This is a genomic window from Saccharopolyspora sp. ID03-671 (genome assembly GCF_045278815.1).
In the GTDB taxonomy this organism is placed as follows: Bacteria; Actinomycetota; Actinomycetes; order Mycobacteriales; family Pseudonocardiaceae; genus Saccharopolyspora; species Saccharopolyspora ipomoeae.
This window is the reverse complement of record NZ_CP134054.1, coordinates 5,620,577-5,735,919: the sequence shown is the minus strand read 5'-3', so window position 1 is coordinate 5,735,919 and position 115,343 is coordinate 5,620,577. Positions and strand designations below refer to the sequence as shown.

General features: G+C 70.2%; 98 protein-coding genes and 3 pseudogenes (2 of these 101 running past the window's edge). 37 read left to right on the top strand and 64 right to left on the bottom strand.

Annotated elements, in window-relative coordinates:
* The 5 genes in view from REH65_RS26520 to REH65_RS26500 are tightly spaced (at most 12 nt apart) and all read left to right on the top strand, a layout consistent with a single transcriptional unit that may run on beyond the window.
* A protein-coding gene (locus REH65_RS26520; protein WP_406689576.1) for a TIGR03364 family FAD-dependent oxidoreductase crosses the window boundary here: on the top strand, positions 1-295 show its 3' end. Its footprint begins 809 nt before the window's first position; only the last 295 of its 1,104 coding nucleotides appear in the window; its start codon lies off the left edge, out of view; it ends in the stop codon at positions 293-295.
* Between the two features lie 12 nt (positions 296-307).
* Complete coding sequence (locus tag REH65_RS26515) at positions 308-1,213, top strand: phosphate/phosphite/phosphonate ABC transporter substrate-binding protein (RefSeq protein ID WP_406689575.1); 906 nt, start codon at positions 308-310, stop codon at positions 1,211-1,213.
* Positions 1,213-1,923 carry a phosphonate ABC transporter ATP-binding protein gene (locus REH65_RS26510; protein WP_406689574.1) on the top strand — a complete coding sequence of 237 codons (711 nt, stop codon included), beginning with the start codon at positions 1,213-1,215 and terminating at the stop codon, positions 1,921-1,923. The genes REH65_RS26515 and REH65_RS26510 overlap by 1 nt, the downstream gene beginning before the upstream one ends.
* Positions 1,920-2,735: a phosphonate ABC transporter, permease protein PhnE gene (gene phnE / locus REH65_RS26505; protein ID WP_406689573.1), complete on the top strand. Its 816-nt coding sequence runs from the start codon at positions 1,920-1,922 to the stop codon at positions 2,733-2,735. The genes REH65_RS26510 and phnE overlap by 4 nt, the downstream gene beginning before the upstream one ends.
* Positions 2,732-3,379 (top strand): phosphonatase-like hydrolase, encoded by a 648-nt coding sequence (locus REH65_RS26500; RefSeq protein ID WP_406689572.1) that lies wholly within the window; start codon positions 2,732-2,734, stop codon positions 3,377-3,379. The genes phnE and REH65_RS26500 overlap by 4 nt, the downstream gene beginning before the upstream one ends.
* Position 3,380: 1 nt before the next feature.
* On the opposite strand, the gene REH65_RS26495 is transcribed toward REH65_RS26500, so the two are convergent.
* On the bottom strand, positions 3,381-4,595 hold the full coding sequence (locus tag REH65_RS26495; protein ID WP_406689571.1) for an AGE family epimerase/isomerase: 1,215 nt from the start codon (positions 4,593-4,595) through the stop codon (positions 3,381-3,383).
* A gap of 153 nt (positions 4,596-4,748) precedes the next feature.
* Positions 4,749-5,567: pseudogene (locus tag REH65_RS26490) on the bottom strand (radical SAM protein); the annotation flags it as partial.
* Positions 5,568-5,572: 5 nt separating this feature from the next.
* Here REH65_RS26490 and REH65_RS26485 point away from each other — a divergent pair.
* Positions 5,573-6,058, top strand: a complete 486-nt coding sequence (locus REH65_RS26485) for an aldehyde dehydrogenase family protein (RefSeq protein ID WP_406689570.1) — start codon at positions 5,573-5,575, stop codon at positions 6,056-6,058.
* Here REH65_RS26485 and REH65_RS26480 read toward each other — a convergent pair.
* Positions 5,949-7,313, bottom strand: coding sequence for a PepSY-associated TM helix domain-containing protein (locus REH65_RS26480; protein WP_406689569.1), 1,365 nt, complete (start codon positions 7,311-7,313; stop codon positions 5,949-5,951). The two genes, REH65_RS26485 and REH65_RS26480, sit on opposite strands and share 110 nt — an antisense overlap.
* A 69-nt stretch (positions 7,314-7,382) precedes the next feature.
* Positions 7,383-8,195, bottom strand: a complete 813-nt coding sequence (locus REH65_RS26475; RefSeq protein WP_406689568.1) for a helix-turn-helix domain-containing protein — start codon at positions 8,193-8,195, stop codon at positions 7,383-7,385.
* Between the two features lie 550 nt (positions 8,196-8,745).
* On the opposite strand from REH65_RS26475, the gene REH65_RS26470 reads away from it, so the two are divergent.
* Positions 8,746-9,330, top strand: coding sequence for a hypothetical protein (locus REH65_RS26470; protein ID WP_406689567.1), 585 nt, complete (start codon positions 8,746-8,748; stop codon positions 9,328-9,330).
* A 115-nt stretch (positions 9,331-9,445) separates the two neighbouring features.
* Positions 9,446-9,904, top strand: coding sequence for an RrF2 family transcriptional regulator (locus REH65_RS26465; protein WP_406689566.1), 459 nt, complete (start codon positions 9,446-9,448; stop codon positions 9,902-9,904).
* Positions 9,905-10,242: 338 nt separating this feature from the next.
* On the opposite strand, the gene REH65_RS26460 is transcribed toward REH65_RS26465, so the two are convergent.
* From REH65_RS26460 to REH65_RS26415, 10 genes are all read right to left on the bottom strand, one after another.
* Positions 10,243-10,953, bottom strand: a complete 711-nt coding sequence (locus REH65_RS26460; RefSeq protein ID WP_406689565.1) for a transposase — start codon at positions 10,951-10,953, stop codon at positions 10,243-10,245.
* 128 nt (positions 10,954-11,081) lie between these two features.
* On the bottom strand, positions 11,082-11,879 hold the full coding sequence (locus REH65_RS26455; protein ID WP_406689564.1) for a S1 family peptidase: 798 nt from the start codon (positions 11,877-11,879) through the stop codon (positions 11,082-11,084).
* 121 nt (positions 11,880-12,000) lie between these two features.
* On the bottom strand, positions 12,001-12,441 hold the full coding sequence (locus REH65_RS26450) for a Rieske (2Fe-2S) protein (RefSeq protein WP_132678378.1): 441 nt from the start codon (positions 12,439-12,441) through the stop codon (positions 12,001-12,003).
* A 14-nt stretch (positions 12,442-12,455) separates the two neighbouring features.
* On the bottom strand, positions 12,456-12,965 hold the full coding sequence (locus tag REH65_RS26445; protein ID WP_406689563.1) for a DUF2231 domain-containing protein: 510 nt from the start codon (positions 12,963-12,965) through the stop codon (positions 12,456-12,458).
* Positions 12,966-13,006: 41 nt separating this feature from the next.
* Entirely contained in the window at positions 13,007-14,059 is a 1,053-nt protein-coding gene (locus tag REH65_RS26440; protein ID WP_406689562.1) for a lytic transglycosylase domain-containing protein, read from the bottom strand.
* Between the two features lies 1 nt (position 14,060).
* Positions 14,061-15,872 carry a PepSY-associated TM helix domain-containing protein gene (locus tag REH65_RS26435; protein ID WP_406693249.1) on the bottom strand — a complete coding sequence of 604 codons (1,812 nt, stop codon included), beginning with the start codon at positions 15,870-15,872 and terminating at the stop codon, positions 14,061-14,063.
* A 62-nt stretch (positions 15,873-15,934) separates the two neighbouring features.
* Positions 15,935-17,695 carry a copper resistance protein CopC gene (locus tag REH65_RS26430; protein WP_406689561.1) on the bottom strand — a complete coding sequence of 587 codons (1,761 nt, stop codon included), beginning with the start codon at positions 17,693-17,695 and terminating at the stop codon, positions 15,935-15,937.
* Complete coding sequence (locus REH65_RS26425; RefSeq protein WP_406689560.1) at positions 17,692-18,570, bottom strand: DUF1775 domain-containing protein; 879 nt, start codon at positions 18,568-18,570, stop codon at positions 17,692-17,694. Before REH65_RS26425 ends, REH65_RS26430 begins: the two co-directional genes overlap by 4 nt.
* 156 nt (positions 18,571-18,726) lie before the next feature.
* Complete coding sequence (locus REH65_RS26420) at positions 18,727-21,036, bottom strand: YncE family protein (protein ID WP_406689559.1); 2,310 nt, start codon at positions 21,034-21,036, stop codon at positions 18,727-18,729.
* Positions 21,037-21,701: 665 nt separating this feature from the next.
* On the bottom strand, positions 21,702-22,493 hold the full coding sequence (locus REH65_RS26415; protein ID WP_406689558.1) for a hypothetical protein: 792 nt from the start codon (positions 22,491-22,493) through the stop codon (positions 21,702-21,704).
* A gap of 1,097 nt (positions 22,494-23,590) precedes the next feature.
* Between REH65_RS26415 and REH65_RS26410 the strand changes: the two genes are divergently transcribed.
* Positions 23,591-24,556 carry a PDR/VanB family oxidoreductase gene (locus REH65_RS26410; protein ID WP_132678405.1) on the top strand — a complete coding sequence of 322 codons (966 nt, stop codon included), beginning with the start codon at positions 23,591-23,593 and terminating at the stop codon, positions 24,554-24,556.
* Positions 24,557-25,254: 698 nt separating this feature from the next.
* Entirely contained in the window at positions 25,255-26,112 is an 858-nt protein-coding gene (locus REH65_RS26405) for a helix-turn-helix domain-containing protein (protein WP_406689557.1), read from the top strand.
* Positions 26,113-26,258: 146 nt separating this feature from the next.
* Here the strand turns inward: REH65_RS26405 and REH65_RS26400 are convergent, their stop codons facing one another.
* Complete coding sequence (locus REH65_RS26400) at positions 26,259-27,491, bottom strand: Rv2578c family radical SAM protein (protein ID WP_406689556.1); 1,233 nt, start codon at positions 27,489-27,491, stop codon at positions 26,259-26,261.
* Positions 27,492-27,536: 45 nt separating this feature from the next.
* Between REH65_RS26400 and REH65_RS26395 the strand changes: the two genes are divergently transcribed.
* Positions 27,537-28,586 (top strand): helix-turn-helix domain-containing protein, encoded by a 1,050-nt coding sequence (locus REH65_RS26395; protein WP_406689555.1) that lies wholly within the window; start codon positions 27,537-27,539, stop codon positions 28,584-28,586.
* Positions 28,587-28,833: 247 nt separating this feature from the next.
* Here the strand turns inward: REH65_RS26395 and REH65_RS26390 are convergent, their stop codons facing one another.
* Positions 28,834-28,992: a hypothetical protein gene (locus REH65_RS26390; RefSeq protein ID WP_406689554.1), complete on the bottom strand. Its 159-nt coding sequence runs from the start codon at positions 28,990-28,992 to the stop codon at positions 28,834-28,836.
* 331 nt (positions 28,993-29,323) lie between these two features.
* Between REH65_RS26390 and REH65_RS26385 the strand changes: the two genes are divergently transcribed.
* Positions 29,324-30,352: an iron-siderophore ABC transporter substrate-binding protein gene (locus REH65_RS26385; protein ID WP_406689553.1), complete on the top strand. Its 1,029-nt coding sequence runs from the start codon at positions 29,324-29,326 to the stop codon at positions 30,350-30,352.
* 233 nt (positions 30,353-30,585) lie between these two features.
* On the opposite strand, the gene REH65_RS26380 is transcribed toward REH65_RS26385, so the two are convergent.
* The 5 genes and pseudogenes from REH65_RS26380 to REH65_RS26360 all read right to left on the bottom strand — a co-directional run bounded on the left by REH65_RS26380 (position 30,586) and on the right by REH65_RS26360 (position 37,043).
* Positions 30,586-31,737 (bottom strand): beta-ketoacyl synthase N-terminal-like domain-containing protein, encoded by a 1,152-nt coding sequence (locus REH65_RS26380; RefSeq protein ID WP_406689552.1) that lies wholly within the window; start codon positions 31,735-31,737, stop codon positions 30,586-30,588.
* Between the two features lie 68 nt (positions 31,738-31,805).
* Positions 31,806-32,279: a (2Fe-2S)-binding protein gene (locus REH65_RS26375; RefSeq protein ID WP_406689551.1), complete on the bottom strand. Its 474-nt coding sequence runs from the start codon at positions 32,277-32,279 to the stop codon at positions 31,806-31,808.
* A 10-nt stretch (positions 32,280-32,289) separates the two neighbouring features.
* Positions 32,290-34,565 (bottom strand): annotated as a pseudogene (locus tag REH65_RS26370) (molybdopterin cofactor-binding domain-containing protein).
* Positions 34,566-34,569: 4 nt separating this feature from the next.
* The gene (locus REH65_RS26365; protein WP_406689550.1) at positions 34,570-35,805 is read right to left on the bottom strand and encodes an oxygenase MpaB family protein; all 1,236 of its coding nucleotides are present in this window, start codon (positions 35,803-35,805) and stop codon (positions 34,570-34,572) included.
* Positions 35,806-35,819: 14 nt separating this feature from the next.
* A complete protein-coding gene (locus REH65_RS26360; RefSeq protein ID WP_406689549.1) occupies positions 35,820-37,043 on the bottom strand; it encodes an oxygenase MpaB family protein in 1,224 nt (407 codons plus the stop codon).
* Positions 37,044-37,170: 127 nt separating this feature from the next.
* On the opposite strand from REH65_RS26360, the gene REH65_RS26355 reads away from it, so the two are divergent.
* Together REH65_RS26355 and REH65_RS26350 are read left to right on the top strand one after the other, a co-directional pair.
* Positions 37,171-37,836: a TetR/AcrR family transcriptional regulator gene (locus REH65_RS26355; RefSeq protein WP_406689548.1), complete on the top strand. Its 666-nt coding sequence runs from the start codon at positions 37,171-37,173 to the stop codon at positions 37,834-37,836.
* 119 nt (positions 37,837-37,955) lie between these two features.
* Entirely contained in the window at positions 37,956-38,174 is a 219-nt protein-coding gene (locus REH65_RS26350) for a hypothetical protein (protein ID WP_281453842.1), read from the top strand.
* A gap of 16 nt (positions 38,175-38,190) precedes the next feature.
* On the opposite strand, the gene REH65_RS26345 is transcribed toward REH65_RS26350, so the two are convergent.
* Positions 38,191-38,892: a MerR family transcriptional regulator gene (locus REH65_RS26345; protein ID WP_406689547.1), complete on the bottom strand. Its 702-nt coding sequence runs from the start codon at positions 38,890-38,892 to the stop codon at positions 38,191-38,193.
* A 52-nt stretch (positions 38,893-38,944) separates the two neighbouring features.
* Here REH65_RS26345 and REH65_RS26340 point away from each other — a divergent pair, with 52 nt between their 5' ends.
* From REH65_RS26340 to REH65_RS26330, 3 genes are all read left to right on the top strand, one after another.
* Positions 38,945-39,403 carry a DUF6194 family protein gene (locus REH65_RS26340; RefSeq protein WP_406689546.1) on the top strand — a complete coding sequence of 153 codons (459 nt, stop codon included), beginning with the start codon at positions 38,945-38,947 and terminating at the stop codon, positions 39,401-39,403.
* A gap of 42 nt (positions 39,404-39,445) precedes the next feature.
* A complete protein-coding gene (locus REH65_RS26335; protein WP_406689545.1) occupies positions 39,446-39,835 on the top strand; it encodes a DUF6157 family protein in 390 nt (129 codons plus the stop codon).
* A 94-nt stretch (positions 39,836-39,929) separates the two neighbouring features.
* Positions 39,930-40,412 carry a dihydrofolate reductase family protein gene (locus tag REH65_RS26330; RefSeq protein ID WP_406689544.1) on the top strand — a complete coding sequence of 161 codons (483 nt, stop codon included), beginning with the start codon at positions 39,930-39,932 and terminating at the stop codon, positions 40,410-40,412.
* Here the strand turns inward: REH65_RS26330 and REH65_RS26325 are convergent.
* Positions 40,378-40,965, bottom strand: a complete 588-nt coding sequence (locus REH65_RS26325; protein ID WP_406689543.1) for a TetR/AcrR family transcriptional regulator — start codon at positions 40,963-40,965, stop codon at positions 40,378-40,380. The genes REH65_RS26330 and REH65_RS26325 overlap by 35 nt on opposite strands.
* Before the next feature lie 67 nt (positions 40,966-41,032).
* On the opposite strand from REH65_RS26325, the gene REH65_RS26320 reads away from it, so the two are divergent.
* Complete coding sequence (locus REH65_RS26320) at positions 41,033-41,518, top strand: DUF4188 domain-containing protein (protein WP_406689542.1); 486 nt, start codon at positions 41,033-41,035, stop codon at positions 41,516-41,518.
* A gap of 15 nt (positions 41,519-41,533) precedes the next feature.
* Here the strand turns inward: REH65_RS26320 and REH65_RS26315 are convergent, their stop codons facing one another.
* Positions 41,534-42,391, bottom strand: a complete 858-nt coding sequence (locus tag REH65_RS26315) for an SDR family oxidoreductase (protein WP_406689541.1) — start codon at positions 42,389-42,391, stop codon at positions 41,534-41,536.
* A 96-nt stretch (positions 42,392-42,487) separates the two neighbouring features.
* Here REH65_RS26315 and REH65_RS26310 point away from each other — a divergent pair, with 96 nt between their 5' ends.
* Genes REH65_RS26310 through REH65_RS26300 form a run of 3 tightly spaced genes read left to right on the top strand, consistent with a single transcriptional unit; the run spans position 42,488 to position 44,979 of the window.
* Positions 42,488-42,874: a helix-turn-helix domain-containing protein gene (locus REH65_RS26310; RefSeq protein ID WP_281453850.1), complete on the top strand. Its 387-nt coding sequence runs from the start codon at positions 42,488-42,490 to the stop codon at positions 42,872-42,874.
* A gap of 47 nt (positions 42,875-42,921) precedes the next feature.
* Entirely contained in the window at positions 42,922-44,520 is a 1,599-nt protein-coding gene (locus REH65_RS26305; protein WP_406689540.1) for a YibE/F family protein, read from the top strand.
* 39 nt (positions 44,521-44,559) lie between these two features.
* The gene (locus tag REH65_RS26300; protein WP_406689539.1) at positions 44,560-44,979 is read left to right on the top strand and encodes a hypothetical protein; all 420 of its coding nucleotides are present in this window, start codon (positions 44,560-44,562) and stop codon (positions 44,977-44,979) included.
* A 21-nt stretch (positions 44,980-45,000) separates the two neighbouring features.
* Here the strand turns inward: REH65_RS26300 and REH65_RS26295 are convergent, their stop codons facing one another.
* From REH65_RS26295 to REH65_RS26285, 3 genes are read right to left on the bottom strand one after another with little or no spacing between them, the layout of a single operon-like run.
* Positions 45,001-45,633, bottom strand: a complete 633-nt coding sequence (locus REH65_RS26295) for a hypothetical protein (RefSeq protein WP_406689538.1) — start codon at positions 45,631-45,633, stop codon at positions 45,001-45,003.
* Positions 45,630-46,898, bottom strand: coding sequence for a histidine--tRNA ligase (gene hisS / locus REH65_RS26290; protein WP_406689537.1), 1,269 nt, complete (start codon positions 46,896-46,898; stop codon positions 45,630-45,632). Before hisS ends, REH65_RS26295 begins: the two co-directional genes overlap by 4 nt.
* Before the next feature lie 21 nt (positions 46,899-46,919).
* The gene (locus tag REH65_RS26285; RefSeq protein ID WP_406689536.1) at positions 46,920-47,603 is read right to left on the bottom strand and encodes an MBL fold metallo-hydrolase; all 684 of its coding nucleotides are present in this window, start codon (positions 47,601-47,603) and stop codon (positions 46,920-46,922) included.
* Between the two features lie 156 nt (positions 47,604-47,759).
* Here REH65_RS26285 and REH65_RS26280 point away from each other — a divergent pair, with 156 nt between their 5' ends.
* On the top strand, positions 47,760-48,587 hold the full coding sequence (locus REH65_RS26280; protein ID WP_406689535.1) for a peptidylprolyl isomerase: 828 nt from the start codon (positions 47,760-47,762) through the stop codon (positions 48,585-48,587).
* A gap of 236 nt (positions 48,588-48,823) precedes the next feature.
* On the opposite strand, the gene REH65_RS26275 is transcribed toward REH65_RS26280, so the two are convergent.
* The 12 genes and pseudogenes from REH65_RS26275 to pdxS all read right to left on the bottom strand — a co-directional run bounded on the left by REH65_RS26275 (position 48,824) and on the right by pdxS (position 60,877).
* Positions 48,824-51,136 carry a bifunctional (p)ppGpp synthetase/guanosine-3',5'-bis(diphosphate) 3'-pyrophosphohydrolase gene (locus REH65_RS26275; RefSeq protein ID WP_281453857.1) on the bottom strand — a complete coding sequence of 771 codons (2,313 nt, stop codon included), beginning with the start codon at positions 51,134-51,136 and terminating at the stop codon, positions 48,824-48,826.
* Positions 51,137-51,337: 201 nt separating this feature from the next.
* Positions 51,338-51,895 carry an adenine phosphoribosyltransferase gene (locus REH65_RS26270; protein ID WP_406689534.1) on the bottom strand — a complete coding sequence of 186 codons (558 nt, stop codon included), beginning with the start codon at positions 51,893-51,895 and terminating at the stop codon, positions 51,338-51,340.
* Complete coding sequence (gene secF, locus REH65_RS26265) at positions 51,895-53,067, bottom strand: protein translocase subunit SecF (RefSeq protein ID WP_406689533.1); 1,173 nt, start codon at positions 53,065-53,067, stop codon at positions 51,895-51,897. Before secF ends, REH65_RS26270 begins: the two co-directional genes overlap by 1 nt.
* Positions 53,064-54,623, bottom strand: a complete 1,560-nt coding sequence (secD, locus tag REH65_RS26260; RefSeq protein WP_406689532.1) for a protein translocase subunit SecD — start codon at positions 54,621-54,623, stop codon at positions 53,064-53,066. The genes secF and secD overlap by 4 nt, the downstream gene beginning before the upstream one ends.
* 338 nt (positions 54,624-54,961) lie before the next feature.
* Entirely contained in the window at positions 54,962-55,360 is a 399-nt protein-coding gene (gene yajC / locus REH65_RS26255) for a preprotein translocase subunit YajC (protein ID WP_406693248.1), read from the bottom strand.
* A 163-nt stretch (positions 55,361-55,523) separates the two neighbouring features.
* Positions 55,524-56,594 carry a Holliday junction branch migration DNA helicase RuvB gene (gene ruvB / locus REH65_RS26250; protein WP_406689531.1) on the bottom strand — a complete coding sequence of 357 codons (1,071 nt, stop codon included), beginning with the start codon at positions 56,592-56,594 and terminating at the stop codon, positions 55,524-55,526.
* An 8-nt stretch (positions 56,595-56,602) separates the two neighbouring features.
* Complete coding sequence (gene ruvA, locus REH65_RS26245; protein ID WP_406689530.1) at positions 56,603-57,202, bottom strand: Holliday junction branch migration protein RuvA; 600 nt, start codon at positions 57,200-57,202, stop codon at positions 56,603-56,605.
* Positions 57,199-57,801 carry a crossover junction endodeoxyribonuclease RuvC gene (gene ruvC, locus REH65_RS26240; RefSeq protein ID WP_281453864.1) on the bottom strand — a complete coding sequence of 201 codons (603 nt, stop codon included), beginning with the start codon at positions 57,799-57,801 and terminating at the stop codon, positions 57,199-57,201. The genes ruvA and ruvC overlap by 4 nt, the downstream gene beginning before the upstream one ends.
* Positions 57,802-57,911: 110 nt before the next feature.
* Positions 57,912-58,412, bottom strand: a complete 501-nt coding sequence (locus REH65_RS26235; RefSeq protein ID WP_406689529.1) for a DUF4262 domain-containing protein — start codon at positions 58,410-58,412, stop codon at positions 57,912-57,914.
* 71 nt (positions 58,413-58,483) lie between these two features.
* Entirely contained in the window at positions 58,484-59,236 is a 753-nt protein-coding gene (locus REH65_RS26230; protein ID WP_281453865.1) for a YebC/PmpR family DNA-binding transcriptional regulator, read from the bottom strand.
* Between the two features lie 34 nt (positions 59,237-59,270).
* Positions 59,271-59,914: pseudogene (pdxT, locus tag REH65_RS26225) on the bottom strand (pyridoxal 5'-phosphate synthase glutaminase subunit PdxT).
* 60 nt (positions 59,915-59,974) lie between these two features.
* Complete coding sequence (pdxS, locus tag REH65_RS26220) at positions 59,975-60,877, bottom strand: pyridoxal 5'-phosphate synthase lyase subunit PdxS (protein WP_406689528.1); 903 nt, start codon at positions 60,875-60,877, stop codon at positions 59,975-59,977.
* A gap of 198 nt (positions 60,878-61,075) precedes the next feature.
* On the opposite strand from pdxS, the gene REH65_RS26215 reads away from it, so the two are divergent.
* Positions 61,076-63,184 (top strand): elongation factor G-like protein EF-G2, encoded by a 2,109-nt coding sequence (locus tag REH65_RS26215; RefSeq protein WP_406689527.1) that lies wholly within the window; start codon positions 61,076-61,078, stop codon positions 63,182-63,184.
* A gap of 116 nt (positions 63,185-63,300) precedes the next feature.
* Here the strand turns inward: REH65_RS26215 and pgsA are convergent, their stop codons facing one another.
* Complete coding sequence (gene pgsA, locus REH65_RS26210) at positions 63,301-63,903, bottom strand: phosphatidylinositol phosphate synthase (protein ID WP_406689526.1); 603 nt, start codon at positions 63,901-63,903, stop codon at positions 63,301-63,303.
* A 223-nt stretch (positions 63,904-64,126) separates the two neighbouring features.
* On the opposite strand from pgsA, the gene REH65_RS26205 reads away from it, so the two are divergent.
* A complete protein-coding gene (locus tag REH65_RS26205; RefSeq protein WP_281453870.1) occupies positions 64,127-64,651 on the top strand; it encodes a YceI family protein in 525 nt (174 codons plus the stop codon).
* Between the two features lie 71 nt (positions 64,652-64,722).
* Here the strand turns inward: REH65_RS26205 and REH65_RS26200 are convergent, their stop codons facing one another.
* From REH65_RS26200 to REH65_RS26180, 5 genes are all read right to left on the bottom strand, one after another.
* Positions 64,723-65,265 carry an HIT domain-containing protein gene (locus REH65_RS26200; protein ID WP_281454027.1) on the bottom strand — a complete coding sequence of 181 codons (543 nt, stop codon included), beginning with the start codon at positions 65,263-65,265 and terminating at the stop codon, positions 64,723-64,725.
* A 17-nt stretch (positions 65,266-65,282) separates the two neighbouring features.
* On the bottom strand, positions 65,283-67,280 hold the full coding sequence (thrS, locus tag REH65_RS26195) for a threonine--tRNA ligase (RefSeq protein ID WP_406693247.1): 1,998 nt from the start codon (positions 67,278-67,280) through the stop codon (positions 65,283-65,285).
* 185 nt (positions 67,281-67,465) lie between these two features.
* Positions 67,466-69,532: a putative bifunctional diguanylate cyclase/phosphodiesterase gene (locus tag REH65_RS26190; RefSeq protein WP_406689525.1), complete on the bottom strand. Its 2,067-nt coding sequence runs from the start codon at positions 69,530-69,532 to the stop codon at positions 67,466-67,468.
* Positions 69,533-69,770: 238 nt separating this feature from the next.
* Positions 69,771-70,580, bottom strand: a complete 810-nt coding sequence (locus REH65_RS26185; RefSeq protein WP_406689524.1) for an SAM-dependent methyltransferase — start codon at positions 70,578-70,580, stop codon at positions 69,771-69,773.
* 175 nt (positions 70,581-70,755) lie between these two features.
* Positions 70,756-72,807 carry a putative bifunctional diguanylate cyclase/phosphodiesterase gene (locus tag REH65_RS26180; protein WP_406689523.1) on the bottom strand — a complete coding sequence of 684 codons (2,052 nt, stop codon included), beginning with the start codon at positions 72,805-72,807 and terminating at the stop codon, positions 70,756-70,758.
* Positions 72,808-73,225: 418 nt separating this feature from the next.
* On the opposite strand from REH65_RS26180, the gene REH65_RS26175 reads away from it, so the two are divergent.
* Positions 73,226-74,575, top strand: coding sequence for an FAD-dependent oxidoreductase (locus REH65_RS26175; protein ID WP_281453874.1), 1,350 nt, complete (start codon positions 73,226-73,228; stop codon positions 74,573-74,575).
* 179 nt (positions 74,576-74,754) lie between these two features.
* On the opposite strand, the gene REH65_RS26170 is transcribed toward REH65_RS26175, so the two are convergent.
* From REH65_RS26170 to ureA, 4 genes are read right to left on the bottom strand one after another with little or no spacing between them, the layout of a single operon-like run.
* Positions 74,755-76,056: an MFS transporter gene (locus REH65_RS26170; protein ID WP_406689522.1), complete on the bottom strand. Its 1,302-nt coding sequence runs from the start codon at positions 76,054-76,056 to the stop codon at positions 74,755-74,757.
* Positions 76,057-76,071: 15 nt separating this feature from the next.
* Positions 76,072-77,700: an amidohydrolase gene (locus tag REH65_RS26165; protein WP_406689521.1), complete on the bottom strand. Its 1,629-nt coding sequence runs from the start codon at positions 77,698-77,700 to the stop codon at positions 76,072-76,074.
* 13 nt (positions 77,701-77,713) lie between these two features.
* Entirely contained in the window at positions 77,714-79,387 is a 1,674-nt protein-coding gene (locus REH65_RS26160) for an urease subunit alpha (protein ID WP_406689520.1), read from the bottom strand.
* Positions 79,384-79,959, bottom strand: a complete 576-nt coding sequence (gene ureA, locus REH65_RS26155) for an urease subunit gamma (protein WP_406689519.1) — start codon at positions 79,957-79,959, stop codon at positions 79,384-79,386. The genes REH65_RS26160 and ureA overlap by 4 nt, the downstream gene beginning before the upstream one ends.
* 74 nt (positions 79,960-80,033) lie before the next feature.
* On the opposite strand from ureA, the gene REH65_RS26150 reads away from it, so the two are divergent.
* The gene (locus REH65_RS26150; protein ID WP_406689518.1) at positions 80,034-81,194 is read left to right on the top strand and encodes a PucR family transcriptional regulator; all 1,161 of its coding nucleotides are present in this window, start codon (positions 80,034-80,036) and stop codon (positions 81,192-81,194) included.
* A gap of 379 nt (positions 81,195-81,573) precedes the next feature.
* Positions 81,574-83,043 carry an aldehyde dehydrogenase (NADP(+)) gene (locus tag REH65_RS26145; protein ID WP_406689517.1) on the top strand — a complete coding sequence of 490 codons (1,470 nt, stop codon included), beginning with the start codon at positions 81,574-81,576 and terminating at the stop codon, positions 83,041-83,043.
* A gap of 13 nt (positions 83,044-83,056) precedes the next feature.
* Here REH65_RS26145 and REH65_RS26140 read toward each other — a convergent pair whose 3' ends face one another.
* On the bottom strand, positions 83,057-83,884 hold the full coding sequence (locus REH65_RS26140) for a putative RNA methyltransferase (protein WP_406689516.1): 828 nt from the start codon (positions 83,882-83,884) through the stop codon (positions 83,057-83,059).
* Positions 83,885-83,943: 59 nt separating this feature from the next.
* On the opposite strand from REH65_RS26140, the gene REH65_RS26135 reads away from it, so the two are divergent.
* Positions 83,944-85,344: a lipase maturation factor family protein gene (locus tag REH65_RS26135; protein WP_406689515.1), complete on the top strand. Its 1,401-nt coding sequence runs from the start codon at positions 83,944-83,946 to the stop codon at positions 85,342-85,344.
* Between the two features lie 58 nt (positions 85,345-85,402).
* Here REH65_RS26135 and REH65_RS26130 read toward each other — a convergent pair whose 3' ends face one another.
* The 5 genes from REH65_RS26130 to REH65_RS26110 form a co-directional block, all read right to left on the bottom strand.
* A complete protein-coding gene (locus tag REH65_RS26130) occupies positions 85,403-85,885 on the bottom strand; it encodes a VOC family protein (RefSeq protein WP_281453883.1) in 483 nt (160 codons plus the stop codon).
* A gap of 109 nt (positions 85,886-85,994) precedes the next feature.
* A complete protein-coding gene (locus REH65_RS26125) occupies positions 85,995-87,227 on the bottom strand; it encodes a class I SAM-dependent methyltransferase (protein WP_406689514.1) in 1,233 nt (410 codons plus the stop codon).
* A 44-nt stretch (positions 87,228-87,271) separates the two neighbouring features.
* Complete coding sequence (locus REH65_RS26120) at positions 87,272-88,651, bottom strand: FAD-binding oxidoreductase (RefSeq protein ID WP_406689513.1); 1,380 nt, start codon at positions 88,649-88,651, stop codon at positions 87,272-87,274.
* A 239-nt stretch (positions 88,652-88,890) separates the two neighbouring features.
* A complete protein-coding gene (locus REH65_RS26115; RefSeq protein ID WP_281453886.1) occupies positions 88,891-89,856 on the bottom strand; it encodes an adenylate/guanylate cyclase domain-containing protein in 966 nt (321 codons plus the stop codon).
* The gene (locus REH65_RS26110) at positions 89,837-90,289 is read right to left on the bottom strand and encodes a universal stress protein (protein WP_281453887.1); all 453 of its coding nucleotides are present in this window, start codon (positions 90,287-90,289) and stop codon (positions 89,837-89,839) included. Before REH65_RS26110 ends, REH65_RS26115 begins: the two co-directional genes overlap by 20 nt.
* A gap of 299 nt (positions 90,290-90,588) precedes the next feature.
* On the opposite strand from REH65_RS26110, the gene REH65_RS26105 reads away from it, so the two are divergent.
* Both REH65_RS26105 and coaA read left to right on the top strand, forming a co-directional pair.
* Complete coding sequence (locus tag REH65_RS26105; protein ID WP_406689512.1) at positions 90,589-92,031, top strand: amino acid permease; 1,443 nt, start codon at positions 90,589-90,591, stop codon at positions 92,029-92,031.
* Positions 92,032-92,221: 190 nt separating this feature from the next.
* Positions 92,222-93,154 carry a type I pantothenate kinase gene (coaA, locus tag REH65_RS26100; protein ID WP_406689511.1) on the top strand — a complete coding sequence of 311 codons (933 nt, stop codon included), beginning with the start codon at positions 92,222-92,224 and terminating at the stop codon, positions 93,152-93,154.
* Between the two features lie 118 nt (positions 93,155-93,272).
* Here coaA and REH65_RS26095 read toward each other — a convergent pair whose 3' ends face one another.
* Complete coding sequence (locus tag REH65_RS26095; RefSeq protein ID WP_406689510.1) at positions 93,273-94,991, bottom strand: PucR family transcriptional regulator; 1,719 nt, start codon at positions 94,989-94,991, stop codon at positions 93,273-93,275.
* Positions 94,992-95,111: 120 nt separating this feature from the next.
* On the opposite strand from REH65_RS26095, the gene pruA reads away from it, so the two are divergent.
* Positions 95,112-96,740, top strand: coding sequence for an L-glutamate gamma-semialdehyde dehydrogenase (gene pruA / locus REH65_RS26090; protein ID WP_406689509.1), 1,629 nt, complete (start codon positions 95,112-95,114; stop codon positions 96,738-96,740).
* 70 nt (positions 96,741-96,810) lie between these two features.
* A complete protein-coding gene (locus tag REH65_RS26085; protein WP_406689508.1) occupies positions 96,811-97,740 on the top strand; it encodes a proline dehydrogenase family protein in 930 nt (309 codons plus the stop codon).
* Between the two features lie 65 nt (positions 97,741-97,805).
* Here the strand turns inward: REH65_RS26085 and REH65_RS26080 are convergent, their stop codons facing one another.
* Positions 97,806-99,440: a bifunctional metallophosphatase/5'-nucleotidase gene (locus REH65_RS26080; RefSeq protein ID WP_406693246.1), complete on the bottom strand. Its 1,635-nt coding sequence runs from the start codon at positions 99,438-99,440 to the stop codon at positions 97,806-97,808.
* A gap of 307 nt (positions 99,441-99,747) precedes the next feature.
* Here REH65_RS26080 and REH65_RS26075 point away from each other — a divergent pair, with 307 nt between their 5' ends.
* A complete protein-coding gene (locus REH65_RS26075) occupies positions 99,748-101,094 on the top strand; it encodes an FAD-binding protein (protein ID WP_406689507.1) in 1,347 nt (448 codons plus the stop codon).
* Positions 101,095-101,103: 9 nt separating this feature from the next.
* On the opposite strand, the gene REH65_RS26070 is transcribed toward REH65_RS26075, so the two are convergent.
* Complete coding sequence (locus REH65_RS26070) at positions 101,104-101,955, bottom strand: helix-turn-helix domain-containing protein (RefSeq protein ID WP_406689506.1); 852 nt, start codon at positions 101,953-101,955, stop codon at positions 101,104-101,106.
* A 110-nt stretch (positions 101,956-102,065) separates the two neighbouring features.
* Between REH65_RS26070 and REH65_RS26065 the strand changes: the two genes are divergently transcribed.
* Genes REH65_RS26065 through REH65_RS26055 form a run of 3 tightly spaced genes read left to right on the top strand, consistent with a single transcriptional unit; the run spans position 102,066 to position 104,356 of the window.
* Positions 102,066-102,650: a non-oxidative hydroxyarylic acid decarboxylases subunit B gene (locus tag REH65_RS26065; protein WP_406689505.1), complete on the top strand. Its 585-nt coding sequence runs from the start codon at positions 102,066-102,068 to the stop codon at positions 102,648-102,650.
* Between the two features lie 24 nt (positions 102,651-102,674).
* On the top strand, positions 102,675-104,099 hold the full coding sequence (locus REH65_RS26060) for a non-oxidative hydroxyarylic acid decarboxylases subunit C (protein WP_406689504.1): 1,425 nt from the start codon (positions 102,675-102,677) through the stop codon (positions 104,097-104,099).
* A gap of 26 nt (positions 104,100-104,125) precedes the next feature.
* Entirely contained in the window at positions 104,126-104,356 is a 231-nt protein-coding gene (locus REH65_RS26055; RefSeq protein WP_406689503.1) for a non-oxidative hydroxyarylic acid decarboxylases subunit D, read from the top strand.
* A gap of 73 nt (positions 104,357-104,429) precedes the next feature.
* Here REH65_RS26055 and REH65_RS26050 read toward each other — a convergent pair whose 3' ends face one another.
* Positions 104,430-104,978: a maleylpyruvate isomerase N-terminal domain-containing protein gene (locus REH65_RS26050; protein WP_406689502.1), complete on the bottom strand. Its 549-nt coding sequence runs from the start codon at positions 104,976-104,978 to the stop codon at positions 104,430-104,432.
* 144 nt (positions 104,979-105,122) lie between these two features.
* Here REH65_RS26050 and REH65_RS26045 point away from each other — a divergent pair, with 144 nt between their 5' ends.
* Complete coding sequence (locus tag REH65_RS26045; protein WP_281453900.1) at positions 105,123-105,692, top strand: GNAT family N-acetyltransferase; 570 nt, start codon at positions 105,123-105,125, stop codon at positions 105,690-105,692.
* Positions 105,693-106,023: 331 nt separating this feature from the next.
* On the opposite strand, the gene REH65_RS26040 is transcribed toward REH65_RS26045, so the two are convergent.
* The 5 genes from REH65_RS26040 to REH65_RS26020 form a co-directional block, all read right to left on the bottom strand.
* Positions 106,024-106,896: a macrolide 2'-phosphotransferase gene (locus REH65_RS26040; protein WP_406689501.1), complete on the bottom strand. Its 873-nt coding sequence runs from the start codon at positions 106,894-106,896 to the stop codon at positions 106,024-106,026.
* Between the two features lie 37 nt (positions 106,897-106,933).
* On the bottom strand, positions 106,934-110,329 hold the full coding sequence (locus REH65_RS26035; RefSeq protein ID WP_406689500.1) for a right-handed parallel beta-helix repeat-containing protein: 3,396 nt from the start codon (positions 110,327-110,329) through the stop codon (positions 106,934-106,936).
* Entirely contained in the window at positions 110,326-111,285 is a 960-nt protein-coding gene (locus tag REH65_RS26030; protein ID WP_406689499.1) for a hypothetical protein, read from the bottom strand. Before REH65_RS26030 ends, REH65_RS26035 begins: the two co-directional genes overlap by 4 nt.
* On the bottom strand, positions 111,282-114,773 hold the full coding sequence (locus tag REH65_RS26025) for a hypothetical protein (RefSeq protein ID WP_406689498.1): 3,492 nt from the start codon (positions 114,771-114,773) through the stop codon (positions 111,282-111,284). Before REH65_RS26025 ends, REH65_RS26030 begins: the two co-directional genes overlap by 4 nt.
* An 81-nt stretch (positions 114,774-114,854) precedes the next feature.
* A protein-coding gene (locus REH65_RS26020) for a hypothetical protein (RefSeq protein ID WP_406689497.1) crosses the window boundary here: on the bottom strand, positions 114,855-115,343 show its end. The gene runs 16,680 nt beyond the window's last position; only the last 489 of its 17,169 coding nucleotides appear in the window; the start codon falls outside the window, past its right edge; its stop codon occupies positions 114,855-114,857.

The window sequence follows — 115,343 nt, the reverse complement described above, 5'->3', positions numbered from 1 at the left end:
CATGCTCACCCAACTGCCCGGCGGCGACCTCGTCGTCGGCGACACCCACACCTACGCCCGCACACCCGAACCCTGGTCGTCGGAGGAGTCCGACGAGCTGCTGCTCGCCGAGACCCGCGCGCTGCTCGGGCGCGACGACCTCGCGGTGGTGCGCCGCTGGCAGGGCGTCTACGCCTCCGCCGACGGCGAGTTCCTCCGCGCCCGCATCTCCCCCGGCGTCACGGCCGTCGCCGTGACCTCCGGGATCGGCATGACCACCGCTTTCGGCCTCGCACCCGCCGTCCTCGATTCCTAACGGAGCTCCCCGATGTCCTTGCGCAGCATCGCCCTGACCCTCGTCACCGGATCCGTCCTCGCCCTGACCGCCTGCGGTGGTGGTGGTGACACCGCCGCCGAGTCCCCGACCTGCCCCGACGGCAAGATCCGCTTCGGCGTCGAGCCGTTCGAAGACCCCGCCCGCCTCACCCCTGCCGCGCAGAAGCTCGGCGACGCCCTGTCGCAGAAGCTGCGGTGCCCGGTGGAGGTCCAGGTGACCCAGGAGTACTCCGCCGAGGTCCTGGCCATGCAGAACGGCAAGCTCGACATCGCGATCTTCGGGCCGCTGGGCTACGTCTTCGCCAGCCAGCGCGCCGACGCTGAAGCGGTGGCGTCCTTCGCCAACGCCGACCGCGCGCTGTCGACCTACACGGCCGGGATCTGGGTGCCGAAGGACTCCGACATCACCTCGGTGCAGCAGCTGCGCGGCCGTTCGCTCGCGCTCGGCTCGGTGGGCTCCACCTCCGGTGACGCTCTGCCCCGAAAGGCGCTGGCCGACAACGGAATCCCGGAGAAGGACGTGAAGATCGACTACGCCGGCGGGCACCCGGAGGCGCTGCTCGCGCTGACCAACCGCCGCGTGGACGCCGCCGAGATCAACTCGCAGCAGCTGGCCAGCGCCACCGCCAGCGGCACCTTCGATCCCGCCCAGCACCGCCAGATCTGGTCCTCCGCGCCGATCCCGAACGACCCGATCACCGTGCGCGGCGACATGGACCCGGCCTTCAAGCAGGCCGTGCGGGACGCGCTGCTGAACCTGGACCCCGCCACGGTCGGCGAGATCGGGGCGCTGTTGGACGTCTCGCCGCCCGGACCGCTGGTCCCGGTGGACCGCAGCACCTACCAGCCGCTGTTCGACCTGGCCACCGCCCTCAAGCTGACCGAAGGCGACGTCTGATGCTCACCGCCACCGGATTGACCGTCCACTACGGACACCGCGAGGTGCTGCACCAGGTCGACGTCGGCGTCGGCTCGGGCGAGCTGCTGGCGGTGCTGGGCGCCAACGGCTCCGGCAAGTCCACGCTGCTGCGCGCCACCGCCGGGCTCGTCCCCGCCGTCGGCGAGGTGACGATCGACGGTCGCCGCCGGGGTCCGCTGGACATCGCGCTGGTGTTCCAGCGGATCCACCTGGTGGGCCGCCGCAGCGCGCTGGACAACGTCTGCACCGGCGCGCTCGGACGGCTCCCGCTGCACCGCTCGCTCACACCCGCCCTGTTCCCCCGCGAGGTGCGGGAGGAGGCGATGGGCTGCCTGGAGCGGGTCGGGCTGGCCGACCGAGCGCACGACCGCGCCGACGGGTTGTCGGGAGGCCAGCAGCAGCGGGTCGCCATCGCCCGCGCGCTGTGCCAGCGGGCTCCGGTGGTGCTGGCCGACGAGCCGGTGTCCGCGCTGGACCCGGCCGCCGCCGAGCAGGTCCTGGAGCTGCTGGCCGAGCTCGCGCACACCGAGGGGCTGGCGGTGCTGGCCGTGCTGCACCAGCCGGACCTGGCCCGCCGCCACGCCGACCGCGTCGTCGGCCTGCGCGACGGTGCCGTCGTCCTCGACGGCCCGCCCGACCAGCCGGTCGATTCTCTGTACCCGCACGCCCTTCTGGAGACGACGTCGTGACCACCGCCGCGCGCCTGGCCGTACCGCCGAAACCGCCGCGCACCCGGCTCAGGATCGTGGGCTGGATCGTGGCCGCGCTCCTAATCTCCGCCCACGTCGCGGCCTGGAGCGCCACCGAGATCTCGCTGTCCGCGCTGGCCGAGGGCGCCACGGGCATGGGCGAGTTCCTGTCCGAGGCCATTCCTCCGGACCTGAGCGGGGAGGTGCTGGCCGAGCGCGCGTCGGCCGCGGTCGTGACGCTGTGGATCGGATTGCTGGGCACCACCCTGTCGATCCCGGGTTCGCTGGTGCTGGCGCTGCTGGCCACGCGCGGCACCGCGCCGGCCTGGATCTACCAGGCGGCGCGGGGCGTGCTGTCGTTCCTGCGCGCGGTGCCGGACGTGGTGTTCGCGCTGATCTTCGTCACCGCGGTCGGCCTGGGCCCGTTCCCCGGCGTGCTGGCGCTGGTGTTCCACAACGTCGGCGTGATGGGCAAGCTGTGGGCGGAGACCCTGGAGGACGCCGATCCGGGCCCGGCGCAGGCGCTGCGCTCGGCGGGTGCGGGCCGGGTCCAGGTGGCGGCGCACGCGCTGCTGCCGGTGGTGACGCCGCAGCTGGTGGGGCTGCTGCTGTACCGCTTCGACGTCAACGTCCGCTCGTCGCTGGTGCTCGGCCTCGTCGGCGCCGGCGGCATCGGGTTCCTGATCAACCAGGCGATCCAGCTGTTCCAGTTCGACGAGATGCTCACCCACATCCTGGTGGTGCTGGTGCTGATCGTCGCCGTGGACCAGTTGTCCGCCCTCATCCGCCGTCTTCTCGGGAGCACATCGTGATCGCCCTGGCCGCACTCGACATCGCGGGCACCACCATCGACGAGGTCGGCGCGGTCTACCGCGTCCTCGCCGAGGTGGTGGCCGAGCACGGCAGCCCTGCATCGGACGCGGACCTGCGCCACTGGATGGGCGCGGACAAGCGCGCGGCGCTGGCCGCGCTCACCGGCGATCCGGGCGCGACGGAATTCCTGCACGACCGCTTCGTGACCCGCTTGAGCGAGGTCTACGCGGCCACCCCGCCGAAGCCGTTCCTCGGTGTCCCGGAAGCCCTTGCCGCACTGCGCGACTCGGGCGTCCGGGTCGCCCTCACCACGGGTTTCGATCGCCGCATCACCGACACGATCCTGTCCGAAGTGGACTGGCGGGTCGGCGAGCAGCTGGACGCGGTCGTCTGCGCCGACGAGGTCGATGCGGGCCGCCCCGCGCCGCACATGATCCACCGGGCGATGGAGCTGACGGGCGTCGACGACCCCGCCCGGGTCCTCACCGCGGGTGACACCGCGCTCGACGTCCAAGCCGGCCACGCCGCCCGCGCAGGTCAGGTCGTCGCCGTCCTCACCGGGGCCCAGACCCGAACCGAGCTGGAGGCCCACGGCCCGACGCTGGTCCTCCCCGGCGTGGCGGACCTGACCGCGGCGTCCTGAGCTACGCGTTCAGGCGGCGCGCTGCTCCCGCGAACGAGACCGCGGAGTCGAGTTCGGGGAGCAGCGCCGCCTGGTAGGCGTGGTAGACGTCGGGCTTGCCCTCCCACACGGTGCTGGCGGGCTGGTTGGTCGCGTCCAGCTCGTGGTGCCACGAACCGGTTCCGTCGAGGAAGTGGCGCTGGGCGTGCGCCCACCACTCGCCGTACCACCGCTCGTAGACCGCGTCTCCGGTGGCGGAGTGCAGCGCCCAGGCGGCGGCGATGGCCTCGGTCACCACCCAGTGCAAGCGGTCGCGCACGACGGGTCGCCCGGAGAAGTCGGTCGTGTACACGAATCCTTCGGCACCGTCGACGTCCCAGCCCTCCCGCACGGCCAGGTCGAACAGCGCCCGCGCGTCGTCGAGCAGCCATTCCGGCGCGCTCTCGCCCAGCGCCGTGCGCACGTTCAGCGCCAGCCGGGCCCACTCCAGCAGGTGGCCGATGGTGACCCCGTACGGCCGGAACTTGTCGGCGGGCTTGTCCCGGTTGTAGTCGAGCAGCGGCTCCCACTCGGTGGAGAAGTGCTCGGGCAGCCGGTAGTCGTTCCCGGCGGCGAAACCGTGCACCACGCGCTCGACGATCCCGGCGGCGCGCTCGGTCCTGGCGCGGTCTCCGGTGACGTCGCCGCAGGCCAGCAGCGCTTCGACGGTGTGCATGTTGGCGTTGACGCCGCGGTAGGGGTCGAGGCCGGTCCAGTCCCGGTTCCAGTTGTCCACGACCAGGCCGTCGGCGGGACGCCAGAAGCGCTCGTCGTGAACCGCGAGCGCGTCGGCGAGGAGCGCTTCGCCGTCCGGGTGCCCGGCGGCGACGGCGCTGGTCGCGGCGAGCACGACGAAGGCGTGCCCGTAGGCCTCCTTGTCGGCCACCGTCGGTCCCCGCCCGTTCACGCCCGCGAACCAGCCGCCGAACCGCTCATCGCGCAACCGCCCGCGCAGCGCGGCCACACCGTGGTCGAGCGCGGCGGCGCAGGAGTCGTCGCCTTCCAGCACACCGAGCGCGAACACGTGCGTCATGCGGCACGTGATCCACAGCTCGACGTCGTGGTCGAGCTCCGGCGAGCCGGTGGCGTCGAGCCAGGCGAAACCCCCTTCGGGATGGACGGCGTTCAGCGCGAACCGGCGAAGCTCTGCCCGATGGTTCCGGAGCCAGTCCGCGGTCGGCGGATCGTGCGGGGTCATGTCACTCCTGCGAGATCAAGGGGTCTTGACCGTTCCACCCAACCACCCGAGCCCCCGGGGCCGCACGACCTCCCCACCTGTGACCAGCACCTCGCCCCCAAGCCCGAGCCGAGTCGGCGTGACGTCGACGTTCGCGGGGCCACCGCGGGCAGATCACAGCAGCGCGAGCTGGTGCTGCCCGTCGCTCCCGGTGTTCGCTGGGGCGTCCTGCTGGGCGCGGAAGTTCGTCGATGGTCGCGCCAGTCCGTGGCGGGCCTTGGCCTGGTCCACGCGCTGCAGGACCTCGCGCTGGTAGGACTTCGGGGTGTAGGCGCCGTTGCGGTAGAGGCGTTCGTAGAGCGGTAGCAGATCGGGGCGCCGGGCCGAGAGCCACTGGTGATACCACTCGCGCGCTCCTGAGCGCAGGTGGAGGACGATCGGGGTGAGGCTGATCGCGCCCGCTCCGGCGATGGCGGCGACGGTGGCGTCGATCTGCTCCGGGGAGTCGCTGAGGCCGGGCAGGATCGGTGCCATCAGGACCGAGACCCCGATCCCGGCGTCGGCGAAGCGGCGCACCACGTCGAGCCGCCGCAGCGGCGACGGCGTTCCGGGTTCCACGGCGCGCCACAGCGTCTCGTCGACCGATCCGATCGACGTCGCGATCGACACCGGAGCCCGCTGCGCGGCCTCGGCGATCAGGTCCAGGTCGCGCAGGATCAGCGTGCCCTTGGTGAGGATCGAGAACGGGTTGGCCCGATCGCGCAGCGCGGCGATGATCTCCGGCATCAACCGGTACCGCCCCTCCGCGCGCTGGTAGGGATCGGTGTTGGTGCCCATCGCGATGTGATCACCGGCCCACCGCGCGCTCGCCAGCTCCTTGCGCAGCAACGCGGGCGCGTTGACCTTCACGACGATCTTGCTGTCGAAGTCCCGCCCCGAATCCAGGTCCAGGTACGTGTGAGTCCGCCGCGCGAAGCAGTACACGCACACTGCCTCGCATGCCTCACAAAACCATCCTGACCTGCAAAGATATGCTCACAACATGGGGTCGCTCTAGCCGGTGCCGACGCGGAGGCATCATCGACGGCGGCCACCACGGTGAGGTCGGCTACTTCATCGAATCCACGGTCATTGTCGGCGCCCGGCCCGGGATGACGGTGGCTGAGGAAGAGATCTTCGGGCTCGTAATCACCGTGCAGTGGTTCGACTCCACAGAGGAAGTTGTCGCTGTCGCCTACGGACTCGCCGGCGGACTCTGGAGGAGAGATCTCGCGCTGGCCCATTCGGTCGCCGCGAAGCTGCGGACGGGCACCGTCTGGGTAAACTCCTGCAACCATAAACCGCATGGTTGGTGGGCAACCCTCTCGAACGCTTTTACCCTGCGGGTCCGGCAAGAGTTGCACGCATACCCAACAGTGCGTCCACGCATAGGAATGCGAGCAGCGAGACCCCCAACAGGGGCACCGCACAGCCGACACCGATAGTCACCACCACACCGACGAGCAGCAGATGGGTCGGCAGTCTGCGCCAGGCGCCACGCGACGGTGGGTTGCCGAACCCACGAGTGGGGCGGCGTAGCCACCACATCCTGTAGCCCCAGATGATCACGCAAATGGCCGCGATCATCAGCGCGGCGAGGGCGACCTGGTTCGGCCAGCCGAACAGCAGGCCCATGTGCGCGTCGACGCCCCATCGGGACAGCTTGGCCATCAGGGGATAGTCAGCGAAGCGGACGCTGTCGGTGATCTGCCCTGTCACGGGGTGAATCGCCACGGAATCCTGCTGGGTGGGCCAGCTGCGCCCCGTCTCTTGCACGGTGTAGGCGGCACCGATGTGCTCCGACGGGGTGATCTCCATCCGCCCGGTCAGCCCGTGGCGGGTAGCGACCTGCCGAACTTGGTCGTATCCGATGTCGATTCGACTGCTCGACTGCTCGAACGAGACGCGCATCGGAAGTCCCTTGGCGACCGTCGGCGTCTCCCAGGACAGCGTCTCGCGCAGCTTCGCGATGTTGTCCCCGGCGAAGGACGACCAGGTCAGTCCGGTCGCGGAGAGGAACAGCAAGCCGACCGCGATGCCGGCTCCGGTCAAGCCGTGCCACGACAGCACGCGCGTCCGGCCAGGCGGCTTGATCCGAAGTTTCCGGGTTGCGCGCCGCCGACCGAACCACAGGGCGAGGCCGCCGAGCGCCACCACCCACATCCAGCTGGCCGCCAGCTCGCTGTAGATCCGCCCGAGGTCGCCGAGGTGCAGGCCGCGGTGCAGTTCCGATACCCACGCGCGCAGGGGCAGGGCCTGGTTGCTGCCGTAGGTGTCCAGCACACCGCGGATCTCTGCGTCGTGCGGATCGACGAACACCGTGCGGTAGTAGCTCTCCGGCAAGTCCTCACTGGTGAAGATCACCTGCGTGGTGTCGGTGGAGGTCGCGGCCGGACGCACCGCCTTCAGCTCAGCCTCGGGCAGCGCGTTCCGCGCGACGTTGACCTGGGTCGACAGCGGCACCTGAGCCCCGGTGGTGGGCACGTGCAGCTGCTGTCCGTACATCGCCTCCTCCAACTGCGGTGTGAGCACGTACAGCAGCCCGGTCATCGCCGCGATCAGGATGAAGGGCGCGACGAGCACACCGGCGAAGAAGTGCAGGCGCAGCAGCAGCGGTCGCAGCGCGACCCACCGGGTGCAGCGACCCTCCGGCCCAGCCTTGTCGATTACCTCAGTTGTTCTCGTTTCACCTGCGACCACGGCGTGGGCCTTCCTGTTTCAACGAGTGCATTCGGAACGAGTGAAGGGAGCCCCTTCACCTGGGCCGGCTCAGCCCTCGAGCGCTGCGGCGGTGCGCAACTCCGGCTCCGGTGTCACCGGGAAGAAAGGGCTCAGCCGGTCCTGATTCGCATCCAGCCAGTCGCGCAGTGGCTGGCCGTGCTGCATCTCGAACGAGTCGATGACGACGAACAAGCGCCGTCGTGACTGGTCGGCCAGTCTCGTGAGGAACTCAGCGCCCTGCTGCCCACAACAGGGATCGCTGAACACCGCGAACTCCGTCGAACGCCGGCGGGAAAGCGCCGACAGGACACCGCCCTCCCGGGAGTTCGTCCACGTCAGCCAATACAGCGCGGCGTCCTGCAGCTGGGCGGACCTCGCGAGCATCAGCTGGTCGCAATGCCTCCACCGCACCACCGCCCGCGGATCACGAGCAGTGGCGTGCGGCAACAACTCGGGCTGGGCCAGCTCCCATCGCCCGAGATAGCTGCTGACCGTGTTCAGCGTGAGCCGCACTCCGTGCACTCGCTCGACCAGATCGGCCACGGCCTGCCGCGTCCAGAGCAGCTGCGGATGACCGGTCGCGTCGGGAAAGCGGTCGGTCAGGTACTCGATGATCTGCGTCTGCACCTCCTCGTTCAGCACCCGGTGCATCCCAGCTCGACGACCACGTCGCCTCGGTCGGAACGACTCCTCTCCGCGGTCTTGGTATGCGCGCACCCAGCGATTGACGGCGGGCCGGGACACCCCGAACACCCGTGGCACCTCGACCTGTGTCGCACCTGAGTCCACTGCTGCCACGACCCGGCGGCGCAGATCCTCCAGAGCCTCAGCGGAAATCTTGCGGGCGTCCCTCACGTTCATTTCCGTCTCCACAGGTATGAGCCATGAAAACCCCTATGCACGAGCACTTCTCAGGAAATCTTAACGGAATCTTGCGCCATTTCTCATGTATTCGGTGTTACCTCGATATTCCAGCCGTCGACAGCGGAATCGCAACGAACCCTAGGCCTCGACGTGTTTCATCGATGTCGGTCGCCGGTAAAAACCGTCTTCGCAACCCCTTTCCCGATTGCGGCGAAGCAGGGAAACCATTCGGAGCACAGGACTGAATCGGAAAAACAAATGACATCGACCCGGCGGTCGAGCGTGCGACAACAGCGGCCGTCACCAGCACGTTCTGCGACCGCAGCGGTTCTTCTGGGTGTGACGAATTTGCTCGGCCGATCGCGGGTCGTTCGTCGTCCTTCTGCGGACAGTGCTCGCACGCCGGTTCGTGGCTGCTCCGCATCAATGAGCGGGTTTAGCACGGGCGTCACACTTCGGACACCGGCCGAGGATGACGGGGTTGTTTAAATGGGTTCGAACAGGACCTATTTTCCGGGGCCACCGAGCCCGGCAGGAGGAACAGTCGATGACAGGCACCGGAGGCCGTTTCACCGCCGACGACATCGCGCATCGGGAGCACCCCGTGATCCCGGAGCAACCCGAACCCGGCGAGGAGGCCGACCTGTCCGAACTCATCGAGCTGCTGTCCACCGATCTGGAGGACGCGATCGAAGCGACGCTCGACCAACGCTCAGCTGAGCCGGCACGTCGGTTCGCCAGACGAGTCGCCGAGACCGACCTCCTCGTAGCCCTCGGCGAGCCGGATCCGGACGAGGCCGTGGAAACTCTCGGCAGCACGGTGCTGTTCGTGCTGGTGGTCAGCCGGTTGACCGGAGCACTGCTCGCCTCGCCAGGCGACGGTCTGGCCGGCGCGGCAGTGGCTGCAGTGAGCGAGCACATCGGAACCGAGTCCGCCGAACTAGCCTATGAGGCGATCGGTTTGCTGGACGGTCCAGAACCTCGGGAGCGCGGGATCGAGCTGAGCGAGCAGGTGCTGCTGTCGCTCCTCCTGCTGGCCGCGGGGTTCGCGCTGCGCGACTGCCAGAACAGCCCTGAACTCCCCGGCTCCCACGAGCCGTGCTGGCACGACGAGGACAGCACCGTGAGCTGACGTCAGGAGGCCGCAACAGCCACCAGAACCACCGCGCGAGCATTCCGGGCATGAGCACCGAACGTCACAAACCCGTCACTCGGCAAATACGCATCTGACATTCACCTTCTCCAGTGTGTTCCTCGTGCGGTTGACGAAGTTCACGGATCTGTCCCTGCGAATCGTCCTGCGGCTCGCTCAAGGAGATGGCATCAGGCGCATCACCGCCAGAGAAGTGGCCATGGCGGTGGGTGCGCCGCATACCCATGTCGCGAAGGCCGTCAGCAAGCTGCAGCACCTGGATGTCGTGGACGCGCGCCGCGGACGCGGCGGTGGCCTCACGCTCACTCCGCTGGGCAAGCAGGCGTCGGTGGGCTGGATCGTTCGTGAGCTCGAGGGTTCCGGCGACGTGGTCGGCTGCGTTGACGACCCGCCGTGCCCGCTGTTGCGTGGTTGCGCACTACGTGGGGCGCTGCGGGTGGCGCAGGAGGCGTTCTACGCATCGCTGGATCCGCTCACGGTTCGTGACCTGGTGGCAGGACGCGAAACGTGGCTCGGGCAACTTCGAGAACGCTCGTATTCAGACGCAGGCTGAGCCGGTTCTACGCGCACTCGAGGAATTCACAATGGAGGTCGGGGATGACACCAGGCACAACAGCTTCCGAACAGACCATGAAGCCCTCTCGGGCGGCACTAGCCTTCCCAACTGTTTCTGGCCGTGCTGCGGAGACTACGGATCTGAGTGGCCGGGCTGCGCCCTCGTCCACAGCGATCCGCACGTGGATGCAAACCTACCGAGGCAGCACCGAGGCTCGCTGAGCCTGGATCCGCTCACGGGCACGGTGTCGCCTGCGGCTGATCAGTCGACGCACCTGTCCTCGGTCAATCCCGAGCCAATTGCTGACCTTCGGGGTTCGCGGATTCCCGGATTCCCTAGAGAGATTCCTGCAACTCCGCGAACTCCGGCGGCCAGGCCCTGATGAAGAGATCCACCGCCCGCCCGAGCTGCATGCGCAGTCGCTGTCGGAAATCAGTCAGTTGCGATCGGTCGTACGGCTGTGTGCTCAGTTCGAAGAAGAGCAGTCCGCGACCAGTCACGGCCAGCAGCGCGTGGACGGGACCGGAATCCGTCATCGGCTGCGTGCACACCCAAGCGACTGCCAGCCGCTGCACCCCCGCTGAAGGTTCGGGCAGTTCGCCCGGCTTGATCGGCGGAAGTGACTTGGTGGTCAGTCCCCAGCGCACGAGGTACTGGTCGATGGTGGCCGGGCCGAGGCTGGTGCCGAACTGGTCGCGGATCAGCTCCGCGACCGCCCGTCGCGTCCACAGCAGGTACGGCAAGCCCGCGCGCTCCGGAGGGCCGGCGGAGATCGCCTGCACCACCCACCCCTGCTGCGACGGGAGCAACGCCATCCGTGACCCGGCGCGCCTGCCCTTCTTCCGGACGGCGAATGCCTGCTCGCCGTTCGAGCGGTACTCGCGTACCCAGTTGCCGACGGATTTGCGGGAGATCCCGTGGTTCTGGGCGACGCGGCTCATCGACAGGCCGGCTTCGACCTCGGCGACGACCTGCCGTCGCAACTTCTGCAACGCGTCCGCGGACAGGCTTCGGGCGCCGCCGTGCAACCGGTTCTCGCATTCCACTCGTAGCTCCCTTCTGGGAATTTTCGCTTCGTTCTCGCGCCCCGCCCGGCGATGCCGCGCACGCGACCTGCCCGCAGCGGCCGGCACTGCGCCGACCGCCGCCGCGCGGACCGGTCGGCGCAGTGGCCTCAGCCGATGGTCTGACCGATCCACTCGCGGTAGGCGGTGGCATCGGTGTAGATCGACGGGGCAGTGCCGCAGACGGGGACCACGCTGCCGAGCCGGCTCGTGACCCCGGTCAAGCGCCAGTCGCCGGGAGAACCTTCCAGCTGCGGGCCGCCCGAGTCACCGAAGCAGGCGTTGTCGAGCAGGAGTTCCTGACTGCCGGTGCAGATCTCGGTCGGGCCGTCGACACCGCCCAGCGTGCATCCCGCATCGGCCGCGACTTGCGTTCCGATCTGCTGCAACTGCTCGGGCGGCTGTCCGCAACCCCGCAGCGGGCAGGTCAGACCCCAGCCGATGATCCTGGACGACGGGGTGCCGGTGGCACCGGAGCTGTCGGCGACCCGGATCGGCGTCTGCGAGGTCGCTCGATCCAGCTTGAGCAACGCGATGTCGCCGTTCGGGCCGTTCGTGGCGTAGTCCGGGTGCACGACAATCTGGGACACACCGCGCTCGGCCCCGCCCCGGGTGTGGTCCGGGCTTCCGATGCGGAGCCCGAGATCGGCCGGGCTCGCCTCCTGCACGCAATGTGCGGCGGTGAGCACCCACTGGTCGGCGACGAGCGAGCCGCCGCAGCTGTGTTGGCTCTGCCGCTGCAGCGATGCCATCCAGGGGTACTGCTCGGTGGCGCTGTGACCGCCCGTGACCAGCGTTCCCGGACTGCTGTTGATCAGCTCTCCCGATGCGCCGGCCACCGCCGGTGCGACACCGTGGCCCAGCAGCGCGGCCGTCAAGACGGCCAGCAGTGCGGAGGTTCTTCTCATGGGACTCCTCTCCCGCCGCGTCCTCCAGGAAGCGGGCACGTTCGCCGTGCGCTGGAGGACGGAGCGGTTCACTGGGGTGTTGGAAACGAGATCCGTTAGTGCTGAGAGGCGCGTGATGTCCTCAGACCGCGTGGACGTTGCCTTGCTCGTCGATGTGGACGTTCACCGTTGCCAGCGGTGCTTTCGCCGGGCCTGCGACGGGAGCTCCGCTGGCAGGGTCGAACTCGGCGCCGTGGCACGGGCACTGGAGTTTCGCCTCATCGGCGTTGACGGTGCAGCCCTTGTGGGTGCAGGTCGAGTCGAAGGCCTTGACGGTGCCGGGTTCCGGCTGCGAGACCAGCACCGGTTTGCCGTCGGGTCCCGGAACGGAAACCACGCCACCCACCGGAACCTGCGACACGGTGGTGAGCGTGAACATCTGCCCGGCTTGTGCCGGCTGTTCCGGAGCGGCCGCGGGCTCGGCGTCATCGGCGCACGACGTCAGCGCCCACGCTCCCGCCACGGCTCCGGTGCCTGCGATCAGCGTGCGGCGGCCCACGTGAATTCCGGTTTCGTGCTCCACGATGTGTTCCCTCCTCATCGGATTACTTCGTTTCCGGCGAACCGGACTGCGGCGGCGTCGGTCCACACCGACCGCGCCCCCGACTCGCCGATCCGCACCACCTGCACCGTCGACCCGGCGCTGACCACGATCGCGCCGGTGATCAACACGACGGCCACGAGCCGCCTCGGCATTCCTGCGACTCCGGTTCCGCCTCGCACGCGAAGCCCCCACACGTGGACGGCCACCGACCACAGGGCCAGTCCGGCGACCCAGGGCAGCAGCCCCTCAGCGAGTTCGGCATGGGTCGCGGTCTGCGCGGAGACCTGAACTTCCTCGATCAGCGATTCACCGGAGCTCTCAGCGATCGGCACGCTGATCGCCGCTGATAACGCCAGTCCCGGCGTGATCCAGCCCAATCGCTCGCGAGCCGCCGGCCAGATCACTGAAACGAGCACGGTGAACGCGGCCGCAGGTACGAGCACGACGACGAGGTGAACCACGAGCGGGTGCAGCGGAATCCCATCGATCCCAGCGGGAAGCATGCTCTTCTCCTTTCAACACACCACAGTGGACTGAGCGTTCATCACCGCGGGTCCGGCATCTCCAGGGACGGCACGGTGGGCCGGGTGGGCACGAGAGCGCCCACCCCGTCGGTGATGTCACCGATCACCGTCCCCACCGGGCACAGCACGGGCGCCTTCTCCAGAGCTGGTCCGCACTCGGCTGGTGGTTCGGGATGTGGCGCGGTCGGTGGGGCCGGCTGGGTCGGTACTTCCGGTGGGACGGGCTCGGGAGCCGGGGCCGGCGCAGCGGGATCGGCTCCGGGCCCTGGGTTGCTGTCGAATCCGGCGGACTCCGCCACCAGGTCGACTCCGGCGCCGTCCCGCACCGGATGAACACCGGTTTCGTACCTCCGGATCCATCCGATCACGATGTCCACGTAGGTGTTCGAATGGTTGTAGCGCAGCAGAGCTCCGCGCAGTCCGTCCATCGTGGACATTTCGGTGCCGTTCGCGCACAGGTACCGCCCTGCCGACAGCGTCGCGTCGAAGACGTTCTGCACGTCCGCCCGCCCATCAGCCGATCCGTCGACGCCCCAACCCGCCCAGGTCGATGCGATGAACTGCATCGGGCCCGCCGCGCGGTCCCACCCACCACCGTTGCGGATGGCGGCGTTGCCGCTGGTCCCGTTGAGCGGAGGCCCGTAGATGGGCGTGCGCATCGTGCCGTCGAGCGTCACGTCTCCGTTGCGCGCGTGGTGCGACTCGACCCGTCCGATCCCGGCCAGCACCGGCCACGTGAGCCCGCAGCGAGTGTCGGTGACAGCCTGGACGGCGGCGGCACGTTCGTACGCGCTCAGCACGGTCGCCGGAATCCCCAACGCTCCTTCCCGAACCGGTGCGGGCGAGGGCGGTCCGGCCGGCAGAGGCGGTGGTGGATCGAGGAACAGCGGCGTTCCCCCGTCCACGGCCGCACGCACCGGTGGTGCCGTGCCGGCGCCGGGTCGGGAAGCCGTTTCCGTCCCCGGCACCATCCCGTCCACCGCGGCCAGCGCGAACAGCCCCGCCAACAACGCCGTGGCGGTGCGGGCCCGCGTGCGGTGCTCGGCGCGATCGAGCAGGAACCCGGTGGCCACGTCACTCACCTCCCACGGCGGTCGCGCGTCGCCGCCGGAGGGTGTTGATCGCCCCGTCGACCAGCACGAACAGCACGAGGCTCGCCCCCAAGACCGGCAGCGCCCACGTCAGCACGACCACCGCGAGCAGAACGAGGACCAGCCAGGGCCGGGAGAGCTGTCTCCACACCGGCGGCGGCAGTGAGGCCCACCGTCCGCGATACGGGTTGTGCACCCACCACATCCGGTAGCCGAGTGCCACCAGGGCGAACAGCCCAACGGCCAGCACCGCGAGCACGATCTGGTTGGCGAGCCCGAACAGCGTTCCGGTGTGGAACTCGACGGCGACCGCCGAGAACTTGGCTCCGAACGAGTAGTCCTCCCAGCCGGTCTTCTCGACCACCCGGCCGGTGGCGGCCTCGATCACGAGGCTGTCCCGCTGCAGCGGCAGTCCCGGCGAGCGCTCGACGACCGCGTAGCCGCCACTGGCGTGCGGTGGTCGCACGATCAGCTCGCCCCGCAGTCCCTGGGCCGCGGCGATCTCGAGGGCCCGGTCCACTCCGATGTCCGCGGCAACGGCCTCAGCGTCAGTTCCGGTCGCCGCGCTCTGCGTCGTCAGTGCGGGCTCCGAGCTCGCGGGCAGCGGTAATCCCGGGATCTCAGGCACAACTCCCGGCAGGAGGTCGGACAGGTCGGGCAACGGCAGTCCGGGAATCAGCGGGAGCAGCGGCTCTGACGGAGGCGGCGGTTCCGGCGCTGGCTGCGGCGGCGGGACCGGGCTCGGCTCCGGTTCCGGTGGTGCCGGCTGCTCATGGGGCGGCGGCTTTCCGGGATCGCTGGGCGGCGTCTCCGGCGAGCTCGCCCCCTCCCCTGGCACGCTCGGCTCCCACGACTTCCCGCCCGACGGATCTGGTTCGGTGGTCCGGGGTGGGGCCGCGGCCGGGGGCGCCGCGGGAACCTCCAGCGGCGGAGGAGGCGGTACCGGGAGCGCACCGGGCAGCTGCGGCCTGGGAGGCGAGCCGGTCGCGGGCAGCGCCGCGATGCTCGGGGCGCCCATCGACACCGGATCGGTGCGCTGGTCGGCGCGCCCACCCGCGTGTTCGGACATCACGAGCCCGGACACCGACAGCGCGAGCACACCGAGGGTGAGCCACACGCCGAGCGGACCGTGCCATGCCCGCAGTCGCCACCACGGTTCCCGCGCCCCCCGCGCACCGACCGGGAGCAGGAGTTCCCGCCAGCTCGGCCGGTTGCGCCTGCGCGGTTGTGCGAGCCACAAGACCAGCCCGCCGACCGTGATCACCGGAAGCCAGCTCGCGGCCAGTTCCGCGTAGACCCGGCCCGGTTCACCGAGCCGCAGGTTGCTGTGCAGTTCCCGCAGCCACACGTTCGCGGGCAACCTGTCTCCGAGGGTCGTGAGCTCCCCGTTGATGAAGTTCGTGAACGGGTCCACGAACACGGTCCGCCCCTCCTCCGGGCCTGTTAGGTCCGGCACCGACAGCACCACGCGCGTCGTTCGGCCGGGCTCCGGTGGGGTGATCACCTCGCGGACGGTGCCCTCCGGGTGCGCGGTGAGCGCCGCCTGGACCTGCTCGGACACCGGTCGCGGGGTGCTGATCGGGGCGTTGGCGTACAACTGCCGGTGGTAGAGGTTGTCGTGGATCTGCGGGCTGAAGACGTAGATCAGCCCCGTCACGCACAGCACCAGCACGAACGGTGCGACCACGATTCCCGCCAGGAAGTGCACCCGGCGGGCCACCAGGCGCAGCTCGGTCATCGGGCCGGCGGTCGGGCGGCGCTTCGCCGGAATGGGAGGGCGATCGGTTTCCGCCATGGACACGGCAGGCTCCTTCCAAGGAGGCCGGGCGCCCGTCGGGCGGGGCGCCCGGCCTGGTCTCAGTGCACGTCGAGCGGCTGGGCGACCGTCTGCGCGCCACCGTCGGGGGTGCGCACGTTGAGCACGACCGCCCACTTGCCCGGTTCGGGCAGCGACGCCACGCCGACCGCGTGCCCGGGGCCGCCGCCGGAGCGCAGCGCGAGCGGAGCCGAGGCCCCCTTCTCCCTGGCGAGCAGGCCGGCGACGCGGACCGCGTCGGTCGGGCGACCGGCCTCGTCGAGGACGGTGATGTGGGTGTCGAGCCGGATCCGGCCGTCCTCCTCGGCGGGTACCAGCGCCAGGTCGATCGAGCCCTGGCCACCGGGTTTGCCGGTGTCGTAGGCCAGCCGGAACGGGCCGGGCTGCTGCCGGATCGATGCGGGCGTGGGGCTGTCGGTCCGCGCGTGGGCGGTGTCCGGTGCTTGCGCGAGCACGAGCGCCGAGGTCGCGCCGACGAGGACCGTCGCGACTCCGATCCCGACGCAGGCCACGGTGCGCAACCTCCCGGGCTCGGCCGGTCCCCGTTCCACGGATTCGACGGCGAGAGCGCGCTGCCGTCGCAACCGGACGCGGAGCACGACGCTGACGACCACCAGCAGCACGGCGAGCACCACCAAGCCGATCGCCAGCCAGGCCGGTTCGCCATCTCGCACTGCCTGCCGCACGTGATATCCGCCGGTTCCCACGAGCACTGCGGAACAGCCCGCCAGCACCGGGATCAGCCGCAGGACAACGGATTTCTGTTCCCGGTGGCTGCTGCGCGCCACGCGGCCGAGCAGCAGCACGCTCGTGATCCCGACCGCCGCTGCGGTGAGCGTCGCGGTGTCGATGGCGGCCTCCATCGGCACCGGGGTGCCGATCGCCCGGGTGCGGGCCAGCGGCCACGTCGCTGCCAGCGCCGCTCCGCCGCCGAGCGCGGCGACCCCGCGCATCAACCGCGCGCGCCGCGTCTCCGCCGGGGAGGCCTCCAGCAGCCATCGCAGTCCGGCCAGCACCGGTACCAGCAGCGCCAGCCTGCCCAGCATCCCGTGCCCGGTCGGAGATTCCACAGCCGCCCAGAAGAGGGCGGGGTCGAATGCGTCGCCGAGTGGAACCCACGCCGCGTACGGGCCAAAAGTCACCAGCGTGCCGATCGTTGCCAGCGCAGTGCCGATGCCGGACCAGATCAGCACCCTGCGCACCGATCTCGACCTCGCGGCGCCGGGCTGGAGAGCGGCGACGAACACCGCCGCGCCGATCAGCAGCGACATGGCTCCCAGTGCGGCGATGCGTGCCGCGACGTGCGCACCGGTCACCCACGGATCGTGTTCCGCCGCGATCTCGGGAACACCCACCGGAGTCGACGGCATCACGACGTCGAAGGTGAACGCGCCCGCGACCTGTTCGAGCTGGTCGGACGGCAACGCCCACGCGACCGTGTAAGTCCCGCCGTAGCGGACCGGCGGCATCGCGACCGCCACCGTGTCGTCATGTCCGGCCGGGTTGTAGGGGCGAGTGAACACGACCTGGTCACCGGGCGGGCTGATGATGCGTACCGTCGCCAGCCCGGCGGGCACGGGCCGGTCGAATCTCAGCAGCACCTCGTCCGGTGATTTCACGTTCTCCGAGTTGCCCGGCGAGGTCGAGCGCAGCACCGGATTGCCCTGCGGCGCGGGCATCGTGGCCAGCAACGCCCCCCAGCACACCGCGACGAACAGCACGGCGGCCAGGACGCGCCGCAACATCGGTGGGCGCGGGACGTCCCGTCGTTCAGGTCGTTGTCGGGTCAGCATCGCTGTCATCGCGAGGTCACCTCCGAGACGGTGGCGCTGTCGGCGCCGCCGTCGTGCTCGTGTGCTGGTGCGGTTTCGTCGTCGAACACGGCGAAGAGGTCGTCGGGATCGCCGCGCTCTCGCCGCCTGGCCCGCAGCGCCAGGGACCCGACCGCCGCGAGCAGCGCTACCGAGAGGGCGGTCGCGAGCCCGAGGAGCTTCCAGCGCGACGACGTGTCGGTCTGCGGGACAGCGGGGTCTCCGGCCAGAACGCGTTCGGTGGGAGGGGATGCCGATGCGATCGCCTGCGGGTCCGGTGCCGGTGATGCCTGCGCCGGAGGTGGAACCGAGGCGGCCTCTGCCCGGTCAGCGGACGGGGGCATCGGCCCAGCACCGATTTCCGGGACGGCCGGTGCCGTCAATTCCGGCGCTTGCGGTGTCGGGTCGCCGATCGTGATCGTCGGGGCACCGGTGGCCGCTGCGGACCACCGCAGGACCCGTCCGTCCGAGAACGTCTGCGTCGCGGCGAACACCAGCGAGGTGTTCCCCGGCAGCGGAGCCATCGTGAGCGGAAAGTCCTGGTGGCTGCCCGGCCGCACCCTCCCGCCGCTGTAGGTGATGATGTCGGTGACGACCGAGGTTTCCCGGTCATCGACGCGCACCGGCCGGTCCGCTCGGCGGTCCCGCCGGGTCACCGTCCAGCCGGGGACCGGCGTCACGTCGACCAGCAGTGCCGGGTCGCGCGGGAAATGCAGCTCGAACCGGGTGGTGACGGCGTCGGCGTCCTCGTTGGCCACCCGGACCGCGATGCTGCGGGTGCCGCCTTCTGCGATCGCGTCGGGCACCAGCGACACGCTGGCCGATGCCTGCGTCGGCGCCAGCACCGCGACATCGACGGCGATCACACCTGCCACCACCAGGTACAGGGCGGTTTTCGGACAGCACGGCATGACTGTCTCCCGGAAAGCGTTGGAAGGAGGGCGTTCACAGCCAGGAGGCGTCTTGGAGCGACCGCCCGGGGCCGGGCGGGAACCCGGCCCCGGGGGCTCACTCGGCCCGGATCACTTGCCGGTGCCGATCGGGTCGCGCTGCTGTGGAGTCAGCATCTCGGCCCACTTGCCCGTGTTCTGCTGGGCCCAGCCGTTGTAGACCAGCGGAATCGGGAGGACACCCTGACCGCCCATGCCGGACGCGCCGGTGATGGTGCCGTCGACCTTGGTGTCGGGGGTGGCGTCGAGCGTCTTGGTGCCCACGACGGCCGCATCTGCGATGTTGCCGTCCATGTTCGGATCGACGTCGATGATCTGCATGACGTTGGCGAACTTGTTGGACACGTAGGCGTAGTAGCCGCCGCCCTTCTTGGCACCGAAGTTGATGCCGTGGCAGCCCGCCGAACACGGCAGGTCCTTGACGACCTTGTCCGTCTTCGGGTCCACCACCGAGACCGTCTGCGAGAGCACGTTCGCCGCCACGAGGGCCTTGTCGTCCGGGCTCACCGGCAACTGGATCGACAGACCGCCGAAGGGCTTGCCCTCAGCCGGTCCGGCGATCGGGCTGTAGTTCTCCCACAGGTCGATCGTCTTGCTGTGCACCAGCTTCCCGTTGTCGGCGCACGCGTTCTCCTTCAGGGAGACGCACGTGATCGACTGACCGGTGAAGTCCGCCGTGTAGGCCTTGCTCGCGTCGGACGTCATGCTGGTCGCGATCGGGAACTGCCCGGTCTTCTCCGTCTTGACCGCCCCGGAGTCGAGATCGATGATCGAGGCGTTGTCGGTCATGACGTTGGGCGTGATCGCGGTCTTGCCGTCGTAGGACAACCAGTGCGCGTGCGGGTGGCGGATCTCCCCGGAGGGACTGACGTTGATGCGCTTGGTGACAGGGCCACCGCCCGGAGCGACCTCGACGATCTCGTTGCCCGCGTTGAGGCCGACGATCAGCTGGTCGGTACCCGGCTTGGTCATGATGTGCGCCGGGTTGTGGCCGACCTGGGTGTTGACGATGTGCTTGCCGGTCTCCCGGTCGAAGGCGTTGATCTCATCGTCGAACCACTCGGACTGGTAGAGGAACTTGTAGTCCTTGTCGGTCCACATGTTGTGCGGGTTGTTCATGTTGATGCCGGGAGCGCCGATCTTGCGCTCGATGTTCCAGTTCTCGGCGTTGATCCGCGTGGCGGAGCCGACCTTGTCCTTCTCCCCGAATTCCTCCATCTCGGTGTCGAGCCAGACCTCGCCGACACCGGGAACGGGCGGAGCCTTGTCACCCGGGTTGAGCGTCTTGGGGTACTTGAACTTCGAGTCGAAGTAAGCGTCCAAGATCGGGATCAGGATCGGGTTGCCCGCCTCGTCGTACTGCAGGATTGGGGCAGGCGCCTGGGTCGGGTTCCAGCTGACCGGGTTCTTCGGGTCGAACTTCTGCCAGTTGTTCGGGTTGGTGATGTTGAAGAACGCGTTCACCAACCGGTTGACGATGTCGGAGTGGGACGGCACGTTGAGCTCGCGCGAGTTGATCTGAGAGCGCTTGCCGAAGTCCAGTCCGATCGTCAACGGGTCGTCCACCACGACCGCACCCAGCATGTACGGCGACACCATGTCGGCGAACGCGTACAGGCCCGGCTCGGTCAGCTGGATCTGCTTCTCACCGAAGAACGCTCCCTTGGCGTCCATGAACGGAAAGCCCTGCGCGCCCTCAGGGGCGATCAGGCCCATGGGGTTGCGCAGACCCTCCGACTCCTTCGGGTCCACCACGAACTTCACCGTCACGGGCGGGCCCTTGACCGCGAACTTCTGCAACTCGTTGAGCGCGCCCTGCAGATCCACCCCGACCGGCAACTGGTTCAGGTTGATCGGCGCGTCGACCGGCAGTCCGGCCACCTGCTGGGTGAAGGAGCCCAGCAACCGCTCGGCCTTCAGAGCAGACGGCCGGGCCTGCGGGTTCGAGACCCCGATCTCCTTGACCGTCTTCAGGGTGCTGTCCAGGTTGAGCATCTGGGCCAAGTTCTGACCCGTCTGCCCCAATGCCGGGATCTGCTGGCCGGCACCCTTCACGAGGCCGGTCAGCCCCTCAGCCTGATCCATGTTGGTCAGCGACGTGGCTTTCTGCGGCGAGACCAACCCGGCCAGGCCCGGCAGGCCCGGCAGCGCACCATCAGGCACGCTGGGGATGATCGAACCGTCGGCGGCCGACGTGCCCACCCGAGGCAGCTCGGCGACGGCCAGCGACTGACCGCCGAAGAGGTTCAGGCCGGAGTCGAACCACTTCCCGTTGTCATCCTTGATGTGGAAGGTCACCGGCAGCGGACCTGCGCCGACCGGCTGCTGAGCAGCCGCCGGCACCGCGGCCATCGTTCCGGCGCTGGCGGTGGCGACCACCACCGCTGCGGCCGCTTTCAGGCGGCCACGCCATTTTCGGGCTCCCGGAGGAGATTCTGCGGACATGTGATCCCTCTCTGATCCGTGCGATGCGAAGATCGCCGGTTCGGCGGTGCCGGGACGGAGCTCGTTCGGTCCCGACACCCCGGCGGTCCGACACTTCTTCCGGAGGAACGACCGCACCTCTCCGAATCCTCGGTTCGGAAACCCGGGCAGCCCTGCGCCACACGGGTATCGTCAATTCGTTTCCGGATCGGCGGGTCATGCTCGACATCAATCGAACGAAAAAAAGTTAAGCACGCCGCCGATCCCAGCGGAACGATCAACCCGTAAATCGAATGTAAAACGACCCTCACCGGAAAACCAGAACTTCGGTGATCAGAAGAGAAGACAATGCATCACGTGACGCGTGAAAGAAATTGAATCCAGCTTCAGAGAAATAGTTCCCACGCGCAGAACGGCGCATACCAGCTGGTCACAGTTGTGCACACCGGAGATCAAGGATCCGGCGAGACCACGTCACCATGATCACGTCCTGAGGTGAACCCATTGATCGGGCGCGCTCGCGCGAGCCTCGAGGAAATGACGCGAAGAGATCGAGAGAGCGCGGAAAACACGATTCGAGGTCGCCTGAACCCCAATTCAGGCGACCTCGCGATTTGTTTTCCCTACCCTCGTCCACCCCGGTAACGCGTCCAGCTCCCGACCGCGATGGCTAACAGCACCGCGACAGCGAAAAAGAGCCACAGCGGCCTCTCGTCCGCAACGGAGTCCGCACGACTCGCAGCCAGCTCGGTGCGCGCGGCCGACATCTCCGGCTCTCCGGATCCGGGCTCCAGATCCCCGACGACGCGACGTCCCGCCGCCCACGGCCACTCCTGCGGCGCAGGTTGAGCACGTGGCACGGTGCCGGCCCCCATCTCATCGGCAGCCAGAGGTTTCGGGGTCTGCGAGGCCGGCGCAGCCGGAGGCGGAGGCGGTTCCGCCGGTTGGGGCGGCATGGGCGGGGGGCCGTGCGGGAGACGTGGCAAGTCGGGAAGTTCCACGTGCGTCACGATTCCGCACACCGGGCTCAACGTCGCGTGCACCACCGGGGTTAAGACGCCCAAGACCGTTCGTGCGGCGGGGATTTCTGCCAGACGCGCGATCGCGGCGTCCGCGATGCGTCCCCCTGACAGGTACCCCTCGCCGATCCTCCCCATCAAGATCGGCGGCGCAGCGATCCACTCCGCCCGGAACGCCTCGGCCACCCCGGGCAGGCCGACGACTCCCTGCACCGCCGCCGCGACCGGCTCGACCAACGCCTGCGGGAGCACCATGACCTCGGTACCAGCGGCGCCCTCGACGACCGCCGCGCAGGTCGGGAGGACGACAGCGGGTTCAGCCGCCTCGGCCGCGGGCGTGGCGGAGAAGGCCACGAGCACGAGCGCGCCGGACATCAGTCGACGGCGGAGTCCCATGCCTTCCCCTCCCCTCCTGCTCAAGGCGCTTTCTTCGCCTGTTCTCAGCAAATCCACATGCGCCGGTGCGAGCCTGGGAGCTCAGCGCGGACGAGCAATGGTGGCACGTCCCCCGGGCGGTGCCCAGATCACAACGACAGCGATCATCGACGCGTGTTTCGCGCTCGTTTCCTCACCCGAGACGTCCCCCTGACCAGCCATTTTCTCGACAAATCGGCGATTGTGGACGAGGTTCCGGACGGACCACGGCGAACGCGGTCTCCGGCAAATAGTTCACAACCCGGCGCTCCCCGCCGCTGACCCCGGCTCGCCGGGTGGAACCTATTTCTCGCGCGCCAGGCCCGGCGGTGGCGGCGAAACCCGTCGTGAAAACACTCCGTCTCGCTGCACGGCGCGGTTTCTCACCCGATCGCAACGCCACGCGCGACCGGTCGTCACATCGTCCCGTTATGGATGAGCGCTTCGGCTCCCGGCGCGGGCCAGATCGCTGCACGCCGCGGATCGCCGCCACTTGGTGAACGCTGGAACACCTCGCGCGACGTGTGTCCCCGGCGTTTCACACCCGTCATCGTCGCATGAATTCATGTTGGCAATGTGATTTCCGGGCAGGTGAAACCGGCCGCCCCATCAACATTCCGGACCCGAACGCCACGCAGAATTGTGACAACCGAAACGATCATCCACATCGGACCGGAAGGCACGACAACGACGCCTTTTGCGGAAACGCCCGTCAATTCACCCATCGCGAAGCGTGGAACCATTTTCGCCGCACACCCGCTTTCACTCAGGAACGACCTCGCACGCCGTCACTCGCCCGCGAGGCCGCTGAACTGCGGGAACACCTGGCACGCGCGTATTTCGGACAGGTGAACGCGAAGCGCAAAGGAAGGCCACGAGACGCCGAACGCTGCTGGTCAGAACGTTGTCTCCGTGTCACGATGACCTGGCCGGCCATTCCGACACCACTCATTCGCGCGGCGTCATCGACGCCGATCCGCGCGCCAACCGTGGCGGCATTCGAATCCGGGAAACCGCGAATCATTCCGCACCACCCACAGGTCGTGCGCGGAACGCGGTATCTCACTGAGGAGGCATTGATGACGACGGGCGCCCTGTCCAGAACCGAGGTGGAGCTCAAGGTCCAGCTCGACCGCAAAGACGTCCTCGCCGCCGGTGTCGTGCGGCTGACCTTGCGCCATCCCGATGGCGGCATCGTGCCGGAATGGGAACCCGGCGCCCACATCGAGCTCGTGCTGCGCGACGACCTGGTGCGCCAGTACTCGCTGTGCGGTGACCCCGCCGACCGCTCGATGCTGCAGGTCGCGGTGCTGCGTGAACCGGACGGCCGAGGCGGGTCCGACTACGTCCACCGCGAACTCGCCGAGGGCGACCTGCTGCGGATTCGCGGCCCCCGCAACCACTTCCCGCTGGTGAGGGCCAAGAAGTACCTGTTCCTGGCCGGCGGCATCGGTATCACGCCGATCTTGCCGATGATCGACGCCGTCGACCGGGCGGGGACCGACTGGCGACTCGCCTACGGCGGAAGGTCCCGCGACACGATGGCATTCGCCGATGAGCTCGTCGCCCGCTACGGATCGAGGGTCAGCCTGAGCCCGCAGGACGAGACCGGCCGTCTCGACCTCGACGCCCTGCTCCGGGGAATGTGCCGCAGAACCGCGGTCTACTGCTGTGGCCCGGAGTCTCTGCTCGCGGACGTGGAGAACCGCTTCTCGTCGCGAACCCGCGCCACGCTGCACCTCGAGCGGTTCACAGCCAAGAAGGTCGATGCGCCGACCAGTGGTTTCGAGGTCGAGCTCGCGCGTTCGCGACTCACGCTCAACGTGCCCGAAGACCGCTCAATTCTCGAGGTCGCCGAGAACGCGGGTGTGCCGGTGCTGTCGTCATGCCAGGAGGGCATCTGCGGCACCTGCGAAACTCCCGTGCTCGAGGGCATCCCGGACCATCGCGACTCGCTGCTCACCGAAACCGAACGCGCAGCGAACCAGACGATGATGATCTGCGTTTCGCGCACGTGCGGGGAACGACTCGTGCTCGACCTGTAGCCGGATCACCTGCTGAGCCCCCACGCCGCCCGTCTGGCGTGGGGGCTCAGCGTTTTTCGGGCATCTTCACAGCTCACGCACAGGAAACCGGACGATGAATCAGTACCGTGGAAAAGGCCTGGAGTGCGGACCGGGCTTTCACGGGATCCGGTGGACACGCCCGCGGACAGCGTGTCCGCCGGATCCTGTTAACCGCATCGCCACATCGGCGAACGGATTCTCTAGGACCTCGTTTCCGCAGCTCGGGCACATACCGCCACCTCTGGCGCAACGCCGACCGCCCGGAGTCTCCGAACATCAGGTGATGGCAAATGTGTGCCACCCGACTCCACCTTGCCCGACGACGTCACTGGCCTCAGGCCTGTGCTTTTTCCGCAGCAACGCGCATAATGCGGGATGCTGACGGGAGACACTTTTCTCTGATTCAGGTGACAGCGCATCACATCGATCAGCCACCGCATTTGACTCGGAGCTGACGGACAATTTACAGCGTAGCCGTTCAGCCGAGAGCAACCGATCGGGTAATTTCACCGGCACCGGGTTTTCGCCAGTGCGCAGCGACCGGGAAGCGGTCCGCGACCCGCAGCCAACCCTAGTCATCGTCCACAGTGCTCACACAAGAGCGCCAGAAACGACGTTATCTCGCCAAGGGCCATCGTCGGCGAGTCCCCGAACGACGAGTAGCTGGGATGTATCGAATGACCAATGCTGAAGGCCTGAAGATGATGACACGGGACGCTCGCAAACTCTCCCCCGAAGCGCTGGAGGAGATACGTCGTCGCGCCGTCGCCGCGGTCGAGTCGGGGGCATCGCAATCCGACGTCGCGCGCCTGCTCGGCGTGTCCCGCAAGACCGTCGGCGCGTGGGTGCGCGCCTTCCGGCGCAGCGGCGAGGACTCGTTCAGAGCGAGAACGCGGGGACGACGTCCAGGCGAGCAGCTCGCGTTGTCGACGCGGCAGCAGGAGTGGACGATCCGCGCCATCACCCGGGGCACGCCGGATTCACACGGCCTCCGAGCTCAGCTGTGGAGCAGACAGGCGGTTTCCGACCTCGTCCACCGCGAGTTCCAAGTGCTTCTCAGTCCCGCGACTGTCGGTCAGTACCTCGCGCGCTGGGGTCTGATCGACGAAGCGCTCCTCAAGGACATGATGCGCACACGCATAGCCACGGTGTTGCCCCAGTGGCGAGCGACGAACGCTGAGCCCCAGTGGTGGGTCCCAGAAGGCAAGGTCGCGTGGATCATCTGGATCAGGCCGCACACACCACCTCCCGGTCACAGCGCACACAAGCGCAATCTCATGAACGGCTTTCGCAATCACTTCGGCGACGTCAACGTTCTGCAAGCCATCTCGCACCGGGGCGTCGTGCTGTTCCACGCACAGCTCGGGCCGTTCGACGCACATCAGGCTGGCCGGTTCATGATCCGGCTGGGGCACCAGCTCAACGCCCCGCTCAACGCGATCGTCTGCCACTGGCCGACCGAACATAGCGCGATCCTGAAGGAGTGGTCGGCGCCGCACGAACACCGAATCGCCCTGCACCCGAGCACGGGCTGATGACACCTCGCCAAGGTCCGGGGAAAGCATCGCCTCAACGACAGCCCAAGTGAGAAGGACATTTTAGAAGTGTTTCTGTCGTAAGTCTCTGCGCCGGACAGGCATCACGTCGGCGGGTGTTTCGTGCCCACAGAGCATCCGCTCCGCTAGAGCAGCGTGAGCTGGCGTTCCCGGTCCCGGTCCGCGTCAGACTGCGGTGGATCATGCTGCTGGATCCGGAAATTCCGCTGCCGTTGCGGTGGCGCCAGGCCATGCCGACGCTTCGCCTGCTCCACCAGATCAACGACCTGTCTCTGGTAGGACTTCGGTGTGTAGGCGCCGTTGCGGTACAGGCGTTCATAGAGCGGCAGCAGGTCCGACCGCCGAGTGCTCAGCCACCGGTGGAACCACTCGCGTGCGCCAGAGCGCAGGTGCAGCACGATCGGCGACACACTCACCGCGCCCGCCTCCGCGACCGCGGCCACCGTCGCGTCGATCTGCTCAGGTGAATCGCTGAGCCCGGGCAGGATCGGCGCCATCATGACCGAACACCCGACACCCACCTTCGCGAACCGGCGCACCACATCCAGCCGCCGTAGCGGCGACGGTGTTCCCGGCTCCACCTCCCGCCACAGCACCTCGTCGACCGACCCCACTGAGACCGCCACCGACACCGGCGCCACCTCGGCGGCCTGGGCGATAAGCTCCAGGTCCCGAAGGATCAGCGTGCCCTTGGTCAAGATCGAGAACGGGTTCGCCCGATCCCGCAACGCAGCGATGATCTCCGGCATCAACCCGTACCGCCCCTCCGCCCGCTGATAGGGGTCGGTGTTGGTGCCCATCGCGATCGGCTCGCCCACCCAGCGCGGACTCGCCAACTCCTTGCGCAACAGTGCCGGAGCGTTGACCTTCACCACGATCTTGCTGTCGAAGTCGCGCCCCGAATCCAGGTCCAAGTACGTGTGCGTTGCGCGCGCATAGCAATAAATACAGGAATGGGTACAGCCCCTGTACGGATTGACCGTCCACCCGAACGGCATCCGAGACTCCCCCTGCACCCGGTTGATGATCGACTTCGCCTCGATCTCGATCGCGAAGGCGTCTTCAGTCCCGGCCTCGATCGGCACCGGCTCCGGCAACCGCAGTCCGGCCCGACCGCTCCCACGCACGGGCTCCGGCAGACCGAGCGGCAACTCACCCACCCGGCCGGCATCAACCCGCTGCTCTTCCCAACGCATAACCCGATTCGAACACAATTTCGATCCGCTGTCGAGTTGGTTAAGCCATCCGGTCGACACCGCCTCGAGATCGCTGCCGCCCAGCGCCGGCAGGACCGTCACGCCGCCCCGCCCGATCGACCGGCGGACAAAAGCCAGCGAGCTCCAGTAGATAGCGCTCAATGAGTGCTATGCTAGTTAGCGCTCATCTAGCACTCAAGGGGGATCGTGGGTAACAAGAAGGAGTCGAACGCCATCAAGCTGCGTCGCGCCGAGCTGAACCTCACCCAACAGGAGGCCGCACGACGCGCCGATGTCTCTGTGGCGACCTGGCGACGCTTTGAAAGCACGGCGGGTGACGCTAGCGCTCTGGACGGGTTTCGATCCGACAATCTGCAAGGATTCGCCCGAGCACTAAAACTCACCGTCGCGAGGCTGCGGCGTCTGCGCGACACCGAATCTACGGACGGACAAGCGACCAACGAAGCAGACGGACCAACCTTCGTTGACCGGCAAACCGTCGACATTGTGCGACTCTTCAACAGTTCGTTCACTGGAGACCCGCTAACCCCTGCCGATGCCATGTCACTGGCCAGCACCGTCGACTTCTCCGATTTCGCACCGACTGTCGATGGCAGGCTTCACCTGGACAATTCGTTCAGCTTCGAGTTCGCGGCATTCCTCAAGGGCGAAGCCACTATCCGCGATGTCCACTTGCTGAGCGATCTGCCTGAACTCGCGCTCACCCAGGTCAGCAACCACTGGTTTGTCCGCATGGGCGAGCGCATTATGCGGATCGGCCGCGAACTCAACAAAGGCCGTGTACCCAAGCCACAATGCCTCGCCGACGATTACGCACTATGGCTGGTCATCCTGAACTCCGAGCCACCTCAGCTCAGCGACGTATTCGAGATCTTTCCGGGACTACGTAGCGCTGACGATGTGTTCGGCTATGACCCCGATATCGAAGATCCTGGCGACGACCGAGCGACACGGGAAGAGTGGATGGACCGCATGGCAGGAAACCTCCTGCGCTCCTACGACAGCCACGACTACCGGCGGTACGACCTGGAGATCATGGAAGTCTTCGGACAAGGCATCTACGACCCGGCCGACCATCGCCATCCATTGCGCTGGTTCGACCGAGACGACCTGCGGGAGCGGTGCGAGTCGGAACTGGCCTTCGTCAGACTGCCCCAGAAAGAAAAGGACGAACGCACCGCCGAAGCACTCAACCGGGCAGCAGAATCGCTATCCCCAACCGACGAGACACACTAGCGATCTATTCAGCGACACATTCTTGGCTCACCAGACCAAGAACCATCCTCGTCGCTGCGCACCTCGATCTGGGTGCGCAGCGACGAGGCCTGACCATGCTCCACGCGATGGCACGACAAGACCCACAGACGACGGTCGACCCAGTGAACGGCGGCTTCCGGAACACTGGTTAACTTCCGGTCGGAGGCACCACGCGCCGACCTTCCCACCGCGTGATCCAAGACGCCCCGTTCCTGGGTAGTTGGCGTCAGTATTGACAGGCGTGCGTGCAGCCGCGGTACGGGTTCACCGTCCACTGGAACGGCACCTGCGCTTCCCCGGGCACCCGGTTGATGATCGACTTCGCTCGGACCTCGATCGCGAACGCGTCATCGGTCCCGGCCTCGATCGGCACGGGCTCGGGCAACTTCAACCCGGCCCGACCGCTCCCACGCCGCACGGGATCCGGCAGACCGAGCGGCAACTCCCCCGCCCGACCAGCATCAACCCGCTGCTCTTCCCAACGCATAACCCGATTCGAACACAGATTCGACAACTTGTCGAGTCGTCGCCTGCCCGGTCACACGATCGGTGTTCCACGAGGGCGACCGGCGAACAGACGAGGGAAGCGGCCCGAAATGTTCCGCTCATGCTGATCCGTTCAGCCCATCACCATTGCTCCATTCGTCTGTTTTGAGGTAAGGCTTACCTTGTTTTGCTGTCTCGGGCTCGTTGACGGCATCTCGGAGGTGGCGGCCATGTCTCTCTCGAAACGCGCGCAGAGCGGACTCCGCGCGCTCGTGAGCGGTTGTCTGGCCCTGGCGCTCGGAATCGGGATCACGGCGTGCGGACCGGCGGACGACGCTCCGAACCCGCCTGGGGCCGCAGGCGCCGGCTACCCGGTCACCATCAGCCACAAGTTCGGCTCGACCTCGATCCCCGCTCCCCCGAAGCGGGTCGTGATCGTCGGGACCTCGACCGACGACCTGGACGCGACGCTGGCCCTCGGCGTCACTCCCGTCGCGTTCTTCTCCAAGGACCAGTCCACCCCCGACGCCCGCTACCCGTGGCTGGCCGGGCGCATGGACCCGGCCAAGACGCAGGTCATCAGCTCGCCGTCGGGCGTGGACCTGGAGAAGGTCGTCCAGGCGCAGCCGGACCTGATCCTGGCCACCGGCGACTTCGGCTTGGAGCAGGAGTACCCGGACCTGGCGAAGATCGCGCCGACCGTCGGCTACCAGACCGAGTGGGGCAAGCAGACCTGGCAGGAGCACGTGCGGGTCGTCGGCACCGCGCTGGGCAAGAAGACCGAAGCCGACCGGCTCGTCGCCGACACCGAGGGCAAGATCGCCGAGGTCCGCCACCGCCACCCCGGGCTCGCGGGCAAGACGTTCACGCTGTCGCTCGCGTCGTCGCCGAACGAGGTGTTCACGCTGGTCACCCCGGAGGACTTCGCCGTCAAGCAGATCGAGCAGCTCGGCATGAAGCTCTCCCCGTCGGTGGCGGGTGCCGAGCAGGTCAGCGGGAGCCCGACCGGGAAGCTCGGCGCCGAGCGGCTGGACAAGCTCGACGCCGACCTGGTCGTCACCGCCTTCCCGAACCAGGTGGCCCAGCAGGGCTTCGAAGCGAACCCGCTGGTGCGCCGCATCCCCGCCGTCAACCACGGCGCCTACGTGACCCCGGACATGCAGACGATCACCCAGCTCCGCTTCCCCTCGGTGCTCGGCATCCCGTGGGCCCTCGACAAGCTCCGCCCCGGTCTCGAAAAAGCAGCCGCAACACCATGATCATGAGAAGTGCGCCGTCCCACCGGGTGACGACCGAGGTCGCTGTGAGCGGGAGGCTCGCCAGGGGACGGTTTTTCCTCGAATTGACCGGACAAAACGCACTTCGATCACGGGTGATTCGAGGAAAAACCGTCCTGCTCCAGGAGTTCAGCCCTCCGCCGGACGGGCGGAACGCGGGTTTTGGGCGGTGAGAACGCCCGCCCCGGTTGGGGTGGGCGTTCTCACCGGGGGGATCACGGTGCCAGGACCACCACCGAGTTGTGGCCTCCCATGCCGAGGGAGGACTTGACGGTGAGGCCCGGGGACAGGGGTGCGGGGCCGTCGAGGAGGCGTGGGTGGCCCGCGGACACCTTCGGAGGTGCTGGGAGGGTGCCTCGGTCGTGGGCCAAGGCCGTGGCGGCGAGTTCCACCGCTGAGGCCGCGCCCTGGCAGTGACCGACGAGGGGTTTGACCGAGTAGAGCTCGGCTTCCGGTGGGAACAGGGCGTTGAAGATCTCCGATTCGGCCCGGTCGCACTGGGCCGTGCCGGGACCGTGGGCGTTGAGGTAGCGCAGGTCCGAGCGGGAGACGCCCGCGTTGTCGAGTGCTTCCTCGAAGCAGCGGGTGATGTCGGTCAGGTCCGGGTCGATCGAGGTCACGTGGTGGGCGTCGTGGGACATCGCGCCGCCGAGGACGTTCAGGTACGGGACCCCGCCGCTGTGGGACAGGACCATCGCCACCGACGCCTCGCCCATCGCGAAACCGCTGCTGCCCTCCTGGAAGGGCCGGCACACCTCGGGAGGTTCGGACGAGGTGAAGGCGACGCCGAGGCGCTCGAAGTGCAGCACGTTCTCCGGCGTCGCCGACACGTCCGTGGCCACGAAGACGACGTCGTCGACGATGCCCGCGTCCAGCCAGGCCTTCGCCGTGATCAGGCCCGCGTTGCCCGACGAGCACATCGCGGAGACGTTCATCGCCGGGCCGTGGAAGTCGAACTCCTGCATCAGCAACGACATCGGCGTCGACGGCATCAGCCGCAGGTAGTCGCGCTTGCTGACGTCTCCCCCGCGCTGCAGGTAGAAGTCCTTCCACAGGTCCACTTCGCCGAGCACCACCGCGTGCAGCAGGCCCACGCGGCGCCCTTCCCGCCAGCCCCGGGCGCGGGCGTCGGCGATCGCCTCGCGGGCGGCGCCGCGCATCGCCCGCCCGAACCGGCTCGGCCCGTCCGAGTCGTCCCCGCCGGGCAGGACCGCGGCGACCCACGCCGGCCGGTCGCGGCCCTCGCCGTAACCGTCGAGGAGGCTCGCCGCGTGCTTGCCGCTGAGCAGCCCCTCCCAGAGCGGTTCGACTCCCCATCCGTAGCCGGTCACAGCCCCGAGCCCGCGAATTCCTAAACCGGACACCATTCGTCTCACCTCGCAGTTCACGACGTTTTGCGCTTCCACGCGGACCGTCGTGACGGCGAGGTGTTCCGCTACGTCCGGGAGACCGAGCTGATGGCCTCCCGGATGCGCGGGTAGGTGCCGCAGCGGCAGATGTTGCGGAGTCCGTCCAGATCGTCGTCGGTGATGGCGCGGCCCTCGGCCGAGACCTTCCGGACCAGGGCGACCGCGGCCATGATCTGGCCCGGCTGGCAGTAGCCGCACTGCGCGACGTCGTGCCGCAGCCACGCGCGCTGCATCGGGTGCAGGTCCTCGCCGACCGTGGCCGGGAGGCCCTCGATCGTGGTGACCTCGTCGGTCGGGCTCAGCTCCCCCACCGGGATCGCGCACGGGTTCACGGCTTCGCCGTTGAGGTGGCTGGTGCAGGCCTTGCAGACGTTGATGCCGCAGCCGTACTTCGGCCCCGTGATGCCCAGGACGTCCCGCAGGACCCACAGCAGGCGAACGTCGTCGGCGACGTCGACGGTGACCTGCTCCCCGTTGACGCGGAAGGTGTGCTCGGGCACGGAAAGCTCCTCACCAGGCGTGATCGCGACCATCGGTCGGCGATTGCGGAACGGGCGGGACGGTCGGTTTCGGTTCGAACGACAGCGTGCCGTGGTTGATCGGGAAACTGGTCGGCATGCTGCCGGTGGCCCTGCCGTAGGCGCAGGCCACGGCCGCCATCGATCCCGCCACACCCAGTTCACCGGCCCCCCCGGCTCGTCACCCGTGCCCGGCAGGACGATGATCTGCACCTGCGGCGGGGTGTTCCACTGCCGCGTGTAGAAGTAGTTGTCCCAGCTGGCTTCCAGGAAGTGCCCGTCGCGCAGGTGCAGGCTGGAGGTCAGCGCGAGGGCGATGCCGTCGGAGATGCCGCCCATCATCTGCGCCTCCAGCCCGCGCGGGTTCACCGCGAGCCCGACGTCCACGGCGAACACCGCCTTCGTCACGCGCGGGCCCGTCACGCCCTCCCGGATCGGCCGGTTCACCGTCGCCGGACGGCAATCGATCTCGACCAGGCAGGCGCTCACCGACTTGTACTCGGCGTGGAAGGCGATGCCCTGCGCCGTTCCCGCGGGCATCGACCGGCCCCACTCCCCGACCTCGGCGACCTCCTCCAGCACCGCTCGCGAGCGGTCGTCGCGCAGGAAGTCGCGCCGGAACTCGTAGGCGTCCCTCCCCGTCTCGGCCGCGAGCCGGTCCACGACGAGCTCCCGCGCGCAGGTCATGTCCGGTGAGTAGACGTTGCGCATGCTGCCGGTGTTGAAGCCCTTGTCGGTCTCCGACAGCAGCCGGGTGCTCGCGCCGAAGTCGTAGGACATGGTCTGCGACAGCTGGAAGAACGTCTCCGCGAAACCGATGTCGCCCACCGGGATCTGCGCGGCGAACGCCGTGATGATCTCGCCGAGCCCGTGGCCGAGATCCGTGGAGACGCTGGTGTGCCGCTGGTCGTAGCTCAGCACCGCCCCGCCCGCGTGGGTGGCGCGGACCCGCGAGGTCGCCATCGGGTGCGTGCGCCCCTGGCGGGAGTCGTCGGCGCGGTGCCACATCAGCTTCACCGGCTTGCCGAACGCCTTCGACGCCTCCGCGGCCTCCAGAGCGGCGTCGAAGAACAGCTTGCGCCCGAACGACCCGCCGCCCTCGGTGACGTGCACGGTCACCGCTCTCTGCGGCAGGCCGAGCAGGGACGCGATGGTCTGCTGCGCCACGATCGGCGACTTTAGCGCGGACCAGATCTCGGCGCTGCCCTCGCGCACGTCGGCGACCGCGCAGTTGGGTTCCAGCGCGCTGTTGCTGCGGAACGCGAAGGTGAACTCGGCCTCCACGGTCCGCCCCGGTGGCCGGGGCCCGAGCGGGAGTTCGGCCGCGCGCAGCTCGTCGAGCACGGTCTCGTCGGATTTCCCCTCCGCCGTACCGGGTTTCCACGACACCCGCAGCGCGCGCACCGCGTCGATGCACTGGCCGAAGGTCCGCGCCCGGACCGCGACACCGGTCGAGATCGCGGCGACGTCGGTGACGCCCGGCATCCCCCGGACCTCGTCGAGGTTGGCCACCGCGCCGACCTCGCCGTTGATCGTCGGCGGGCGGCACACCATCGTCGGCAGCGCGTCGGGCACCTCCAGGTCCAGCGCGAAGGTCTTGCGCCCGGTCACCGCGTCGAGCGCGTCGACGCGGCCGTGCGGTTCGCCGATGACGGTGAACGACTCGCGGGAGCGCAGCTCCACCGCCGCGGGCTCGGTGCTCGCGCTCGCCGCCCGCGCCGCGAGCGAACCGATGTCGACCCGCCTCCCTCCGGCGGACGCGACACCGCCGACGAGGGCGACGTCGCCTACAGGAACGCCGAACTCGGCGGAGGCGGCGGCCAGCAGCCGCTGCCGGGCGAGCGCCGCGGCGACCCGGACCGGCAGGTAGGTCGCGATCGTGGTGTTGGAACCGCCGGTGAGCTGGTTGAACAGCAGCTCCGGCCGCGCGTCGGCGAGCGTCACGCGCACCCGCTCGACCGGCACCCCCACCTCCTCGGCGATGAGCATCGCGGTCGACGTGGTGATGCCCTGCCCCACCTCGGCGCGCGGCAGGGCCAGCGACACCACGCCGTCGCGACCGACCTCGACCGAGATCAGGTTCGACGTCGGCAGGGCCGCGGCGGTCATCAGGTCGTTGAGATCGACGATCTCGGTGGTCTCCGGTGAGGGCAGGGAGTTCGGCCCGGCGGATGCCGGGGTGGCCAGGCCGAACTCCGCTGCGGTCACCAGGGTTGGGGCGGCGAGGACGTATCCCAGGAATCGCCGTCTGCCAACGGTTTCGGGCACCTGGTCACTCCGGTCGGTTGCGAGTCGGGATCACGATCTTGGTCTCCTGCCCCTTGGTGAGGTAGAGCAGGATGTACTGCCGCAGCGCCTCGTCGATCGTCCAGGCGACCTCGGGCACCGCGGGCAGCGGGACGAGCCCCTCGCGGAACTTCACCAGCAGCGGCCAGGCCTCGGGGATCACCTTGTCCCACACCGGTTCCTGCTGGATGCCGCCCCACTCGGCCACCCGCTCGCCGACGAGGTAGCGGGCCAGCGCGTTGCACAGCGGGCGGCTGATGCTGGCCGGGCTGGTCTGCTCGGCCAGCTGCCCCAGCAGCACGTCGGTGAGCTTCACGCCCTCCGGCGTCGGTCCCATGTTGCGGGCCAGGACCTCGTCCGATTGCGCGAACGCGGCGTCCCAGGTGGCCGGGATGTACTCGTCGGCGATGCCGAGCACGTGCGCGGTGACCTGCCAGACGTGCAGGTAGGCCTCGGCCTGGTCGTCGGTCATCGGGACCTCCCACTCGCGCATCTTGCGCATCGCGAAGGTCGGCAGCGTGTGCCAGGTGACGAGCATGTCCTCCTGGCTGATCGGGATCTCCTTCTCCTCGGTGGCCTCCTGCCAGTGCGACGACTGCGGCAGCAGGTGCCGCACGGCGGCGTGCACGAGCCGGGTCTTGACGCACTCGACGACGCACGTGCCCTCGGGCCGGTAGGCGTTGAGCGCGCCGACGGCGAAGCCGAAGAGGCTGGTCTTGGCGACCCGGTCCTCCATGTCCGCGCCCCCGGCCGAGTAGTAGACCGACTGGGCTTCCCGGGGGATCGCGGTCGCCAGGATCCCGCCGCCCGGCCCGTTGCACAGGTTCAGGTACAGGCCGCGGCTCTTGTTGAACTCCTCGGCCAGCGCCAGCTTCTCGGGATCGGCCCAGGACGGCAGCTGCCGCGCCTGCTCCATGAAGTCCCGCAGGTCGGCCGGGAGTCCGTCGGGCAGCGGCTGGTCGTTGCGCTCCCAGTTCCACAGCAGGTCGTTGACCTGCGGTATCAGCCCTCGCTCGTACAGCGAGGCCAGCAACCGGTCGGCTTCGGCGTCCCACACCCAGTGCGGGTCGGCGCCGGCGCCGTAACCGGCGACCGATCCGCTCGGCGACCAGTTCCAGCCGATCAGCGACCGGGCCTGGGCGGGCGAGGCCGCCACGAGCGCGCCCAGCGCCCCCAGCGCCCCGCCCGAGATCAGCGCCCGGCGCCTGCTCATCTCCACCATGTTCTTCCTCTGCTTCAGGACGGGCGGTTGGTCGTGGGGATCTCGATGTTGATCGGCTTCCCGTCGTTCAGGTAGATCAGCACCGCTTTGCGCAGGAACTCGTCGAACAGGAAGTAGGTCTCCTGCGACCCGGGGAAGTTCAGGCCGGTTTCGCGCGCGATGATGAACGGCCGCCAGAGCGTCTCCAGCAGCGGCGACCACACCGGTTCGCGCGGGATCGACAGCCAGTCGGCGATCTGGTCGCCGAGGGTGTAGCGAGTGAAGGCCCCCAGCACGGGCCTGCTCAGCAGCGCGCCGTCGATCGGGGCGCCCAGGTCCAGCAGGATGTCGGCGAGGTTCACGCCCTCCGGCGTGGGAGCGAGGATCGGGGTGAGCACCTGGGCGGCCTGGTTGTTGGCCTCCTCCCAGGACGCCGGGATGTACTCGTCGCTGACGCCGAGCATGTGCCCGGTGACCTGCCACGAGTGCAGGTACGCCTCGGAATCCTCCGGCGCCACCGGCACTTCCCACTCGGTGAGCTTCTGCCGGACCGTGGTGGCCAGGCTGTGCCAGGTGACCATGATGTCGGCCTGGCTGATCGGGACGTCCTCCGGCGCCGCGGCGTTCCAGTGCGGCGACTGCGGCAGCAGGTGGCGCACACCCGCGTGCGTCAGGCGGGTTTTCACGCAGGTGACGGCCATCTCGCCGTCCGGGGAGTAGGAGTTGTGGGTGCCGATGTCGTAGCCGAGCTTGGCGGTCTTGGCGATGCGGTCCTTCATGTTCGCGCCGCCGTAGGAGTGGTAGACCGCCCGCGCCTCCTTCGGGATGACCGTGCTCATCATGCCGCTGGCCATGCCGTAGAGAACGCCGAGGTAGAGGCCGCGGCGCTCGTTGAAGTCGTAGGCCTGGCCGAGCTTGTCGAAGTCGGTCCACGCCGGGACCTGCCGAGCGTGCTCGATGAAGTCGCGCAGGTCGTTGGGGAGTCCGTCGGGCAGCGGCTGACCGTTCTTGGTCCAGGTGCTCAGGATCTCGTTGACCCTGGGCACCTCGCCGCGTTCGAGGAGCCCCTTGACCACGGGATCGGCTTCCTCGTCCCACATCCAGCGCGGGTCGACGCCCGCGCCGCTGCCGGCCACCGATCCCTGCGCCGACCAGGTCCACGCCTTGCGCGCATGAGCGGGTGCCGTGAATCCCAGCGCACCGAGCGCGCTGAGGGCCCCACCGGAGAGCAATGCCTTGCGCCTGCTGAGTTCGTCCATGCCGTGCACTCCTCCTTGAGCGACGAGCAAGCGGGGTTGATACTCTGATACGCGTTGTGCTTCCTTGTTTCAAGGACAGCACAGGTGAGGACGAAACACCAGACCCCCAGGACGAAAGAGGCGATTCGTGGATCCCGCACCACCGCTGGCGTCCGAGAACGCGAGAACGCTGCTGGAGCGCGCGTTCTCCGACGCGCTCGACCAGGTCGACGACAACGACGAGGCCACCGCGCGCGTGCTCGACGGCGCCTACGAGCAGTTCTGCCGGACCGGCATCCGGCGGTCCACGATGGACGACGTCGCCAAGCGCGCCGGCGTCTCGCGGATCACCGTCTACCGCCGGTTCGCCAACAAGGACACGCTGGTCGAGCACGTGGTCCGGCGCGAGTTCCGCCGCTACTTCGACCAGTTCCTGCGCGACATCCGGCAGGCCAAGACCCTGGCCGAGCGGCTGGAGCTGGGCTTCGCCAGCTCGCTGCGCACGATCCGCGGCAACCCGCTGATCGGCGGCCTGATGGAGGTCGAGCCGGACGTGGTGGTGCCGTCGATGATCAGCGACGGCGGCCGCACGATGGCCACGGTCAGCCGCTTCCTGGCGGGGCGCCTGCGCATCGAGCAGCGCACCGGGCACGTCGCCGCCGAGGTCGACGTGGACCTGGTCGCGGAGATGATGGTGCGCATGTCGACGTCGTTCCTGCTCACCCCGAGCGAGCTCATCGACCTCGACGACGAGCAGCAGCTCCGCGACATCGCCCGCCGCTTCCTGCTGCCCATGCTCGAACCACCCGCCTGATCAACCCCGGACGGGGTTGACCGCCAACGCCTTTCGGACGTGCAGGATGATGTGCGCACGACACCCGGACAGTCCGAACCCGAACGGTCCGAACCGGGATGGGGCAGGAAGGAACACGCGTGCGCGCCACCAACACCACGCCGCGGCGGAAGATCACGTGCGGCGAGCTCACCGCGGGCGACCTCTGGATCGGCCCCCGCCCCGCCAACGAGACCCGCGCGATCACCGCCGTCACCCCCAACCCGGACGGCACGATCACGATCACCTGCGACGACGGCACCACCCGCACCCACCCCACCGACCACGAGATCACCATCGCCATGACCGGCGAGGAGTGACCTCGCCGGGACGCCGTCACCCCGGTTCGACGATCTCGACCAGCAGCGCTCCCGCTCGCAGCAGCGCGATCGTCCGGCGCGCGACGGCCTCCAACCGGGCGTCGAGCGCGGCCAGCGATCGGCTCACGTCGCCCAGCTCCCGCATCGCCGTGATCGCCTCGCGGACCTCCGGGACGCGGTAGCCGCCCTCGCGGAGGGCGGCGACGATCCGCGCTTCCCGGATGGCCACGAGCCCGTAGCTGCGGGCCGTGCCTGCGCGCGTGACGATCCGCTCGGGCGCGACGAGCCCTTCGGCTTCCCAGAACCGCAGGGCGGAGGGCCGCACGCCCACCGCGTGCGAGAGCTGGGTGATCGTCATGCGATCCGCGTCGACGGGCTCGACGTCGGACTCCTCCTCCGCCCGAACGGATTCCAGGCCTCTGCGGGCGGCCAGAGCCCGCTCCCGCTCCCGGTTCAGCCCGGCGTGCGCGGACGCGATGAGCGCGGCACCTTCCGCGAGCGGCAGCGCGCGCAGTTCCCGCATCACCCGCCGGGCTTCCACCGGCCCCACCGCGAACGCGAGGTGGCGGTAGGCGCGCAGCGCCCGCACGTGCGCTTCGGAGAACGACCGGTACCCGTTGTCGCGCCGCGCCGCGGGCGGCAGAACTCCCCGCTGCTCCAGGTCGCGCACCTGCTGGACGGAATACCCGGACGCCTCCGCGACGACGCGCGTGCTCATCGGTGAACCCGCCACGAACCCTCCACCGGCGCTTCAACCTCATGCTTGAACCATGAGTATGGACCAGATCCTGGAGGCCGTGCGCGGGTTCGACGGCGTGCTCGAACTGGCGCCCGCTGAAGGCGGGGAGTTCCCCGAGATCGCCTGGGGCGACCACTTCTTCTACTACGCGCCGGACGGCGCCGTGCCCTGGCGCGAACAGCCCTACGCCACGGTCATCACCAAGAACTACCCGGGCGACGACCGGTGCGACCTCGACGATCCCGATCGGCGGCGGTTGAACGTCCACCTGGGCAGGGCGGTCTTCACCGAACTCACCGGGGAGGATCCGCGTGGTGAACCGGCGGAGACCGACCTCACCGCGACCGACGTCGTCTTCGGGCATCCGCTGTACCGGGCGATGGGCTGGGTGTCGATCACCAATCCCGGCGTCCGCACGCGCGCCCTCGCGATCCGCCTGCTGCGGCAGGCGCACGACGACGCCCGGGGGCGGTGGGCGCGCCGGTCCTGACCGACGGCGGGCCGGTGTCGGGTGCGGTCGTACATTTCCGGCATGGGTGCGCACACGACGAACTACACCGACACGTTCATCGAGGTGGCTGCCGACTGCCCGGTGGCGCAGGCGGAGGAGCCGCCGTTGCGGGCGTCGCCCTCGGTGGCGCGCGTCCAGTTCGACATGCTCGTCGACGCGCCGTACCGGCACACCTCCGACGACGTGGTCTACGAGTCGCAAGGTCGGCGGAAGGGCCTGAGCCGCGAGGAGTTCTTCGCGAAGGGCCAGCCGTGCCTGCGCGCCTCGCCGCTGACCAAGCGCTACGGCTGGGGCGTGCACAGCGACTCCCGCGGCCGCATCGCCCTCGTGCCGGCCGGATCGCCGCGGTACCGCGAACTCGCCGACGACCCGTCCCTCACCCACGTCACCGCCATGCGCTCACGACGATAGGAGGAGCCGTGCTGGTCTACTCGATGACGGTGTCGGTCGACGGGTTCATCAACGACCCGGCCGGGGATCTCACCTGGAGCGCGCCGAGGAGGAGGTGTTCCGGTTCCACCTCGATCGGACCCGCGAGCTCGGCGGATTCCTGTGCGGCCGCCGGGTTCACGAGGCCATGCTGGTCTGGGAGACCGACCCCGCGATGCGCTCGGACGAGCTCACCACCGCTTTCGCCGAGGTCTGGTGCGCCCTGCCCAAGGTCGTCTTCAGCCGCACGCTCGACCGCGTCGAGGGCAACGCCCGGCTGGCCGAGCGACCGCTCGCCGACGAGGTCTCCGCGCTGGCGGCGTCGACGGAGGAGGACATCGCGATCGGCGGCGCGACCCTGGCAGCGCAAGCCGTGGAGCAGGGCCTGGTCGAGGACCTGCGAGCGTTCCGCTACCCCATCGCCCTCGGCGGCGGAACGCCGTTCCTGCCCCCGGTCCCCCTCGGGCTCGACCTGGCCGAGACCCGGAGCTTCGACACCGGTGTGGTCTACGAGCGCTACCGGGTCAGGCCAGCCAGCCCCGCAGGGTCCGCATCATGACCTCTTCGTACTGAGCAGCGGGGTCGAGCCCCTCGGGGAGGTTGCCCTGGAGTTCGAGGGTGACCAGGCCGTGGACGATGGCCCACAGGCCCATCGCGACCGTGCCGGGTTCGCCTTCGACGACGCCCTTCTCGATCGCGGTGCCGACCATCTCCGCCAGCGGCGTGAAGTTGCCCAGGGACTCGCGCTTGGCGTCCTCGTCCGGCTCGAAATCGGGCATGGGGCGGGAGAACAGCACCGCGTAGAGATTCGGGTTGGCCACCGCGAACTCGCGGTAGGCCAGGCCCAGCCTGCGCAGGTCGTCCGCCGGGTCGTCGCTGGTCTCCACCGTCGCCAGCCGCTCGCCGAAGCGCCGCGACGCCTCCAGGAACACCGCGCGGATCAGCTCCGACTTGCCGCCGAACAGCGAGTACACCGCCGAGGTCGAGGTGCCCGCGTCGGCGGCCAGGCGGCGCAGCGACAGCGACGTCGGCCCCTCCTCCGCCACCCGTCGGCCGGCTTCCTCCAGCAGTCGGTCGCGCAGCTTCTCGTCGTGAGTTCTCGGTCGGGGCACTTGCCCATCATACCGTAACGGTGTTTCATAACAGTGTTCGCAAACTCGGCGCGAGAGGGAGCGCACGATGGCAACGATCGACCAAGGACGATGGACCGCGAACCTGGACGACCACGACGGCGTGGTGCTGTTCCTGATCGGCATGCGCATCAACAAGCCCTGGCGGATCGACCAGTGGCTGTGGATGTTCGCCGCGATGGGCGGGATGCTCGCCTACCTCGCCAAGCACCCGGAATGCGGGATGATCAAGGCGCGCAACTGGTTCGGGCGCACGACCATGCAGGTCGGCTACTGGCGCGGCGTCGAGGACCTGCTGCGCTTCGCGAGTGACGACGAGGGGCCGCACCGGCCGGCCTGGCGCCGCTTCTACCAGCGGCTGGCCAAGTCCGGCTCGGTCGGCATCTGGCACGAGACCTACGTGGTCAAGCCCGGCAACGCCGAGACCGTGTACGTGAACATGCCCGCGTTCGGGCTGGCCGAGGCGACCGAGAAGGTCCGCGTGTCCCGGCGCACGGCCGGTGCGAAGCAGCGGCTCGGCGCCTCGGCCGACTGACTCGACCCCGCAGCTTCATCCCCTCAGGGCCGCCGCGATGGTGTCGGCGATGGGCGTGGTGGGACGGCCGATCAGGCGTGCGAGATCGCCCGTCCCGCCCTGGAGGAGCCCCTTGGCGATGGCCGAGACGTCCACGTCGACCAGGATGTCGGCGAAGCCGTCCGGAACACCGGCACCGGTGAGGATGCCCTTGAGGGTCTCCGGCGGGACGTCGCTGTAGGTGACGGTCTTGCCGGACTGGCGGGAGAGCTCGGCGGCGTACTCGGACAGCGTCCAGGCCTGGTCGCCGCTGAGCTCGTAGCTGCGGTTGTCGTGACCGGACTCGGTCAGCACCGCGATCGCGGCCTCCGCGTAGTCCTGGCGGGTCGCCGAACCGACCTTGCCGTCGCCCGCGCTGCCGACGACGCCGTGCTCCAGCTGGGTCGGGATCTGGCCGGTGTAGTTCTCGCTGTACCAGCCGTTGCGCAGGAACGTCCAGGTCAGGCCCGAGTCGAGGATGGCCTGCTCGGTGGCCTTGTGGTCGTCGGCGAGGACGAAGTCGGCGTTCGGGCCACCGAGCACGCCGGTGTAGACGATCCTTGCCACGCCCGTTTCCTTCGCCGCGTCGATCACCGCGCGGTGCTGCGGGATCCGCCTGCCGGCGTCGGGGCTGGAGATCAGCAGGACGACGTCGCCGTCGTTGAACGCCTCGCTGAAGGTGTCGGGCGTGTCGTAGTCGGCGATGCGCAGCTCGACGCCGCGCGCCGCCAGCGCGGCGGCCTTGGACGCATCCCGAACCACCACCGCGACCTCGTCCGCGGGAACCTTGCGCAGCAGGCCCTCCACCACCAGCGAACCCAGGTTCCCGGTGGCCCCGGTGACGACGATGCTCATGCTCTCCACCCTCCAGTCGTGTGCGAACCGCTTCGGACCGACCGTAGCCGTGAAACTAACTTCTGGTTAGTACCCACTTTGAAGTAAGGTAGTGGCATGCCGGTAAGCAACGAGGTCACCACCACCGAGCGGCCCGATGTGAACATCGCCGCCTGCCCCTCGCGCAGCGTTCTCGAGCACATCACGAGCCGCTGGGGCGTGCTCGTCCTCGCCGCCCTGTTGGAGGACGGGCGCCGGTTCAGCGAACTGCGCCGGATCATCGGTGGGGTGAGCGAGAAGATGCTGGCACAGACGTTGCAGACCCTCGAACGGGACGGATTCGTGCACCGCGAGGCACACCCGGTCATCCCCCCGCGCGTGGACTACTCGTTGACCGAGCTGGGTGAGCAGGCCGCGCGCCTGGTCTCCGGGCTCGCCCGGTGGTCCGAAGCGCACGTGCCCGACGTGCTCTCCGCGCGGTCGGTCTACGACGACCGGAGCTGAACCGGTGGGGTCGGTGATTCCGCGAGACCGACCCGCATAATTGCCCGGTGACCGAGCCACCCGAGATCCCCGGACGCCGGCCTCGCCACCGGCAGCCGGGACAGGGCGCGTGGCAGGCGCCGCCTCCGCAGCAGCCCGGCCGCCGGCCACCCCAACCTCCCCGCGAGGGCCGGCCGCCGCGCGAAGCCCAACCTCCCCACGAGGGGCAACCTCCCCGCGAAGCCCAACCTCCCCACGAGGGCCAGCCTCCCCACGAGGGCCGGACGCCGCGTGATCCTCGGCAGGCTCCGCCGCAGCGGCCGGAACCGCAGCGCGCCCGCCCGCCGCGACCCCAGCCCGCTCCCCCGGATCCCGCGCCGGAACCGCCGGAGGAACCGCGCTCGCACCGCCGCCGCGAGGAACCCCCCGGGCACGGCCACGGTCACGGCCACACCCCGGCCGCACCGGCGTCGAAGCAGGTCAAGCGACTGCTGGCGTTCCTGCTGATCCCGTTCGCGGTCGCCACCGCCATCGGCATCGCCGTGCTCTACCCGTGGGGTCACCACCAGAGGACGGGCGCCGACCTCGGGTTCGGGCAGTACCCGGTCAACGGCGAGGTCGTCGCCGCCCAGAGCGCCTCCTGCAACGAGGGCGAGTCCGGGTCGGGCTGCGTCCAGCTCGCCGTGAAGATGCAGGACGGTCCCCGGCCGAACCAGACCATCCAGCAGCTCATGCCCACCGACCCGGGCACGCCGCGCTTCGCCGTCGGCGACCAGGTCGTGCTCTCCTACGCCGGGGACAACCCCGACGAACCGACGTCGTTCCAGGTCGTGGACTTCCAGCGCGGCACCCCGCTGATGGTCCTGGCGCTGGTGTTCGCCGCCGCCGTCCTCGTGCTCGGCCGCTGGCAGGGACTGGCCGCGCTGGTCGGCCTCGGCCTGAGCCTGGTGATGCTGGTCGGGTTCGTGCTCCCGGCGATCCTCGCCGGGCAGGACCCGCTGCTGGTGGCGGTCGTCGGCGCCGGGCTGATCATGTTCGTGGTGCTCTACCTGACGCACGGGTTCTCCGCGCGCACCTCCACCGCCGTGCTCGGCACGATGCTGAGCCTGGCGCTGATCGGGTTCCTGAGCACCGCGTTCTCCGCCGCCACCAGCCTGACCGGGCTGGACGAGGACACCTCCAGCCTGATGGGGGCGCTCGGCGCGCCCATCGACGCCCGCGGACTGCTGCTGGCCGGGATCGTCATCGGCGCGCTCGGCGTCCTCGACGACGTTACCGTCACCCAGACCAGCGCGGTCTGGGAGCTGCGGGCCGCGAACCCGACGCTGTCCTGGCGGGAGCTCTACGCCGCGGGCCTGCGCATCGGCCGCGACCACGTGTCCTCGGCGGTCAACACGCTGGTGCTGGCCTACGCGGGAGCGGCGCTGCCGATGCTGCTGGCCTACACGCTGTCGGGCCGGACCTTCGGCGAGATCGTCAGCTCGCAGGCGGTGGCTCAGGAGGTCGTGCGGACCCTCGTCGGCAGCGTCGGCCTGGTCGCGGCCGTGCCCATCACGACCGCCATCGCCGCGCTCGTCGCCGGCCAGGAACCCGCCGGGCGTCCGGGCGAGGCCGGTGCCGAACGGGCGAAGAGGCGACGACGTCGTGGTGAACCAGGCGTCCGGTAGGGCTGCGCGACGGGCCCGGCCTGCAGCAGACTGGCGGGCATGTCCACGCCGTTACCCGCGTTCAGCAGCGTCCTGAGCGTGCCGGCCCGCCTGCTGGGCGGCCTGACGCTCCTCGGCGGAGCGGTGCTCCGCGAGGCGACGGCCGTGCTGGCCGCGATCCACGCCCTGCCCCGCCTGGCCCTCGCCCTGGAACAGCTCGGCCCGGTGGCCGACGACCTCGCCGGGACCCGCGAGGCGCTCCACCGGCTCGCCGACACCCGGGAAGCGCTGAACCGGCTCGCCGCCACCGGCGACGCCCTCGGCCCCGCGACCGACCAGCTGCGGGTCCTGCACGAGCAGGTCGTCCAACTCGCCTGCGACCTCCGGGCGCTCGAACCCGACGTCGAAACCCTCACCAAGACGACGGCGCAGCTCGACCAGACGGCCCACCTCCTCATCGCGGCCCTCGACCGGGCCTGAACCCGTCAGAGAGGGGCGACGTCAGAGAGCGGCCACGAACTTGGCGACCGCATCCGGTTGGAGGCGCTGGGCCATGCGGCCCTGGGGAGCCAGCGACGCGAGCTGGTAGAGCGGGCGGTTCGGCGGGGCCTCGCCCCGGGCCTCCGCTCGGAGCTGGGCGACGACGAGCTGCGACAGCACCAGGGCGCGGGTGTCCTCGTTGCCCGCCAGCGCGTCGGCGAACCGGCGCAGCGAGTAGATGCCCAGCTCGCGTCCGCCCGTCCCGGCGTACATGGCCAGCGAGACGGTGATCGCCTTGCCCTTCGGGGCGCCGCCGATGAGGACGTTGATCGTGCGCGCGCCGCGCAGGTCCATGACGAACAGCTCCAGCCGCGTCGCCCGGTGCACGTCGACGGCGCGGCTGCCCAGCGCCCGCGCCACCACCTCGTGGCCGCGCAGCGTGATCGTCTTGCGCGACTCGGTCCAGGCCAGCACCAGCAGCGGCACCGCCACGATCACCAGCGTCGTCACGAACCCGACGGGTCCCGCGAACAGGCTGACGACGCCGCCGAGCGCGGCGGCCACGACGACCGCCGCGATCGCCACGTTGCGGGCCCGGACCCGCACGGTGCGCCGGTCCAGGAGGTCCAGCGGCACCGCCTCGACGTCGCTCATCGGCTCTCCGCGACCGCCGCGCGCACGTCGTCGACCAGCGATTCCAGCGACACCGCGCGCTGCTCGCCGGTGGTCAGCTCCTTGAGCTGCGCGCTGCCCGACTCCAGGTCGCGCTCGCCCAGGACCAGCGCGAACCGGGCGCCCGAGCGGTCGGCGGCCTTCATCGCGCCCTTGAGGCCCTTGCCGCCGTAGGCCAGGTCGACGCGGACGCCGTGCGCCCGCAGCCCACCGGCCGCGGCGACCAGCTTGGTCTTGGCGGTCTCGCCCATCGGCACGCAGTAGACGTCGCAGCGGGCCTGGTCACCGACCGCGAGGCCCTCGGCCTGGCAGGCCAGCAGCGTGCGGTCCACGCCGAGGCCGAAGCCGATGCCGGACAGCTCCTGACCCCCGAGCTCGGCCATCAACCCGTCGTAGCGGCCACCGCCTCCGATGCCGGACTGCGCGCCCAGACCGTCGTGGACGAACTCGAAGGTCGTCTTCGTGTAGTAGTCGAGGCCGCGCACCAGCCGCGGGTTCTCCACGAACGCCACGCCCAGGTCCACCAGGTGCGCCTTGACCGCCTCGTAGTGCTCCTTGGCGTCGGTCGAGAGGTGGTCGACCATCAGCGGCGCGTCGGCGACCATCTCGCGGACCTCGGGCCGCTTGTCGTCGAGCACCCGCAGCGGGTTGAGCTCGGCGCGGCGCTGGGTGTCCTCGTCCAGCGGCAGCCCGCGCAGGAACTCCTGCAGCTTCGCCCGGTAGGTCGGGCGGCAGGTGCTGTCGCCCAGCGAGGTCAGCTCGATGCGGTGCCCGGTCAGGCCCAGCCGCCGGTAGCCCTCGTCGGCGATCGCGATGACCTCGGCGTCCAGCGCCGGGTCGTCCACGCCGATGGCCTCCACGCCGACCTGCTGCAGCTGCCGGTAGCGGCCGGCCTGCGGGCGCTCGTAGCGGAAGAACGCGCCGCTGTAGTACAGCTTCACCGGCAGCTGACCGCGGTCGAGACCGTTCTCGATGACCGAGCGCATCACGCCGGCCGTGCCCTCCGGGCGCAGCGTCACCGAGCGGCCGCCGCGGTCGGCGAAGGTGTACATCTCCTTGCTGACCACGTCGGTCGACTCGCCGACACCGCGCGCGAACAGCGAGGTGTCCTCGAACAGCGGCAGCTCGATGTAGCCGTACCCGGCTCGGCGGGCGGCGTCGGCCAGGGTCTCGCGGACCGCGAGGAAGCCCGCCGAGTCCGGCGGGAAGTACTCCGGGATGCCCTTGGGGGCGTTGAACGTGCTCATCTGATGTGCGATTCGTCCTCGTCAGTGGGAAGCGCCGGGCGCGGGGAGTTCCTGCAGGAACGGGTTGCCCGCGCGCTCGCGCCCGATGGTGGTGGTGGGTCCGTGGCCCGGCAGCACGACGGTCTCGTCGTCCAGCGGCAGCACCTTGGTGCTCAGCGACTCGAGCATCCGGCCGTGGTCGCCGCCGGGCAGATCGGTGCGCCCGATGGCCCCGGCGAAGAGGGTGTCGCCGGACAGCACCAGCCGTCCGCCCTCCTCGGTGCCGACGCCGAACAGCACCGATCCGCCGGTATGGCCCGGGGTGTGGGTGACCTCGAAGCCGAGCCCGGCCAGTTCCAGCACGTCGCCCTCGCCGATCTCGCGGAGCTCGGCCGGTTCGGATCCGGTGATGCCGTCGCCGAACAGCTGGCGGCCCGCGGGCCCGAGCGCCGCGCCCGGGTCGGCGAGCATGAACCGGTCGTCCGGGTGGATGTGGGCGGGCACGTCGTGCTCGGCGCAGATCGTCGCGGCCGAGAGCACGTGGTCGAAGTGCCCGTGGGTGAGCAGCACGGCGGCGGGCGTGAGCCGGTGCTTGGCCAGCTGCTCGTTCAGCGGCTCGACGGCATCCTGACCTGGGTCGACGACCACGCACGGCTCGCCCTCGCCGCGCGCGAGCACGTAGCAGTTCGCCTGCAGCGGTCCGACCGGGAACCCGAGGACAAGCACGTCAGAAGGGCCTTTCGTCGAGGATGGGCGAACCCAGGTTATCGTCCGCCGCCGATCCGCCTGCGCACACCGGCGTGGGCTCTCAGGAAGCGGTCGCGGGGCACCTCATAAACTCGCCGGACAACATCAGATCATGGAGTGCGGGGAGGGGAGCAAGTGCCCAGCAACGAGCAGCGGCGGCAAGCGGCCAAGCGCAAGCTCGAACGCCAGATGGAGCGGCGCGAGCAGCAGGCCAAGCGACGCCGGGTGATCACCATCGGGGCGACGATCGTCGTGGTCATCGCGGTCGTGATCGGGGTCTTCTACTTCAGCCGCAGCGGTGACGAGCCCGCAGCTCAGCAGCCGCCGCAGCCGCAGGTCAACATCCCCACCGAGCTCGCACCGCCGCCCGCGCGCCCGGCGCCGCTGGCCGACCCGGTCTCGTGCACCTACCGCCCGGACGGCCAGGCGAGCAAGCCGGTGCAGCCGCCGGCCAACGGCGAGGTCTCCTCGAAGGGCACCGTGCAGGCCACCATCGACACCAACCAGGGCGCCATCCCGCTGACCCTGGACCGGTCGCTGGCGCCGTGCACCGTCAACAGCTTCGTCAGCCTGGCCAAGCAGTCGTTCTACGACGGCACCAACTGCCACCGGATCAGCACCGAGGGCCTGCAGATGCTGCAGTGCGGTGACCCGACCGGGCAGGGCTCGGGCGGTCCCGGCTACGCCTTCGACGACGAGACGTTCCCGGAGCTCAAGTACGGCCGCGGCTACCTGGCGATGGCGAACTCGGGCCCGAACACCAACGGCAGCCAGTTCTTCATGGTCTTCGGCGACGCGCAGCTCTCACCGGACTACACGGTCTTCGGCACGATCTCGCCGGAGGGCCTGAAGGTCATCGACGACGTCGCCCGCGCGGGCCACGACGGCGCCTTCGACTCCTCCGCAGGAGGCGGCCACCCCACCAAGCCGGTCACCTTCAACAAGATCAACGTCCAGGCCTGACCCGGACGTGACCAGCGCCCGCGCACCCAGCGGGACCCGTGCGAAAGGGGCACCGTTCCACCGGAACGGTGCCCCTTTCGCACGGGGTCACCCGGGATCACTCCCGTAATCCTTACCCCGAAAACGGGAGTAATCCGCTGCCCGAAGACGGCCGTAATCCGGGTCCCGAACACGGCCGTAATCCGGGTTCCGATTACGGCCGTAATCCGGGTTTGGAACTGACCGGGTGGGGTGGGTCAGGTGGCGGAGGTGACTCGGTAGACGTCGTAGACGCCTTCGATGTTGCGGACCGCCTTGAGGACGTGGCCGAGGTGCTTGGGGTCGCCCATCTCGAAGGAGAAGCGGCTGACCGCCACGCGGTCCTTCGAGGTGGTGACCGAGGCGGAGAGGATGTTGACCCGCTCGTCGGCGAGGACCTTGGTGACGTCGGAGAGGAGGCGGTGCCGGTCGAGGGCCTCGACCTGGATGGCGACCAGGAAGACCGAGGACGACGACGGGGCCCAGTGGACCTCGACCAGCCGTTCCGGGGTCTGGCGCAGGTCGTCGGCGTTGGTGCAGTCGGTGCGGTGCACGCTGACCCAGCCGCCGCGGGTGACGAAGCCCAGGATCTCGTCGCCGGGAACCGGGGTGCAGCAGCGGGCCAGCTTGGCCCACACGTCCCCGGCGTCCTTGACGACCACGCCCGAATCGCCGCTGCTGCGCCGCTTCCCGCCGCCTTCCAGGGTGGACGGGGTGGAGCGCTCGGCGATCTGGTCGGCGGCCTGCTCCGGCCCGCCGATGTGCTGCACCAGCTGCTGCACCAGGTGCTGCGCGGAGAGCTGCTTCTCCCCCACCGCCGCGTACAGGGCGGTGACGTCGACGTAGTGCAGCTCGCGGGCCACCGCGCCCAGCGCCTCGGCGGAGACGAGGCGCTGCACCGGCAGTCCGAGCCGCCGGATCTCCTTGGTGATGAGCTCCTTGCCGGACTCGATGGCCTCTTCGCGGCGCTCCTTGGCGAACCACTGCTTGATCTTGGCCTTGGCGCGCGGCGAGGCGACGAACGACAGCCAGTCGCGGCTCGGTCCCGATCCCTCCGCCTTGGAGGTGAAGATCTCGACGACCTCACCGTTCTCCAGCTTGCGCTCCAGCGCCACCAGCCGGCCGTTGACCCGCGAGCCGATGCAGCGGTGCCCGACCTCGGTGTGCACGGCGTAGGCGAAGTCCACCGGCGTCGACCCGGACGGCAGCGTGATCACGTCACCCTTGGGGGTGAACACGAAGATCTCGCGGGTCGCCAGGTCGTAGCGCAGCGACTCCAGGAACTCGCCCGGGTCGGCGGCTTCGCGCTGCCAGTCGAGGAGCTGGCGCATCCAGGCCATCTCGTCGACCTCGACGCCGCCACCGCTGTTGCGGCCCTTGGTCTCCTTGTACCGCCAGTGCGCGGCGATGCCGTACTCGGCGGTGCGGTGCATCTCGTGGGTGCGGATCTGCACTTCGAGGGGCTTGCCCTCGGGACCGATGACCGTGGTGTGCAGCGACTGGTAGACGCCGAAGCGCGGCTGGGCGATGTAGTCCTTGAATCGGCCGGGCATCGGCTGCCACAGCGCGTGCACCACGCCCATCGCCGCGTAGCAGTCGCGGATCTCGTCGACCAGGATCCGCACGCCCACCAGGTCGTGGATGTCGTCGAAGTCGCGACCGCGGACGATCATCTTCTGGTGGATCGAGTAGTAGTGCTTCGGCCTGCCCTCGACCTTGGCGGCCAGCCGGGCGGCGTCGAGCTGCGTGGACAGCTCGTCGATCACCGTGCGCAGGTAGGTGTCGCGGGAAGGCGCGCGGTTGGCGACCAGGCGCACGATCTCGTCGTACTTCTTGGGCTGCAGGATGGCGAAGGCCAGGTCCTCCAGCTCCCACTTGATCGTGGCCATCCCGAGCCGGTGCGCCAGCGGGGCCAGCACCTCCAGCGTCTCGCGGGCCTTGCGGGCCTGCTTCTCCGGCGGCAAGAAGCGCATGGTGCGCATGTTGTGCAGCCGGTCCGACAGCTTGATCACCAGCACCCGGGGGTCCCGGGCCATCGCGATGATCATCTTGCGGATGGTCTCCGCCTCCGCGGCCGCGCCCAGCTTGACCTTGTCCAGCTTCGTGACGCCGTCGACCAGGTGCGCCACCTCGTCGCCGAAGTCCGCGCCGAGCCGCTCCAGCGAGTACTCGGTGTCCTCGACGGTGTCGTGCAGCAGGCCCGCCACCAGCGTCGTCGTGTCCATGCCCAGCTCGGCGAGGATCGTGGCCACCGCGAGCGGGTGCGTGATGTACGGGTCGCCCGACTTGCGCTTCTGGCTGCGGTGCTTCTCCTCGGCCACGTCGTAGGCGCGCTGCAGCAGCGTCAGGTCGGCCTGCGGGTGCAGCTCGCGGTGGACCGCCGCCAACGGCTCCAGAACCTGTTTGACCTGGGCGGCGCGCTGGGCGGTGATCCTCCTGGCCAGTCTGGCGCGCACTCGGCGCGTGGCCGAGGTCGCACGCGGCTCGGCGACCGGATCGGTCGCCGAAGGAGAATCAACGTGGTGGCTCACCGCACGCTCCCGGGCTCAGGCGTTGCTCAATCCCAGGTCCGGGGGACCCGGACACTGAGAATAACGCCGACGGGTCGACGACCCATCCCTGGTGTGGTCGTCGATACGCCCAACGGTCACCTCCTGCAGTCGAGACGACCTTGGAACTTCGGTCGAACCGATCACCGACCGTGGTGGCGCTGCCGGGGAGCAGCGCCACCATCAGGACCGCAGCAGGGCCCGGACGTGCTCGCCGACGATCTTGTCGCGGCCCTCCAGGGCCGTCAGCTCCATGACCACGGTGGCCGCGGTGACCTCGGCGCCCGCCTGGCGGATCAGCCGGCAGGCCGCGCCCAGGGTGCCGCCGGTGGCCAGCACGTCGTCCACGACGAGGACGCGCTGACCGGACCGCAGCGTGTCGGCGGGCAGCTCCAGGGTCGCGCGGCCGTACTCCAGCTCGTACTCGATGCGGTCCGCGACCTCCGGCAGCTTGCCGGGCTTGCGCAGACCGATCACACCGGTCCCGAAGGCCTGGGCGACGGCCGCGCCGAGCAGGAAGCCCCTGGCCTCCACCCCGGCGACGACGTCGAACTCCAGGCCGCGACCCAGCGCGTCGGTGATCGCCCGCAACGCCGCCGGATCGGCCAGCATCGGGCTGATGTCGCGGAACAGCACGCCCGGCTCCGGGAAGTCCGGGACCTCCCGGATCAGGCGCACGGATTCCTTGAGCGCGACATCATCTCCGTCGACCACCTCGACGGGAGAGGACTCCTCGGACATCAACGACGACGCTTCCCGCTCGGGCGACCGGCCTTGCCCGCCGGGCGCGCACCCGGCTGCGGGCGCGCGGCACCGGCCGCGACCGGGCGCTTGGGCTCCTCCGGGACCTCCTCGCCCGCCTCGCGGGCGGCGGCCTTGGCCCGGCGCTGCTCGACCTTCTTCGCGTGCGAGCGGTACTTCGACTCGCGCATCTTGAAGTCCACCAGCAGCGGCGTGGCCAGGAAGATCGACGAGATGACACCGGCGATCATGCCGACCATCTGCACCAGCGCCAGGTCCCGCAGCACGCCGACGCCGAGAAGACCGGCGCCGACCACGAGCAGGCCCAGCACCGGCAGCAGCGCGATGACCGAGGTGTTGATCGAGCGCATCAGCGTCTGGTTGACCGCCAGGTTCGCCGCCTCCGGGTAGGTGCGGCGGGTCATGCTCAGCAGACCCCGGGTGTTCTCCTTGACCTTGTCGAAGACCACCACGGTGTCGTAGAGCGAGAACCCGAGGATCGTCAGCAGACCGATCACGGTGCTCGGCGTGACCTCGAAGCCCACCAGCGAGTAGACGCCCGCGGTGACCACGACGTCGTGCAGCAGCGCGATCAGCGCCGCCACCGCCATCCACTTCTCGAAGTAGAACGCCAGGAAGATCGTCACCAGCACCAGGAACACGCCGAGCGCGATCAGCGCCTGGGTGGTGATCTCACCGCCCCAGGTGCCGGAGACCGCGCTGTCGCTGATCACCTGCTGGCTGGGCTTGCCGGCGGCGTCCAGCGGCTGGGTCTCGGTGAAGATCTCCTGCTTGACCTTGAGCACCTGGTCGACGGTCAGCGACGAAGCCCGGACCTGGATGCTCTGGTTCGCACCGGCGCCCACGACCTGCACGGTCTCGGCCGGGTGCCCGACGGCCTTGCTGAACGCAGCCTGGACCTGATCGGTCTCGATCGGGCCCTGCGCGCCGACGGCGGGCATGGAGATCTTGGTGCCGCCCTCGAAGTCGATGCCGAGGTTGAAGCCCTTGAACCCGATCGCGCCGATGCACACCAGCACCAGCAGACCCAGCGCGATGTACCAGCGGGAGCGCTTGCCGACGATGTCGAAGGCACCGGTCCCGGTGTAGAGCCGGTGGAAGACGCTCTCGCGCTTCTGGGCCTCTTCGATGGGAGGAGTCGTCACCTTCACGCCTCCTTGGAGGTGGTCGCGGTGGCCTTGCGCTCGGCGCGGGCCCGGTTGCCGATGCGTTGCACGGCGCCCAGCCCGGAGACCGACGGCTTGGACAAGAACTTGTTCTTCGAGGCCAGCGCCACCAGCGGGTGGGTGACCAGGAAGACCACCACGAGGTCGAGCACGGTGGACATGCCGAGGGTGAACGCGAAGCCCTTCACCTGCCCGACGGCCAGCACGTAGAGCACCGCGGCGGCCAGGAAGCTGACCGCGTCGGCCGACAGGATCGTGCGCCGCGCCCGGACCCACGCCCGGGGCACCGACGAGCGGAAGGTGCGGCCTTCGCGGATCTCGTCCTTGAGCCTCTCGAAGAACACGATGAACGAGTCAGCGGTGATGCCGATCGCCACGATGAAGCCGGCGACGCCGGCGAGGTCGAGGGTGAAGCCGATCCACCTCCCGAGCAGGACCAGCACGCCGTAGACCACACCGCCGGAGAGGATCAGCGACAGCACGGTCAGGATGCCCAGCAGCCGGTAGTAGGCCAGGCAGTACACGGCCACCAGCAGCAGACCGATGCCGCCCGCGATCAGTCCCGCTTCCAGCGAGGCGACGCCGAGCGTCGCCGAGACCGTCTCGGCCTCGGACTGGTCGAAGGCCAGCGGCAGCGAGCCGTACTTGAGGATGTTCGCCAGGTCCGTCGCGGACTGCTGGTTGAACTGGCCGCTGATCTGGGCATTCCCGCCCAGCAGCGGAACGTTGATCGAAGGAGCTGAGACGACCTCGCCGTCCAGCACGAACGCGGCCTGCTGACCGACGTTCGCCGAGGTGAAGTCCGCCCAGGTCTTGGCACCTGCAGACTTGAAGTTCAGGTTGACCGTCCAGCTCGGCGTGCCGCCCGGCTGTGTGCTCGGCGGCTGGGCCGTCGAGTCGGCGATCTCCTTGCCCTCCAGGAAGACCGGCTCCAGGACGTACTTGGCCGTGCCCTCCCGATCGCAGGCGACCAGCGGGAGCTTCGGGTCGTCGTTGCCGCGCAGCGGGTCCTCGGCGTTGCAGTCCAGGGCCGAGGCGGCCTGCATCAGCACGTTCGGATCGGTGCTCTGCCGCGTCGCCTTCGCGGCGTCGATCGCCTGCTGCGAGTCACCCGGCGGCTGCGCCTGCTGCGGGGTCGTCGGAGCCGGGGCGGCCGGGGCGGCGGGCAGCGTCTGGACGACCTTGCGGAAGTTCAGCTCCGCGGTCTGCCCGAGCTGCTTGGCCTCCTCGCCGCCCGCGCCGGGGACCGTGATGACCACGTTCGAACCGTCGAGGGCGACCTCGGAGCCACCGATGCCCATGCCGTTGACGCGGGTCTCGATGATCTGCCGCGCCTGGTCCAGCGATTCCTTGCTGGGGGGCTGCCCGTCCGGGGTGCGCGCGGTCAGCGTGACCCGCGTCCCTCCCTGCAGATCGATGCCCAGTTTCGGGTTGGGCTTGCCATCACCGGTGAAGAACACCAGTGCGTACAGCGCCACCACGATCAGCGCGAAGATCGCGAGATAACGCCCTGGGCGCAGCTGCCCGGCCGGAGGTGCCACGGTGCGTCGGTCTCCTGTTCAGGGTCTGTTCGGACGCGCGACCCGGCCGAGGCCGAGAGCGCGAGCGACGAGCGGTTTCGCCCTCGACAACGTACCGCCGGTTGTACCGGGTTCCGCCGTTCGATGCGATCTTGTGGCGATCTTCGCCATCACCGCCTGCCACGTACAGCAACCCAGTCTGGCAGGCCCGGGACGGGCCACGACTACGTGGGGTGGCGGAAACGCAGCGACGCGGGACCGGAGCGTCGTCGGCTCCGGTTCCCGCGTCGCGGTGATGACGTGCGGTCGCCCGGCGGGCCGCCCGCGCGCGGGGCCCGTCGTCGGGTCGACCGGGTACGTCAGCTGGTCTTCTGCTTCTCGGCCGACTCGGCGGTGTCCTCGACCTTGGCGTCCTCGACCTTGGCGTCCTCGGCCTTGGTCTCCTCGGCGGGAGCCTCGGCAGCGGGGGCCTCCTCGACGGCCGGGGTCTCGGCCTCGGTGTTGACCTTCTCGCGCACCGCCTGACGCACCCAGGTGGTGGTCATGCCCGGGGCGATCTCGATGTCGATGGTGTCGTCGCTGGTCGACACGACCGTGCCGAAGACACCGGAGGTCGTCATCACCCGGTCACCTGCGGTGATCGAGTTCTGCAGCTTCTGCTGCTCGGCCATCATCCGCTTCTGCTTGCGGGCCTGCAGGAACAGCGGCACCGCGAGCAGAACGATCAGCAGCGGCAGGATCAGGGATTGGAGTTGCATCATGCTCCGTTCAGCGGGCGCACGACAGGACCAACCACGCAGTCCGCGCCCGGTTTGTTCGGATGTTCGTAGCCCCAGTCTGCCAGGTCAACGAAAGTGCCAGGTTGACGCGTGGCAATCGGCTGGTCCGTCGCCACCGTAACGGCGGATTGTCACCATTCGGTCACTCCGCGAACAGCGATGGCGGACCGTCCCCTGACGCGTTCGCCGGAGGCGTCATGCCCAGGTGGGACCAGGCCGCGGCGGTGGCCACCCGGCCTCGGGGCGTGCGCGCCAGGAACCCGGCTCTGACCAGGTACGGCTCGCACACCTCCTCCACCGTACTGGGTTCCTCGCCCACGGCGACGGCCAACGTGGAGATGCCCACCGGGCCGCCGTGGAAGGACTTGATCAGCGCCCGCAGCACCGCCCGGTCCAGCCGGTCCAGGCCCATCTCGTCGACGTCGTAGACCTCCAGCGCCGCCCGGGCGACCTCGCGGGTCACCGAACCGTCGGAGCGGACCTCGGCGTAGTCGCGGACCCGGCGCAGCAGCCGGTTGGCGATGCGGGGCGTGCCCCGGGAGCGGGCGGCGATCTCGGCGGCGCCGTCGTCGCGCAGGTCGACGCCGAGGATCCCGGCCGAGCGGCGAACCACCTGATCGAGTTCCTCCGGCGCGTAGAACTCCATGTGCGCGGTGAAGCCGAACCGGTCGCGCAGCGGGCCGGTCAGCGCACCGGACCGGGTGGTGGCCCCGACCAGCGTGAACGGGGCCAGCTCCAGCGGGATGCTGGTGGCACCGGGCCCCTTGCCGACGACGATGTCGACCCGGAAGTCCTCCATCGCCAGGTACAGCATCTCCTCGGCGGGCCGGGCGATGCGGTGGATCTCGTCGATGAACAGCACGTCGCCCTCGGTGAGGTTCGACAGCATCGCGGCCAGGTCGCCCGGCTTCTCCAGCGCCGGTCCCGAGGTGACGCGGATGGCCGAACCCAGCTCGGCGGCGATGATCATCGACAGGCTCGTCTTGCCCAGCCCGGGAGGACCCGAGAACAGCACGTGATCCGGCTGGTCGCCGCGCCGCAGGGCGCCGTGCAGGACGAGTTCGAGCTGCTCGCGCACGCGCGCCTGACCGACGAACTCGCTGAGCTTGCGGGGGCGCAGCGTCGTCTCGACGTCGCCGTCGCCGTCGTCCTCGTGCGCGGCCAGCGAGACGGGTTCCGCGGGGACGGCCGCCCAGTCCTCTTCCTCGTACATCGGCTACCTCACTTGGGGCCGAGGGTGGCCAGGGCCTTGCGCAGCACGGCCGAGGTGTCCAGGTCGCCGCCGCCGTTGGACAGCACGGCCTCCACGCTCTGGTCGGCCTGCTTGGCCGAGAAGCCCAGGCCCACCAGGGCTTCGGAGACCTCGGTGCGGACGCGTCCGCGGTCGACGGTGGCCGCGGGTTCGACGGTGGTTCCCGCGACGACGCCGACCTTGTCGCGCAGCTCCAGGATCAGCCGCTCGGCGCTCTTCTTGCCGATGCCGGGGACCTGGGTGAGCACCGTGAGGTTGCCGTCGGCCAGGGCCGTGCACAGCTGGTCCGGGGTGAGCACGGCGAGGGTGGCCAGCGCGAGCCGCGGCCCGACGCCGGAGGCGGTCTGCAGCAGGCCGAACAGGTCGCGGGCCTCGGCCTCGGCGAAGCCGTAGAGGGTCAGCGAGTCCTCGCGGACGATCAGCGAGGTCCACAGCCGGGCCTCCTCGCCGCGACGCAGCCCGGCGAGCGTGTTCGGGGTGGCGTGCACCGCCATGCCGACGCCGCCGACCTCGACCACGGCGTGATCCAGGCCGATCGACAGCACCGGTCCGCGCACCGTGGAGATCATCGGGTCCTGCCTCCTGTTCTCGGGCCCTGCGTCCGCTGGGCCTTCTCCTGGGCCGCCTTGAGCTTCGCGCGGTGGGTGCGCGCGGCCTCGGCGGCGCGCGCTTCGGCCCGGGCGATCCGGTCCATCATCGGCGCCCGCCACAGGTGGCAGACGCCCAGGGCCAGCGCGTCGGCGGCGTCGGCCGGTTTCGGCGCTTCGGCCAGCCCGAGGATCTTGGTGATCATCGTGGTGACCTGCTTCTTGTCGGCTCGGCCGGAGCCGCTGATCGCGGCCTTGACCTCGCTCGGCGTGTGGAAGGCGACCGGCAGACCGCGCCGGGCCGCCGCGAGCGCGACGACGCCGGAGACCTGCGCGGTGCCCATGACGGTCCGCACGTTGTGCTGGCTGAACACCCGCTCGATGGCCACCACCTGCGGTTGGTGGAGGTCCATCCAGCGCTCGACCTCGGTGGCCACGGTGAGCAGCCGGGTGGCGAGCTCGTCCTCCTGCGGACTCCGCGCCACCCCGACGGCCACGCAGGCCACGGTGCGCCCCTTGCCGCCGTCGACCACGCCGAGCCCGCAGCGGGTCAGCCCCGGGTCGACTCCCAACACGCGCACGACGCCACCCACTCAGCCGAAGCCATCGAGAACACTCGTTCGAACCCTAGCGAACCGGGCCCCACCGACCACACCCGACACGCCCTCCCCCTCACCCGGGAGGGTGGATCTCAGGGGCCGTCGACCCCGGGCGTCCAGGACTCGGGCAGGCCGGAGTCGGTGAGGATCGGCTGGTACTCGCGGAATCCGCCCGGAGCGTCGGGTTGCCACGGGAACTTGGCGTCGTCCGGGCTGGAGACGATGAGCTGCACGGCCGGGAAGTCGGGACCGTTGTAGACCAGGAAGGCCGAGCCGAGGTACTCCGGGTAGTGCTGCAGCGCGATCTTCTCGAAGGTCACCGGGCAGCCCTGGAGGAACCCCTCGTAGAGCTGTCCGGGCTGGAAGCGCTCGCCCTGACCGACTCGCTGCACGTAGGTGTTGACCACCGAGTGCGCGACCTCCTGCGGGAGCCCGATCACCACGACCTCCGGCTTGCCGAAGCGGCGCCACGCGCCCACCGAAAAGGCGTAGGCCGGGCCTCTGTCGTCGCCGGCCACGTGCATGACCGCGGCGCCGTGCTGCTCCGCGGTGTTGACCATCCACTTGCGCAGTGATTCATCGGTGTCGACCACGGCGTCATTCTGCACGTCAACGCAAGAACCGCTCCCCCGGGAGTCCCGGAGGAGCGGTTCGGCAGAACAGGTCAGGCGTTGACTTCCGCCATCACGGAGTCGCTGACGTCGAAGGCGGCGTAGACGTTCTGGACGTCGTCGCAGTCCTCCAGGGCGTCGATCAGCTTGAAGATCTTGCGCGCGCCGTCGGCGTCGAGCTCGACGTTGACCGAGGCCAGGAAGTTGGTCTCGGCCGAGTCGTACTCGATGCCCTCGGCCTGCAGCGCCTTGCGGACGTCGACGACGTCCGAGGCCTCGCACAGGATCTCGTAGCTCTCGCCGAGGTCGTTGATCTCCTCGGCGCCCGCCTCCAGGACGGCCGCGAGCACGTCGTCCTCGCTGAGGCCGTTCTTGGGCAGCAGAACCACACCGCGGCGGGTGAACAGGTACGACACCGAGCCCGCGTCGGCCATCGAGCCGCCGTTGCGGGTCATGGCGGTGCGGACCTCGCCGGCGGCGCGGTTGCGGTTGTCGGTCAGGCACTCCACCAGCACGGCGACGCCGTTGGGGCCGTAGCCCTCGTACATGATCGTCTGCCAGTCGGCGCCACCGGCCTCTTCGCCAGCTCCGCGCTTGCGCGCGCGTTCGACGTTGTCCCCAGGGACCGAGTTCTTCTTGGCCTTCTGGATCGCGTCGTAGAGGGTCGGGTTGCCCTCCGGGTCGCCTCCGCCGGTGCGGGCCGCGACCTCGATGTTCTTGATCAGCTTCGCGAAGAGCTTGCCGCGCTTGGCATCGACGGCGGCCTTCTTGTGCTTGGTGGTGGCCCACTTGGAGTGGCCGCTCATCTCTCCTCCGTCTATCCACGCCCGCGGCGGGCTGTCACCGCTCGCGAACGATCCGTACGAAATAGCGGTGCACTCGCTCGTCCCCCTCGACCAGTTCCGGGTGGAAGGCCGTGGCGAGCACCGCTCCCTGCTGAACCGCGACGATCCTACCGGCGGGACCCTCGCGCTCTGCGGCGTCGGGGGTGGTGGGGTGTCCGGGACCTCGGACACCGTGGCCAGGACGGACACGCCCGCGCCGATTTTCTCCACCCAGGGAGCCCGGATGAACACCGCGTGGACCGGATCGTCGATGCCGTGGAAGTCCAGGTCGGTCTCGAAGGAGTCGACCTGCCGCCCGAAGGCGTTGCGGCGGACGACCACGTCCAGCGCGCCCAGCGGCCGGACCGCGGCGGCCCGGTCGTCGTCAACGCTCGACGCCAGCATGATCATTCCCGCGCAGGAGCCGTAGGCGGGCAAGCCGTCGGCCAGCCGGGCGCGCAGCGGTTCATACAGCTCGAAGGTGTCCAGCAGCCGGGTCATGGTGGTCGACTCGCCGCCGGGCAGCACGATGCCGTCGACCGCGTCGAGCTCCTCGACCCGCCGCACCGGGATCGCGCGAGCGCCGCTGCGCTCCAGCGCGGCCAGGTGCTCGGCCACTCCCCCTTGCAACGCCAGCACGCCGACGAGGGGTTCAGCCATCGTTCCTCCTCACGTGGTGCGGCCGGGCGGTGCGCTCGCACCACCCGGCCGCGAACGCTCTCACCAGCCGCGCGAGGCCAGGCGGTCCTTGTCGCCCAGGTCGTCGAGGTTGATGCCGACCATCGCCTCGCCCAGACCGCGGGAGACCTTGGCCAGGACGTCCGGGTCGTCGTGGAAGGTGGTGGCCTTGACGATGGCCTCGGCGCGCTTGGCCGGGTCGCCGGACTTGAAGATGCCGGAGCCGACGAACACGCCCTCGGCGCCGAGCTGGCGCATCATCGCCGCGTCGGCCGGGGTGGCGATGCCGCCGGCGGTGAACAGCACGACCGGCAGCTCACCGGTGCGCGCGACCTCGCGGACCAGCTCGACCGGGGCGCGCAGCTCCTTGGCGGCCACGTAGAGCTCGTCGGGCTCCAGCGTGGACAGCCTCCGCATGTCGGCGCGGATCTGGCGCATGTGGCGGGTGGCCTCGACGACGTTGCCGGTGCCGGCCTCGCCCTTGGAACGGATCATCGCCGCGCCCTCGGCGATGCGGCGCAGGGCCTCGCCGAGGTTGGTGGCGCCGCAGACGAACGGGACGGTGAAGGCCCACTTGTTGATGTGGTTGGCCTCGTCGGCCGGGGTGAGGACCTCGGACTCGTCGATGTAGTCGACGCCGAGGGACTGCAGCACCTGGGCCTCGACGAAGTGGCCGATGCGGGCCTTGGCCATCACCGGGATGGAGACCGACTCGACGATGCCCTCGATCATGTCCGGATCGGACATCCGCGCCACGCCGCCCTGCGCGCGGATGTCGGCGGGCACGCGCTCCAGCGCCATGACCGCGACCGCGCCCGCCTGCTCGGCGATCTTGGCCTGCTCGGGGGTGACCACGTCCATGATCACGCCGCCCTTGAGCATCTCGGCCATGCCCCGCTTCACGCCGTCGGTGCCGGTGGGGGCGGAGTCCGCTGCGGTAGTCAACGTTGATCTTCCTTCACATTCCGGTGGTGTTCCGGTAACCAACCTAACACGAACTGGACCACCGCCACGGTCCACTAACCCTCGATTTCAGTAGTCCACTTGGTCCAGGGGTCCCCCGAGCGCGGCCTTGCACGACCACACCGACGGGTGTGTGATCGGTGGCACACCTCTGCTAGCCGGGTAGTGCAGGAGCTCGCCATGGGAAGCAAACAAGCCGGTACAGCAGGCGGGCCGGGAGTACCGGCCCCCACCGAACCCGCTCAGATCCGCAACGTCGTCCTGGTCGGCCCCTCCGCGGCCGGCAAGACCACGCTCGCCGAGGCCCTGCTGGAGCACACCTCGGTCATCCCGCGCCCCGGCGCGGTCACCGAGGGCACCACGGTCTGCGACCACGAACCCGCCTCCATCGACCAGCAGCGCTCCATCGCCCTGTCGATCGCGCCGCTCGGCTACGGCGACACCAAGATCAACCTGGTCGACACCCCCGGCTACGCCGACTTCGTCGGTGAGCTGCGCGCGGGCCTGCGCGCCGCCGACGCCGCCCTGTTCGTGGTGGCCGCCGCCGAGGGCGTCGACGCGGCCACCCGCGCGATCTGGCACGAGTGCGCGGCGGTGGGGATGCCGCGGGCGGTGGTCATCGCGCGGCTGGACCAGCCCCGCGCCGACTTCGACACAGCACTGCTGACCTGCCAGGACGCCTTCGGAGGAGGCGTCCTTCCGCTGTACGTGCCGCACGTCGAGGACGGCGAGGTGACCGGGCTGCTCGGGCTGGTCACCGGGAGCGTCTACCAGGACGGCGAGACCCGGCCCGCCGACGACGCGGCGCGAGCCCAGGTCCAGCAGCAGCGCGGCGAGCTGATCGAGGCGATCATCGCCGAGAGCGAGGACGAGACGCTGATGGACCGCTACCTCGCAGGCGAGGAGATCGACGAGGACGCGCTCATCGGCGACCTCGAAACGGCGGTGGCGCGCGGCGGGCTGCACCCGGTCCTGCCGGTGTCGGCGCTGACCGGCGTCGGCATCCCCGAGGTGCTCGACGGCATCCGCCGCGGCTTCCCGTCGCCGCTGGAGCACGAGCTGCCCGAGTTCACCGACCCGCAGGGCGGCGACCCGCGGCTGCTCGCGCCCGACCCGGACGGGCCGCTGGCCGCCGAGGTCGTGCACACCTCCGTCGACTCCTACGTCGGACGCGTCTCGCTCGCCAGGGTCTTCTCCGGGACGATGCGCCCAGAGCGGCCGGTGCACGTCTCCGGGCACGGCATGGCCGAGCGCGGGCACCCCGACCACGACGAGGACGAGCGGGTCGCGCACCTGTACTCACCGCTGGGGGCCGCCCTGCGCGAGGTGCCGCACTGCGTGGCCGGCGACCTGTGCGCGCTGACCAAGATCGGTTCGGCGGAAACCGGCGACACGCTCTCCGACCCGTCCGACCCGCTGCTGCTCACGCCGTGGCCGATGCCCGAACCGCTGCTGCCGATCGCCGTCACCGCGCACAACCGCAGCGACGAGGACGCCCTGGCGCGCAACCTCAACCGGCTCATCGCGGCCGACCCGAGCCTGCGGCTGGAACGGGACAGCGAGACCCACCAGCTGGTGCTGTGGTGCATGGGCGAGGCGCACGCCGACGTCGTCCTGCAGCGGCTGCGCGAGGGCGGTGCCGAGGTGGACACGGTGCCGGTGCGGGTGCCGCTGCGGCAGACCTTCGCCAAACCGGCGAAGGGCCACGGGCGGCACGTCAAGCAGTCCGGCGGGCACGGCCAGTACGCGGTCTGCGACCTGGAGATCGAGCCGCTGCCCGCGGGTTCCGGGATCGAGTTCGAGGAGAAGGTGGTGGGCGGCGCCGTGCCGCGCCAGTTCATCCCCAGCGTCGAGAAGGGCGTGCGCGCGCAGTTGGAGAAGGGCATCACCGAGGGCTGCCCGGTGGTGGACGTGCGGGTGACGCTGGTGGACGGCAAGGCGCACAGCGTCGACTCCTCCGACGCCGCGTTCCAGGCCGCGGGTGCGCTGGGCGTCAAGGCCGCCGCCGAGCAGGCGGGGCTGACCACGCTGGAACCCGTCGACGAGGTCGCGGTGCACATCCCCGACGAGCACCTGGGGGCGATCCTCGGCGACCTGTCGGGACGGCGCGGCAAGGTCGTGGGCACCGAGCCCGAGGACGGCGGGTGGACGGTCGTGCGCGCGCACGTGCCCGCCAGCGAGCTCGTCCGCTACCCGGTCAACGTCCGCTCGCTGACCTCCGGCAGCGCCACCTTCACCCGCCACTTCGAGAGCTACGAGCCGATGCCGGAGAACCTCGTCCCCAAGTGAGGACGGTTTTAGTGAAAACTGTCCGGACAAAAGGGATATTGATCATGGGCAGTTTTCACTAAAACTGTCCCCTGGCAACCAACGGCACCCCCGGAACACCCGCTCCGGGGCGGGAGTCACGCCTGGGCCGAGGTGTGCACGGCGTGGAGGCGTTGGGTGATGGTGGCGAGGGTGAGGGCCACCAGGAGCCAGATCGCCACGTCGAGGACGTAGGGGACGCCGAGGCCGTGGAGGCCCGCCCCGGTGAGGATCACGAGGAAGCGCTCGGCTCGTTCGGCGAGGCCGCCGTCGGCGTTCAGGCCGTTGGCCTCCGCCCGGGCCTTGACGTAGGAGATGACCTGGGCACCCGCCAGGCAGATCAGCAGCCCCAGACCCCGATCCCGGTCGCCGTCGACGACCAGGGCCCACCACAGCAGCGAGCCGAACAGGACTCCGTCGACGATGCGGTCGCAGCTGGCGTCGAGCACCGCGCCGAAGCGGGTGACGCGGCCGCCCACCCGCGCCATCGCGCCGTCGACGAGGTCGAGGAGCAGGAACAGCGCGGTGACCACGGTGCCGACGAACAGCTCACCGCGCGGGAAGAACCACAGCGCCGACGCGACCGAGGCGACGGCGCCGAGGACGGTCACCGCGTTCGGCGTCAGTCCGATCCGGACCAGGCCGAGACCGATCGGATTGGTCAGCCGGGACAGGGACGCCCGCGCGAAGATGTTCAGCATGTGCCTTCAGGTGCCAGCCGTGGGTCGGGGTCGGGTGTGGGGTCCGCGCACGCGACGCGTTCTTGCAGATTAACCGGATCTCGATCGCCTGGAGCCCGCCGGTGCGGCGATCCGCGAACCTCCTCGGTGAGCCGGCACACACCCGGGAATGGTTGAAGCTTCAACCGAGTTGGTCCAGAGTGAAAGCAACACACCCCACCCGGCCCGCCTGGAGGCACACACCATGACCGCGACCGCGCAGATCCCCGGTTACACCGTCGGCACCTGGGACATCGACCCGGTGCACTCGGACGTCACCTTCTCCGTGCGCCACATGGGCGTCGGCAAGTCCCGGGGCCGCTTCGGCGCCTTCTCCGCCGAGATCGTCACCGCCGAAGACCTGCTGCAGTCCTCGGTGACCGCGAAGATCGACGTCTCGTCGATCGACACCCGCAACGCCGACCGCGACGCCCACGTGCGCAGCGCCGACTTCTTCGACGCCGAGCAGCACCCCACCGCGACCTTCCGCTCCACCGGCATCCGCCAGGACGGCGAGGACTACCTCATCGACGGCGAGTTCACCCTCAAGGGCGTCACCAAGCCGGTCACGCTGACCGCCGAGCTCAACGGCTTCAGCGACAACCTGCTGGGCATCTCGGCCACCACCACCCTCAACCGCAGCGACTTCGGCGTCGGCCCCGCCGGCGGCGCGGTCGTCGGCGAGAAGATCTCCATCACGCTGGACATCGAGGCCCAGCTGCGGAGCTGACCCTCCCCCTCAACGAAGAAGCAGGACCGGCATCGCGCCGGTCCTGCTTCTTCCGCTTCAGGCGAGGAACGTCAGCCCACTTCCGGCCAGGCGTCCGCCAGCAGCTTCCAGGTGTCGCCCAGCAGCTGCGGGAGGACCTTGGTGTGGCCGATGACCGGCATGAAGTTGGAGTCACCACCCCAGCGCGGCACCACGTGCTGGTGCAGGTGCGCGGCGATGCCCGCCCCGGCCACCGGACCCTGGTTGAGGCCGATGTTGAAGCCGTGCGGCGCGGAGATCGCGCGGATCACCCGCATCGCGCGCTGCGTGTACTCGGCGACCGCGACCGTCTCCTCCGGCGTGAGCTCGGTGTAGTCGGCGACGTGCCGGTACGGCAGCACCATCAGGTGACCCGGGTTGTACGGGTAGAGGTTCAGGATCGCGAACACCAGCTCGTCGCGGGCGACGATCAGCGAATCCTCGTCCGGCTGGCCGGATTCCAGCAACCGGCAGAACGGGCAGCCGTCGCTGTCGGTGCCGACCGGCTTGTTCTCGCCCTGGATGTAGGCCATCCGGTGCGGGGTCCACAGCCGCTGCAACGCGTCCTCGACCCCGACACCCTCCTGCCGCGTCATCTCGACGCCCTCACCGCTCACGCTTGACCTGCCTGGAAGTTCTCCGCGGTCGGCGATGCGTTCTCCCGCCGCTGAATCCAGTCCACCAGCGCGGTGACCGCGTCGTCGACGCCGACTCCGTTGATCTGCGTGCCGTCGCGGAACCGGAACGACACCGCGTCGGCCTCCACGTCCTTGCCGCCCGCCAGCAGCATGAACGGGACCTTCTGCGTGGTGTGGTTGCGGATCTTCTTCTGCATCCGGTCGTCGCTCGTGTCGATGTCGACGCGGACCCCCTTGGCGCGCAACGCCTTGCGCACCTTCTCCAGGTGGTCGACGTGCTCGTCGGCGATCGGGATGCCCACCACCTGGACCGGTGCCAGCCACGCCGGGAACGCGCCCGCGTAGTGCTCGGTGAGCACGCCGAAGAACCGCTCGATCGAGCCGAACTTCGCCGAGTGGATCATGATCGGGCGCTTCCGCTCACCGTCGGCCGCCTGGTACTCCAGCTCGAAGCCCTCGGGCTGGTTGAAGTCGTACTGCACGGTGCCCATCTGCCAGGTGCGGCCGATCGCGTCCTTGGCCTGCACCGAGATCTTCGGGCCGTAGAACGCCGCCCCGCCCGGGTCGGCCACCAGCTCCAGACCGCTGTCGTGCGCGACCTGCTCCAGGATCGCCGTGGCCTCCGCCCAGTCGGCGTCGGAACCCGCGAACTTGTCCGGCTTGGAGTCGTCGCGGGTGGACATCTCCAGGTAGAAGTCGTCCATGCCGAAGTCGCGCAGCACCGAGAGCATGAAGTTCAGCAGGTGCTTGACCTCCTCCGGCGCCTGCTCCTTGGTGCAGTAGCTGTGCGAGTCGTCCTGCGCGAAACCGCGCACCCGGGTCAAGCCCTGGATGACGCCCGACTTCTCGTACCGGTACACGTGCCCGAACTCGAACAGCCGCAGCGGCAGCTCCCGGTAGGAGCGCCCCCGCGAGCGGAAGATCAGGTTGTGCATCGGGCAGTTCATCGCCTTGAGGCGGTACTGGTACCCGTCGAACTCCATCGGCGGGAACATCGTGTCCGCGTAGTACGGCAGGTGACCCGAGGTGTGGAAGAGCTGCTCGTTCGAGATGTGCGGCGTGCCGACGTACTCGAAGCCCTCCTCGATGTGGCGCCGGCGGACGTAGTCCTCCATCTCGCGCTTGATGATCCCGCCCTTGGGGTGGAACACCGGCAGGCCCGAACCGATCTCGTCCGGGAACGAGAACAGGTCCAGCTCGGCGCCCAGCTTGCGGTGATCGCGCCGCTCGGCCTCGGCGAGCCGCTCGACGTACTCCTCCAGCTTCTCCTTGGACTCCCACGCGGTGCCGTACACCCGCTGGAGCTGCTGGTTGGCCTGGTCACCGCGCCAGTAGGCGGCGGCGACGCGGGTCAGCTTGAAGGCCGGGATGAAGCGGGTGTGCGGCACGTGCGGTCCGCGGCAAAGGTCGCCCCAGACGCGCTCGCCGTGCCGGTCGATGTTGTCGTAGACGGTGAGCTCGCCGCCGCCGACCTCCATCACCTCGGAGGTGTCCACGTCGTCCACATCGGACTTGATGTCGACGAGCTCCAGCTTGTAGGGCTCGCTCGCCAGTTCCTCCTTGGCGGCCTCGATCGACTCCAGCCGCCGGCGGGAGAACTTCTGGCCGGACTTGAGGATCTGCTTCATGCGCTTCTCCAGCGCCTGCAGGTCCTCCGGGGTGAACGGCTTGTCGACGTCGAAGTCGTAGTAGAAGCCGTCCCGCACCGGCGGGCCGATGCCCAGCTTCGCGTCCGGGAACAGGTTCTGCACCGCCTGGGCGAGCACGTGCGCGGCGGAGTGCCGGATGACGTTGCGGCCGTCATCGGACTCGGCGGCCACCGCCTCGACCTCGGCGTCGGCCTCCGGCGCCCAGTCCAGGTCGCGCAGGTTCCCCTCGGCGTCGCGGACCACCACGACGGCCTCCGGGCCCTTCGACGGCAGACCCGCTTCGGCGACGGCCGCGCCCGCGGTAGTGCCCGCCGGAACCTTCACCCGGGGTGCTTGCTGGGCGTGGGAAGGCTGTACCGACACGATCACTCCTAGACTGGGCCGTTTCACCGGCGCGGATACGTTGCGCAACCCGATGCTATCGGTGTCCACCAATCCATTAACGCCCAGCCCAAGCCCTTGAAGAGGGTTCCAGACTCATTTTGCGCAGCGGTGCGGGTAGCGGAACCTCAGCGGCCCTCCGGGTCGGCGATGAGCTCGTGGAGCTCCAGGGCGGACACCCGCTCACCTGCGAACGCGCCGATCGCGCAGCGCACGCCCAGGGCGCCCAGCCGCTGCGCCTGCAGCTCGTCGTCGACACCGCCCGCGACCACCGGCAGGTCCATCAGCTCGGCCGCCCCGGCCGCAGCGCTCAGCAGGTACTCGTCGAGCGGATCGGGCCCGTCCGGATCGGCGAACCCGGCCAGGTGCGGGCCGTCGATGCGCACCCCGTGCAGCGGCAGCCCGCGCAGTCGAGCGAGGCGCGTGTAGTCGTCGCCGAACTGGGAGACGATCAGCTTGATGCCCATCTCGGCGAAGATCTCGACGGTGTCCACCGCGTCGCCCTGGTGGTCGAACAGCGCCGCCTCGGGCATGCCCAGGGCCAGCGACTCCGGCGGCAGCCCGGTCTCGCGCAGCACCCGCTGCACGTCGTTGACCAGCTCGGGATCGCGGCAGTGCCGGTGCGAGAGGCTCACCGCCGCGAGCGGCCCGCGCGCGCCGAAGCGCTCGGTCCACTGCGAGGCGTGCCTGCAGACCTGCTCCAGAGCCCAGCCGCCGAGCCGGGTGATCAGCCCGGTCTCCTCGGCGAGGTCGCGGAACGACTCCTCCCCCAGCTCGCCGAACTCCGGGTGGTCCCAGCGGATGCTCGCGGCCGCGGCGAACAGCGAGCCGTCGTCGAGCCGCCACACCGGCTCGTACTCGACGAACAGCTCCCCCTGGTCCAGGGCCGCGGGCAGCGCCGCGGAGAGCTTGAAGCGGTCGCGGGCCTCGGCGTTGAGCGCGGCGTCGAAGAGCACCCACTGCGCGCGGCCGTCCTGCTTGGCGCGGTAGAGGGTGATGTCGGCGTCGCGCAGCAGCGCCTCCGCGTCGGTCCCGGCGACCGGGCGCTCGACGACGCCGACGCTGGCCGAGGCCGCCAGCTCGTGGGCGCCGATGCGGGCCGGCCGGGTGACCTCCGCGAGCATCTTCTCCACCTGCGCGACCAGGCCCGCGGCACCGTCGGTGTCGGGCACCAGGACGACGAACTCGTCACCGCCCATCCGCGCCGCCAGCGCCCCGAACTCGGCCGTGAGCGCCTGCAGTCGCTGGGCGACGGCGCGCAGCAGCTGGTCGCCGACGGGGTGGCCGAGGCTGTCGTTGACGGCCTTGAACCCGTCGAGGTCGAAGAAGCACAACCCCACCCGCCTGCCGGGGTGGGTGGGTTCCAGGGCCCGCTCCATGCTGGTCTGCAGCTGGGTGCGGTTGGGCAGGCCGGTCAGCGGGTCGTGCACGGCCTGGCGTCGGAACTGCTCCTGGAGCATGTGCCGGTCGGTGATGTCCTCGAAGAGCATCACCAGGTAGTCGGGGTCGTCGCGGGCGTCGCGGACCAGCGAGGCCGACAGCTGGGTCCAGATGTGCGAGCCGTGCTTCTCGGTGAAGCGGATCTCCAGCTGGTAGCGGTCGACCTCGCCGCGCACCAGGTCGGCGTTGGCCGCGGCCAGCTCGCCGACCCAGGCGGTGTCGGCGAGGTCGAAGATCGTCCGTCTCACCAGCGACTCCTCGCTGAGCCGGAAGATCCTGGCCATCGAGGGGTTGATCTCGTCGACGATGCCGTCGAGGGTGACGATGGCGATGCCCAGCGCCGACGAGGTGAACACCGCCCGCGACCGCGCTTCGGAGGCGCGCAGGGCCTCCTCGGCGGCGTCGCGGGCGTCGAGCACCGACTGCTTGATGATCTCCTGCTCGCCCAGGGTCTGCTCGCGCAGCGCCCCGGCGAAACCGGACCCGATCGCGCCCAGCACGTCGACCAGTCCGGCCGGGTCCAGATCCCGGTACCGGGGCAGCTCGGCCGCCAGGTGGTTGAGCGTGCGGTGGACGACGACGGGGTTGGTGAAGTGCACGCGGACGAGGCGTTCCCCCGCCTGGCGAGCGGGTTCCAGCGGTCCGTCGCAGGCGGCCAGGACGTCGTCGAAGCACTTCGCCAGGAACGCCTCGATCTCGGGACGGCCCATCGCCACGTAGCTGGTGTGGATGATCTCGCGCGTCCACTGAGCCACCACTCGCAGGCGATCGTCCGCCCCGCGGTCGAACCCTCCCTCGATTTCAGGCATCCCTCACACCTTCTGCCCGGCCTCGTCGCCGGTCACGATGAACTCCCGCCCCCGTCGCGTCGAGAACCCCGGTTCTCGCGTCGACGAGCGTTCGCGGCTCTCGACGCCGGGGGTGCCGGGTCGACGGGGGTGCGGTCGGGGCCAGTCTGGCGATCATGCCGGGTCCTCGCACGACGAGCGGTGATCACGCCTTGCGACCGAGGAGTCCGTAGACGATGGATTCCTCGGGCCGGTCGCCGACGTCCTCCGGGGAGTCCGGGTGCCACTCCGGGACGTAGACGACGCCGGGCTCGATGAGCTCGAAGTCGGAGACGAGCTCGGCGACTTCGGCGCGGGTCCGCAGGGTGACCGGGTTGGTGCTGTTCTCGTAGAGGTTGACCAGGCCCTGCACGCCTTCCGGGAACTCCTCGCCGGTGACGTGGGAGAAGCCGAGGTAGCTGCCCGGGGCGAGCTTGTCGTGGTACTGGCGGATGACCTCGCGCGGGTTGGCGCTCTCCGGCACGAAGTGCAGCAGCGCCACCATCATCACGGCGATCGGCTGCGAGAAGTCCAGCATCCGCTGGGTTTCCGGTGCGTCGAGCACACCGGCCACGTCGAGCAGGTCGGCCTGCACGATCGTCGCGTTGTCGTTGCCGTCGAGGATCGAGCGGCTGTGCGCGACGGCGACCGGTTCGTTGTCGACGTAGACGACGCGGGCCTGCGGGTCGACGGCGTGCACGATCTCGTGCACGTTGCCCGCGGTCGGGATGCCCGAGCCGATGTCGAGGAACTGGCGGACGCCCTGGTCGAGGCAGTAGCGCACCGCGCGGCGCAGGAATGCGCGGTTGTTCAGCGCCACCTCCTTGACGTTGGGCACCACTTCCAGGACCTTCTTGCCGAGCTCGCGGTCGGCGGCGAAGTTGTGCGCGCCGCCTAAGTAGAAGTCGTAGCAGCGGGCTGCGCTGGGCTTGTCCAGGTCGACGCCCTCGGCCAGCCAATCGGGTCGCTGCTCCATAGATTCAGCCTCCTGCACGTGGATTCGACACCCGAAAAGGTGATCAAGAAGCCTCATCGTACTGTCACTCAACGCTTCTGAACATGCACCCAGAGTGGATATTCGGAACCGCGCGGTACCAGCTCTTTTCGGGGTCTCGTCGGGTTTCTCGGGGATGTCGAGCCGGATTCGGCTCCTACCGGGCACCGCCCACGAGTTCGGCGACCTCCATCGCCGAGACCCGGTCGCTGACGTGCGGGCCCTGGATCAGGCGCACACCGATCTCCCCCAGCCGGTGGGCCTGCTCCGCGGTCGTCACACCGGTGGCCAGCACCGGCAGATCCATCAGTTGCGCCGCGCCGACGGCGCTGCGCACCAGGTACTCGCTGATCGGTTCCGGGCCGTCGGGGTCGGCCATGCCCTCGATGTGCGGACCGTCGATGAGCACGCCCGCCAGCGGCAGGTCCTTGAGCCGGTCGACCCGGGTGTAGTCGGAGCCGAACTCGTGCACGAACAGCCGGATGCCCATCTCGGCGAAGATCTCGACGGTGTCCACCGGATCGCCCTGGTAGTCGAACAGCGCCGGTTCCGGCAGGCACAGCACCAGCGACTCGGCGGGCAGACCGGTGCTCTCCAGCGCCTCCCGCACGCCGCGGACCAGCTCCGGATCGCGGCAGTGCCGCGCCGACAGCGTCAGCCCGAGCAGCGGGGCGTGCTCGCCGAGTTCGCGCACCCAGCGGGCAGCGTGCGCGCCCGCCTGCTCCAGGGTCCAACCTCCGAGCCGGGTGATCAGCCCGGTCTCCTCGGCCAGCCCGAGGAACCGGCTGGACGGCAGTTCGCCGAACTCGTCGTGGTCCCAGCGCACGTTGGCCAGCACCGCCAGCACCTCGCCGGTCTCGACGTCGGCGACCGGGTCGTACTCGACGAACAGCTCGTGCTTCTCCAGCGCCGAGGGCAGCGCGGCCGAGAGCCGGAAGTTCTCGTGCGCCACCGCGTTGCGCTCGGCGTCGAAGAGCACCCACAGCGCGCGGCCGTCGCGCTTGGCGCGGAACAGCGTGATGTCGGCGTCGCGCAGCAGCGAACCGGTGTCGGTGCCCAGCACCTCGCGCTCGACGATGCCGACGCTCGCCGAGGCGGTCAGCTCGTGCGCGCCGATCCACATCGGCTGGGTGAGCTCCCGCAGCATCCGCTCGACCAGGTCGATCACGTGCGCGGCGTCGTAGGAGTCGGGGATGACCACGGCGAACTCGTCGCCGCCGGTGCGCGCCACCACGGCGCTCTCGGTCGCGGCCAGCGACTGCATCCGGCGACCGACCTCGCGCAGCATCCGGTCGCCGATGCCGTGGCCGAGGCTGTCGTTGACGGCCTTGAAGCCGTCCAGGTCGAACAGGCACAGGCCCACCCGGCGACCCGGGTAGACGGTGGTCAGCGCCGCGTCGAGGCAGGACTCCAGCTGCGCCCGGTTGGCCAGCCCGGTCAGCGGGTCCTGAACGGCCTGGCGCCGGAACTGCTCCTGGAGCATGTGCCGGTCGGTGATGTCCTCGTAGTGCAGCACCAGGTGATCGGGCCGGTCGAGGCCGTCGCGGACCAGCGTCGCGGTCAGCCGGGTCCACACGTGGGTGCCGTCGGCGGCGGTGTAGCGGGTGTCGAGGCTGACCTCCTCACCCGCTCCGTCGGCGAGGTCGCCCAGCGCGCCGGTGAGCTCGGGGCGCCAGCGGTCGTCGGCGAGATCGAGGACCGAGGCGCCGGTCAGCGCGGTCTCGGAGAGCCGGAACATGCGCCGCAGGGCGGCGTTGGTCTCCTCGACGACGCCCGCGGTGCTGGCCACGGCGATGCCGACGTTCGGCGCGTTGAACAGCGCCTGGGTGCGGGCCCGCAGGTCGCGGCCCGAGTTCCGCTCCACGGCACCGGTCCGCAGGCTCTCCGCGAACCCGGCGGCGAGGTGGCCGAGGGCGGCCACGATCCGGTCCGGCGGCACCTCGGGCAGCAGCACCGGCAGCTCGGCGGCCAGCAGCTTGAGGGTCCCGGGCAGGACCATCGGGTTGTCGCGGTGCAGCGGCAGCAGCTCCACGCCCGCGTTGCGGGCCTCGCCCGCGCGGTCGGGGCAGGCCAGCTCGCCGAGCAGGTGCTCCAGGCAGTTGCTCAGCAGGTCCTCCACGTCGCCGCGGTTCAGCGGCGCGTAGCTGTTGTGCGCGATCTCGCGCTTCCACCGCTGGATGAACTCGGGGCGATCCACCCTGGTGATCACGGTTCGGCTCCGTCGGCGCTCCGGTGTGGCGTTCGACGCACTCGCCCACCCTGTCCTCGACTCTTTCGTCACCGCGTGGAGCCGGCGCGGCACGGTGCGCACCGACGCGGTCGATCCGGGACCGATCTTACTGTCACTCACCGCGTTCGGTCACGCACTCAGCGCTGAATGGTCGAGTCCGCGATATCGCCTGGCCGGGGCGCCTACCGGAAGATGATCTTGAGTGTTGTGGTTCACCGAGGTGATGCACCAGATCGCCTATGAGGATTGTCACCGGTCCGCTATGCGGGATCGGGGGTAAGGCATCCCTAAGCTGGTATCGATTCCGCGCATGGCTCGGCCCGGACCGCTTCCGGGCACGGTGCCGCGCGGCTTCGCAGTCGAGCGCGCCGAGCCCGGCGCACCCAGGAGGAGATGCATGACCCGCCCGTTGCGTGTCGCGATCGTCGGGGCCGGCCCGGCCGGCGTGTACGCCGCCGACATCCTGACCAAGTCCGAGACCCCGGTCGAGATCGACCTGCTGGACCGGATGCCGGCACCCTACGGGCTGATCCGCTACGGCGTGGCGCCCGACCACCCGCGCATCAAGGGAATCATCAACGCCCTGCAGCGCGTGATGGAGAAGCCGGAGATCCGCTTCCTCGGTCACGTCGAGTACGGCGTGGACGTCAAGCTCGAAGACCTGCAGCGGCACTACGACGCGGTGATCTTCTCGACCGGCGCCGACCAGGACCGCCCGCTGGACATCCCGGGCATCGACCTGCCGCACAGCTACGGCGCCGCGGAGTTCGTCTACTGGTACGACGGCTACCCGGAGGCCCCGCGCGACTGGACGCTGGACGGCGAGCAGGTCGCGGTCATCGGCGCCGGCAACGTCGCGCTGGACGTGGCCCGGGTGCTGGCCAAGCAGGCCGACGACCTGCTCAGCACCGAGATCCCGGACAACGTGCACCGCGGCCTGAAGGACTCGAAGGTCACCGACGTGCACCTGTTCGCCCGCCGCGGCCCGGCGCAGGCGAAGTTCACGCCGCTGGAGCTGCGCGAGCTCGACCACCAGGACGAGGTCGAGATCATCGTGCACCCCGAGGGCTTCGAGATGGACGAGGCCAGCGAGAAGGAAGCCCAGACCAACAACCAGGTCAAGACGATCGTCAAGACCCTGCAGGACTGGGCGCTGCGCGACCCGAAGAACAACACCGAGCGCCGCCTGCACCTGCACTTCCTGCGCGCCCCGGTCGAGGTCACCGGCACCGACCGCGTGGAGGGCTTCAAGGTCGAGGTCATGGAGCTCACCGGTGACGGCAACGTCCGCGGCACCGGCGAGTACGAGACCTACCCGGTGCAGCAGGTCTACCGCGCCGTCGGCTACCTGAGCTCCCCGGTCGCCGACCTGCCCTTCGACACCAAGTCCGGCACCGTGCCCAACGCGGGCGGCCGCGTGCTCGACCTCGACGGCGAGCACATCCCGGGCGTCTACACGACCGGCTGGATCAAGCGCGGCCCGGTCGGCCTGATCGGGCACACCAAGGGCGACGCGCTGGAGACGATCAACAACCTGCTCGAAGACCTCGACGCGCTGCCCAAGGCCGAGCAGCCCGCCTCCGACAGCATCATCGAGCTGCTGGAGGAGCGCGGCGTCTCCTACACCACGTGGGAGGGCTGGACCCGCCTGGACGCGCACGAGAAGTCCCTCGGCGAACCCCACGGCCGCGAGCGCATCAAGGTCGTCCCCCGCGAGGACATGGTCAAGATCTCCCGAGCGGAGTGACCGGACCTCCCCGCACCACCGAGAACGCCCCTGCTCCCCGGGAGAGCAGGGGCGTTCTCACGTCCGAACCACCCCACGATCGAAAACAGCAGGTTTCACCCGGTTGAAAACCCCGGTTTTCGCGCGACGAAAACAGCGGTTTTCGCGCGATGAAACCGATGGTTCTTGACAGGGTCGGGTCAGGATCGGGCGTGTTGGTGGCCGAGGAGGCCGCCGAGGGCGGTGATGAGGGCCAGGGCGAGGAGGAGGGCCGCTACCGGCCAGGACTTGTGGTCGCCCGCGATGAGCAGGGCGCTGGCGGCCAGCGGGACGAAGCCGCTGAGGGTCCCGCTGAGGTTGGAGGAGATCGCGACTCCGCTGTAGCGGAGGTGCACCGGGAACAGGCCCGCGAGCAGGGAGCCCGAGACCGCGTAGGGGATCGAGAGGCAGTTGATGCCCAGCGTGACCGCGATGACGACCAGTACCGGGTTCCGGGTGTCGATCATCCAGAACACCGGGAACGCCACCAGCGCCGAGAGGACCCCGCCCCACAGGCAGACCTTGCCGGGGCTGAAGCGGTCGGCGAGCCTGCCGCCGAAGATCAGGGTCACCACCTCGGCCGCCGCGGCCACCAACGTCGCGATCAGCATCAGCGACTTCGGCAGCTCCAGCGTCCCCGAGCCGTAGCTGATCACGAACGTGGTCAGCAGGTAGAAGCCGCCGATGCCGATCAGCGACGCCGCGACACCGATCAGCACCTGCCGCCACGCCGTCCGGAACAGCTCCAGCGCGGGCACCGAGGCGCGGTCGTGCTCGGCGAGCATCCGCTCGAACAGCGGCGACTCCCCCACCCGGCGACGCAGGTACAGCGCCACGCCCAGCAGCGGGAACGCCGCCAGGAACGGCAGCCGCCAGCCCCACGAGTCGAACGACGAGTCGGGCAGCATCGCCACCAGGTAGAACCCGCCCGAGGACAGCAGCGTGCCGATCGGCGACCCGATCTGCGGCAGCGCCGCGAACCGGCCGCGCTGCTCCGGCGGCGCGTGCTCGACGGCGAGGGTGACCGCACCGCCCCACTCGCCGCCGACCGCGATTCCCTGCAGCACGCGCAGCGCGGTCAGCAGCAGCGGTGCGGCCAGCCCGATCGCCGCGAAGTCCGGCAGCAGACCGATCAGCCCCGTGACGACGCTGATCAGCGTGACCGTGATGAGCAGGCTTCGCCTGCGCCCGATCCGGTCGCCCAGGTGACCGAAGAGCAGCGCGCCGAGCGGTCGCGCGACGAACCCGATCGCGAACGAGGCGAACGCGGCCAGCGTGGCCACCGCCGGGTCCTCCGTCGCGAAGTACAGCCGGTCGAACACGATCGACGCGGCCGTGCCGTAGAGGAAGTAGTCGTACCACTCCAGCGCGGTACCGACGAACGCGGCGAACGCGACCTTGCGCGCCTCGGTGGGATCGACGCGTTCCGCGCTCGGCGTCGCCGCTCTCGGGATCTCGGTCACGGGGCCTCCCTTGGATCAGGTGGGGTCTGCTGCGAACTCCTCGGCGCCGTGCACCGCGCGCCCGGCGACGAACGTGGCGCGCACGCCGATGTCGCCGATCTCCGCGGTGGGGGCGGTGGTGGGGTCGGCGTCGAGCAGCACGAGGTCGGCGAACATGCCCGCGGCGATGCGGCCCCGCTCGTTCTCCTGGCCCGCCGCCCAGGCCGCGTGCGTGGTGTAGGCGCGCAGCGCTTCGGTCGCGTCGACCCGCTCGTCGGGGCTGAGCACGCGGCCGGCCTTGGTGGTGCGGTCGACCATCGCCCGCATCCCCAGCAACGGCGCGCCGTTGCTCACGCACGGCCGGTCGGAGCTGCCGGGCACCACGAGTCCGGCGTCCACGAAGGACTTCTGCCGGTACAGCCAGGGTTCCCGCTCGTCGCCGACCGCCTCGATCATGGTGTCGCCGATCTCGTACAGGAACCGGGACTGCGGAACCGGGATGACGCCCAGCGCGGCCATCCGGGGCAGGTGGTCGGGTCGCACCATCGCCGAGTGCTCGATGCGGTGCCGCGCGTCCGGGCGCGGGAAGTCGCGCTGCGCTGCCTCGAACGCCTCCAGCGCCAGGTCGATGGCGCGGTCGCCGATGGCGTGCGCGGCCACCCGCCAGCCGCCGCGGTGCGCGGTCAGGATGCGCTCGCGCAGCACGTCCGGGTCGTCGCCGAGCACGCCGTGGCCGCCGTGGCCGTGGAAGGGCTCGGTGACCGCGGCGGTGCGGCTCGACAGGGCGCCGTCGGTGAAGATCTTCATCGGCCCGATGCGCAGGAAGTCGTCGCCGAAACCGGTGCGCAGCCCCAGGTCCAGGCCGAACGCGTCGGGGCCGACCGGGTGCAGCACCTCGGTCGCAGGCATCAGCTCGACGCGCTGCAGCAGGTCCCCGCGCGAGCGCGCGAGCTGGTAGGCGGCGGCTTCGGCGGGGCTGTGCCCGATCCAGCCGCCGCCGATGCCGGCCTCGGTGACGTGGGTGAGCCCTTCGGCGGCGTAGCGCTTCGCGGCGCGGGCGATCGCGGCCGCCAGCTCCTCGACCGGGTAGGGCTTGACCAGGGCGTCGACGAGCTGCTGCGCCTGCTCGGCGAGCAGCCCGGTGGGGGTGCCGTCGGCGTCGCGCTCGACCACGCCGCCCTCGGGGACGCGGGCCGACCCGTCGAGAACCCCCGCCTCGTCGAGGATCGCGCTGCTGGCCACGCACATGTGCGCCGAGCGGTGCTTGAGCCACACGGGCCTGCCGCCGCCCGCCCGGTCCAGCGCGGCGCGGTCGGGGTGCCCGCCGATGACGAAGTCGTCGTAGCCCGACCCGATCACCCAGCCGTCCGAGGGCAGCGAGGCCGCCTGGGAGGCGACGAGGTCGTAGAGCTCCTGGGAGCTCCGGCAGCCGGACAGGTCCAGCTCCGCCAGCGAGAGCCCGTACCAGACCATGTGGTTGTGCGAGTCGGCGAAGCCGGGCGCGGCGACCGCGCCGTCGCCGTCGACCACCCGGCGCGCGGGCAGGTCGGCGATCTCCTCGTCCACCCCGACGATGCGCCCGCCGAGCACGCCGATGGTGTGCGCGGTGGGGCGGTCCGGGTTCATGGTCAGCGCGCGGACGTCGCGCAGGACTAGATCGAGCACGTCGTTCCCTTCTTCAGGCCAGGTGGTGCGTGCGGGTCAGCGGCAGCGTGGCAGCCCGGTGCACGTCGACCTCCACCCCGTCGACCGTCACCGGCCCCGGTTCGCGCGGGACTTCCACGCGCGGGGTCGCGGTGTTGCGCACCATGTCCGCCCTGGTCAGGCCTCTGCTGTGGCGCACGGAGGCGTAGTTCGGGCCGCTGGGCAGGTGCGCGCGGTCGGCGGCGTCGGCGACGAACACCGTCGACAGCCTGCGGGCTGCGGCCCCGAGTCCGCCGAAGAAGGGCCGCATGACCCTCGGTTGGGTGAGCCGGGTGGAGCCGGATCCGGAGCCGCTGGCGCCCCAGGCGACGAAGCCGGATTTGATCACGAGATCGGGCTGGGCGCCGAACCAGGACGGCTGCCACAGCACGACGTCGGCGAGCCTGCCCGGCTGCAGCGAGCCGACCTCGTGGGCCATGCCGTGCGCGATCGCCGGGTTCAGGGTGATCTTGGCGAGGTAGCGCAGCACCCGCTCGTTGTCGGCGTGCTCGGGTCCGGCCTCCCCGGCGAGCGCGGCCTGGACGTGGGCGAGTTGCCAGGTGCGGCGGGCGGTTTCGGCGATGCGGCCCATGCCCATCGAGTCCGAGTTGACGATGCTGATCGCCCCGGAGTCGTGCAGCGCGTTCTCCGCGGCGATGCCGTGCTCCCGCACCCGGCTGCCCGCGATGCCCCGGTCGCTGTCCATCATGGAATGTCCCCTGTGGACTGTTATGGTCATGGGCAGCAGCTCCGAGACCGTCGCCGGGGTCAGCGGCAGCGTCGGGGTCGTCGAGGAGGTCAGCACGTGCGGGCTGCCCACGACCTCCAGCAGGTCGGGATGCCCGCCACCGCCCTCGACGTGGTAGGCGTGCACCGTGCGCCCCCGCGTGGCGTCGAGGGTGTCGGCCAGGAACCCGGATTCGTTGAGCGTGTCGGTGTGCAGCGCGACCGGCAGGTCAGCCTGATCGGCCACGCCCAGGCACGTGTCGACGATGTGCGGGGTGGCTCCCCAGTCCTCGTGGATCTTGAAACCGCCCGCGCCGGAGAGCACCGCGCGCTCCAGCAGGTCGTTCGACGACGACGAGCCGCGAGCCAGGAACGCGACGTTGATCGGCACGTCGCGCCAGGCCTCGATCATCGTCCGCAGGTTGTTCGCCGGGTTGGCGCCGACGTCCCACACGCCGCCCATGCCCATGCCCACCAGCGAGGTCACCCCGGCGGCCAGCGCGGCCGGCACCACCTCGGGGCTGGACAGGTGCACGTGCGAGTCGACGACGCCCGGGGTGGCGATGAGCCCCTCACCGGTGATCATGCCGGTGTGCGAGTCGACGACCAGCTCCACGTCGTCCATGACGTCCGGGTTGCCCGCCCGGCCGACCCCGGCGATGCGGCCGTCCTTGATCCCGATGTTGGTCTTGCGCACGCCCAGCACCGGGTCCAGCAGCAGCACGCCGAGGATCACCATGTCCAGCGCGCTGTCCCGGCCCGCCTTCGGCGCCACCAGCAGCCCGTCGCGGGTCGTCTTGGCGCAGCCGCCGAGCAGCTCCTCGCCGGGCTCGGAGTCGTCGGCCTCGACCCGCACCCACAGATCGGTGTCGGCCAGCCGCACCAGGTCCCCGGTGGTGGGGCCGTAGAGCGCGGCGTAACGCTCGCGCGACAGGCTCGTCATCGCTCGCCTCCCAGCGCCACGGCGGTGATCTCCTTGCGCTCCCCCGCCCCCAGCTGCACCGCCATCCCGGCCGGGACCGCGAGCCGGAACCCGGTGAGGTCGACGTCGCTGCGCACCGCGGGGTTGAGCTCCTCCAGCGGGAAGTGCGAGGAGATCCACACCGGGCGGTCACCCGTGTTGTGCAGCCGCGCCGTCCGGTGCTCGCGGCCCGCGGCCAGCTCGATTTCGCCGTCAGCGGCGCGCACCGCCCCGGGCGCGTCCGGGCCGGGCGGGCCGAACGGCTGCGGCACGTGCACCAGCGCGCTGCCGTGCGGGAACAGCGCCTCGACCTGGATCGCCGGAATCGCCGCGGCCACCCCGGGCTGGACCTGATCGGGGGCGAGCAGCTCGCCAGCGCGGCGCACGATCTCGTCGAGATCCGTTCCGTCCCAGGCCATCTCGCAGACCTCGTCGCACACGTAGGCCACGGCGTCGGGTGCGCCGAGCAGCGCTCCGCGCGCCAGCCTGCGGCGGGCCAGCTCCGCGGCGCTGAACAGGGTCAGCCGCTCCTGCTCGCGGGGCGTCAAGTGCATGAGAGCACAGTCCTCTGGTCACCGGCCCAGCACAATGATGGATCAACGCCATCTGATCGCCCTAGATTGGGCGGATGCACACTCCGCTTCACGTGCCGGTCACACCCGGCGGACCGCTGCGCAGGCTGGTGCACTCCTGCCTGGACGACCTCGACGAGCTCGTCGCGGTGTTCCTGGCCGAGCTGCGCTCGATGGAGCCCTACGCCAGCGACGCGGTGCCGTGGATCGAGCTGCGCGAGCACGCCGAGGCGAGCATGGAGCTGCTGCTGCGGCTGGTCGGCGGCATGCCGATGCCCGACCGGCTGGCCGACCTGTGCGAGCGGATCGGGCGCAGCCGCGCGCAGGCCGGAGTCCCGCTGGAGGTGCTGCTGCACGCGGTGCGCTTCGACTTCCGGGTGCTGTGGGACGCCTTCACCCGGCGCGCGTCCGACGACGAGCTGCCGTCGCTGGTGCACAGCGCGTCCCGGGTGTGGGCGGCGGTGGACCACCACACCACCCGCATCCACCTGGCCTACCTGGCCGAGGCCGCGGTGGTGGCGCGCGAGCAGGAGCACGAGCGCGCGCAGCTGGTGGCGCGGCTGCTGACCACCGACGCGCGCGACCCGCAGGTCGTCGCGCAGGTCGCGACCGCGCTGGACGTCTCCGCCGACGCGGATTTCGCGGTGGCCGCCGCTCCCCTGTCGGCGACCCGGCCGCTGCGCGACGCCGTCGACGAGCTCACCGAGCGCGGCATCGCGGTGCACCTGCAGGACGTCGACCGGCGCCCGGTGCTCATCGCGCAGCTGCCGAGCGGGACCACCGCCGTGCCGTCGCGCTGGCTGCACGACGTCCCCTGCGGGCTGGCGCCGGTCGCGCGCACGCTCGCGGGCGTGCCGCGCGCGGTGCGCATTGCCGCCGAGCTCGCCGGGACCGAGGTGGCCGAGGCGGGTCCGCGCGGGCTCACCGACGCGTGGGCGTCGGTGGTGGCGGGACGGCTGGGCGAGACCGGCGACGCGCTGGCGGCGGAGGTGTTCGGGCGGGTGCGCGGCATCGGCGCGGGCGAGCGGGCCCGGCTGCTGGAGACCGCCGCGTGCTACCTGCGCACCGGGTCGGCGGGGGCGGTGGCGGCCGAGCTGTACTGCCACCGCAACACCGTGCTCAACCGGCTGCGCCGGATCGCCGAGCTCACCGGCTGCGACCTCACCCGCCCGGAGCAGGCGGCGCTGTTCGCGGTGGCACGCGAGTGCGGTCCGTGACGGCGGACCGTGAGACCCGCAGTTCTCATGAGAACCGTCCCCACCTCCACACCCTCCCGCGAGGGGGAGTGTCGGGTTCTCGGTGCAAGCGGTGGTGAGGGGACCACGGGGATTTCGTCGATCGTGACCCGGCGCAGTTTTCATGAAAACTTCCCCACTCCAGGAGTCCGCACGTCCCTCCCGTCCCCACGGGGAGGGAAGCTCTCATGAAAACTTCCGTGGTCGGTGGAGGTGACAGTTCTCATGAAAACTGTCACCTCCCCCGTACGTGCGGTCACCTCCCGGACCCGTACGTCATGCCGAACGCCGTGCGGCGTGCCGGTTGTCCGGCGTACTACGGTGGTGGCGGACTTCTCTCGATCGCGCAAAGGATGGGACGTTGACCGCGACGCAGATCCCGGACACCACCCAGGCCGAACTCGACGCCGCGCTGCAGCGGGCGGCCGAGGCCGCCGAGCCGTTCGGCGCGCAGCCCCCGGCCGAGCGGGCCCGCCAGCTGCGGGCCGTCGCCGACGCGCTGGACGCGGCCGCCGGTGAGCTGATCCCGCTGGCCATCAGCGAGTCGCACCTCTCGGAGGGCCGCCTCACCGGCGAGCTCAAGCGGACCACGTTCCAGCTGCGCCTGTTCGCCGAGACCATCGAGACCGGCGAGCACCTGCGGGTCACCTTCGACCAGGCCGACGCGGACTTCGCGCTGGGCCCGAAGCCGGACCTGCGGCGGATGCTGCTGCCGGTGGGCCCGGTGCTGGTGTTCGCCGCCAGCAACTTCCCGTTCGCGTTCTCGGTGGCCGGGGGCGACACCGCCGCCGCGCTGGCCGCCGGGTGCCCGGTGGTGCTCAAGGGCCACCCCGGCCATCCGGAGCTGTCGGTGCGCACCGGCGAGATCGTCGCCGACGCGCTGCGCTCGGCGGGCGCGCCGGAGGGCACCTTCGGCGTCGTGCTGGGCTTCGAGATCGGCACGGCCGCGCTGCGCGACGAGCGGATCAAGGCGGCGGCGTTCACCGGCTCGGTCCCGGCCGGGCGGGCGCTGTTCGACATCGCGAACTCGCGGTCGAAGCCGATCCCGTTCTTCGGCGAGCTGGGCAGCCTCAACCCGGTGTTCGCGGCCCCGGGGGCGGTGGCCGCGCGCGGCGCCGACATCGCGAAGGGCTACGTGACCTCCTACTCGGGCAACGCCGGCCAGCTGTGCACCAAGCCGGGCCTGCTTTTCCTGCCCGCCGACCACGGCCTGGAGGCCGCCCTCGCGGAGGAGTCGGCCGCGGTGGCCGCGCACCGGCTGCTCAACGACCGGCTGCACGAGGGCTACTGCTCGCGCCGCGCGGCGGTCACCGAGGTCCCGGGCGTGCGGGTGCTGGCCGAGGGTGCCGCCGGTGAGGCGGCGGACGGCGCGGTGCCGACCCTGCTGGCCACCGACGTCGACACGCTGCTGGCGAACCGGGAGGCGTTGCTGGAGGAGGTCTTCGGGCCGCTGTCGATCGTGGTCACCTACGCCTCGGAGGACGAGGCCCGGCGCGCGGCGGAGGCGTTCGAGGGCAACCTGACGGCCGCGGTGCACGCGGACGACGCCGACACCGACTTCGTCGCGACCCTGCTGCCGCTGCTGCGGGACCGCGCCGGTCGCGTGCTGTTCAACGGCTGGCCGACCGGCGTCGCCGTCTCCCCCGCGATGCAGCACGGCGGCCCCTACCCGGCCACCACGGACGCCCGCTTCACCTCGGTCGGCACCGCGGCGCTCGACCGCTTCCTCCGCCCGGTCACCTACCAGAACGTCCCGGCCGCGCTGCTGCCGCCGGCGCTGCGGGACGACAACCCCTGGAACCTGCCGCGCGCGGTCCACACCCCGCGCTGACCAGGCCGGACGCTCAGACCCGGCGGTAGCGGGCGACCGTGACCGCCACCGCCGGGGCGAGCGGGGCGGGCAGCTCCGCGATCGCGGCGTCGAGGGCCTCGGGCGTGGTGTGCCAGGCGTTGGGTCCCATCGCGATCGCGGCGCGGGCCTCGTCGCGGGTCAGGTCCAGCCGGAACTCCACCGCCCGCTGGTCGACCGGGGTGAAGTGGCCCGCGAGCTGGTCGGCGAGCCGGTCCTGCTTGGACTCGTCGACGTGCAGCAGCCCGAGCCGGTCGACCAGCCCGGTCAGGTGACCGGGCTCGGGGGTCACGACGACCAGTTCGCCGCCGGGGCGCAGGGCTCTGCGCATCTCCGGGGCGTTGCGCGGCGCGAAGACGTTGAGGACGGTGCCCGCGGCTCCGGTGCGGATCGGCAGCGGCTGCCAGGCGTCGGCGACGGCCGCGCCGATGCGCGGGTGGACCTTGGCGGCGCGGCGGCAGGCGTACTTGGAGACGTCCAGCGCCACGCCGAGCCGCTCCCCCAGGGCCCGGTTCAGGTAGAAGCCGGTGCCCGCGCCGACGTCCACGACCGGGCCGTCACCGGTCACCGCGTCGGCGACGGCGTCCGCGATCGGGTCGTAGTGCCCGGCTTCGAGGAACCCGGCGCGGGCGGCGACCATCTCGGCGGTGTCGCCGACGACCTTGCTGCGGCCGGAGAGCAAGCTGACGTAGCCCTGCCGGGCGAAGTCGAACGCGTGGTTCGACGGGCACCGCAGCGCATCGCCGTCCCGCCCCAGGTCACCGCCGCAGTGCGGGCAGGCCAGCAGCTCCACCACGTCGTCCAGCACAGCCTTGCCCTCCACACCGCTCGCAGATGCGCGATTCTAGTCGGGGGCGCCCCGGGAGAGAGGAGGTGCGGGCGATGGGGCACTGGCTGAGCGCACCCGAGTACCAGGCGGCGCGGTTCGCCGTCGTCCACCTGATCGCCCTGACCTACCTGATCGGCTTCGCCTGCTTCCTGCGCCAGTTCCGCGGTCTGCTCGGCGAGCGCGGTCTCACCCCGGTCGCCCGGTTCGTCGAGCGGGTGCCGTTCCGGCGGGCGCCGAGCCTGTTCCACCTGCGCAGCTCCGACCGCTGGCTGGCGGGCGCGGGCTGGGCGGGCGTCGTGGCGAGCCTGCTGGCCCAGTTCGCCGACCTCGCACCGCTGTGGACGTGGCTGGTGCTGTGGACGCTGCTGTGGGTGCTGTACTCGTCGATCGTCAACGTCGGCCAGGTCTGGTACGGCTTCGGCTGGGAGTCGCTGCTGCTGGAGGCCGGTTTCCTGGTGATCTTCCTCGGCCCGGCGCACCTCGCCCCGCCCGCGCCGATCCTGTGGCTGCTGTGCTGGCTGCTGTTCCGGGTGGAGTTCGGCGCCGGGCTGATCAAGCTGCGCGGCGACTCCTGCTGGCGCGACCTCACGGCGCTGCACTACCACCACGAGACCCAGCCGATGCCGGGACCGCTGAGCCGCGCCTTCCACCACCTGCCGGGCCCGCTGCACCGCGTCGAGGTGCTGGCCAACCACGGAACGCAGCTGGTGGCGCCGTTCCTGCTGTTCGCCCCGCAACCGGTGGCGAGCGTCGCGGCGGTGATCGTCGTGGTGACGCAGCTGTGGCTGATGCTCAGCGGCAACTTCGCCTGGCTGAACCTGCTCACCATCACGCTGGCCTGCGCCGCGATCAGCGCCCCGCCGGTCGCGCGACCGGACCCGCCGGGCTGGTTCGCGGTCCTGGTGCTGGCGGTGACGGCGCTGTTCGTCGTGCTGGCCTACTGGCCGGTGCGCAACATGCTGGGACGCGGGCAGGTGATGAACCGCAGCTTCAACAGGCTGCACCTGGGCAACACCTACGGCGCCTTCGGCAGCATCACCCGCGTCCGCTACGAGGTCGTCGTCCTGGGCGCGCACGATCCCGACGGCCCGTGGCGGGAGTACGAGTTCCGCGGCAAGCCCGGTGATCCCGCGCGCCGACCCCCGCAGATCGCCCCGTACCACCTGCGGCTGGACTGGCTGATGTGGTTCGTCGCGATCAACCCGTCCTACGGCCGCACCTGGCTGCCGCGCTTCCTGCGCGCCCTGCTGCGCGCGGAACCCGAGGTGCTGGCCCTGCTCCGCCACAACCCGTTCCCGGAGAACCCGCCGGAGCTCGTCCGAGCCGATCTCTACCGCTACCGCTTCACCACCCGCGACGAGCGCCGCAGCACCGGCGACCACTGGACCAGAACCAGGTCCTCAGAACTCATCCCGCCGATGAACCTCGACGACATCGGTGGACGTTTCGGTTGACACCCCACGACCGACGGTCCCGGTCGTGTGCGGGGGGAAGTTCTCATGAGAACTGCGCTCACCCCTGAGCAGCGGCCTCCAGCTCGGAGATCTCGATCTTCCCCATCGCCATCATGGCCTTCATGACCCGGTCGGAGACCGCGGGATCGGAGGAGGTGATCAGCTCCAGCAGGCGGCGCGGCGTGACCTGCCAGGACAGGCCGTAGCGGTCCTTGAGCCAGCCGCACGGGCCGTGCTCGCCGCCCTCGCCGAGCCGCTCCCAGAGCCGGTCGACCTCCTCCTGCGACTCGCACATCACCTCCAGCGACACCGCCTCGGTGAAGTGGAACTGCGGGCCGCCGTTGATCGCGACGAACTGCTGCCCGTGCAGCTCGAACTGCACCACGAGCACCGTGCCCGGATCGCCCGGACCGGCCTCGCCGTGGTGCATGACGTGCACGATCCGCGAGTCCGGGAAGATCGAGCAGTAGTACTTCGCGGCCTCCTCGGCCTGGGTGTCGAACCACAGGTTCGGGGTGATCTTCTGCGTGAACTCGTACATGGGTCCATCCCTCCGTCCGTCGAGAACCAGGTTGAAGGGATAGACCCGCTCACGCAGCGGAACTCATCGCTCGCACCAGAAGGCCGGGCGCATCAGAAGGACAGACGCATCAGAAGGCCGGACGCAGCGGCATCCGGGCGTCGGTGCCGTCGAGCTTGACGCCCAGCACCTGGTGCAGCTGCACGTTGTTGCGCTCGAAGCCCAGCCGGCAGGCCGCCATGTACAGCCGCCACACCCGCGCCCGCGCGAGGCCGGCCTCGGCGACCGCCGCCTTCCAGTTGCGCTCCAGGTTGCGGCACCAGTCGCGCAGCGTCAGCGCGTAGTGCTCGCGCAGGTTCTCCTCGTGGCGCACCTCGAACCCGTGGTCGTTCATCGCCGACACCAGCGTGCCCACCGGCTCCAGCTCGCCGTCGGGGAACACGTAGCGCCCGATGAACTTGCCCGGCTTGGCCTTCTGGTGGCCGTGCGGGCGGGTGATGCAGTGGTTGAGCATCCGGCCGCCCGCCACCAGCTTGTCCTGCAGGAACGAGAAGTAGTGCGGCAGCTGCTTGACCCCGATGTGCTCGGTGAGGCCGATGGAGCTCACCGCGTCGAACCCGCTCTCCTGCACGTCGCGGTAGTCCATGTGGCGCACCTCGGCGAGATCGGCCAGGCCGCGCTCGGCGATGGCCTTCTGCGCCCACTGCGCCTGCTGCCGCGACAGCGTCACGCCCAGCGCCCGCACCCCGTAGTGCTCGGCGGCGTGCATGACCATCCCGCCCCAGCCGCAGCCGACGTCGAGCAGCCGCTGGCCCTGCTTGAGGTCGAGCTTGCGGGCCACCAGGTCGTGCTTGGTGAACTGCGCCTGCTCCAGGGTCGCGTCCTGCTCGGGGTAGACCGCGCAGGTGTAGGCCATCGACGGGCCCAGCACGTACTCGTAGAAGCGGTTGGACACGTCGTAGTGGTACGAGATCGACTGGCTGTCGCGGCGCTTGGAGTGCCGCCACCCGCGCGACGAGCGGTGCTCGACCTCGGGAACCCGCACGGGCCACCAGAACCGGTAGCCGGCGAGCTTGAAGGCCAGCTCCCTGCGCAGCTCCGGCGGGATGTCGTTGAGCGTCACCGCCGGGAACGCCGCCAGCGCGGTGTACATGTCCCCGCGCACTTCGAGGGCCCCGCTGACGTAGGCGCGGGCGAGCCCGAGCTCGCCGGGAGCGGCGGCCAGGTGCGACAACGCCAGCGGCGAGCGGACTTCCACGCACACATCGGCTCCGGCGGTGCCTGCCCGGCTGCCGTCGAAGGCGCGGATCTCGATCGACAGATCGTCGCCGAGAATCCGCTCGAACACCCCTGCCCATCCCATCAGAGGGTCTCCTCTCCAGTTTGATGTGTCGTTTCCCCCGCGAGTCAGCGCTCGCGAACGCACTTCTCGTACAGCCCCGGCAACCGGCCCTTCGGGTCGTAGGTGTCCTTCAGCCGCTGGTAGGCGGGGCGGTTGTACAGCCGCCAGAACTCGTCCTCCTCGAAGTAGGAGTTGGAGTACAGCGACTTGTGCCCGTCGAGCTCGGTGACCTTGCGCTCGATCGCGCGGTTGTGCCTGCCGGGCGCCTCCCCCGGTCGCAGCGGCACGGTCGCCCAGAACCCGACGTTGACGTAGAGCGTCTCGGCGTCCATCGGGTACAGCGGCCAGCCGCGGGTGTCGCTCAACCGCACCGGGCAGAGCCAGATCGGCGAGATGCCGATGTCGCGGTGGAAGAACTCCAGGAACTCCGGCAACCGCTCGACCGGGATCTCCACGTCCTGGATCACCGGCTCGTTGAGGCCCTTGCCCTGCAGCACCGCGAGCCGGTCGGTCACCGAGTGCTTGCGGTCCCAGGCGACGATGCGGCGGTAGACGTCGGAGCGCTTGTACTGCGCGGGCCAGAATCGGCGGACCAGCGGGTGCTGGACGCCGATGGCGCGCGAGCACCAGAACCAGTCGGTGTCCCAGCGCCACAGGTAGTCGCGGATGCTCAGGTAGTCGGTGCGCCGCTGCTGCAGCGAGCGGTAGTAGATCCGGGTTCCGGTGTAGTCGCTGGTGAACGGCGCCGAGTCCACGTAGGACCCCAGCGTGAGGTAGTGCTCGCTCGGCGTGAAGACCGTGCCGTCGACGAAATCGACCGGCTCGCCGTCGAATTCACCGTCCGCGCACACCCGGGCGATCGCCTCGGCGCACTCCTCGGCGGTGGCGAACGGGACGTGCCGGAGCTTGACGAACGGTTTGACCGACTCCAGCTCGATCTCCAGCCGCAGCGCGTAGCCCAGCGTGCCGTAGGAGTTCGGGAAGCCGCGGAACAGCTCGGCGTGCTCGTTGTCGCGGCGGGCCACCACCACCGACCCGTCGCCGGTGAGCACCTCCATCTCGCGCACCGACTCGTGCGGCAGGCCGTTGCGGTAGGAGGTCGACTCGATGCCGAGCCCGGCCACCGCGCCGCCCAGCGTGATGGTCTTGAGCTGCGGCACCACCTTCGGGATGTGCCCGGTCGGCAGCAGCGCGTCCACGATCTGCTCGTAGGTCGCCATGCCCTGGACCTGCGCGGTTCCGGCTTCGGCGTCGACGTCGAAGACCTTGGTGAACCGGCCGACGTCCAGCCCCGGCGTCTCGGACGGAGCGCGGAACCGGAAGAGGTTCGAGGTGGGTTTGGCGAGCCGGACCGGTGCTCCGGCCGGCAGTTGTGCGTACTGCGCGACCAGTTCGGCCACGTCGTCGGAATGCTCGCCGATCATCGGCGTTACCCGATCCGCCATGCCTCGACCGTAATGCCGGAACCGGAGTCAAGCACCCCCTTTAACCAGGCACCGGAACCCGCCCGCAAGCCGACGAACAGCCCAAAACCCGGTGGCATCGAGTGGTTCCGCGATCTTCGATGATCGCAAAACCGCAGGTTGGGGCCACGTCGGGAACGTGATCGCCGATGTTTGCGTGATACATGCAAGTTCAGCGATATTTCGATCACATTTGACGTGATCGGAGTAGTGGCCGCGGGCTAGCGCCGCTGCAGTGCCCAGGCGCGCAGGCCGCGGAAGCTCTGCACCTTCGTCGGGCCCACCGAGATCAGCTTGTAGCTCTCGTGGCCGCGCAGCGCACCCGCCAGCTCCCGGTCGATGAGCACCGAAGCCGGCCGGGCCACCGAGGTCAGGCGGCTGGCGATGTTCACCGTCGAGCCGTAGACGTCGCCGAAGCGCGCCAGCACCGGGCCGCGGGCCAGACCGATCCGCAGCGGCGGCAGCAGGTCGTTCTTGGCGATCTCCTCGTTGAGGGTCAGCGCGATCTCCGCGCCCTCCTCCGGGCTGTCGGCCACGAACAGCACCTCGTCGCCGACCGTCTTGATGATCCGGCCGCGGTTCTGCGCCACCACACCGCCCGCCAGCGACTCGAAACCGTCGATCAGCCGCGTCAGCTCCAGCTCGGTGAAGTCGCGGATGAGCCGCGTGTAGCCGACCAGATCGGCGAAACCCACCACCTGGACGCGTTCGTCGATGCCCGGGTCGCGCTCGTCGAGCTCGCGGGACACGGTGGCGGCCAGGTGCCGCCGCCACACGTAGTCCTGCATCTTCTCCATGACGGGCACGATCGCGGCCGCCACCTCGGTGGTGGTGTCCACATCGGCGCCGAAGGTGTCGCCCAGCAGCGACTTGAACAGTCCCGTCTGCCACTCGGCCAGCCGCGACATCGTCTGCGCCAGCGAGCGGGCCACCGCGGACTCGAGCTCGTCGGGGATCACGTCCGCGGACACCAGCGACACCAGCGCCCGCAGCGCCGCCACGTCGGCATCGGTGAAGATCACCGAGTCGGACTCGACGTGGGCGAAGCCCATCGCCTGCCACAGCTGCTCGGCGCGCTCCAGCGGCACACCGGCGGCCTCGGCGACCTCGTCCTTGGTGTAAAGCGGCGGCGAACCGAGGAGGATCTCCTCGATCCGCCGGATGCGGTCATCGCGATGTTCGGACAACGAGCACGTCGCAATCAGCTCGGCGGGACACTTCGGAGGGCACCGAGCCGAGGATCCGCCCCTTGAGGGTGTTGAGCCCGCGGCTGCCGACCACCAGCAGGTCGGCGCTGTGCTTGTCGGCGGCCTCCACCAGCACCGAGACCGGCTCGCCGACCGACGCCACGGTCTCGACCTCGGTGGCACCGGCCGCGCGGGCGGTGTCCGAGGCGGTCTGCACCGTGTCCTGCGCCGGGGCCGAGCCCATGACCTGGAAGGCCTCGTCGCCGAGCTGGTCGGCGGCTCGCTCCAGCTCCTTCGGGTCGGTCGGGTAGTAGGCGCAGACGATCACCAGCCGCGCCGAGGCGGCAGCGGCGACCTCGGCGGCCCGGCTGACCGCGCGCAGCGAAGGCGCGGAGCCGTCCGTTCCCACGACGACGGTGCGGTAACTGGACATCGCTCTCCCACTTCCTCAGGGACCGACATTTCGACGCTCCGGGTGAGAACACTAACGATCGCGCGCCGCTGCGGTCACGCCCCGTGCCCACCACCCCACCCCTCCCACCGAAAACCCCGGCGTTCGTCCCGTCGAAGACCCCGGTTTTCGCGCGACGAACGTCGCTGTTCTCGACGGGAGGGGTGGATCACCTGGGGAGTTGTGGGATGGGACAACGCGAGGCGGGAACTGTCGTTCGAGCGCACAGCGCGACACTCGACCTCGCGGCGTACGTTTCGCCGCGACCTGTGATTCGAACAATGGAGTCGACCGTGTCAGCACCTGGCCTGCAACCCGGGCGGGGAGTCCTTCGCCGCAAACCCATCGAGACCATCTCGTCCGACGGCGAGGAGACCGGCCTCAGCAAATCGCTGGGCCTGTGGCAGCTCACCGCCATCGGCGTCGGCGGCATCATCGGCGCCGGCATCTTCTCCCTGGCCGGTGCCGTGGCCAACGAGAAGGCCGGGCCCGCCGTGCTGATCTCGTTCCTCGTCGCCGGCATCGCCAGCGCCGCCGCCGCGTTCTCCTACGCCGAGTTCGCGGGCATGATCCCGAAGGCCGGGTCGGCCTACACCTACGGCTACGCGGTGCTCGGCGAGATCGTCGGCTGGCTGATCGGCTGGGACCTGCTGCTGGAGTACACCGCGATCGTCGCGGTCGTCGCGATCAGCATCTCCGGCTACTTCAACGAGCTCCTCGGCTACCTCGGCATCGACCTGCCCACGTGGATGCTGGGCGCGCCGGGAACCGAGAGCGAGGACGGCGTCGCGCCCGGCAGCTACGTGGTGAACCTGTTCGCGATGGTGCTGTGCCTGTTCATCGCGTTCATGCTGAACCTGGGGATGAAGAGCGCCGCCCGGTTCGAGACCTTCCTGGTCTACCTCAAGGTCGGCGTGGTGCTGCTGGTCATCGGCGTCGGCGCGTTCTACATCAACACCGGCAACTACACGCCGTTCTTCCCGTTCGGCGCGGGCGGCGCGATCACCGGTGCCGCAACGGTGTTCTTCGCGGTCTTCGGCTACGACGCCATGAGCACCGCCGCCGAGGAGTCCAAGGAAGCGCAGAAGCACATGCCCAAGGCGATCCTGTACTCGCTGGGCATCTCGATGGTGCTCTACGTGCTGGCCTGCCTGGTGCTGACCGGCATGATCCCGTTCCAGCAGATCAACGGCGACAGCGCCTTCGCCTCCGCCTTCGCCGACGTGGGCCTGCCGATGCTCGGCGCGATCATCGGCGTCGGCGCGATCCTGGGCATCCTCACCGTCATGTTCACGTTCATGCTCGGCGTGACGCGAGTGGGCTACTCGATGAGCCGCGACGGCCTGCTGCCCGCGTGGTTCGGCAAGACGCACCCGGTGCGCAAGGTGCCCACCCGGTTCACCTGGCTGATCGGCATCGCCTCGGCCGTCATCGCCGGCATCCTGCCGATCGGCGAGGCGGCGGAGCTGACCAACATCGGCATCCTGCTGGCGTTCGTGATCGTGTGCGCCGCGGTGATCGTGCTCCGCTACAAGCGGCCCGACCTGCCGCGCGAGTTCAAGACGCCGGGCATGCCGGTGGTGCCGATCATCGGCATCGGGTTCTCGATCTGGCTCGTCACCTTCCTGGACCCGCTGACCTGGCTGCGGTTCGCCGGCTGGTTCGTCATCGGCCTGGTCATCTACTTCGCCTACGGCTACCGGAAGTCGAAGCTGAACTCCTGATCACCCGGCACCGGACCGGCGCACGCGTTGCGCCGGTCCGGTGTTGATCGGTTGAGTCGTGTCTCCTGCGTCTCAGCGTGCACTGGATCACAGCGTTATCCCGTGCCGTATGCCTAGGGTTTTCCCCGGCGTCACCGGTCTTTCCGGTGCTGCCGGGAGTAGGACCGGGCCTCGATGCTGAGGGGTGCTTGTGACGCGCGTTCGCGAACTGAGCCCGTACGTGGAGCTGAACCGCGCGCAATGGCGCGAACTGCGCGATGCGCTCCCCCTCCCGCTGAGCGAGGACGAGCTGGTCGCGCTGCGCGGCCTCGGCGAACCGGTGGACCTCGACGAGGTCGCCGACGTCTACCTGCCCCTGTCGCGGCTGATCAGCCTGCAGGTCGCCGCCCGCCAGCGGCTGCACGAGAGCACCACCACGTTCCTCGGCGAGGAGGCCCACGGCACCAAGGTGCCCTTCGTCATCGGGGTCGCAGGCAGCGTCGCGGTAGGCAAGTCCACCACCGCCCGCATCCTGCGCACCCTGCTCGCCCGCTGGCCCGACCACCCGCGCGTGGACCTGGTGACCACCGACGGGTTCCTGCACTCCAAGGCGGAGCTGGTGCGGCGCGGGCTGATGCACCGCAAGGGCTTCCCGGAGAGCTACGACCGGCGTGCGCTGCTGCGCTTCGTCACCGAGGTCAAGTCCGGGGCGCCCGAGGTCTCGGCCCCGGTGTACTCGCACGTCGCCTACGACATCGTGCCCGGTGAGCGGCAGGTGGTGCGCCAGCCCGACATCCTCATCGTCGAGGGCCTCAACGTCCTGCAGCCCGGGCCGAGCCTCACCGTCTCGGACCTGTTCGACTTCTCGATCTACGTCGACGCCCGCACCGAGCACATCGCCCGTTGGTACACCGACCGGTTCCTGACGCTGCGCAGCACGGCCTTCGCCGACCCGGAGTCGCACTTCCACCACTTCGCCGAGCTCTCCGACGAGGAGGCCCGCGCGGAGGCCGACCACCTCTGGCGCACCATCAACGAGCCCAACCTCGTGGACAACATCCTGCCCACCCGCCCCCGCGCCACCCTGGTCCTGCGCAAGGACATCGACCACTCGATCAACAGGGTCCGCCTCCGCAAGCTCTGACCCCTCCCCGACCGGGGCCCGCGATTTCAACGGAAATCAGGTTCCCGATTTCAATGGAAATCAGGTGTCCGACTTCCATTGAAATCGGGTGAACGCGTGCGCGCGGGACGCGGGGAGGTCAGCGGTGGCGGGTGCGCTTGGTGAGCAGGAGCTGGAGGTGGGTGTTGAGGCGTTCGGTGGGGTTGGCGAGGTCGATGCCGGTGAGGTCGGTGGCGCGCCGGATGCGGTAGCGCAGGGTGTTGGGGTGGACGTGCAGGGCTGAGCTGGCGGCCTTGACGTCCCCGAAGTGCTCCAGGTACGTCAGCAGGCTGCGAGCCAGGTCCGTGGCGTGCTCGGCGTCGTGCTCGTGCAGGGCGGTGAGCCGGGCGTCCCGGTAGCGCTCGTTGCCCTGCAGGACGGTGAGGATCTCGCTGATCACCACCTGCGCGCGCACGTCGGAGATCGTCGCGACCTCGGCGTCGACGTCGTGCACCAGCGCGTCCAGCACCCGGTCGGCCTCGGCCCGGGACTCGGCGGCCTCGTCCAGCGTCGGCACCGCCGACCCCACCCCGACCTGCACCCGCGAGGTCAGGTGCTGCTTGGCGGCGGCCACGATCTCGCGGGTCAGCGACAGCGCCGACTGGGCGGCCGAGCGCTCCGGCAGCTCGGGCAGCAGGACGTAGACCCGGGACCCGATCGTCGTCACCAGCGCGCTGCGCCGGTAGGCCGAGGCGTGCACCGAGATCAGACCGGTCATCTCGGCGCGCTGCAGCTCCAGCTCGGACCGGTCCACGCTGCCGGTCGGGCGCAGCGTGAACACCGCGACCACGGCGGGCCGGTCGGAGTCGGCGCCGATGTTGTCGGCCACCGACCGCGCGTCGACCCGCCCCTCCAGCAATCCGGCCAGCAGGTTCTCCCGCAGCCTCGGCCCGGCGGTGGCCTCCGAGCGCTGCCGGATGAGCTGCAGCGCGGCCAGCCGGGCGGCTCCGAGCAGGGCGCGCTCGGAGCGCTCCGACAGCGGCCTGCGCCCCTCCTGCACCCAGATCGAACCGAGCGGCTGGCTGCCCGCGTGGATGCCCACCGCCATCCGCCGCCGGATGCCCAGATCGGGGCGCTCGTCGATGCGCACCACGTCCTCACCCGCGCGAAGCCGCTGGTAGACGCCCCACTCGCGCAGCATCGCCAGGTACTGCTCTGGGCCCTGGCGCCCCAGGATGGACAGCCTGCGCAGCTCGTCGACCTCGTCGTCGGAGCGCGAGTAGGCCAGCACGCGGCTGGCGGTGTCCTCGATGCTGACGATGCCGTCGGTCATCGCCGCCACCGTCTGGGCCAGCGAGAACAGGTCGCCCAGCGCCTCGCCGACGTCGGCGTCGCTGGTCAGCCGGGCGTTGTCGATCGCGTTGTGGGCGTAGGCCTCCAGCCGCTCCCAGCGGACCTCCGGCCACACGCCCAGCAGCGCGACGCCGCCGGTGATCGCGGTGTCGCGCAGCGCCCGCGCCTCCGCTTCCGAGCCGATCTTGACCGCCACCGCCGGAGCCCCATCGCGCGCGGCGGCCCGCACTAGCGGCGCCGCCGCCCGGCCGCGCGCGCCGATGACCAGCACGAAGTCCCCGTCGCGCGCGCTGCCGGAGTCCTCCTCCGGGTCGACAATGACCACGTCGCGCACCTCGACGTCGAGGCCGCGCGGCGCGGCGAGCACGTCCACCAGCGGGTCGCCGACGGCGGTCAGCAGCTGCCGCAGCGGCACCCCGACCTCCGCGACCCCGACGTCCGGAACGGCCCCGACCTCCGGAACAGCGCCGACGTCCGGAACAGCACCGACGTCGTTCATCCCGGCCGACTCGACATCACGCGGCATTTGTCCGATCCCACAAACCGACACCTTCAACGATAGCCAACTGCACAAGCTCCACGCGTGGGCCACACCCTAATCTCCAATCAACACACCCACTCGGCGCCTTGAGGAGGCGAGACAGGCATGGACGCGATCACCTCGGTACCGGTGCCCTACAACGAGCCGGTCAAGGGCTACGCGCCCGGGTCGCCGGAACGCGAGTCGCTGCAGAAGCGCGTTGCCGAGCTGGAGTCCGAGCACGTCGAGCTCACCCAGACCATCGGCGGGCAGCAGCGCATGGCGGGCGGTGACCGCTTCGACGTCGTGCAGCCGCACGACCACGCCCACGTGCTCGGCACCGCCGCGCAGGCCACCGGCCAGGACGTCGCCGACGCCGTGGCCGCCGCCAAGGCCGCCGCCCCCGGCTGGGCCGCGACCTCGTTCGACGAGCGCGCCGCGGTCATCCTGCGCGCCGCCGACCTGCTGGCCGGGCCGTGGCGGGACACCATCAACGGCGCCACCATCCTCGGCCAGTCCAAGTCGGTGCAGCAGGCCGAGATCGACGCCGCCTGCGAGTTCATCGACTTCCTGCGGTTCAACGTGCACTACGCCCGGCAGATCATCGCCGAGCAGCCCCGCTCGGTCCCGGGCGAGTGGAACCGGATGGACTACCGGCCCCTCGACGGGTTCGTCACCGCGATCACCCCGTTCAACTTCACCGCCATCGCCGGGAACCTGCCCACCGCGCCCGCGCTGATGGGCAACACGGTGGTGTGGAAGCCGACGCCGTCGCAGCAGTTCGCCGCGCACTTCACGATGCGGCTGTTCGAAGCCGCCGGACTGCCCCCGGGCGTGATCAACCTGGTCACCGGCGACGGCCACGCCGTCAGCGACGTCGCGCTGACCGACCCCGGTTTCGCGGGCCTGCACTTCACCGGTTCCACCGCCACGTTCAAGAAGCTGTGGCGCACGATCGGCGAGAACCTCGACTCCTACCGCAGCTACCCGCGCATCGTGGGTGAGACCGGCGGCAAGGACTTCATCGTCGTGCACCCCTCGGCCGACCCGGCCCCGCTGGCCACCGCGTTCGCCCGCGGCGCCTTCGAGTACCAGGGCCAGAAGTGCTCGGCGGCCTCCCGCGCCTACGTGCCCCGCTCCATCTGGGAGGGCGGACTGCGCGAGGAGCTCGCGGACCTCACCCGCACCATCCGCTTCGGCGACGTCACCGACTTCTCCCACTTCGGCGGCGCCGTCATCGACGCCCGCGCCTTCGCCAAGCACAAGGCCGCGCTGGACCGCGCGAAGACCACCGACACCATCGAGGTTCTGGCCGGCGGCGGCTACGACGACTCGGTCGGCTACTTCGTCGAGCCCACCGTGCTGGTGTGCAGCGACCCGTCCGACGAGGTGTTCACCACCGAGTACTTCGGACCCATCATCGCCGTGCACGTCTACGACGACGCCGACTACTCGTCGATCCTCGACGTCGTCGACTCCTCCAGCCCCTACGCGCTGACCGGCGCGGTCTTCGCCACCGACCGCTCGGCCATCGACGAGGCCCACCGCGCGCTGCGCGGCGCCGCGGGCAACTTCTACGTCAACGACAAGCCCACCGGCTCGATCGTCTCCCGCCAGCCCTTCGGCGGCAGCCGCGCCTCGGGCACCAACGACAAGGCCGGATCGCTGCTCAACATCCAGCGCTGGACCAGTCCCCGGGCCATCAAGGAGACCTGGGACGCGCCGACCGGTCACACCTACCCGCACATGGGTTGATCGTGACGGGGCGCCCCGGCCCGGGGCGCCCCGGTTGTGGCTGAAACAGCTTGAGCGTGGGGAGAACTCGGTGTTGCGCAGTGCATTGTTGGCCGCGGGACGCTCGCCGTCGGTGCGTCGTCTGGTGGAGGCCAACCCGCTGACCAAGCCCGTGGTGCGGCGCTTCGTGCCCGGCACCACCCCCGAGGACGCCGTGGCGGCGACCCGGGAGCTGAGCGGACACGGCTTGTTCGTGACGCTGGACCGGCTCGGCGAGGACACCCTCGACGCGAGCCAGGCCGACGCGACCGTCCGCGACTACCGGCAGCTGCTCGGCGTTCTCGCCGATCAGGGCCTGGCGGAGCGGGCCGAGGTGTCGGTGAAGCTGTCGGCGGTGGGCCAGTTCCTGCCCGAGGACGGCGAGAAGATCGCGCTGGACAACGCTCGGCTGATCTGCGAGGCCGCGAGCGCGGCGGGCACGACGGTCACGCTGGACATGGAGGACCACACCACCACCGACTCGACCCTGGGGATCCTGCGCGACCTGCGCGTGGACTTCCCGTGGGTGGGCGCGGTGCTGCAGGCCTACCTGCGGCGCACCGAGCAGGACTGCAGGGACCTGGCGCACGCCGGGTCGCGGGTCCGGCTGTGCAAGGGCGCCTACGCCGAGCCGGAGTCGGTGGCGTTCCAGGACAAGTCCGAAGTGGACCGGTCCTACGTCCGGTGCCTGAAGGTGCTGATGGCCGGCGAGGGATACCCGATGGTCGCCTCGCACGACCCCCGCGTGGTCGCCATCGCGGGCGACCTCGCGGGCCGCCACGGCCGCTCGGCGTCGGACTTCGAGTACCAGATGCTCTACGGCATCCGCCCGGACGAACAGCGCCGCATCGCAGCCGAGGGCGGCAAGCTCCGCGTCTACGCGGCCTACGGCGACGAGTGGTACGGCTACTTCATGCGCCGCCTGGCCGAACGCCCCGCCAACCTCGCCTTCTTCCTCCGCTCCCTCGCCACCCAAGGCTGACCCCCGATCGAAAACCCCGGTTTTCGCGCGATGAAAACCGGGGTTTTCGACCTGAGTTCGCCCGATCAGGGGAGTGCGGTGATGCGGTCCGCCGGGGGTGGGGCGATGCCGGGGTGGGCGTCGAGGTGGGCGAGGAAGGCGTCGAGGTCGACCGGGCCGCCCGCGATGTCGGTGCCCTTGGTGAACTCGGTGAAGCCGTCGCCACCACCGGCGAGGAAGTTGTTGACCGAGATCCGGTACGGGGCGTTGGGGTCGACCGGTTGGCCGTTGATGCTGATCTCGGTGACCTTCGAGCCGATCGGGGCGCTCGCCGAGTAGCTGTAGTGCAGCCCGGCCGAGACCTGCAGGACGTTGGTCTCCTCCGGGGTCCACTGCTGCTCCAGGACCGCCTTGAGCTGGGCGCCGGTGAGCGTCATGGTCTGCATGATGTTGCCGAAGGGCTGCACCGCGAAAGCCTCGCCGTAGGTGACCACGCCGTCGCCCTCACCGTTGGGTGAACCGGGGAACAGCAGGTCGGCGCGGATGCCGCCGGGGTTGGTGATGGCGGCCTGCGGCGAGTTGGCCGCGGTGGCCTCGAACTGCGCGTCGGCGATGACGTCGCCCAGCGGCGACTCGCCGGAGGGCGCGCCGGCGCGCGGCAGGTCGGCGGTGATGCTGCCGACGGGCCGGTTCGCGATCGGGGCCGCCTTGGTCGCGGCCTCGTCGATCAGCGCCTGGGCGGCCGGATCTGCGGGCACGTCGCGGGTGACGATCTCGTTGTGCGCCTCGGTCTCCGCGCGCACGACGTCCTGGGTGACGCGGTCGATCGCGAGGTCGGCGACCGACAGCAGCCGCCCGTAGGAAGCGCCCTGCAGCACCTGGCGCGGGTTGCCGGCCGGGTCGTCGACGGTGCAGTTGTACTGCGAGTGGCTGTGCCCGCTGAAGATCACGTCCACGTTCGGCGACGCGGCCTTGGCGATCTCGGCGGCCGGGCCCGGCGTGAGGTTGCAGTCGTCCGGTCCGCCGCCTTCGGTGCCGTCGCCCTGGTGCAGCAGCACGACCTGCGCCTTGACGCCCATGCCGTCGAGCACCTGCGAGGTGCGGTTGATGGCCTCGACCTCGTCGCCGAACTTCAGGCCCTCGATGGCTCCGGGCGCCACCACCGACGGCAGCTCCTCCAGCGTCGCCCCGATGATGCCCACGCGCGTGCCGCCGACGGTCCGCACGTCGAAGGGCTTCAGCGCGGGGCGCCCGTCCTCGAAGGTGACGTTGGCGCCCAGCTGCTCGAAGTCCGCGCCGGGGAACGACTCCCGGAACTGGCACCCGTCGACGGGGTGGCACCCGCCGTCGGACATCCGCTGCAGCTCCTCGAATCCCTCGTCGAACTCGTGGTTGCCGACCACCGAGGTGGCCACGCCGAGCTGGTTGAGGAACGCGACGGTGGGCTCGTCGTGGAACAGCGCGCTGTTCACCGGCGAGGCGCCCACGTTGTCCCCCGCCGAGAGCACCAGCGAGTTCGGCGCCTGCTCGCGCAGCCGCGCGACGTGCGTGGCCAGGTACTGCGCGCCGCCCGCTTCGACGCTGGTCCCGTCGGGCAGCGTGACCGAACCGGACGAGCCGGACGGCGGTTCGAGGTTGCCGTGCAGGTCGTTGAACGTGATGAGCCGGATCTGTGCGGTCTCCGGCGCTCCCGATGCGACGGGAGCCGTCACCACCGCCATCGCGGCCAGCGCGGCCGCCCCCAGTGCCGTCAGACGGCCGAACCGAGCTGTCTTCACACCGCTTCCCTTCCGCTCCAGTGCCCCGGCACCCACTGCCCCGACGGCCGGGAGGACAACAGCGGCATCCTCCCCCGCCCGCATGTCCGGAACCAGAACGAACAGGTGAATGTCTGGAATCAGCCAACCCGTCCCTCGGAACCGGGCCTCACCAGGTGAGAAAGCGCGGGGAAAGCCCGCTTCCGCAGGATGGACTCCGATTTGGACGGGTTTTCGGCGGACGTCGTTCACCGTGGGGGCGCGATCGGGAATGCATTCGGGCACGACGGATCTCTCCACCTTCCCGGCACTCCCCGGCGGCGGCTCCCTGGTCACCGACGGCGACGAGCTGCACGCCTCCGACCTGGGAAACCTCGTCGACCGCAGGCCCGCCGCGATCCTGCACCCCCGATCCACCGCCGACGTCGCCGTCACCGCCGCCTGGTGCGCGCGCAACGGCGTCCCGCTGCGCGCCCACGGCACCCTGCACACCACCGGAGGGCAGGCGCTGTGCTCGTCCGGCGGGGTGCAGGTGGACACGCGCAGCCTCGACCTGATCCACGCCATCACCGACGAGCACGCCGAGGTCGAGGCCGGGGTGCTGCTGCGCGACGTGGTCTGGCACGCGTGGCTGCGCGGGCTCCGCATGACCTCGGGACCGACCGGGTACCTGCAGCTGACCACGGGGGGCGTGCTCAGCGTCGGCGGGATCTCCAGCGTGCACGGCGAGGGCGCGATCATCGACCGGGTGCAGGCCGTCGAGGTGGTGACGCCGACCGGCGCGGTGCGCTGGTGCACGCCGCAGCGCAACAGCGCGCTGTTCCGGGCCGTGCTCGGCGGTCTCGGGTGCGCGGGCATCATCACCCGCGCCCGCCTGGCGCTGACCCCGGTCCCGCCGCGGGCCCGCGTCTACGACGCGCACTTCTCCTCGCTGCAGGAGGCTGTGGACACCGCCCGGGTGCTCATCGGCCACGACGAGGTGGACGACCTGCTGATCCGCTGGTACGCCCCGCACCGCGACCGCTACCAGCTGCGCTTCAGCGCCTACCACCACCCGGACCGGCCACCGGACGACGCGCACCTGCTGCGCGGTCTCGACGTCCGGCCGCAGACCTGGGACATCTCCTACTGGGAGTTCGCGATCAGCACCGACACCCGCTACGAGCCGTTCGTGACGGCCGGGTGGAACCGGGTGCACAAGGTGTGGGCGGACTACTTCCTGCCGGACCGCGCGCTGGACGGTTTCCTGGCCGCGACCATGCCGGAGGTCACCGAGCTCGACCTCAGCGAGACCAGCATCGGCCTGCTCTTCCCGCACCGCCGCTCCTCGTTCACCCGGCCCGGCCTGCGGGTTCCCGACGACGACCTGGTGTGGCTGTTCGACCTGCTCTCCGACGGTGTTGGCCAGACCGATCCGTTCTGGCTGCCGGACCGGTTGCGCCGCAACCGCGCTGGCGCCGCCGCGCCGAGTCGATGGGCGGCACCCTCTACCCGATCGGCACGGACCTCGACCCGGACTCCCACGAACTGGTGCTCCCCCACCCGGAGCGGATGGTCGCCGAGGACCCGTGCTTCAGGTGAGTCCGTTCTTCAGGTGATGAGTCGGGGCTTCAGGTGAGTCCGTTCTTCAGGTGAGTCCGCGGGCCTCGGCGCGGAACGCCAGCGGTGTCCTGCCGTCGTGCTTGCGGAAGAACTTGCTGAAGTCGCCCGGTGTGGTGAACCCGAGGTGGCGGGCGATGTCGGCGGAGGCCCGGTCGGTGTGCACGAGCAGGCGCTTGGCCTCCAGGATGATCCGGTCGTCGAGGTAGGTCTTGGCCGAACGTCCGGTGGCCGACAGGGTGGCGCGGGTGAGGGTGCGGCTGCTGTACCCGAGGTCGGCGGCGTAGTCGGCGACGCGGTGGGTGCGGGTGAAGTCGCGTTCCACGGCGGTGCGGAACCGCTCGAACGGCCCGCCCGCCGGAATGCTCGGCGGCGGAGCGGAACCCGCGTGGGCCAGCCTCAGCAGCAGCACCTCCAGCAGCATCCGCAGCGACCGGTTGTGCGCTTCGAGGGTCATCGCCCCGAGGTCGGCGTACTCGGCGACCAGGTGCCGCAGGGCGAGGTCGACGGCGGTGCGCGCCGCGTCGCCGGGCAGCACCGGTGTTTCCGGCGGGCGCGGGTCGACGGGGACGAAACCGGGGCGCCAGATGACGATCGTGCCGCGCGAGCGGGTCAGCGCGCCGTACTGGTGGACCTGCCCTGGCCGCACCCACAGCCAGCCGCCGGGCGGGATGACGTGCTCGGCGAAGTCGACGGTGTGCGGCAGCGCCTCGGCGTCGGCGTGGACGTGGATCAGGTGGTGGAAGTCCGGGCGCTGCGGCCCGCCCAGGTCGATCTCCCGGTGCCGGGCGCGGTCGCGCAGCTCGGCGAAGTCGATGACGTCCATGCCGATCGGGGCGTTCAAGCCCGGCCGGTAGGCGACGTCGGTGATCTCGGTCATCCGAGCACCTGTCCGATTCTCCCCATCACGTGTCGCCAGCGTACCCGCTCACCTGCGTCATCGGGACTTAGCGTGGAGACATCAGCGCGAAGTGACCGAAAAGGAGAATTGTGCGACTCGTCGTGGGGATGACCGGAGCGACCGGGGCGCCGCTCGGCGTGCGACTGCTGGAGCAGCTCCGGGAGCTGCCCGAGGTGGAGACCCACCTGGTGCTGAGCCGCTGGGCGCGGGCCACCGCGGAGCTGGAGACCGGGTTGAGCGTCAAGGAGATCGGCGGGCTCGCCGACGTCGTTCACAACCCCGATGACCAGGGCGCGAACATCTCGTCGGGCTCCTACCGAACCGACGGCATGGTGATCGTCCCGTGCTCGATGAAGACGCTCGCCGGAATCCGGGCGGGCTACGCCGACGGCCTGGTGGCGCGCGCGGCGGACGTGACGATCAAGGAACGCCGTCCGCTGGTGATCGTGCCGCGCGAGACGCCGCTGAGCGAGATCCACCTGGAGAACATGCTCGCGCTCTCGCGGATGGGCGTGCGGATCGTGCCGCCCATGCCCGCCTTCTACAACAACCCGGCCTCGATCGACGACTTCGTCGAGCACATCACCGCCCGCGTCCTCGACCAGCTCGACCTGCCCGCCCCGGCGGCGCAGCGCTGGGAGGGCCTGCGCACCGCCAAGCTCAAGGTTTCCTGAGTCCCACGAAGGAGAAGAACAACGATGGCCTACGACGACCTGCGGTCGTTCCTGGATGCCCTGGAGAAGGAGGGGCAGCTGCTGCGGATCGGCGAGGAGGTGTCCCCCGAGCCGGATCTGGCCGCGGCGGCCAACGCGGCGGGCCGCATCGGCGAGGGCGCTCCGGCGCTGTGGTTCGACAACGTCACCGGCTTCACCGACGCGCGGATCGCGATGAACGTGCACGGTTCGTGGCGCAACCACGCGCTGGCCCTGGGGCTGCCGAAGGAGACCTCCACCCGCGAGCAGGTCGAGGAGTTCGCGCGCCGCTGGGACGACTTCCCCGTAGCGCCGGTCCGCCGCGAGGACCCGCCGTGGCGGGAGAACAGCGTCTCCGGCGACGAGGTGAACCTCTTCGACGTGCTGCCGCTGTTCCGGCTCAACGACGGTGACGGCGGGTTCTACCTGGACAAGGCCGCGGTGGTCTCGCGCGACCCGGACGAGCCGGAGAACTTCGACAAGCAGAACCTGGGCATCTACCGGATCGAGGTGATCGGCACCGATCGCCTGGCGCTGCAACCGGTTCCGATGCACGACATCGCCCAGCACCTGCGCAAGGCCGAGGAGCTGGACGAGGACCTGCCGGTGGCGATCACCCTGGGCAACGACCCGGTGGTGCCGATCGTGGCGGGCATGCCGATGGCCTACGACCAGTCCGAGTACGAGATGGCCGGTGCCCTGCGCGGAGAGCCGATGCCGATCGCGACCGCTCCGCTGACCGGTTTCGACGTGCCGTGGGGCTCGGAGGTCGTCATCGAGGGTTTCATCGAGTCGCGGGTGCGGCAGATCGAGGGCCCGTTCGGCGAGTTCACCGGCCACTACTCGGGCGGCCGGCGGATGCCGGTGGTGCGCATCGAGCGGATCTCCTACCGCACCCGCCCGATCTTCGAGTCGCTGTACCTGGGGATGCCCTGGACGGAGTGCGACTACCTCGTCGGCCCGAACACCTGCGTGCCGCTGCTCAAGCAGCTGCGCGCGGAGTTCCCCGAGGTCAAGGCCGTCAACGCGATGTACACGCACGGCCTGCTGGTGATCATCTCGACGGCCAAGCGCTACGGCGGTTTCGCCAAGGCGGTGGGGATGCGCGCGATGACGACGCCGCACGGCCTGGGCTACGTGAGCCAGGTGATCCTGGTCGACGAGGACGTGGACCCGTTCGACCTGCCGCAGGTCATGTGGGCGCAGTCGGCGAAGGTCAACCCGTCCGAGGACGTCGTGGTCGTCCCGAACCTGTCGGTGGTGGAGCTGGCTCCGGCCTCCCAGCCGGCGGGCGTGACCAGCAAGATGATCATCGACGCGACCACCCCGGTGAGGCCCGACGTGCGCGGCAACTTCGGCACTCCCACCAAGGACCTCCCCGAGACCGCCGAGTGGGCCGACCGCCTGCGCTCCCTGATCGCCGACCGCTGAGACTTCCCGCGCGGAGAGGAATTCCGATGCAGACCGTTTGCCCCCGCTGCGCCGACCCGGAGATCCGCACGGTGACGACGTCACCCGTGCCGGACGCCTGGGAGGTGCTGCAGTGCCCGCGCTGCCTGTACATGTGGCGCACCACCGAACCGGCCCGGCGCACCAGCCGCGAGCACTACCCCGAGCAGTTCCGCCTCACCCCGGAAGCCATCGCCAGCGCCTCCGAGGTCCCCACCATCCCGCCGCTGCGCGGCTAGAGCCTCGCGGCGAGGGTGCTCCTACCTTCGCCGTCGAGTTCGACGAAGGCGACGGACCGGCCGGCGAGCGTCATCAGCAGCGCTTCGGCCGGCCCTCGCACCTCCGATCCTTCGCCCCGGCTCCAGTCGAGGTCGGTGGCGGCGACGCGGAGGCCGGCGGAGCGCTTCTTGGCGCCGACCGGGGGCGCCTTGAAGGCCAGGTCCAGCGCCGCGCGGAGGCGTTCCGGCGGGATCTCGCGCGGATGCCCGAGCGGGCGGCGGATGTCCTGGGGTGGATCAGCCCGTCCAGGAACGCGACCATGCCGCCCGCGATCGTGATCGGGCCGGTGGGGCGGAGGTTCGCGCGCAGCCGTTCGAGCAGCTCACCCGTGCTCGCCGAGCGGGACTCGGCGAGGATCAGATCGTTGACCGCCCCCAGCCTGAAACCCGAGCGGGCGGCGCGCCGGAGGAAACCCGGCCAGGTGAGCTCGTCGCAGCCGATGGCGTGGGCGACCACGTCGCGGACCCGCCACCCCGCGCACAGGCTCGGCTCCTCCCACTGCTCGCGGGTGAGCGTTCCCAGGTACTCGGCGAGGTCGGTGCGTTCGGCGACGACCAGGTCCATCAGGTCGGCTCGGCCCATCGAAGTCCTCCAGCTCTCAGGATCCGCTGAGCCTCGCACACGCGCGACCGAGGCGTGTCCGCTTCGGGTGAATCGCGCCCGCAACGCCGGGTCCGGACGCATGGTCGAGCGCTAATTGAATATGATTTTCAAAAGACGTCATCGATGAGGGAGGTCGCCGTGGCCCCGCCGGAGGAACGCCAGATCGGTCGCTACGTGGTCCGCGAGGCCACCCGCCAGGACGCCGCCGGCGCCCGCTCGGTCATGCTCGACACCTTCTACCGGGAGTTCGGCCACGGCTACGACGCCCGCTGGCACCGCGACGTCATCGACATGGACGCCGCCTACTTCGACCACCCCCGCCAAGCGCTGTTCGTCGCCGTCCTCGATGGCGAGGTCGTGGCCACCACCGGCGTGCGCTCCGACGGACCGCAGAGCCCGCCGCACGCCCCGTGGCTGGCCGAGCGCTACCCCTCGGGCACGACAGCGCAGATCTTCCGCGTCTACGTGCGCCGCGAGCACCGCCGCCACGGCCTGGCGCGCGAACTGGTCGACCTGGCCTGCCGCTTCGTCGCCCGCACCCCCGGCTACGACACGATCTACCTGCACACCAACGCCGCCATCGACGGCGCGGAGCCCTTCTGGCGCAGCGTCGCCAAGGAGATCCACGACGGGCGCACCGACCCCGCGCACAGCCCCGCGGTGCACTTCGAGATCCCGATCCCGATCGTGTGATCAGCGGCCGCGCATCCCGCTGAGGGAATGCCAGAACCAGCGCCGGTCCGCCCCCGCCCCTCTCCTGGAGGGCCGGGGACGGACCGGCGCTGCTGTTCGGCCACCTCCGCCCGGTGAACCGCGCGGGTGCTTCACCCCTCCGGGGTTCTCTGAAAGTTTTTCACTGCCAATCGGTTTCAGAACGTGACCGAACCATCCACCCCATCCAGCGATGGCTATTCGCTAGCGCTTTCGAACGCCCGGGTGCACAATTGAAACATCAGTTCGACGAGCGGGATTTCCGTTCGGAGACTTGCTCTTTGACAAATCAAGAGTGGGAAAACACAGGCGCTCACCCGAGAAGGCGCCGCTGCGCGATGTCCAGGAATCCACCTCGACCGGTCTCCACCGCGTACACACCCAGCGATACCGAGAAGCGAATCTCCGAGAGGAGCCGAACATGCGACACGAATTCAGCTCTCACCCGCCCGCCGGCCTGCGCGTACGCCGCGACGAGCCGCGACAGGCCGCGCTCGCCGAACGCGTTGTGCGCGGCCGTGAAATCCAGTGCCGGGTCGTCGACCGCGGCGTCGGTGAAGTCCAGAACCCCTGTCAGACGGCCGGATTCGTCCACCAGCGTATGCCCTGGGTGCAGATCCGCGTGGACCAGGCGCAGATCCGCGGCCCCTGACCAGTACGCGTCGTCGTGGATCCAGGACCGCCAGCGCGCCACCTTCTCCTCGGGCACCACCAGCGCGTTCTCCGCCCGTCCCAGGTGATCGTCGGCCTCCTCCCGGAGGTCGCGATGACCCGAGACCGGCACGCCCAGACGCGCGACGGCGTCGACCCGGGCGCGGTGCAGCTCAGCGATCACCGCGCCCAGGTCGTCGAAGTAGTCGTTCGCCGGTTCCCGCCACCACTGGTACTCCAGGGTCCTCGGGTGTTCCGGCCCCAGCGGTCTGCCCGGGAGCCTGCGGTAGGCGATGAGCTCCGGGGTGCAGATCTCCCAGTCCGGCACCGCCACGGGCAATCGCGGGCGCAGGTGATCGAGCAGCCGGCGTTCGCCCTCGATCAGGTCGCGGACCTCGCGGCGCCGGGGCACGCGCAGGACCCAGCGCGTGCCTTCCGCGTCAACGGCGTGACCGACACGGAAGTCCCATCCGGTCTCGTCGACCTCCAGCACGCGCACCCGAAGGCCGTGCCGTTCCGCGAGCTCCTCCAGCACATCTCGACGCTAGCCGACATGTCCAGTCGAATTCGGCTCAGCCGCTGGCGACCTCGCCCGCGGAGGGGACGTCGTCGGGCAGCAGGAGGCAGAGGTCCTCCAGCGTGGGCGAGGCGGTGCGGCGCAGCCTCTTGGCGTGGCGGGTGACCGCGGCGTCCATGACCTGTCGGGCGTACCGGCCGTTGCCGAACGACGGCCCGCGCGGGGTGGACACGAAGTGCGCTCGCAGCGCCGCGACCGTCGGTCCGGTGCACTCGTACCCCGCGGCGGCCGCGTGCTGGGTGACGATGGTGACCAGCTCGTCGTTGCTGTAGTCGGCGAAGCGCACCCGCTGCGAGAAGCGCGAGGACAGGCCCGGGTTCGCGGCCAGGAACTCCTCCATCTGCCCCTCGTAGCCGGCCGCCACCACCACGACCTCGTCGCGGTGGTCCTCCATCAGCTTGACCAGGGTGTCGATGGCCTCCTGGCCGAAGTCCGAACTGGACCCGCGCTGCGACGACAGCGTGTAGGCCTCGTCGATGAACAGCACCCCGCCCCGCGCCCGGTCGAAGGCCTCGGTGGTGCGGTGCGCGGTGTGACCGACGTACTCGCCCACCAGGTCGCCGCGACCGACTTCGACGACCTGACCGCGCTGCAGGATGCCCAGCGCCGCGAGGATCTCGCCGTAGAGGCGGGCGATCGTGGTCTTGCCGGTGCCGGGCGGTCCGCCGAAGATCAGGTGCCTGCTCAGCGAGGGAACCGGGAGCCCGGCGGCCTGTCGCTGCTTGGCCGAAGCCAGCAGGTCGACCATGTTGCCGACCTCCGACTTGACGTCGGCCAGGCCCACCATGTGGTGCAGCTTGTTGAGCAGGCTCTCCACCTTGGCGGTGTCGGCGCTGGCCGCACCGGCACCGACGCCGCTGCCCGGCAGCGCCCCGATGTCCTCCGGCAGCAGCCGGGTCATGGCCACCGGGTTGAGCTCGGGGTCGTCGGCGAGGCGGTAGGCCTGGCGGCCGATCATCTCCTCGAAGACCTTGCGGGCCGTGCGGCCGTTGCCGAACGCCTCGTCGCGCGGGTACTTCGCGAAGTAGCCGAGCACCGCCTCGCGGGTCTCGAACTCCAACCGGTAGTCGTTGGCGCGGCACATGCCCTCGACGATGGTGACCAGCTCGTCGTTGCTGTAGTCGGCGAACTCGATGGTCCGCGAGAAACGAGAGCCCAGGCCCGGGTTGGTCGCCAGGAACTTGCGCATCTCCATCGTGTACCCGGCGACGATGACCACGACGTCCTCGCGGTGGTCCTCCATCAGCTTGACCAGGGTGTCCACCGCCTCCTGGCCGAAGTCGGCGCCACCGCCGCCCCCACCGGAGAGGGTGTAGGCCTCGTCGATGAACAGCACGCCGCCGAGGGCCTTCTCGAAGCACTCGGTGGTCTTCAGAGCGGTTCCGCCGACGACGCTGGCCACCAGGTCGGCGCGCCCCACCTCGACGAGCTGGCCGGTGCGCAGCACCCCGAGTTCCTTGAGGATCTGGCCGTAGAGCCGGGCCACCGTCGTCTTGCCCGTACCGGGCGATCCCGCGAACACCAGGTGCCTGCTCATCGGCGGCATCGGCAGCCCGACCGCGGCGCGCTTCTCCGCCATCTGCTCCAGGCGGGTCAGGACCTCCACCTCGCGCTTGACGTCGGTCAGGCCGACCAGCGCGTCGAGCTCGTCGAGGAGTTCACCGAGCCTGCCTTCCGAACCGCGCTTGCTCGTGGTGGGTTCGGGTTCGCGACCGGACTCGCTCGGCGGCTCGTCGCCCGCGCTGCGCGAGCTGCCGAACCGCTGCGTGTCGTCGGATTCGGGGGCGGCCTCGCCGGAATCGCTCTCCGGGTCGCCGTTCTGCGCGCTGGTGATGCCGCTGAGCCGCAGGTTGTCGCGCCGCACCTGCACCCGCACGCCCGCGCCGCCGTTGTCCTTGGTCACGGTGTCGCGGACGCTGATCGACTCGGTGGAGCCGACGACGATGCCGTCGGCAGCGTTGCCGGAGATCTCGCACCGATCGAGCACACCGGAGGAACCGGCGGCCCATTCCAGGCCGTTGACCTCGCACCCCCGGATGCGGGTCTGCTCCAAGGCCACCGAGGACGTTCCGGATGCCTTCACGCCGTGCTCGCCGGCGTCCGAGAGATCGCAGCCGCGCAGCACCGCCTGGCCGTCGGTCACCAGCACCGCGGTGCCCGCGCTGCCCGCGACGGTGACCCCGCGCAGGTCGGCGGAGCTCTGCTCGGCGACCCGCACACCGACCCCACCGACGGCGGAGATCGCCACGTCGTCGGCCTCGATCCCGGCGTTGTCCGCCAGCAGCACGGCGTCGCCGGTCGTCTCGACGACGGCGCCGCCGGTGACCGTTGCAGTGGCGCCGCGGATCTCGATGCCCGCACCTTCCGGGCGCCGCAGGGTCAGCTCCCGGAAGGTCCCGGTGCCCTTCTCGGCCACCACCACCCCGGCACCTCCGGCACCGGTCACGTCCAGCCCGGAGAACGTCGGCGAGGCCCCGGCGATCCACACCCCGGCGTCGCGGGAGTCCACGACGGTGCACTCGCCGAACTCGCCCCGGGAGTCCTCCAGCACGTGCAGGCCGTACCCGGCGGGCTTCTCGACGCGCAGCCGGTGGATCTCGGGCTCGGCCCGCTGCACCAGCACCACGCCCTGGGCCGCCGGTGCGGTGATCGTGCAGTTCTCGATCAGCGGCGTCGACCGCGACGCGACGAGCAAACCGACGCCCGAGGACTCGGTGATGGTGGTGCCGCTGAGGCGGAACGAGCTGTCGCCCTCGACCACCACCGCGGGGTTGCCCGCGCGCACGATCCGGGAGTCGCGCATCGCGCCACGAGCGCGTTCGGCGGCCAGCACCGCGCTGCCCTCGGTGTCGGCGATCGTGCACCCGACGAACTGCGGGTCGGCGTCGGTGCGGATCACCACCGCCGCGGCCTTGACGTTGCTGATCGTGCAGTTGCCGAAGTGCCCTTCCGCACCGTCGATGGCGATCACACCGGCACCGCCGGGGTTGCTGAACTCGGTGCCGTTGGCGCTGGCCTCGGCCTGGCCGTGCACGTAGAGCGCGGCGGCCGAGGACGCCTCGACCCGGCACTCCTCCAGCCGCAACCGCCCGGTGGAGACGTCGATCGCCGAGGTCTCGGAGCCGCTGTGGCCGAGGACGATCCCGGACAGCACGGCGGACTCGGTGGCCATCACGATCGCCGGGTCACCGGTGGACTCGATGCGCACGCCACCGGCCGCGCCTGCCGCCGACAGCGTCACCTCGCGGCTGAGCACCACCGATTCGGCGTAGGTCCCGGGTTGGATGGAGATGACGTCGCCGGTGGTGGCCGAGGCGATCGCGTCCCCGATGGTGCGGAACGAGTCCGGCGCCGTCGCCGAGACCGACAGCATCGATCGTGTGTTGGTCATTCTCGCCCCAGGTTCTCGTCTGCGGGTTCGGGTGATGCGGGCGCGGTGAGCACGCCGATCGCGCGGTGCAGGTCCAGCCGGCCGAGCCCGGGAGGCTCGGGATCGGCGGCGACCACGTGCGAGATCAGGTCGGGGTCCGGCGCCAGGTGGTAGCGGTCGAGGTAGTAGCAGACCGCGTCGTTCCAGACCCAGGTTCCGTCGGAGCGGAAGTTCAGCGGGACGGTGCGGTTCGGGTCGATGACGTCGGGCATGACCCGCTCGGTGGCCATCGCGATCGCTCCCGACCCCAGGTAGGCCAGCAACCGTTGCCGCTGCGCCGCTTCGGCCCGCGGGTGGTCGGGCCGGAAGAACGGTTTGCCGACGGTGTCGGCCCCGTCGAAGACGCGGGCCAGCCGCGCGGGCGGAGCCGGGTCCCAGACCAGGTCGGCGGAGGCCAGCGCCGCTTCGTGGTAGCCGGTCGGAGCGTCGGCGAAGACCTCCACGCGGGGGCTCCCGCCCGCTTCGGCGATGCCGTGCTGAATCTCGGCGGTGAGCTCGATCAGGTCGGCGTCGTCCTCGGCCTCGACGAGGTAGACCGCTTCGGTGGTCTCGGCCGACACCCGGCCGCTGCGCCACAGCGCACGCGCTCCCCCGACGCGTTCGGCGGAGCGCACCGCGGCGTCGTCGGACTCGCCCGAGGACTCCCGGGTGAACCGCCAGGGAGGTGGTTCGGTGGCGCGCGGTGCTTCCGCGAGGACCACCGGGTCGAGGCCGTTGGCCTGCGCCAGCGCCGCGATCAACTCGATCTCGGCCTCGGTGAGCGCCAACCCGAGATCGACGGCGGCGATCAGCGAGTCGGCGATCTCGTCGAGCTCGTCATCGGCCAGGCAGGTGCGCAGCGACGCGAGCTCGGCGTCGGGGATCCGGCCCGCCAGCTGCAGCAGCAGCCGGTGCACCTCGGCGGGTCCCGGGCTCACCGATCGACCGCCGCGGGGGTCGCGAACGGGTTCGCCGGTTCGCCCAGCAGCACCGAGTACCGGTCGCGGTCCGGTTCGGAGCCTCCGGTGGGGGACTTCTCGTCGCGGTGCTTGGCGGCCTCGGTGAGGCGTTCCAGCACGCGGGCGTCGTGCTTCTGCCGCGCTTCCTCGGAACGCTGCTTCTTGCCGACCTCGGTGAGCAGCACGCGTCCGGCGTCGGCTTCGACGGCCAGCACCCGGTAGGAGGTCGCGGGCGGGAACACGACGTCGGCGGCGTTCTCGTCGGCGGCCAGGCCGCCGAGCCGTCGGGCGGTCACCGACCAGATCAGCAGCTCCACCGACCCCGGCACCCCGGCGGCATCGTCGGAGACGCCGAGCATCGGGGCGGGTTCGATCAGCTCGCTGCCCACCACGTAGTCCGCGACCGTCTCCGCGTCACCCGGGCCACCGCGCACGACCAGGCCCTGCAACGACGGGAGCCGTCGCAGACCGCCTGCCAGGCAGGAGATGAACGGGTAGTGCGACGCGGCATCACCGGTGCGGATCGCGTTGACGAGCTCGCGCTGATCGGAGGTGGCGAACACGTGCACGGCCGCGAGTTCGGTGAGCATCACGTCGTCGACCGGCATCCCGCCGCGCAACCCGGGGCGTTCGGCGAGCAGACGCGTCACCGAGCGCGTCGCGGCGTCGTACTTCCAGCCCAGGGACTTCTTGAACTGCTGCCGATCCTCCTCCGTGCTGGAGTGGTCCTTGAGCAGCAACGGCTTCAACGCGGCAGCGGCGACCTGGTCATCGCTGCCGACCTGCTCGGCCTCCCCCACCTCCTCGGCAGCGGCTTGCTCCTCGACAGCGGTGTGAGCATCAGCAGCGACCTCAACCGACTCGGCCACGCCGACCGAGGAGATCTGGTCCGCAGCGGCGTCGTCGCGCTGCTCGGCGACCGACTCCGATGCGCCGTCGTCGGCGACGACCTCGGCCTGCTCGCGCGCGTCGTCGGGAGTGGTTGCGGGCGAATCGGTTTCGACCGCCGGAGCCGCAGCGGTGTCGGCGGCGACGTTCGGGACGGCGGCGACGTTCGGGATGGCGGCGACCGCGTTGGTCGCCGCAGCCACGACCGGAACCGCAGCGCTCACAGGGGCGGGCGCGTGCACCGGGGGCAGGACCGGAGCCGGTGCGGGTGCCCGGTTCGCAGCGGCAGGAGCGATCGGAGCAGGTCCGGGCGCGGCGGCAGCCGCGGCTGCCGCCGGGGCCGCGGGCCGGCTGACGGGGGCGACCGGAGCAGAGGTCGGTGCTGGGGTGATCGGCGCTGGTGGGATCGGCGCTGGCGTCGGCCCCGAGGCGACCGGCACGGGTGGCGCGACCGGCGCGGGTTTCGGTGCCTCGGGCGCCGCCGGTTCTGGGCCATCCGGTTCTGGACCATCCGGTTCAGAAGTCGCGTCTTCGGCAGCCGGTTCCGGGTCGGGCTCCGGCTCGGTCCGCTTCATCGACGGGAGCGGGGTGCTGGACGCCACGACCGGGATCTGCACCGAGCTCGCGGTGACCGGAACCGAAACCGCACTCGCAACAACCGTTTTCGACTCCGCAACCGGGTTTTCCGGCACATCGGACGTGCTCTGCTCGCCCGGTGCTGACACAGCAGGTTCCGTCTCGGCAGGTCCCGTCTCGGGCGACGCCGGCATGTCCTGCGAAGGGACCTCGGTCACCTGCGTCGACTGCGGCTGCGACAGCTGGGGCAGCGGTGTCGCAGGTCCGAGCGACGCAGGCACGGGCGGCCCGGACACCTCGCTCACCACCCGAACCACCGGCGTCGCCGGAACGTCCGGAGCGGCGGGGTTCCCGGTCGGCACCGCGGGAGCGGGCGCCCCCGGTTCACCGGGCTGCCACCCGTCGCCGGCGGGGCGCATCCGGCCTTCGGCGTCGACGGTGACCGGCGAGACGATGCGCAGCGGCTCGGTCGGCTGGTGCCGGATCGGGTGCTGAACAGCCGCCGGAGCGGCAGGCTCGGACTGAGCGGCGACCGCAGGAGCGGACGGCCCCGGCTGCGGGAAGGCCGGTGTCGGGCCCGTGCTCGGGACGGCGGCCACCCCGCTCGGCGGGGCGGGAATCCACGCGACCGGCTGCCCGTCGGCCAGACCGGTGGGAACCACGCCGGAACCGGCTTCCCAGGGGTGGGAGCGCAGCGGCGCGTTCGGGGCGACCGCCACGGCCGGGCCCGGACCCGCGGTGCCGAGCACGTGCACGTCGACCTTGAGCGACGCGGCCAACCGGCCCAGGTAGTCGGGTCCTGCGTGCGGTGTCGCGACGAGGCGGAGGCGTTCGCGAGCCGCGGCGGGCAGTTCGGAGGCGAGGCGTTCCACCGCGGTCAGGACGCGTTCGGGCGGCGGGCCGGCCGCGGAGCTGACGACGAGGTTGACCGCCTCGGGCGAGATGGGCAGGCGGGAGGCGACGGGGTCGATCGGCACCCGGACGGGTCGCACGAGCAGGCCGGTGGCCAGCACGTCGACGAGCCACCCGTCCTGCAGCCAGAACGTCCCGGCTCCTGCGCCGGTGAGCCCGGACACCGGCGGCAGCCAGTTGCGCGGGGTCGGTGGAACACCGGGCTGGTAGGTGCTTTCGAGGACGAACGGCAGCCAGCTGACGTTGCCCGTCTCGTCGGGAACCAGCCAGGTCTGCCCGCCCTCCGGCAGGTACTGGGGCACGGCGTGGCAACCGTGCACCGCTTGCCCGAGCAGTTCGGCGAGCTGCTGCGCGACGGGGCGCACGCTCACGGGTTCCGGCCCGTAGCCGATCAGGCCGAAGGTGTCGCGCATGGGCGCGGGGAGCCCGCTGACGAACGCAGCGAGCGCTTCCGTGGCGGGCTGCGGTTCGCCGGGCGCGCCGATGACGACGGCGAGCCGGTTGCGCGACAGCGGGAGCCGGAAGCCGACGTCGCTGTGCGGACGTGCCGGTTGCCCAGCGGCCCGCACCCACACCCCGGCCGGGATGGGGGTGATGGTGATGCGCGGGTCGATCGGCCGGGTGCGCAGGCTGGTCGACAGCCCGTCCTGCCACTCCGGGATGGGATAGCGGGGGCCCTCGTGGGTTTTGGAGGCGCCGGGCCGGAAGCCGACCCAGCCGGTCTGCTCGCCCGCGGAGAAGAGCTCACCGCCGGGCAGCATGACCAGGTCTCCGTCAGGCGCCACGACCTCGACGTCGAGCGCCTCGGCCAGTCGCAGGGCCAGCGGCCGGGACCCGTTCGGGGCGGCGAGACCGGCCCGGGGCGAGAGCAGCCTGATCGCGGGCAACCCCACGCCTTCGGGGCGCAGCTCGGCCCGCAGTCGTGCCAGCACCTCGGGTTCGAGCTGGTCGAAGACGGGCAGCGCTGCCTCGTCGATGTAGATCTGGGTGCGCCCGTCGGCGAGGGTGAACGGCGGCGGGATCGGCACAGCCGCTTCCTCCGCACGCACGATCACACCTGCGCCCGTTCGCTCGACGACCAAGGCGGCCATGTGGCGTCTTCCTCCTCCCGCTGTCCCCGTTACTTCCACGGCTGGCGAGCGCGAAGAGGTTCACTCGGTTGACGCAACACCTCAGCGCCGGGAGGACGAGGGCGGGTAGTCGTCGTAGTACTCGTCGTCGTAGGACGGCGAGCGGCGACGCCGCGGCGAACGGCCCAATCCGAGATCGGTGTCGCGGGTGAACCCGCTGCGGGGATCGGCGTGCGGGTCGTAACCCCGATAACCCGGGACGTAGTCGCGATTCTCCACATTGGTCAGGCGCGGAACCGTGCCCGGGAGGATCGTCCGGCGCCCGTCCGGCCCCTGGTGGAAATGCCCGCTGACCGTCATCGCCGAATGCACGTTGCGGCGATCGACGTGACGGACCGCGTCCCACTCGGTCTGGAACCGCATCCGGTCCAGCAGATCCTGCGGAAGGTTCTGCGACGCCATGTGAATCATGTTGCCCGACGACTCGATCTGGTAGATCTGCCCCGACATCGGCACATACCAACGCCCGTTGTGACGAATCGGCTCCCCGCCGTCCGGCACCACGAACTGATGCGCAGCCGTCGCACTCGG

Coding starts and splice junctions, on each gene's coding strand:
- REH65_RS26230 (WP_281453865.1), bottom strand. CDS start 59,236: ATGAGCGGCCACTCCAAGTGGGCCACCACCAAGCACAAGAAGGCCGCC.
- pgsA (WP_406689526.1), bottom strand. CDS start 63,903: ATGCTGAACATCTTCGCGCGGGCGTCCCTGTCCCGGCTGACCAATCCG.
- REH65_RS26380 (WP_406689552.1), bottom strand. CDS start 31,737: ATGGTGTCCGGTTTAGGAATTCGCGGGCTCGGGGCTGTGACCGGCTAC.
- ruvA (WP_406689530.1), bottom strand. CDS start 57,202: ATGATCTCCACGGTGCGCGGACCGGTGCTGTCGATCGGCCTGGATCAC.
- REH65_RS26095 (WP_406689510.1), bottom strand. CDS start 94,991: ATGCCGCGTGATGTCGAGTCGGCCGGGATGAACGACGTCGGTGCTGTT.
- REH65_RS26055 (WP_406689503.1), top strand. CDS start 104,126: ATGCAGACCGTTTGCCCCCGCTGCGCCGACCCGGAGATCCGCACGGTG.
- REH65_RS26175 (WP_281453874.1), top strand. CDS start 73,226: ATGACCCGCCCGTTGCGTGTCGCGATCGTCGGGGCCGGCCCGGCCGGC.
- REH65_RS26495 (WP_406689571.1), bottom strand. CDS start 4,595: ATGACCCCGCACGATCCGCCGACCGCGGACTGGCTCCGGAACCATCGG.
- REH65_RS26300 (WP_406689539.1), top strand. CDS start 44,560: ATGTCCACGCCGTTACCCGCGTTCAGCAGCGTCCTGAGCGTGCCGGCC.
- pruA (WP_406689509.1), top strand. CDS start 95,112: ATGGACGCGATCACCTCGGTACCGGTGCCCTACAACGAGCCGGTCAAG.
- REH65_RS26410 (WP_132678405.1), top strand. CDS start 23,591: ATGACGACGGGCGCCCTGTCCAGAACCGAGGTGGAGCTCAAGGTCCAG.
- REH65_RS26185 (WP_406689524.1), bottom strand. CDS start 70,580: ATGGAGCAGCGACCCGATTGGCTGGCCGAGGGCGTCGACCTGGACAAG.
- REH65_RS26485 (WP_406689570.1), top strand. CDS start 5,573: ATGCCTCACAAAACCATCCTGACCTGCAAAGATATGCTCACAACATGG.
- REH65_RS26270 (WP_406689534.1), bottom strand. CDS start 51,895: ATGTCCGAGGAGTCCTCTCCCGTCGAGGTGGTCGACGGAGATGATGTC.
- REH65_RS26080 (WP_406693246.1), bottom strand. CDS start 99,440: ATGGCGGTGGTGACGGCTCCCGTCGCATCGGGAGCGCCGGAGACCGCA.
- REH65_RS26025 (WP_406689498.1), bottom strand. CDS start 114,773: ATGGCCGCCTTGGTCGTCGAGCGAACGGGCGCAGGTGTGATCGTGCGT.
- REH65_RS26340 (WP_406689546.1), top strand. CDS start 38,945: ATGAGTATGGACCAGATCCTGGAGGCCGTGCGCGGGTTCGACGGCGTG.
- REH65_RS26365 (WP_406689550.1), bottom strand. CDS start 35,805: ATGGTGGAGATGAGCAGGCGCCGGGCGCTGATCTCGGGCGGGGCGCTG.
- REH65_RS26105 (WP_406689512.1), top strand. CDS start 90,589: ATGGAGTCGACCGTGTCAGCACCTGGCCTGCAACCCGGGCGGGGAGTC.
- REH65_RS26110 (WP_281453887.1), bottom strand. CDS start 90,289: ATGTCCAGTTACCGCACCGTCGTCGTGGGAACGGACGGCTCCGCGCCT.
- REH65_RS26135 (WP_406689515.1), top strand. CDS start 83,944: ATGGGGCACTGGCTGAGCGCACCCGAGTACCAGGCGGCGCGGTTCGCC.
- REH65_RS26045 (WP_281453900.1), top strand. CDS start 105,123: ATGAGGGAGGTCGCCGTGGCCCCGCCGGAGGAACGCCAGATCGGTCGC.
- REH65_RS26385 (WP_406689553.1), top strand. CDS start 29,324: ATGTCTCTCTCGAAACGCGCGCAGAGCGGACTCCGCGCGCTCGTGAGC.
- REH65_RS26445 (WP_406689563.1), bottom strand. CDS start 12,965: ATGCTTCCCGCTGGGATCGATGGGATTCCGCTGCACCCGCTCGTGGTT.
- REH65_RS26215 (WP_406689527.1), top strand. CDS start 61,076: ATGGGAAGCAAACAAGCCGGTACAGCAGGCGGGCCGGGAGTACCGGCC.
- REH65_RS26060 (WP_406689504.1), top strand. CDS start 102,675: ATGGCCTACGACGACCTGCGGTCGTTCCTGGATGCCCTGGAGAAGGAG.
- REH65_RS26125 (WP_406689514.1), bottom strand. CDS start 87,227: ATGGGATGGGCAGGGGTGTTCGAGCGGATTCTCGGCGACGATCTGTCG.
- REH65_RS26295 (WP_406689538.1), bottom strand. CDS start 45,633: ATGAGCGACGTCGAGGCGGTGCCGCTGGACCTCCTGGACCGGCGCACC.
- REH65_RS26345 (WP_406689547.1), bottom strand. CDS start 38,892: ATGAGCACGCGCGTCGTCGCGGAGGCGTCCGGGTATTCCGTCCAGCAG.
- REH65_RS26150 (WP_406689518.1), top strand. CDS start 80,034: ATGCACACTCCGCTTCACGTGCCGGTCACACCCGGCGGACCGCTGCGC.
- REH65_RS26070 (WP_406689506.1), bottom strand. CDS start 101,955: ATGACCGAGATCACCGACGTCGCCTACCGGCCGGGCTTGAACGCCCCG.
- REH65_RS26335 (WP_406689545.1), top strand. CDS start 39,446: ATGGGTGCGCACACGACGAACTACACCGACACGTTCATCGAGGTGGCT.
- ureA (WP_406689519.1), bottom strand. CDS start 79,959: ATGCACTTGACGCCCCGCGAGCAGGAGCGGCTGACCCTGTTCAGCGCC.
- REH65_RS26510 (WP_406689574.1), top strand. CDS start 1,213: ATGCTCACCGCCACCGGATTGACCGTCCACTACGGACACCGCGAGGTG.
- REH65_RS26205 (WP_281453870.1), top strand. CDS start 64,127: ATGACCGCGACCGCGCAGATCCCCGGTTACACCGTCGGCACCTGGGAC.
- yajC (WP_406693248.1), bottom strand. CDS start 55,360: ATGCAACTCCAATCCCTGATCCTGCCGCTGCTGATCGTTCTGCTCGCG.
- REH65_RS26200 (WP_281454027.1), bottom strand. CDS start 65,265: ATGACGCGGCAGGAGGGTGTCGGGGTCGAGGACGCGTTGCAGCGGCTG.
- REH65_RS26360 (WP_406689549.1), bottom strand. CDS start 37,043: ATGGACGAACTCAGCAGGCGCAAGGCATTGCTCTCCGGTGGGGCCCTC.
- REH65_RS26120 (WP_406689513.1), bottom strand. CDS start 88,651: ATGGCGGATCGGGTAACGCCGATGATCGGCGAGCATTCCGACGACGTG.
- REH65_RS26310 (WP_281453850.1), top strand. CDS start 42,488: ATGCCGGTAAGCAACGAGGTCACCACCACCGAGCGGCCCGATGTGAAC.
- REH65_RS26435 (WP_406693249.1), bottom strand. CDS start 15,872: ATGGCGGAAACCGATCGCCCTCCCATTCCGGCGAAGCGCCGCCCGACC.
- REH65_RS26320 (WP_406689542.1), top strand. CDS start 41,033: ATGGCAACGATCGACCAAGGACGATGGACCGCGAACCTGGACGACCAC.
- ruvB (WP_406689531.1), bottom strand. CDS start 56,594: ATGTACGAGGAAGAGGACTGGGCGGCCGTCCCCGCGGAACCCGTCTCG.
- REH65_RS26315 (WP_406689541.1), bottom strand. CDS start 42,391: ATGAGCATCGTCGTCACCGGGGCCACCGGGAACCTGGGTTCGCTGGTG.
- REH65_RS26075 (WP_406689507.1), top strand. CDS start 99,748: ATGCATTCGGGCACGACGGATCTCTCCACCTTCCCGGCACTCCCCGGC.
- REH65_RS26415 (WP_406689558.1), bottom strand. CDS start 22,493: ATGGGACTCCGCCGTCGACTGATGTCCGGCGCGCTCGTGCTCGTGGCC.
- REH65_RS26430 (WP_406689561.1), bottom strand. CDS start 17,695: ATGACAGCGATGCTGACCCGACAACGACCTGAACGACGGGACGTCCCG.
- REH65_RS26035 (WP_406689500.1), bottom strand. CDS start 110,329: ATGACCAACACACGATCGATGCTGTCGGTCTCGGCGACGGCGCCGGAC.
- hisS (WP_406689537.1), bottom strand. CDS start 46,898: ATGAGCACGTTCAACGCCCCCAAGGGCATCCCGGAGTACTTCCCGCCG.
- REH65_RS26050 (WP_406689502.1), bottom strand. CDS start 104,978: ATGGGCCGAGCCGACCTGATGGACCTGGTCGTCGCCGAACGCACCGAC.
- REH65_RS26455 (WP_406689564.1), bottom strand. CDS start 11,879: ATGAGAAGAACCTCCGCACTGCTGGCCGTCTTGACGGCCGCGCTGCTG.
- REH65_RS26130 (WP_281453883.1), bottom strand. CDS start 85,885: ATGTACGAGTTCACGCAGAAGATCACCCCGAACCTGTGGTTCGACACC.
- REH65_RS26475 (WP_406689568.1), bottom strand. CDS start 8,195: ATGAACGTGAGGGACGCCCGCAAGATTTCCGCTGAGGCTCTGGAGGAT.
- REH65_RS26470 (WP_406689567.1), top strand. CDS start 8,746: ATGACAGGCACCGGAGGCCGTTTCACCGCCGACGACATCGCGCATCGG.
- REH65_RS26160 (WP_406689520.1), bottom strand. CDS start 79,387: ATGACGAGCCTGTCGCGCGAGCGTTACGCCGCGCTCTACGGCCCCACC.
- REH65_RS26405 (WP_406689557.1), top strand. CDS start 25,255: ATGACCAATGCTGAAGGCCTGAAGATGATGACACGGGACGCTCGCAAA.
- REH65_RS26515 (WP_406689575.1), top strand. CDS start 308: ATGTCCTTGCGCAGCATCGCCCTGACCCTCGTCACCGGATCCGTCCTC.